Annotated in this window: 86 protein-coding genes, 2 tRNA genes and 1 pseudogene (2 of these 89 only partly in view); 53 read left to right on the top strand and 36 right to left on the bottom strand. The window is 68.0% G+C overall.

What is annotated here, in order from left to right:
• The 3 genes from ACZ5MC_RS20650 to ACZ5MC_RS20640 form a co-directional block, all read left to right on the top strand.
• Positions 1–518, top strand: partial view of an OmpP1/FadL family transporter gene (locus ACZ5MC_RS20650; RefSeq protein ID WP_306597787.1) — the end only. Its footprint begins 934 nt before the window's first position; the window shows 518 of its 1,452 coding nt (coding positions 935–1,452); its start codon lies off the left edge, out of view; its stop codon occupies positions 516–518.
• A 16-nt stretch (positions 519–534) separates the two neighbouring features.
• Positions 535–3,003 (top strand): bifunctional metallophosphatase/5'-nucleotidase, encoded by a 2,469-nt coding sequence (locus ACZ5MC_RS20645; protein WP_464516677.1) that lies wholly within the window; start codon positions 535–537, stop codon positions 3,001–3,003.
• A 61-nt stretch (positions 3,004–3,064) separates the two neighbouring features.
• Positions 3,065–3,862: an SDR family oxidoreductase gene (locus ACZ5MC_RS20640; RefSeq protein ID WP_464516676.1), complete on the top strand. Its 798-nt coding sequence runs from the start codon at positions 3,065–3,067 to the stop codon at positions 3,860–3,862.
• A gap of 60 nt (positions 3,863–3,922) precedes the next feature.
• Here ACZ5MC_RS20640 and ACZ5MC_RS20635 read toward each other — a convergent pair whose 3' ends face one another.
• Positions 3,923–4,483, bottom strand: coding sequence for a hypothetical protein (locus tag ACZ5MC_RS20635; RefSeq protein ID WP_464516675.1), 561 nt, complete (start codon positions 4,481–4,483; stop codon positions 3,923–3,925).
• Positions 4,484–4,603: 120 nt separating this feature from the next.
• Here ACZ5MC_RS20635 and ACZ5MC_RS20630 point away from each other — a divergent pair, with 120 nt between their 5' ends.
• Positions 4,604–7,024 carry a DUF5916 domain-containing protein gene (locus tag ACZ5MC_RS20630; RefSeq protein ID WP_464516674.1) on the top strand — a complete coding sequence of 807 codons (2,421 nt, stop codon included), beginning with the start codon at positions 4,604–4,606 and terminating at the stop codon, positions 7,022–7,024.
• Here the strand turns inward: ACZ5MC_RS20630 and ACZ5MC_RS20625 are convergent.
• Together ACZ5MC_RS20625 and ACZ5MC_RS20620 are read right to left on the bottom strand one after the other, a co-directional pair.
• The gene (locus ACZ5MC_RS20625) at positions 7,021–8,424 is read right to left on the bottom strand and encodes an aldehyde dehydrogenase family protein (protein ID WP_464516673.1); all 1,404 of its coding nucleotides are present in this window, start codon (positions 8,422–8,424) and stop codon (positions 7,021–7,023) included. The genes ACZ5MC_RS20630 and ACZ5MC_RS20625 overlap by 4 nt on opposite strands.
• Positions 8,425–8,603: 179 nt before the next feature.
• On the bottom strand, positions 8,604–9,173 hold the full coding sequence (locus ACZ5MC_RS20620) for a thioredoxin family protein (protein WP_306597781.1): 570 nt from the start codon (positions 9,171–9,173) through the stop codon (positions 8,604–8,606).
• Positions 9,174–9,466: 293 nt separating this feature from the next.
• On the opposite strand from ACZ5MC_RS20620, the gene ACZ5MC_RS20615 reads away from it, so the two are divergent.
• From ACZ5MC_RS20615 to ACZ5MC_RS20550, 14 genes are all read left to right on the top strand, one after another.
• Positions 9,467–11,080 carry a methyl-accepting chemotaxis protein gene (locus ACZ5MC_RS20615; protein WP_464516672.1) on the top strand — a complete coding sequence of 538 codons (1,614 nt, stop codon included), beginning with the start codon at positions 9,467–9,469 and terminating at the stop codon, positions 11,078–11,080.
• 164 nt (positions 11,081–11,244) lie between these two features.
• Positions 11,245–12,864 carry a methyl-accepting chemotaxis protein gene (locus ACZ5MC_RS20610; RefSeq protein WP_306597779.1) on the top strand — a complete coding sequence of 540 codons (1,620 nt, stop codon included), beginning with the start codon at positions 11,245–11,247 and terminating at the stop codon, positions 12,862–12,864.
• Between the two features lie 95 nt (positions 12,865–12,959).
• Positions 12,960–14,087: a methyl-accepting chemotaxis protein gene (locus ACZ5MC_RS20605; protein WP_306597778.1), complete on the top strand. Its 1,128-nt coding sequence runs from the start codon at positions 12,960–12,962 to the stop codon at positions 14,085–14,087.
• A gap of 9 nt (positions 14,088–14,096) precedes the next feature.
• The gene (locus ACZ5MC_RS20600) at positions 14,097–14,465 is read left to right on the top strand and encodes a response regulator (protein WP_306597777.1); all 369 of its coding nucleotides are present in this window, start codon (positions 14,097–14,099) and stop codon (positions 14,463–14,465) included.
• 8 nt (positions 14,466–14,473) lie between these two features.
• Positions 14,474–14,785: an STAS domain-containing protein gene (locus ACZ5MC_RS20595; protein ID WP_306597776.1), complete on the top strand. Its 312-nt coding sequence runs from the start codon at positions 14,474–14,476 to the stop codon at positions 14,783–14,785.
• A gap of 7 nt (positions 14,786–14,792) precedes the next feature.
• A complete protein-coding gene (locus ACZ5MC_RS20590) occupies positions 14,793–16,943 on the top strand; it encodes a chemotaxis protein CheA (protein ID WP_464516671.1) in 2,151 nt (716 codons plus the stop codon).
• Positions 16,944–16,966: 23 nt separating this feature from the next.
• Entirely contained in the window at positions 16,967–18,595 is a 1,629-nt protein-coding gene (locus ACZ5MC_RS20585; protein WP_464516670.1) for a methyl-accepting chemotaxis protein, read from the top strand.
• 16 nt (positions 18,596–18,611) lie between these two features.
• Positions 18,612–19,154 (top strand): chemotaxis protein CheW, encoded by a 543-nt coding sequence (locus tag ACZ5MC_RS20580; RefSeq protein WP_306597773.1) that lies wholly within the window; start codon positions 18,612–18,614, stop codon positions 19,152–19,154.
• The gene (locus tag ACZ5MC_RS20575) at positions 19,151–19,996 is read left to right on the top strand and encodes a CheR family methyltransferase (RefSeq protein ID WP_306597772.1); all 846 of its coding nucleotides are present in this window, start codon (positions 19,151–19,153) and stop codon (positions 19,994–19,996) included. Before ACZ5MC_RS20580 ends, ACZ5MC_RS20575 begins: the two co-directional genes overlap by 4 nt.
• Positions 19,986–21,035, top strand: a complete 1,050-nt coding sequence (locus ACZ5MC_RS20570; RefSeq protein WP_306597771.1) for a protein-glutamate methylesterase/protein-glutamine glutaminase — start codon at positions 19,986–19,988, stop codon at positions 21,033–21,035. The genes ACZ5MC_RS20575 and ACZ5MC_RS20570 overlap by 11 nt, the downstream gene beginning before the upstream one ends.
• A gap of 15 nt (positions 21,036–21,050) precedes the next feature.
• Positions 21,051–22,280, top strand: a complete 1,230-nt coding sequence (locus ACZ5MC_RS20565; RefSeq protein ID WP_306597770.1) for a hybrid sensor histidine kinase/response regulator — start codon at positions 21,051–21,053, stop codon at positions 22,278–22,280.
• A 2-nt stretch (positions 22,281–22,282) separates the two neighbouring features.
• On the top strand, positions 22,283–22,798 hold the full coding sequence (locus ACZ5MC_RS20560; protein WP_306597769.1) for a chemotaxis protein CheD: 516 nt from the start codon (positions 22,283–22,285) through the stop codon (positions 22,796–22,798).
• 9 nt (positions 22,799–22,807) lie between these two features.
• Complete coding sequence (locus ACZ5MC_RS20555) at positions 22,808–27,553, top strand: excinuclease ABC subunit UvrA (protein WP_464516669.1); 4,746 nt, start codon at positions 22,808–22,810, stop codon at positions 27,551–27,553.
• A gap of 76 nt (positions 27,554–27,629) precedes the next feature.
• The gene (locus ACZ5MC_RS20550) at positions 27,630–31,394 is read left to right on the top strand and encodes a phosphoribosylformylglycinamidine synthase (protein ID WP_464516668.1); all 3,765 of its coding nucleotides are present in this window, start codon (positions 27,630–27,632) and stop codon (positions 31,392–31,394) included.
• 1,574 nt (positions 31,395–32,968) lie between these two features.
• On the opposite strand, the gene ACZ5MC_RS20545 is transcribed toward ACZ5MC_RS20550, so the two are convergent.
• From ACZ5MC_RS20545 to ACZ5MC_RS20535, 3 genes are all read right to left on the bottom strand, one after another.
• Positions 32,969–33,814 (bottom strand): EamA family transporter, encoded by an 846-nt coding sequence (locus ACZ5MC_RS20545; RefSeq protein ID WP_464516667.1) that lies wholly within the window; start codon positions 33,812–33,814, stop codon positions 32,969–32,971.
• 14 nt (positions 33,815–33,828) lie between these two features.
• Positions 33,829–36,666, bottom strand: coding sequence for an FAD-binding and (Fe-S)-binding domain-containing protein (locus tag ACZ5MC_RS20540; RefSeq protein ID WP_464516666.1), 2,838 nt, complete (start codon positions 36,664–36,666; stop codon positions 33,829–33,831).
• 87 nt (positions 36,667–36,753) lie between these two features.
• The gene (locus ACZ5MC_RS20535) at positions 36,754–38,502 is read right to left on the bottom strand and encodes an L-lactate permease (RefSeq protein ID WP_464516665.1); all 1,749 of its coding nucleotides are present in this window, start codon (positions 38,500–38,502) and stop codon (positions 36,754–36,756) included.
• Between the two features lie 222 nt (positions 38,503–38,724).
• Here ACZ5MC_RS20535 and ACZ5MC_RS20530 point away from each other — a divergent pair, with 222 nt between their 5' ends.
• A complete protein-coding gene (locus ACZ5MC_RS20530) occupies positions 38,725–39,444 on the top strand; it encodes a FadR/GntR family transcriptional regulator (protein WP_306597760.1) in 720 nt (239 codons plus the stop codon).
• On the opposite strand, the gene ACZ5MC_RS20525 is transcribed toward ACZ5MC_RS20530, so the two are convergent.
• The 4 genes from ACZ5MC_RS20525 to ACZ5MC_RS20510 all read right to left on the bottom strand — a co-directional run bounded on the left by ACZ5MC_RS20525 (position 39,439) and on the right by ACZ5MC_RS20510 (position 43,372).
• Positions 39,439–40,098 carry a LutC/YkgG family protein gene (locus tag ACZ5MC_RS20525; protein WP_306597759.1) on the bottom strand — a complete coding sequence of 220 codons (660 nt, stop codon included), beginning with the start codon at positions 40,096–40,098 and terminating at the stop codon, positions 39,439–39,441. The genes ACZ5MC_RS20530 and ACZ5MC_RS20525 overlap by 6 nt on opposite strands.
• On the bottom strand, positions 40,091–41,518 hold the full coding sequence (locus tag ACZ5MC_RS20520; RefSeq protein WP_306597758.1) for a LutB/LldF family L-lactate oxidation iron-sulfur protein: 1,428 nt from the start codon (positions 41,516–41,518) through the stop codon (positions 40,091–40,093). Before ACZ5MC_RS20520 ends, ACZ5MC_RS20525 begins: the two co-directional genes overlap by 8 nt.
• Entirely contained in the window at positions 41,508–42,245 is a 738-nt protein-coding gene (locus ACZ5MC_RS20515; protein WP_464516664.1) for a (Fe-S)-binding protein, read from the bottom strand. Before ACZ5MC_RS20515 ends, ACZ5MC_RS20520 begins: the two co-directional genes overlap by 11 nt.
• Before the next feature lie 68 nt (positions 42,246–42,313).
• Positions 42,314–43,372 (bottom strand): PDDEXK nuclease domain-containing protein, encoded by a 1,059-nt coding sequence (locus ACZ5MC_RS20510; protein ID WP_306597755.1) that lies wholly within the window; start codon positions 43,370–43,372, stop codon positions 42,314–42,316.
• Between the two features lie 204 nt (positions 43,373–43,576).
• Between ACZ5MC_RS20510 and ACZ5MC_RS20505 the strand changes: the two genes are divergently transcribed.
• Positions 43,577–44,728 carry a type IV pilus twitching motility protein PilT gene (locus ACZ5MC_RS20505; protein WP_464516663.1) on the top strand — a complete coding sequence of 384 codons (1,152 nt, stop codon included), beginning with the start codon at positions 43,577–43,579 and terminating at the stop codon, positions 44,726–44,728.
• Here the strand turns inward: ACZ5MC_RS20505 and ACZ5MC_RS20500 are convergent.
• Positions 44,716–46,182: a M16 family metallopeptidase gene (locus tag ACZ5MC_RS20500; RefSeq protein WP_464516662.1), complete on the bottom strand. Its 1,467-nt coding sequence runs from the start codon at positions 46,180–46,182 to the stop codon at positions 44,716–44,718. The genes ACZ5MC_RS20505 and ACZ5MC_RS20500 overlap by 13 nt on opposite strands.
• Entirely contained in the window at positions 46,182–47,774 is a 1,593-nt protein-coding gene (locus ACZ5MC_RS20495; protein ID WP_464516661.1) for a M16 family metallopeptidase, read from the bottom strand. The genes ACZ5MC_RS20500 and ACZ5MC_RS20495 overlap by 1 nt, the downstream gene beginning before the upstream one ends.
• 138 nt (positions 47,775–47,912) lie before the next feature.
• Here ACZ5MC_RS20495 and ACZ5MC_RS20490 point away from each other — a divergent pair, with 138 nt between their 5' ends.
• The 6 genes from ACZ5MC_RS20490 to ACZ5MC_RS20465 all read left to right on the top strand — a co-directional run bounded on the left by ACZ5MC_RS20490 (position 47,913) and on the right by ACZ5MC_RS20465 (position 58,285).
• Complete coding sequence (locus ACZ5MC_RS20490) at positions 47,913–48,740, top strand: phosphate/phosphite/phosphonate ABC transporter substrate-binding protein (protein WP_464516660.1); 828 nt, start codon at positions 47,913–47,915, stop codon at positions 48,738–48,740.
• A complete protein-coding gene (locus tag ACZ5MC_RS20485; RefSeq protein WP_464516659.1) occupies positions 48,737–50,635 on the top strand; it encodes an ATP-binding protein in 1,899 nt (632 codons plus the stop codon). The genes ACZ5MC_RS20490 and ACZ5MC_RS20485 overlap by 4 nt, the downstream gene beginning before the upstream one ends.
• A 1-nt stretch (position 50,636) precedes the next feature.
• Positions 50,637–52,703 carry a TIM-barrel domain-containing protein gene (locus ACZ5MC_RS20480; protein WP_464516658.1) on the top strand — a complete coding sequence of 689 codons (2,067 nt, stop codon included), beginning with the start codon at positions 50,637–50,639 and terminating at the stop codon, positions 52,701–52,703.
• A 244-nt stretch (positions 52,704–52,947) separates the two neighbouring features.
• Entirely contained in the window at positions 52,948–57,015 is a 4,068-nt protein-coding gene (locus ACZ5MC_RS20475; protein ID WP_306597746.1) for a DEAD/DEAH box helicase, read from the top strand.
• Positions 57,015–57,671: a CvfB family protein gene (locus tag ACZ5MC_RS20470; RefSeq protein ID WP_306597745.1), complete on the top strand. Its 657-nt coding sequence runs from the start codon at positions 57,015–57,017 to the stop codon at positions 57,669–57,671. Before ACZ5MC_RS20475 ends, ACZ5MC_RS20470 begins: the two co-directional genes overlap by 1 nt.
• A gap of 50 nt (positions 57,672–57,721) precedes the next feature.
• Positions 57,722–58,285: a hypothetical protein gene (locus ACZ5MC_RS20465; RefSeq protein WP_306597744.1), complete on the top strand. Its 564-nt coding sequence runs from the start codon at positions 57,722–57,724 to the stop codon at positions 58,283–58,285.
• Positions 58,286–58,496: 211 nt separating this feature from the next.
• Here the strand turns inward: ACZ5MC_RS20465 and ACZ5MC_RS20460 are convergent, their stop codons facing one another.
• The 3 genes from ACZ5MC_RS20460 to ACZ5MC_RS20450 all read right to left on the bottom strand — a co-directional run bounded on the left by ACZ5MC_RS20460 (position 58,497) and on the right by ACZ5MC_RS20450 (position 63,980).
• Positions 58,497–58,856 (bottom strand): cupin domain-containing protein, encoded by a 360-nt coding sequence (locus ACZ5MC_RS20460; protein ID WP_306597743.1) that lies wholly within the window; start codon positions 58,854–58,856, stop codon positions 58,497–58,499.
• A 10-nt stretch (positions 58,857–58,866) separates the two neighbouring features.
• Complete coding sequence (locus ACZ5MC_RS20455) at positions 58,867–59,583, bottom strand: efflux RND transporter periplasmic adaptor subunit (RefSeq protein WP_306597742.1); 717 nt, start codon at positions 59,581–59,583, stop codon at positions 58,867–58,869.
• A gap of 116 nt (positions 59,584–59,699) precedes the next feature.
• Complete coding sequence (locus ACZ5MC_RS20450) at positions 59,700–63,980, bottom strand: nitrate- and nitrite sensing domain-containing protein (protein WP_464516657.1); 4,281 nt, start codon at positions 63,978–63,980, stop codon at positions 59,700–59,702.
• Between the two features lie 146 nt (positions 63,981–64,126).
• Between ACZ5MC_RS20450 and ACZ5MC_RS20445 the strand changes: the two genes are divergently transcribed.
• The 6 genes from ACZ5MC_RS20445 (at position 64,127) to ACZ5MC_RS20420 (ending at position 70,984) form a co-directional block, all read left to right on the top strand.
• Positions 64,127–64,519: a BlaI/MecI/CopY family transcriptional regulator gene (locus tag ACZ5MC_RS20445; RefSeq protein ID WP_306597740.1), complete on the top strand. Its 393-nt coding sequence runs from the start codon at positions 64,127–64,129 to the stop codon at positions 64,517–64,519.
• Positions 64,516–67,134, top strand: coding sequence for a M56 family metallopeptidase (locus tag ACZ5MC_RS20440; protein WP_464516656.1), 2,619 nt, complete (start codon positions 64,516–64,518; stop codon positions 67,132–67,134). Before ACZ5MC_RS20445 ends, ACZ5MC_RS20440 begins: the two co-directional genes overlap by 4 nt.
• A gap of 97 nt (positions 67,135–67,231) precedes the next feature.
• Positions 67,232–67,873, top strand: a complete 642-nt coding sequence (locus tag ACZ5MC_RS20435; RefSeq protein ID WP_306597738.1) for a redox-sensing transcriptional repressor Rex — start codon at positions 67,232–67,234, stop codon at positions 67,871–67,873.
• Between the two features lie 24 nt (positions 67,874–67,897).
• Positions 67,898–68,140, top strand: a complete 243-nt coding sequence (locus ACZ5MC_RS20430) for a (2Fe-2S) ferredoxin domain-containing protein (protein ID WP_464516655.1) — start codon at positions 67,898–67,900, stop codon at positions 68,138–68,140.
• Positions 68,137–69,822 carry a [Fe-Fe] hydrogenase large subunit C-terminal domain-containing protein gene (locus ACZ5MC_RS20425; RefSeq protein WP_464516654.1) on the top strand — a complete coding sequence of 562 codons (1,686 nt, stop codon included), beginning with the start codon at positions 68,137–68,139 and terminating at the stop codon, positions 69,820–69,822. Before ACZ5MC_RS20430 ends, ACZ5MC_RS20425 begins: the two co-directional genes overlap by 4 nt.
• Positions 69,812–70,984, top strand: a complete 1,173-nt coding sequence (locus tag ACZ5MC_RS20420; protein ID WP_464516653.1) for a SpoIIE family protein phosphatase — start codon at positions 69,812–69,814, stop codon at positions 70,982–70,984. Before ACZ5MC_RS20425 ends, ACZ5MC_RS20420 begins: the two co-directional genes overlap by 11 nt.
• A gap of 10 nt (positions 70,985–70,994) precedes the next feature.
• On the opposite strand, the gene ACZ5MC_RS20415 is transcribed toward ACZ5MC_RS20420, so the two are convergent.
• The 7 genes and pseudogenes from ACZ5MC_RS20415 to ACZ5MC_RS20385 all read right to left on the bottom strand — a co-directional run bounded on the left by ACZ5MC_RS20415 (position 70,995) and on the right by ACZ5MC_RS20385 (position 79,706).
• Positions 70,995–72,194 (bottom strand): ATP-binding protein, encoded by a 1,200-nt coding sequence (locus tag ACZ5MC_RS20415; RefSeq protein ID WP_306597733.1) that lies wholly within the window; start codon positions 72,192–72,194, stop codon positions 70,995–70,997.
• A gap of 403 nt (positions 72,195–72,597) precedes the next feature.
• The gene (locus ACZ5MC_RS20410; protein WP_306597732.1) at positions 72,598–73,392 is read right to left on the bottom strand and encodes an SDR family NAD(P)-dependent oxidoreductase; all 795 of its coding nucleotides are present in this window, start codon (positions 73,390–73,392) and stop codon (positions 72,598–72,600) included.
• 31 nt (positions 73,393–73,423) lie between these two features.
• The gene (locus ACZ5MC_RS20405) at positions 73,424–73,735 is read right to left on the bottom strand and encodes a hypothetical protein (protein ID WP_464516652.1); all 312 of its coding nucleotides are present in this window, start codon (positions 73,733–73,735) and stop codon (positions 73,424–73,426) included.
• Between the two features lie 11 nt (positions 73,736–73,746).
• Positions 73,747–74,988, bottom strand: a complete 1,242-nt coding sequence (locus ACZ5MC_RS20400) for a thiolase C-terminal domain-containing protein (protein ID WP_306597730.1) — start codon at positions 74,986–74,988, stop codon at positions 73,747–73,749.
• Between the two features lie 34 nt (positions 74,989–75,022).
• Complete coding sequence (locus ACZ5MC_RS20395; protein ID WP_306597729.1) at positions 75,023–76,321, bottom strand: MFS transporter; 1,299 nt, start codon at positions 76,319–76,321, stop codon at positions 75,023–75,025.
• Between the two features lie 205 nt (positions 76,322–76,526).
• Positions 76,527–78,110: pseudogene (locus ACZ5MC_RS20390) on the bottom strand (acyl CoA:acetate/3-ketoacid CoA transferase); the annotation flags it as partial.
• Between the two features lie 198 nt (positions 78,111–78,308).
• Entirely contained in the window at positions 78,309–79,706 is a 1,398-nt protein-coding gene (locus ACZ5MC_RS20385; RefSeq protein WP_373432575.1) for a sigma-54 interaction domain-containing protein, read from the bottom strand.
• 111 nt (positions 79,707–79,817) lie between these two features.
• On the opposite strand from ACZ5MC_RS20385, the gene ACZ5MC_RS20380 reads away from it, so the two are divergent.
• Positions 79,818–80,756 carry a nucleoside recognition domain-containing protein gene (locus ACZ5MC_RS20380; RefSeq protein WP_306597726.1) on the top strand — a complete coding sequence of 313 codons (939 nt, stop codon included), beginning with the start codon at positions 79,818–79,820 and terminating at the stop codon, positions 80,754–80,756.
• Here the strand turns inward: ACZ5MC_RS20380 and hisC are convergent.
• On the bottom strand, positions 80,753–81,826 hold the full coding sequence (gene hisC / locus ACZ5MC_RS20375; RefSeq protein ID WP_306597725.1) for a histidinol-phosphate transaminase: 1,074 nt from the start codon (positions 81,824–81,826) through the stop codon (positions 80,753–80,755). The two genes, ACZ5MC_RS20380 and hisC, sit on opposite strands and share 4 nt — an antisense overlap.
• Before the next feature lie 391 nt (positions 81,827–82,217).
• Between hisC and dctA the strand changes: the two genes are divergently transcribed.
• Both dctA and ACZ5MC_RS20365 read left to right on the top strand, forming a co-directional pair.
• Positions 82,218–83,513 carry a C4-dicarboxylate transporter DctA gene (gene dctA / locus ACZ5MC_RS20370; protein WP_306597724.1) on the top strand — a complete coding sequence of 432 codons (1,296 nt, stop codon included), beginning with the start codon at positions 82,218–82,220 and terminating at the stop codon, positions 83,511–83,513.
• Positions 83,514–83,896: 383 nt separating this feature from the next.
• Positions 83,897–84,874 carry a quinone oxidoreductase family protein gene (locus ACZ5MC_RS20365; protein WP_306597723.1) on the top strand — a complete coding sequence of 326 codons (978 nt, stop codon included), beginning with the start codon at positions 83,897–83,899 and terminating at the stop codon, positions 84,872–84,874.
• 21 nt (positions 84,875–84,895) lie between these two features.
• On the opposite strand, the gene ACZ5MC_RS20360 is transcribed toward ACZ5MC_RS20365, so the two are convergent.
• The 3 genes from ACZ5MC_RS20360 to ACZ5MC_RS20350 all read right to left on the bottom strand — a co-directional run bounded on the left by ACZ5MC_RS20360 (position 84,896) and on the right by ACZ5MC_RS20350 (position 88,992).
• Positions 84,896–86,833 (bottom strand): GTP-binding protein, encoded by a 1,938-nt coding sequence (locus ACZ5MC_RS20360; RefSeq protein WP_464516651.1) that lies wholly within the window; start codon positions 86,831–86,833, stop codon positions 84,896–84,898.
• A 34-nt stretch (positions 86,834–86,867) separates the two neighbouring features.
• The gene (gene sbcB / locus ACZ5MC_RS20355) at positions 86,868–88,307 is read right to left on the bottom strand and encodes an exodeoxyribonuclease I (RefSeq protein WP_306597721.1); all 1,440 of its coding nucleotides are present in this window, start codon (positions 88,305–88,307) and stop codon (positions 86,868–86,870) included.
• 73 nt (positions 88,308–88,380) lie between these two features.
• A complete protein-coding gene (locus tag ACZ5MC_RS20350; protein WP_306597720.1) occupies positions 88,381–88,992 on the bottom strand; it encodes a YceI family protein in 612 nt (203 codons plus the stop codon).
• Between the two features lie 133 nt (positions 88,993–89,125).
• On the opposite strand from ACZ5MC_RS20350, the gene ACZ5MC_RS20345 reads away from it, so the two are divergent.
• Positions 89,126–89,584, top strand: a complete 459-nt coding sequence (locus ACZ5MC_RS20345) for a MarR family winged helix-turn-helix transcriptional regulator (RefSeq protein WP_306597719.1) — start codon at positions 89,126–89,128, stop codon at positions 89,582–89,584.
• 61 nt (positions 89,585–89,645) lie between these two features.
• Positions 89,646–89,780 (top strand): hypothetical protein, encoded by a 135-nt coding sequence (locus tag ACZ5MC_RS20340; protein WP_306597718.1) that lies wholly within the window; start codon positions 89,646–89,648, stop codon positions 89,778–89,780.
• Between the two features lie 56 nt (positions 89,781–89,836).
• Here the strand turns inward: ACZ5MC_RS20340 and ACZ5MC_RS20335 are convergent, their stop codons facing one another.
• Complete coding sequence (locus ACZ5MC_RS20335; RefSeq protein WP_464516650.1) at positions 89,837–90,445, bottom strand: cytochrome C; 609 nt, start codon at positions 90,443–90,445, stop codon at positions 89,837–89,839.
• Positions 90,446–91,490: 1,045 nt separating this feature from the next.
• Here ACZ5MC_RS20335 and ACZ5MC_RS20330 point away from each other — a divergent pair.
• The 3 genes from ACZ5MC_RS20330 to ACZ5MC_RS20320 all read left to right on the top strand — a co-directional run bounded on the left by ACZ5MC_RS20330 (position 91,491) and on the right by ACZ5MC_RS20320 (position 94,239).
• Complete coding sequence (locus tag ACZ5MC_RS20330; RefSeq protein WP_306597716.1) at positions 91,491–92,744, top strand: site-specific integrase; 1,254 nt, start codon at positions 91,491–91,493, stop codon at positions 92,742–92,744.
• Positions 92,745–92,873: 129 nt separating this feature from the next.
• Positions 92,874–93,740, top strand: coding sequence for a helix-turn-helix domain-containing protein (locus ACZ5MC_RS20325; protein ID WP_464516649.1), 867 nt, complete (start codon positions 92,874–92,876; stop codon positions 93,738–93,740).
• Positions 93,727–94,239 carry a DUF6036 family nucleotidyltransferase gene (locus tag ACZ5MC_RS20320; RefSeq protein WP_464516648.1) on the top strand — a complete coding sequence of 171 codons (513 nt, stop codon included), beginning with the start codon at positions 93,727–93,729 and terminating at the stop codon, positions 94,237–94,239. Before ACZ5MC_RS20325 ends, ACZ5MC_RS20320 begins: the two co-directional genes overlap by 14 nt.
• Positions 94,240–94,691: 452 nt before the next feature.
• Here the strand turns inward: ACZ5MC_RS20320 and ACZ5MC_RS20315 are convergent, their stop codons facing one another.
• Complete coding sequence (locus tag ACZ5MC_RS20315) at positions 94,692–94,859, bottom strand: hypothetical protein (RefSeq protein WP_464516647.1); 168 nt, start codon at positions 94,857–94,859, stop codon at positions 94,692–94,694.
• Positions 94,860–95,133: 274 nt separating this feature from the next.
• Positions 95,134–95,210 (bottom strand) — tRNA-Pro (locus ACZ5MC_RS20310).
• Positions 95,211–95,337: 127 nt separating this feature from the next.
• Here ACZ5MC_RS20310 and ACZ5MC_RS20305 point away from each other — a divergent pair.
• Positions 95,338–95,544: a hypothetical protein gene (locus tag ACZ5MC_RS20305; RefSeq protein WP_464516646.1), complete on the top strand. Its 207-nt coding sequence runs from the start codon at positions 95,338–95,340 to the stop codon at positions 95,542–95,544.
• Between the two features lie 53 nt (positions 95,545–95,597).
• Here the strand turns inward: ACZ5MC_RS20305 and ACZ5MC_RS20300 are convergent, their stop codons facing one another.
• Together ACZ5MC_RS20300 and ACZ5MC_RS20295 are read right to left on the bottom strand one after the other, a co-directional pair.
• Positions 95,598–96,017 carry a GxxExxY protein gene (locus ACZ5MC_RS20300; RefSeq protein ID WP_306600097.1) on the bottom strand — a complete coding sequence of 140 codons (420 nt, stop codon included), beginning with the start codon at positions 96,015–96,017 and terminating at the stop codon, positions 95,598–95,600.
• A 220-nt stretch (positions 96,018–96,237) separates the two neighbouring features.
• Positions 96,238–97,278: an IS630 family transposase gene (locus ACZ5MC_RS20295; protein WP_464516645.1), complete on the bottom strand. Its 1,041-nt coding sequence runs from the start codon at positions 97,276–97,278 to the stop codon at positions 96,238–96,240.
• A gap of 192 nt (positions 97,279–97,470) precedes the next feature.
• Here ACZ5MC_RS20295 and ACZ5MC_RS20290 point away from each other — a divergent pair, with 192 nt between their 5' ends.
• The 4 genes from ACZ5MC_RS20290 to ACZ5MC_RS20275 all read left to right on the top strand — a co-directional run bounded on the left by ACZ5MC_RS20290 (position 97,471) and on the right by ACZ5MC_RS20275 (position 102,977).
• The gene (locus ACZ5MC_RS20290) at positions 97,471–98,271 is read left to right on the top strand and encodes a tyrosine-type recombinase/integrase (protein WP_464516644.1); all 801 of its coding nucleotides are present in this window, start codon (positions 97,471–97,473) and stop codon (positions 98,269–98,271) included.
• Positions 98,272–98,635: 364 nt separating this feature from the next.
• Positions 98,636–100,057, top strand: a complete 1,422-nt coding sequence (locus ACZ5MC_RS20285; protein WP_464515978.1) for a Mu transposase domain-containing protein — start codon at positions 98,636–98,638, stop codon at positions 100,055–100,057.
• Positions 100,054–100,830, top strand: coding sequence for an IS21-like element helper ATPase IstB (gene istB / locus ACZ5MC_RS20280; protein WP_306599781.1), 777 nt, complete (start codon positions 100,054–100,056; stop codon positions 100,828–100,830). Before ACZ5MC_RS20285 ends, istB begins: the two co-directional genes overlap by 4 nt.
• A gap of 782 nt (positions 100,831–101,612) precedes the next feature.
• The gene (locus ACZ5MC_RS20275; RefSeq protein WP_464516643.1) at positions 101,613–102,977 is read left to right on the top strand and encodes an NHL repeat-containing protein; all 1,365 of its coding nucleotides are present in this window, start codon (positions 101,613–101,615) and stop codon (positions 102,975–102,977) included.
• 715 nt (positions 102,978–103,692) lie between these two features.
• Here the strand turns inward: ACZ5MC_RS20275 and ACZ5MC_RS20270 are convergent.
• On the bottom strand, positions 103,693–104,349 hold the full coding sequence (locus tag ACZ5MC_RS20270; RefSeq protein WP_464516642.1) for a hypothetical protein: 657 nt from the start codon (positions 104,347–104,349) through the stop codon (positions 103,693–103,695).
• A 728-nt stretch (positions 104,350–105,077) separates the two neighbouring features.
• Between ACZ5MC_RS20270 and ACZ5MC_RS20265 the strand changes: the two genes are divergently transcribed.
• The 3 genes from ACZ5MC_RS20265 (at position 105,078) to ACZ5MC_RS20255 (ending at position 107,480) form a co-directional block, all read left to right on the top strand.
• Complete coding sequence (locus ACZ5MC_RS20265) at positions 105,078–105,305, top strand: hypothetical protein (protein WP_464516641.1); 228 nt, start codon at positions 105,078–105,080, stop codon at positions 105,303–105,305.
• A gap of 62 nt (positions 105,306–105,367) precedes the next feature.
• Entirely contained in the window at positions 105,368–106,375 is a 1,008-nt protein-coding gene (locus tag ACZ5MC_RS20260) for a DUF4424 family protein (protein WP_464516640.1), read from the top strand.
• Between the two features lie 52 nt (positions 106,376–106,427).
• Positions 106,428–107,480, top strand: a complete 1,053-nt coding sequence (locus tag ACZ5MC_RS20255) for a DUF3800 domain-containing protein (protein ID WP_464516639.1) — start codon at positions 106,428–106,430, stop codon at positions 107,478–107,480.
• 326 nt (positions 107,481–107,806) lie between these two features.
• Here the strand turns inward: ACZ5MC_RS20255 and ACZ5MC_RS20250 are convergent.
• Positions 107,807–107,883 (bottom strand) — tRNA-Pro (locus tag ACZ5MC_RS20250).
• Between the two features lie 120 nt (positions 107,884–108,003).
• On the opposite strand from ACZ5MC_RS20250, the gene ACZ5MC_RS20245 reads away from it, so the two are divergent.
• The 3 genes from ACZ5MC_RS20245 (at position 108,004) to ACZ5MC_RS20235 (ending at position 111,137) form a co-directional block, all read left to right on the top strand.
• On the top strand, positions 108,004–108,990 hold the full coding sequence (locus ACZ5MC_RS20245) for an SPFH domain-containing protein (RefSeq protein WP_306597710.1): 987 nt from the start codon (positions 108,004–108,006) through the stop codon (positions 108,988–108,990).
• The gene (locus ACZ5MC_RS20240) at positions 108,990–109,892 is read left to right on the top strand and encodes an SPFH domain-containing protein (protein ID WP_306597709.1); all 903 of its coding nucleotides are present in this window, start codon (positions 108,990–108,992) and stop codon (positions 109,890–109,892) included. Before ACZ5MC_RS20245 ends, ACZ5MC_RS20240 begins: the two co-directional genes overlap by 1 nt.
• A gap of 138 nt (positions 109,893–110,030) precedes the next feature.
• Positions 110,031–111,137 (top strand): PilZ domain-containing protein, encoded by a 1,107-nt coding sequence (locus ACZ5MC_RS20235; protein WP_464516638.1) that lies wholly within the window; start codon positions 110,031–110,033, stop codon positions 111,135–111,137.
• Here the strand turns inward: ACZ5MC_RS20235 and ACZ5MC_RS20230 are convergent.
• The 3 genes from ACZ5MC_RS20230 to ACZ5MC_RS20220 are packed head-to-tail and all read right to left on the bottom strand — an operon-like array spanning position 111,134 to position 114,263.
• Positions 111,134–112,735 carry an O-linked N-acetylglucosamine transferase, SPINDLY family protein gene (locus ACZ5MC_RS20230; protein WP_306597707.1) on the bottom strand — a complete coding sequence of 534 codons (1,602 nt, stop codon included), beginning with the start codon at positions 112,733–112,735 and terminating at the stop codon, positions 111,134–111,136. The genes ACZ5MC_RS20235 and ACZ5MC_RS20230 overlap by 4 nt on opposite strands.
• 6 nt (positions 112,736–112,741) lie before the next feature.
• The gene (locus ACZ5MC_RS20225) at positions 112,742–113,860 is read right to left on the bottom strand and encodes a hypothetical protein (protein WP_306597706.1); all 1,119 of its coding nucleotides are present in this window, start codon (positions 113,858–113,860) and stop codon (positions 112,742–112,744) included.
• A 19-nt stretch (positions 113,861–113,879) separates the two neighbouring features.
• The gene (locus ACZ5MC_RS20220; protein WP_306597705.1) at positions 113,880–114,263 is read right to left on the bottom strand and encodes a hypothetical protein; all 384 of its coding nucleotides are present in this window, start codon (positions 114,261–114,263) and stop codon (positions 113,880–113,882) included.
• Positions 114,264–114,354: 91 nt separating this feature from the next.
• Between ACZ5MC_RS20220 and meaB the strand changes: the two genes are divergently transcribed.
• Positions 114,355–115,290 (top strand): methylmalonyl Co-A mutase-associated GTPase MeaB, encoded by a 936-nt coding sequence (meaB, locus tag ACZ5MC_RS20215; protein ID WP_306597704.1) that lies wholly within the window; start codon positions 114,355–114,357, stop codon positions 115,288–115,290.
• Positions 115,291–115,320: 30 nt separating this feature from the next.
• A protein-coding gene (locus ACZ5MC_RS20210) for a hypothetical protein (RefSeq protein ID WP_464516637.1) crosses the window boundary here: on the top strand, positions 115,321–115,343 show its 5' end (the start). It continues 1,147 nt past the right edge of the window; only the first 23 of its 1,170 coding nucleotides appear in the window; it begins with the start codon at positions 115,321–115,323; its stop codon lies off the right edge, out of view.

Genomic DNA, 115,343 nt, shown 5'->3' with positions numbered 1-115,343 from the left:
ACCTCGACCTGCCCCAGGTGGTGCGCCTGGGCTTCGGCTACCAGCTGACGCCCGCCCTGCGGCTATCCATGGGGGCCAACGCCTACCTGGAAAAGGACGTCGACTTCAGCGCGCTCGACAACGTGCAGTTCGGAATCAAGGCCTCCCGGGCCTACCGGAACACCTACGAGGAGTCGGCGGCCTTCGAGTACCAGATCAATCCCAAATGGCTTGTGAGCTTCGGGGTCAACCTGAACCAGATCGGGCAGCGCCAGGAATCCACCATGGACATCAGCGTTCCGGGCGCCCACGCCAACTACATGTCCGAGGGCGTCGGCTTCCAGTACTCGGCCTCGAAGCGCATGAAGATCAACGTGGGCCTCGCCCACACGGCCTTCCAGAACAAGTACAAGAACGCGGACGCCGGGGACCGGCAGCTGGCGGCATCCTACGCCACGCAGGGCGTCACCATCGCGCCGACCAAGGAATACAACAAGGAATACTACATCCTCGCCATCGGCGTCGATTTCCATTTCTAACGGACAGGAGCCATCCATGCCAAGGAATGTCGTTTCGCTGGCCGCCGGGAGCATCCTCACCGTACTGCTCGTAGGCTGCTCGCTTTCCTCCCCCGAAAAACTCGCCGGCCAGGGCGCCCTCGCCGGCGACGCCAAGGTCATCCTCCTCCAGACCACGGACGTCCATGACCACGCCAACGGTTTCGGGCCCATGTCGGCCACCAGCCCGGGCCCCGTGGGCTCCTACGCGCGGGTCGCGAGCTACGTGAACTCCGTGCGGGCCGGGGCGCCCGCCGGGACCTCCGTGGTGCTGGTGGATTCGGGCGACTGGACCATGGGCACGCTGTACGACCTCACCATCGGGTCCCAGCCCCTGGCCACCTTCTTCATCGACACGCTGCGCTACGACTGCGTGACCCTGGGCAACCACGAGTTCGACTACACCCCCCTGGGCCTCGCGTCGGCCCTCGCCCAGTCCCAGGCCAAGTTCGGCTACCACACCCCCATCGTCGCCTCCAACACGGTGCTCAACGGGAACGCGGACCTGGCCCCCTTCATGGGCACGGCCATCACCCCCACCTACACCAAGACCTACGCCTCGGGCCTGAAGATCGGCTTCATCGGCCTCATGGGCACGGAGGCCGCCGCGGCGGCCCCGGCCTCGGCCCCGGTGACCTTCACCGACTACAGCAAGAACTACGCCCTGGTGCAGAACCTGGTGGACAACCTCCGCAACGCCCAGGGCTGCCACGTGGTCATCGCCCTCTCCCACGCGGGGACGGACTCCTCCAACATCAACGCCGTCACCGGCGAGGACGTGAACCTGGCCAAGAACACCACCGGCATCGACGTCATCGCCTCCGGCCACACCCACAACGCCTTCCCGGACACCAAGGCGAACTTCGCCCAGGCCACCGCCGTCGCGGGCAAGACCTGGACCACCCAGATCATCTGCGCCGGCGCCTACACCACCAACGTCGCCCGCATCGACCTCACCTACAACTTCGCCTCCAGGACGACCACCCTGGTCGCCTCCTCCAACAAGGCCATGACCGACGCGAGCCTCACGGCCCTGGCGGTCAACCCCGTGCGCGACCCCGCCCAGTCCGTGTTCGTGGCCCAGGCGGACTCCCAGCTCAACTACGGGCTGGGCTCCCTGTTCACGACCCTCTTCGGCTCGCAGGCGGGATACACCTACAACGCCACCGACCTGACCACGGGGATCTACAAGGTGGTGGGCACCACCCCCCAGGACATGCGCTCCAACGACCAGAACCCCGTGCGCTGCCCCAACGGGCTGGGCGACTTCGCAGCGGACTCCGTGCGCAACGTTCCCAACGGCATCATCTCCGCCGCCGTCGCGGGGACCATGACGAAGTACTCCCTGACCCAGGCCCAGGCCGTCGCGGCCCTCCAGGCCGGAGGCTACGACACCACCCCCTACACGGCGGGCGTCGTGGCCACAGGCGTCATCCGCGACTACCTGGGCGCCGGCCCCATCTCCTTCGCCAACGCCTACAACGTGCTGCCCCTGGGCATCTCCCCGGACACCACCCAGGCCATCCCGGTGGGCTACCCCCTGATGTCCATCTACCTCACCACCGAGGACCTCCAGAAGGTCTGCGCCCTCCAGCTCCTGAGCCAGTGCAACCTCACCCCCTCGGACTACTACCTGAACCTCTCCGGCCTCACCTACGCGCTGGACGGCCCCGGGTCCTACCTGTACTTCAAGTACGCCACCGCCGCCGCCGTGCTCTCCGTGGTCCAGTCCAAGGCCGCCACCGTCGCCGCCGCCGGCGCGGCCTACCAGGCCCTGGCCGCCCTGGGCGCCACCGGCGATCCCACGGCGCTCCTCACCGCCATGGCCGGCGGCAACGCCTACGCCACGGCCATGGTCGCCCTGAACGACCCGGCCGCCACCCTCACCCAGACCCAGATCGGCACGAACCTGCAGGTTCTGGGGGACGTCGCCACCAAGGGCGCCACCGACGCCGCCACGGGCAGCATCACCCTCAACACCAAGATCTTCAACATGGCCATCGGCGCCATCGGCCAGATCTCGGCCTTCGCCGCGGCCGACGCCACCTGCATGGGCGCCCCCGCCCTCGACCTCGCCCCCGCCACCCGCTACCGCGTGGCCGGCGACCTCTATGCCGTGCTGATGATGGGCGCGGCGAAGTCCAAGTTCGGGGTGGACATCACGGCCTACGCCAAGGGGACCGCGGGGGACGCCACCACGGTGTCCGCCGCCAACCTGGCCGCGGCCATGGCCTACCGCATCAACGCCAGCGGGCCCGTCGCCCCGGTGGTCGAGCTCAAGGAGTGGATGGCCCTGGTCGAGTACATCGGGGCGCTGGGCGGCACCATCCCGCCCTACTACCTGTCCACCGCCGTCTTCTCCGATTTCGCCGTCGCGGGGCGCTGGGGCCCGGCCGTCACGGTGCGGAACCAGTCCTATCCGATCGGATCCATCGGCGCGATGATGACGACCCTCGGAGGCCTTTGATCAACCGCAACGCCGGGGGGTGCCGCCAGGCGCCCCCCGGCCCTTTTCCCGTGGAGGTTCCATGACCCGCCTGCGCGGTTCCCATGTGCTCATCACCGGCGCCGCCAGCGGCATCGGGCGCCTCATGGCCCAGGACGCCCGGGTGCGGGGGGCGCGCCTGACGCTCCTTGACCGGGACGAGGCCGGGCTCCGTTCCGTCATGGCGGAACTGGGGGGCGACACCGCGGTGTTCACGGTGGACCTCTCCGACCGCGCCCAGATCCAGGCCACGGCCGCCAAGGTCCTCAGGACCCGGGGCGCGGTGGACGTGCTGGTCAACAACGCCGGCATCGTCACGGGCAAGCCCATCCTGGAATGTTCGGACGAGGCCATCGAGCGCACCTTCCAGGTGAACACCCTGGCCCTCTTCTGGATGACCCGGGCCTTCCTGCCGGCCATGATCGCCCAGGGCCGGGGCCACCTCGTCACCGTCGCCAGCGCCGCGGGCCTCTCGGGCACCTCCCGGCTCACCGACTACTGCGCCTCGAAATTCGCCGCCGTGGGCTTCGACGAGTCCCTGCGCCTGGAGCTCAAGCGCCTGGGCCACCCCGTCCGCACCACCGTGGTCTGCCCCTACTACATCGACACCGGCATGTTCCGCGGCGTCAAGACCCGCTTCTCCTGGCTCCTGCCCATCCTGGACCCCGTCTACGTCACCGTCCGCATCCTGGACGCCATCGAGAAGGACCGCGCCCGGCTCATCATGCCGAGGTTCGTGGTGTCGGTGCTGATGATCAAGTTCCTGCCCGCGTCGCTCTTTGACGCCATCACGGGGTTCTTCGGGGTGAACCGGTCCATGGACGAGTTCAAGGGACGGTGATGGGCGGGGGGAGCCGTCCCGGTCCGCCCCCAGGCCGTTCGAGAAGGTTCCGCAATCCCCCTAGCGCGGCCAGAGCCACCCGAAGGCGCCGGCCGTCAGGAGGGCGTAGATGAGCCCGTCGGCCAGGTCCTTGAGGGTCACCTTCCAGGGCTTCCCGAACCAGATGGAGCCCTGCACGGTGGCGGCGGCGTAGGCCAGGAACGCCACGGTGCCGGCCACCCGGAAGACCTGGAGGTACGGGGTTCCCGGGGCCAGGGTGCGGGAGGCCAGGTAGGCCACGCAGAAGGAGATGGCCAGGGTGTAGACGAACCATTGGCCAAGGTACCTGCCCATGTTCGGGACCCCGGGGGCGGTCAGGATGAGGAAGCCGATGGGGCCCTCCTCGAATTTCTTCTTCATCGCCTCGGAACCCATTTCCTTGTGGTCGCCGCAGTGGGGGAGGGTGTACTGCCCGGGGCCGGGCGAGCCCTTGCGGATGGCCGCGCGGAGGCCCTCCTCGTCCGGGTGGGGCAGGTAGTCGGAGTTGTGCCACTTGAGGGCCATGTGAACCAGGCTGCTGCCCAGAAAGACGAACACCGCCGCCAGCAGGATGGGCAGCCACAGCTGAGTGAGGGATACCATGGGCGTACTCCCGGGAAGTTGGAAACCATCTTAGTCGTGGAGCTTACGTTCTTTGCTAGGATAACAAACGGGATCAGCGGGTCTTCTGTTCGTTCGGTCCCACCTTATGAGAGAGCGTCCATGGTTCCTTGCTCGCCCGTGATCGGTCTGCGCCTCGCGCGGTGGGCGGCGCTCGCGCTGGTGGCCTGGGGCATTCCCCTGGGGGCGGCCGGGCTGGAAGCGGTGCGCGCCCGGGGACCCATTCGGTTGGACGGCGGCATGCACGAGCCCGACTGGGACCGGGCCCCCGCGGCCACGGGGTTCCGCACCTCCTGGCCCGACTTCGGCCGGGAGGCGGCCACCCCCACCGAGGTGAAGGTCCTCTACGACGACCAGTATCTCTACGTGGGCGCGCACATGGGGCTGCCCCGGGGGGTGCGCCCCGTGCGCCGCCTGCACCGCCGGGACCAGGAGAGCACCAGCGACTGGTTCGGCGTCTACATCGACAGCAACCGGGACCGGCGCACCGCCTTCGGCTTCCTGGTCAACGCCGCCGGGGTCCAGCGGGACGCCCTCTACGCCGGGGACGCCATCTCGGGCGACTCGAGCTGGGACGCCGTCTGGGAAAGTCAGGTCAAGGCCGGTCCGGGAGGCTGGACGGCCATCCTGAAGATCCCCCTCTCCGTCCTGCGCCTGCGCAGCGGAGGGAACGAGGTCTGGGGCATCAACTTCAGCCGCACGGATTCGGGCGCCATCCGCGAGTCCAGCTACTGGGACCTTCCGCCCCGGGGCGAGAACGCCTTCGCCAGCCGGTTCCCGGACCTGACCGGCATCAAGGGGGTGGCCCCCCAGCTCCGGCGGGAGTGGATCCCCTTCTTCACCTTCACGGACAAGTTCCGTACGGCCAAGACCTACGATGACCGGCACCGGAAAGGGAACGCCGGGCTGGATGCCCACCTGGGCCTGACCTCCGCCTCCCAGCTGGACCTGACCCTGCGGCCGGACTTCGCCCAGGTGGAGGTGGACCAGGCGGTGCTGAACCTCTCCACGGTCGAGACGGTCTTTCCCGAGAAGCGGCCCTTCTTCCTGGAGGGCATGGAGATCTTCCAGTTCCCCGGGGTCCGCCTCTTCTACAGCCGCAGGATCGGCCGGAGCCTCGCCAGCCCCACCCTGGACGACGGCCAGACCCTCCTGGACGGGCCCCCGACCGCGGAGATCGCGGCGGCCGCGAAGTACACGGCCAAGCTGGACAGGGGTCTGGCCCTGGGCGCCCTGGCCGCGGGGGTGGAGAACGCCCGGGGCATCGTGGACACGGCGGACGGCGGGCGCCTGGGCCGCCCCATCTCCCCCTACGCCACCTACGGGGTCGTCCGGGCCCTGCAGACCGTGGACGGCCGGGGGAGCACCGTGGGCGGCTTCGCGTCCGTGGTGCGGGAGGCGGACCGCACTGGGCGGATAGCCAAGGTGGGGGCCGTGGACAGCGTCCTGAAGAGCGCCGACCGGGCTTCCGTCCTGGAGCTGAGCGCCGCATGGAGCGAGGCGGGGGCCAGGGGGGCCGAGGCCACCGGGGCGTGGCAGTACGCCCGGTACTTCCGGCGCTGGAGCTCGGGCTGGCGCATGGAGGTCAACGGCGACAACGCCAGCCGGAACTTCAACCCCAACGACCAGGGCTACCAGGCGCGGGCCGACGAGCAGCGCGTCTACGCCGGGGTGGTCCGCCACTGGGACGAGCGGATCCTCTCCATGCGGAACTGGGAGTGGGGTGTGGATTTCTCGTTCGCCCGGGACCAGGCCGGCAAGGTCTTCCAGCGGACCGCAAGCACCTGGGCCAGCACGGACTTCACCAATTTCTGGGCCGTGTGGGGCAGCGCCCGGGTCTCCCTGCCCGTGGACGACGACCGGGAGCTTCGCGCCTACACGGATCCCGTCAAGAAGTACCTCCACCGGGGCTCCATCCCGGGCCTGGGCCTGGGGTTCGACACGCCGGGGAACCGGCCCTGGTACGTGCGCATCACGGCCAACCGGTCGTTCTGGCCGGACGGCCCCACCTCCGACGCGGGGTGGTACCAGTCCATCAAGCTCGGTCCGGCCATCGAGATCCAGTCCGACACCTCCGTCACCCGCAACGAGGGGGAGCTCAGGTACCTGGAGACCCAGGGCACGACCCCCGTGGTCGGCCTCCGGCGCATGACCCAGTTCAACGAGACCCTGCGCCTGGCCTACGCCGTGACCCCGAAGCTCAGCCTGCAGGTCCTCGGACAGTGGCTCATGGCCAACTGGGAGTTCCGGAACCTCCAGAGCTACGTGGACGACGGGACCCTGGCCCCCAACGCCGCCAGCGCCGCCACGTGCTTCTCGGACCGGGTATGGAATGAGAACCTTATCGTCCGATGGGAATTCAACCCGGGGTCCACGCTGTTTTTCGTCTACACCCACGGGGTGGCCACGGATGCGCTGGTCAACGACCGGGGCAGCCTCAGCCCGCGTGCGGACGTGGCCGTGCTTTCCCGCCTGCCTTCGGACGATGCGGTCCAGGTGAAGGTGAGCTGGATGTTCCGCTAGAGGTACCGGAGGGTCAGGGCCACCAGCTTCCGGACGAACCGGGTGTAGGGCGGGTGCATGAGCCGGGCCGGGGAGAACCGCGTCCGCTGGTGGAGCACGGCCCGCTCGTTGGAGAAGGCCAGGAAGCCGTGGTGGCCGTGGGCCCTCCCGAAGCCCGAGGCGCCGGTGCCGCCCGCGGGGAGGTGGGGATGGGCGAAGTGGAGGACCGTGTCGCCGATGCAGGCCCCGCCCGAGGCGGTGCGGGCGAGGATGCGCTCCGCCCGGGCCCGCTCCGCGAAGACGTAGAGCGCCAGGGGCGTGGGGCGGGCGTTGACGAAGGCCACGGCCTCGTCCATGGAGGCCACCTTCAGCACCGGGAGGATGGGGCCGAAGATCTCCTCCTGCATGAGGGCCGAGCGGGGCGGTACGTCCGCCAGGAGGGTGGGGGCCAGGTAGTTTTCCGTCGCATCGGCCTCGCCGCCCAGCACCACGCGGCCTCCCGAAACCGCCAGGAGGCCCGTGAGCCGGGCCAGGTGGGCGGCGTTGATGACGCGGGCGAGGTCGGGGCTGGCCTTGCGGGCCTCCGGCGTCTCGCCGTAGTGGCGCTTCACCGCGCGGACCAGGGCTTCCAGGAGACGGTCGTGGGCGCCTTCGGCGACCAGCACGTAGTCCGGGGCCACGCAGGTCTGGCCCGCGTTGATGAACTTTCCCCAGACGATCCTCCCCGCGGCCTCCTCCAGGTCCGCCCCGGCGTCCACCAGGACGGGGGACTTGCCCCCGAGTTCCAGGGTCAGGGAGCCCAGGCGCCGCGCGGCGGCGGCCATGACCCGCTTCCCCACGGCGGGGCTGCCGGTGAAGAACACGTGGTCGAAGGGCAGGTCCAGCAGGGCCCGGGCCTCCGGGGCCGCGCCCTCCACCACGGCCACCTCCTCCGGCGCAAACAGGCCCTCCAGGAGGGACCTCAGGAAGGCGGTGGCATGGGGCGTGAATTCAGAAGGTTTGACGATGCAGCAGTTGCCGGCCGCGATGGCGGAGACGAGGGGCCCCAGGGTCAGGAAGAGGGGGTAGTTCCAGGGGCTGATGATCAGCACCACGCCCTTGGGCTCGGCCCGGACGCTGGCGGCGCTGCCGAGGAAGGCCAGGGGGGTCCGCACCTTCCGGGGCCGCATCCAGGAACCCAGGTGGCGCAGGGCGGTGCGGATCTCGGAAAGGACGGGGTAGATCTCCGTGAGGTCCACCTCCTCGGGGCACTTGCGGAAGTCCGCGGCCAGCGCGGCCCGGGCCTCCGGGAGCCGGGCCAGGAGGGCCCCCATGAGGGCCCGGAGCTTGCGCCTGCGTGCGGAGGCGCAAGCCGAACCCACCCGCCACCGCGCCTCCCGCTGGGCTGCGAAGCGTTCCTCGGGGGTGGGGACCTGGGTCACGGGTGCTCCTGGAGCCGGGCCGGACCAGGTGCAGACTGGAGCCTTCATCGGCTCCCCACCCTACCAAGAATCCCGGTCAGGGACGCCAGGGCCCGGGCCGTCCACTCCCTGACGTCCGCCGCCCTGCCGACCGCCTTCCAGGCGCGCCAGGAGGAGGCACCGGGGGGACCGAAGCGGGCCTAGGGTTCGGTGCAGGCGGCGATCTCGATCAGGGCCAGCAGTTCCCGCTGGGTCTCCCGGCCCGCGGGGTCGGCCTCGTAGCGGGCCGACACCTTCTTGCGGGCGGCGGCCACGTCGCCGCAGGCCTTGCCGCGGGCGATGAGCTCGCGCAGGGACGAGGGCATGGGGCCCCAGTTGCCGACTTCCACCCAGGCTTCCGACAGGAAGATGAACTTGGGGATGGCCTCCCCGCCGTTGGTGAGGAACCTCGCGAAGACCTGGGGGTGCTGCTCCCGTGACACGAAGCGAACCTGCAGGCCGGCGGCAGCCCGGGCCATGCGCTCGAGCACCGGCACGTGCTTGACGACGTCCCCGCACCAGTCCTCGGCGATGGCCACGACCCGCACCGGGCGGGCCAGGGCGGCCAGGAAACCCGCGACGTGGGGTTCCAGCGCCGTGGCCTTGAGGAGCTCCTGCATGCGCTCGCGGTTGGCGGGGGCGGTTCCGGTGGCGATCCACTCGGCGTAGGGCAGTCCGGACTCGAAGATGGATTTCCAGTCCAGGGCCGGAAGGATGGGGGGCATGGGCATGGCGGAACCTCCGGGGTCATTCTGGTTCCATTTCCGGGGCGGTGTGGCGCTCGATGGGTGCGGCTCATGTAAAAAGTTTTTTACATGCCCCAAATGTTTGAAGTGCAGTTATTTAATTATTGAGTTGGTAAAGGTTGGGGATTTTCAGGACTTTAGATTCATGAGACTGGCTCCGATGTATAAATAACGGATTTTGCCAGGACCATTTCCTCCAAACGGGGTTGGGGGAAGTGTGCTTCGAATCCCTCCCCAGGGGGCTCGTTATGAATGTTTTTTCCAATCTGCGCGTTGGCGTGAAACTGGGTCTGGGATTCGGCCTGCTGATCGCCCTGATGCTGGCCACGATCCTGGTGGACAACCGGAAGATGGCAGCGATGGAAACGCAGACCGTGGAAATGTTCCGGGTGAACCAGGCCGCCGCCGACGCCTCCCAGGCCATGATCATCTCCGCCGACCGCATGCGGGTGGCCTACCGGGACATGGTCATCGCCCGGGAGCCCGCCGCCTTCGAGCGGTCCAAGGGTCTGTACCGGAAGGCCCGCGAGGGCTACGGCGAGGCCGAGGGCCGGCTGGCCCGGGTCAACGAGGGCCGCCGGGGCCGGATTCCGGCCGCCGAGCAGGACATCCTGGACCGGATCCGCTCCAGCCGGGAGCAGGCCTTCCCGGCCATCGACCGCCTCATGGACCTCATGGGCAAACCCGGAAAGCAGGAGGCCGGGGACTTCATCCTGGGCACGCTGCGTCCCATCTATGGCGGCTGGATGCAGGCCCTGGACGACCTGGGCGCCCAGCTCACGCAGCAGAACGCCGTCAAGGCCGCCGCCATCGAGAAGGCCGTGGCCCAGGCCCAGCGCCTGCAGCTGGCCCTGCTCGCCCTGGGCCTGATCGTCGGGACCGCCGCTGCCCTCCTGGTGACGCGGAGCATCACCCGGAGCCTGGGCGGCGAGCCTTCGTACGCCGCCGAGGTGGTCCGGCGCGTGGCGGATGGGGACCTGGCGACCCCCGTGGACGTGGATCCCCGGGCCAAGGGCAGCCTCCTGCTGGCCATGCGGGAAATGGTGGGCCGGCTGGCCGGGATCATCGGCCAGGTGCAGGAAGCCTCCCAGTCCCTGGCGGGAGCTTCGGAAAAGCTGAGTTCCACGGCCCAGTCCCTGAGCCAGGGCGCCAGCGAACAGGCCGCGAGCGTGGAGGAGACCAGCGCCTCCATGGAGGAGATGAGCGCCTCCATCGCCCAGAACGACGAGAACGCCAAGGTGACCGGGGACCTGGCCTCCCGCACGGCCCAGGACACCCGGGAAGGGGGCCAGGCCGTGAAGGACACGGTGGGGGCCATGAAGGAGATCGCCAGGAAGATCGCCATCATCGACGAAATCGCCTACCAGACCAACCTGCTGGCCCTGAACGCGGCCATCGAGGCGGGCCGGGCCGGGGACCAGGGCCGGGGCTTCGCGGTGGTGGCGGCGGAAGTACGCAAGCTGGCCGAGCGCAGCCAAGTGGCGGCCGAGGAAATCAGCGGACTGGCCTCGGGCAGCGTGGGCCTCGCAGAGCGGGCCGGGCACCTCCTGGACACCATCGTCCCTTCCATCCAGAAGACGAGCGACCTGGTGCTGGAGATCGCGGCGGCCTCCGCGGAGCAGAACTCGGGCGTCAGCCAGATCAACGGCGCCATCGGCCAGATCAGCCAGGCCGTGGCCCGGAGCGCGGCGGCCTCCGAGGAACTGGCATCCACGTCCGAAGAGGTCAATGCCCAGGCCCTGGAGCTGCAGTCGACCATGGCCTTCTTCCGGCTGGCGGGGAAGGCCGCGCCGTCCCGGAAGCGGGCCCCGGACCCCCTGGCGGATCCCGGGAAGGGTCGGGCGCCCACCGCCCTGGCCGCCCCTGGCCGGGAGGCGTTCGTCAGGTTCTAGGCCCACGTGCAGAATTTCAGGCCCGTTTTTTCTCGTTCCTGACGTCCAGGGCGCCGGAAAGGGTTGAAATACCTGCCGAATCTAAGCTCTCCACCGGGAATACCGATAACTCATCGAAGCCTTGTTCGTCTTGTCCCAATCCACGGCACCGAAAGGAGTTCCGCATGTCAAGCCTGAACAACCTCCGTCTTTCAGCACGGCTGTTGCTCGCCTTCCTGATCGTTTCCATCCTTTCGATCGGGGTCGGCCTGTTCGGGTTGAGGGGGACCTCGACCGTCGCCGGGCTCATGCACCAGGTCTACACGGACAACGTGCAGGGCCAGAACTACATGGCCAACTGCATCGTGCGGGTGGCCGCCCTCCAGCTGCGGGTGATCTACATGGTCATCGCCCCGGACGAGAAGGGGCGGGCGGTGGAACTCGCCAACATCGAAAGCGCCAAGAAGGAATTCCTGGATTGGTCCAAGAAGGAGCGGTCCACCAACATGAGCGACACCGAAAAGGCGCTCTGGGCGGAAATCGACACCAAATGGGCCAGTTATGTGGAAACCATCAACAGCGTCTCCACCCTCCTGGACGCCAAGAAATCGGAGGAGGCGAAGAAACTGACGGTCCAGACGGCCCGGCCCAAGTACCTCGAGCTCCGGGGCCTCCTCGTGAAGATCCTCGACGACAACAGCCATGTGGCGCAGGAGGCCGACAAGGCCGGAGCGGCCACCTACGAGGCGCTGCGTCGCAATCTCATCATCGCGATGGCCGCGGGGTTCGCCCTGGCCATGGGGCTGGGACTCCTGGTGACCCGGGTGATCAAGCGCCAGGTGGGCGGCGAGCCCACGGAAGCCGCCCTCATCGCCCAGAAGGTGGCGGCCGGGGACCTGGCGGTCCAGGTGGACCTCATGCCGGGCGACACGACGAGCATGATGGCCTCCATCAAGAACATGGTTGAAAAGCTCGCCAGCGTGGTCGGGCAGGTGCAGGAAGCCTCCCGGTCGCTGGTGGGGGCCTCGGAGCAGCTCAGTTCCACGGCCCAGTCCCTGAGCCAGGGTGCAAGCGAACAGGCAGCCAGCGTCGAGGAGACCAGCGCCTCCGTGGAGCAGATGAGCGCCTCCATCGCCCAGAACAACGAGAACGCCAAGGTCACCGGGGACATCGCCACCAGGACGGCCAGGGAGACGGTGGAAGGGGGCCAGGCGGTGAAGGAGACCGTGGGCGCCATGAAGCAGATCGCCCAGAAGATCGCCATCATCGACGACATCGCCTACCAGACCAACCTCCTGGCCCTGAACGCGGCCATCGAGGCGGGCCGGGCCGGGGAACACGGCAAGGGCTTCGCGGTGGTGGCGGCCGAAGTGCGCAAGCTGGCCGAGCGGAGCCAGGTGGCCGCCGAGGAGATCAGCGGGCTCGCCTCGGGCAGCGTTGACCTGGCGGAACGGGCCGGCAAGCTCCTCGACACCATCGTCCCCTCCATCCAGAAGACGTCGGACCTGGTCATGGAGATTGCCGCGGCCTCCGCGGAGCAGAATTCAGGGGTGGGCCAGATCAACGCCGCCATCGGGCAGATCAGCCAGGCCGTCGCCCACAGCGCGGCCGCCTCGGAGGAACTGGCCTCCACCTCGGAGGAGGTCAACGCCCAGGCGCTCGAACTCCAGGGGACCATGGACTTCTTCCGGCTCGCCAAGGCCGCCGCGCCCGTCCGGAATCGCACGTCCGGTCGTTCCCCGGTCACGCCCCGGCGGGCCGCCCCCCAGCGGGAGGAAGAAGCGGGTGAGTTCACACGATTTTGATGGCTGACCCGCCGGGGTGATGGAATCCTTTCCTTCGCCTGTATGATTCGACCTTCCCCGCGCGACCCTGCGCCCCGTTCAGGAGACCGGACCCCTTGGAATCCCCAGAGACTGGAACAAAACCTCCGCTCACGCGGCATCTGGCCGCCTACGGCGTCCCTGCCGCGGTCTTCCTGGCGCCCCTTCTGGCCTCCGGATTCTCCCGGATGGGCGCGCTCCTGGGCGTCGCGGCCCTGGGGTGCGTCCTCCTGGGGCGGCGCCCCGCCCCCGCCCCCCCCGTGCCCGAGTCGGCGCCCGAACAGGCCACCCCCCAGGCCCGTCCCGGGATCGAGCAGGTCGCGGGCGCCGTGGTCCCCCTCTGGGCCGGCCAGACCTCCCAGGCCCGGTCGGAGATGGAGGAGGCCGTCACGGCGCTCACCGGACGCTTTTCGGCCATGCAGCGCAACCTCAAGGAGGCGGTCCATTCCGCGGGACTGGAGTCGAACCGGAACCTGCAGGCCGCCATCGAGGGCGGCTCCGCCGCCCTGCACGGGGTGGTGCAGGACCTGGAGAAGGGCGCCAGGGTCCGGAACGAGGTGCTGGAGAAGATCCAGGACCTGGCCGCCATCACCGAAGAGCTGCGGACCATGTCGGAAGAGGTGGCCGCCATCGCCAACCAGACCAACCTCCTGGCCCTGAACGCGGCCATCGAGGCCGCCCACGCCCGGGAGCTGGGGCGGGGCTTCGCCGTGGTGGCCGACGAGGTGCGCAAGCTGAGCATGCGCTCGGGCACCACGGGCAACGCCATCACCTCCAAGGTGGCCTGGGTGAACAAGTCGCTCCTGGACACCCTCGCCGCCACCCAGTCCTTCGCGGCAACCGACGCCGAGATGGTCCGGAAGGCCGACGCCACCATCAAGAAGGTGGTGGAGGACATCCAGCAGGGCGTCACCCTCCTTTCCGACTCCGCCCAGCGCTTCGAGGGCGTGGGGATCCACCTGGGCCAGGAGATCTCCAGCACCCTGGTCCACCTGCAGTTCCAGGACCGGGTCGGGCAGATCCTCCAGAGCGTCGTGGCGGACATGGAGAAGTTCAGCCACCGCCTCGAGCACCACCCCTCCGGCCTGGAGGTGGACCAGTGGCTCGCCGAGCTGGAGACGACCTACACGACCGCCGAGCAGCTCGCCATCCACCGTGGGGAGCAGACCTCCCATGACACGGATTCCGACATCACCTTCTTCTGAGTGGACCCCATGGCAAAAACCATCATGATCATCGACGATTCCGTGAGCCTCCGGCAGGTGGTGGCCATCGCCCTGGCCAGCGCCGGCTACGACGTCATCGAGGCCTGCGACGGGCAGGACGCGCTGGCCAAGCTCACCGGGCAGAAGGTCCACCTGATGATCTGCGACGTGAACATGCCCAACATGGACGGCATCACCTTCCTCAAGTCCATCCGGGTCCATCCGGCCTACAAGTTCACCCCGGTGATCATGCTCACCACCGAGGCCGGGGAGGACAAGAAGCGCGAGGGCCAGGCCGCGGGCGCCCGGGCCTGGGTTGTCAAGCCCTTCAAGCCCGAGCAGCTGCTCGTGGCCGTCTCCAAGCTGATTCTTCCCTGAGGCCGGCCATGATCTCCTTCGAACGCACCCAGCACACCCTCCTCGTCGCGGGCGAGCTCACCATCTACCACGCCGCCGAGGCGCGCCAGCGCCTCGGGGAGGAGCTGACCATGGACCCGGCCCTCGAAGTGGACCTCTCGGGCATCGAGGAGCTGGACACCGCCGGCGCCCAGGTGCTGCTCTGGCTCAAGCGCGAGGCCCGCGCCAGGGGCGGGGTCCTGCCCTTCATCCGCCACAGCCCCGCCGTCCTGGAGGTCCTCGACCAGCTCAACCTGGCCGCCGCCTTCGGGGACACCCTGCTCATCGCCCCCACCGCCTGAGGCACCCATGGACATGGAACAGGTCAAACAGACCTTCATCATCGAATGCCGTGAGCTGCTGGCCTCCATGGAGGAGGCGCTCCTCACCGTGGAGGACCAGGACGACGCCTCCGAGTCCATCAACGCCATCTTCCGCGCCGTGCACACCATCAAGGGTTCGGCGGGCCTGTTCGGCCTGGACCCCATCGTGCGCTTCGCCCACACGGTGGAAAGCGTCATGGACCGGGTGCGCGGCGGGCGGACCCCGCTGACCCCTGAACTGGTGGGGCTGTTCCTGGAGTGCCACGACCACCTGGTGCGCCTCCTGGCCACCACGGTGCGGGAGAACGCGACCGAACCCCCGGAAGTGGCCGCGGAGGGCGAGCGCCTGATGGCGGCCCTGGTGCCCTGGCTCGAGAACGGCGTGGCGACGGTGGCCGAGGCGGTGCGCCCGGAGGTGGCCCCCCGCCGCGAGGGCGGAGGGGACCACTGGCACATCTCCGTGCGCTTCTCGCCCACCGTGCTCCAGAACGGCATGGACCCCCTGTCCTTCGTGCGCTACCTGCGCACCCTGGGCCGCATGGTCAGCCTGCACTCCCTCCTGGAGAGGCTCCCCGCAGGGGAGGCCTTCGACCCGGAGCTCTGCTACCTGGGCCTGGAGATGGACCTGGAGACGGACGCGGACCGGCAGACGCTGGAGGGCGTGTTCGAGTTCATCCAGGACGACAGCCGGATCCGGATGATCCCGCCCCACTCCAAGGTGGAGGAGTACCTGTCCCTCATCCAGGCCCTGCCCGAGGAGGAGCACTACCTCGGCGAGATCCTGGTGGCCGGGGGCTGCATCACGCCCCACGACCTGGAGTCGGCCCTCGCCACCCAGAAGGCCGAGGACTCCCAGCGGATGATCGGGACGATCCTCGTGGAGGACCAGTCCGTGCCTCCTCCCGTGGTCGTCGCGGCCCTGGAGAAGCAGAAGCGCTTCCACGACAAGCTGGCCAACGAGATGAAGGTGGTGAAGGTCGCCGCCGACAAGCTGGACAAGCTGGTGAACCTGGTGGGCGAGCTGGTCATCGCCGGGGCCAGCGCCCAGGCCCTGGCCAGCCACTCCAAGGAGGCCCGCCTGCTGGAGGCCACCGCCACGTTCAACAAGCTGGTGGAGGAGATCCGGGACAACGCGCTCAGCCTTCGCATGGTGCAGATCGGGGAGACCTTCAGCCGGTTCCGGCGCATCGTGCGGGACGTGAGCCGGGAGCTGGGCAAGGAGATCGAGCTGGAGATCCAGGGCGCCGACACCGAGCTGGACAAGACCATCGTGGAGAAGATCGCCGACCCGCTCATGCACATCGTGCGCAACTCCATCGACCACGGCATCGAGTCCGCCGACGTGCGCCTGGCCCGGGGCAAGCCGGCCACGGGCTCCCTTTCGCTCAACGCCTTCCATGAATCCGGCAGCATCGTCATCGAGGTGGCCGACGATGGCGGCGGCCTGGACCGCGCGCGGATCCTGGCCAAGGCGGTGGAGCGGGGCCTGGTGCCCGCCGGGGCGGACCTGTCCGACGCCGAGGTCCACGCCCTCATCTTCGAGCCGGGGTTCTCCACCGCCGCCGCCGTGAGCAACCTCTCGGGCCGGGGCGTCGGCATGGACGTGGTGCGCCGGAACATCGACGAGCTGCGGGGGACGGTGGAGATCGAGAGCTACGAGGGCTCGGGCACCACCATGCGCATCCGGCTCCCCCTGACGCTCGCCATCATCGACGGCTTCCGGGTGGAGGTGGAATCCACCTGCTACGTCATCCCGCTGGACACCGTCATCGAGTGCCTGGACCTGGGCCCCTTCCTGGAGTCCGAGGAGAACCACCTCATCAACCTGCGGGGCGAAGTGCTGCCCTTCCTGCGCCTGCGGGAGGTCTTCAGCGTGCCGGGGCCCCGGCCCGCCAAGGAGCGGGTGGTGGTCATCCAGTACGGGGAGACGCGCGCCGGCATCGTGGTGGACAGGCTCCTCGGGGAATTCCAGACGGTCATCAAGCCGCTCGGGGAGCTCTTCCGCAACCTCAAGGGCGTCGGGGGGTCCACCATCCTCGGCACCGGCGAAGTGGCCCTGATCCTCGACGTCCCCCAGCTCGTGCAGCTCGCGACCCGCCGCGGCCGATCCTCCTCCCAGCCTGTGATTTCCATCTAATCCTTTCCACCATCAGGAGCCCCATGAACTGGTTCAAGCAACTCCGCCTCGCGACGCAACTCATCTTTTCTTTCGTTCTGGTCGCCCTCATCGCCGGCGGCGTGGGAGCGATCGGCATCAGCAACCTGGGCAAGCTGGCCGACAGCGACCGGTTCATGTTCGAGAACGCCACCGCGCCCATGAAGAACCTGGACGCCATCAACGGGAACTTCCAGCTGGTGCGCAACTCCCTGAGCAAGACCATCGCGGCCCCCGACAAGGAGAAGCTGGCGCAGGTCCTGGCCGCCTACGAGAAGAACTGGAAGCTCATGCAGGAGGCCATGACCGCCTACGCCAAGCAGGCCAGTTCGGCGGACGAGAAGGCCAACCTGGCCCGGCTCAGGGAACTGACCGTCACCTACGACCGGGAAGTGGCCCAGCCCATGATCCGGTTCCGGAACGAGAACAAGATCGCCGATTCGGTGGCCGTCTCCTACAGCCCCAACGTCGGCAAGATCACCAGCGAGCTCAACGGCGTCATCGAGAAGATGATCAAGGAGAACGTCGAGGAGGCCGAGGGCATCGCCGCCGCCAACGCCCAGACCGCCCATTCCGCCTCGGTCCAGATGACGGTGGCCATGGGCGTGGGCATGCTCCTGGCCGTGGGCCTGGGTCTCCTCGTGACGCGGCTGATCAAGCGCCAGGTCGGGGGCGAACCCGCCTACGCCGCGTCCATCGTGCGCCAGGTGGCCGAGGGCAACCTGGCCCTGGAGGTCGTGACGGAACGGGGCGATACGGAGAGCATGATGGCCTCCATCAAGGTCATGGTGGAAAAGCTGTCGGACGTCGTCGGCCAGGTGCAGGAGTCCTCGGACATGCTGGTGGGCGCCTCGGAGCAGCTCAGCGCCACGGCCCAGTCCCTGAGCCAGGGCGCCAGCGAACAGGCAGCGAGCGTGGAGGAGACCAGCGCCTCCATGGAGGAGATGAGCGCGTCCATCGCCCAGAACAACGAGAATGCCAAGGTGACCGGGGACCTGGCGACCCACACGGCCCAGGACACCCGGGAGGGGGGCCAGGCGGTGAAGGAGACCGTGGGCGCCATGAAGCAGATCGCCCAGAAGATCGCCATCATCGACGACATCGCCTACCAGACGAACCTCCTGGCCCTGAACGCGGCCATCGAGGCGGGCCGGGCCGGGGAGCACGGGAAGGGCTTCGCGGTGGTGGCGGCGGAGGTCCGGAAGCTGGCCGAGCGGAGCCAGATCGCGGCCGAGGAGATCAGCGGCCTCGCCTCGGGCAGCGTGGAGCTGGCGGAACGCGCCGGCAAGCTCCTGGACACCATCGTGCCCTCCATCCAGAAGACGTCGGACCTGGTCATGGAGATCGCCGCGGCCTCCGCGGAGCAGAACTCCGGCGTGGGCCAGATCAACGATGCCATCGGACAGATCAGCCAGTCCGTGGCCCAGAACGCCGCGGCCTCCGAGGAACTGGCCTCCACCTCCGAGGAGGTGAACGCCCAGGCGCAGGAGATGCAGAGCACCATGGGCTTCTTCCGTCTGGCGGGGGCCCGCCCCCAGGCCCGGGCCAAGGCTCCGGGGCGGCCCCCCGTCCAGGGCCGGAAACCCCGGGCCCTGGCCCCGGCCGTGGACGAACAGGAATTCTCGAGGTTCTGACTTGAAGGAGACGGCCATGGCCGAAGCGATGCAGGTCAACAAACGCACCCGGGGCGGCGTCGAGCGGGCCCAGGTGGAGAAGAAGGACCAGTTCCTGGCCTTCGTGCTGGGCGGCGAGAACTTCGCCATGGACATCCGGTCCATCAAGGAGGTGATCCAGTACGGGGCCCTCACCGAGGTGCCCCTCATGCCGGACTTCATCCGGGGCGTGATCAACCTGCGCGGGGCGGTGGTGCCGGTGATCGACCTCTCGGTCCGGTTCGGCCGGCCCGCCACGGAAGTGGCGCGGCGCACCTGCGTGGTGATCCTCGAGGTGGAGCAGGAGGGGGACATCGTGGAGCTGGGGGTCATCGTGGACCACGTGAGCGAGGTCCTGGAGATCGGCGCCTCCGACATCGAGCCGGCCCCGTCCTTCGGCAGCACCCTGAGAAGCGACTTCCTGGCCGGGGTGGGCAAGGTGGGCGGGAAGTTCGTCATCCTGCTGGACGTCAACCACGTCCTCTCCATCGACGAGATGGCGGCCCTGGCCTCGGGCGGTTCCAGGACGGAAGCCTCGTGACCCTGCGCCCTCCTCCTTCCGGGCTTCCGCTGGCTGCGGGTTCTCCAGCGATCTCGGACCAGGAGTTCGGCCGCATCCGGACCCTGGTCAAGCAGCTTACCGGCATCAACCTTTCGGACCAGAAGAAGGCCCTCGTGGTGGGCCGCCTCGGCAGCCGCCTCCGGCACCGCGGCCTGGCCTCCTTCGGGGACTACTTCAAGATCCTCCAGGACCCCTCCGAGAAGGCCGAGCTCCAGACGGCCATCGACCTGATGACCACCAACGAGACCAGCTTCTTCCGCGAGCCCGAGCACTTCCGCATCCTGGCCGACCACATCCGCGCCCTGCGCCCCGTGCCCTTCCCGTTCAAGGTCTGGAGCGCGGCGAGCTCGAGCGGGGAGGAGGCCTACACCATCGCCATGGTGCTGTCCGACCTCCTGGGCACCGCCGACTGGCAGGTGCTGGGCACCGACATCAGCACGCGCGTCCTGGAGCGGGCCCGCACCGGCCTCTACCCCATCGAGCGCAGCGCCGGCATCCCCAAGGACCTGCTCCACGCCAGCTGCCTCAAGGGCACCGGAAAACAGGAGGGAATGTTTCTCGTCAACCGGAATCTAAGACAGCGGGTGACCTTCACCCAGGCCAACCTCATCCAGCCCCTGCCAAGGCTGGGCCCCTTCGACGTCGCCTTCCTGCGCAACGTCCTCATCTACTTCGAGCCGCCCCAGAAGAAGCTCGTGGTGGACGCCGTGGCCGCGCAGGTCAAGCCGGGGGGCCTGCTCATCGTCGGCCACTCCGAGAGCCTGACCGGGCTCGATCACAACCTCACCCCCCTTCGCCCGACGGTGTATCGTGTCCCCTGAACCCATCAAAGTCCTGATCATCGACGATTCCGCGGTGGTGCGGCAGGCCCTCTCGGAGATCCTCGGGAAGGACCGCGGGATCAAGGTCATCGGCCAGGCCATGGACCCGCTGTTCGCCATGGAGAAGATGAAGAAGGAGTGGCCGGACGTCATCCTGCTGGACGTGGAGATGCCGCGCATGGACGGCATCACCTTCCTGCGCAAGATCATGGCCGAGCGCCCCACGCCCGTCATCATCTGCTCGTCCCTGACGGCCAAGGGCGCCGAGACCACCATGCAGGCCCTGGCCGCCGGCGCCTTCACGATCTTCACCAAGCCCACGCTCGGCGTTAAGAACTTCCTGGAGGACAGCTCCGGCGATCTGGTCATGGCGGTGCGGGCCGCCGCCGGCGCCCGGGTCAGCCGGGTGCTCAAGCCCGTCCCGCCCAAGGCCAACGCGGACATCGTGCTTCCGCCGGGAGGCGAGGCCATGGTGGTCACCACCGACCGGTTCACCGCCATCGGGACCTCCACCGGGGGGACCCAGGCGCTGGAGTTCGTCCTGGCCTCCCTGCCCCGCACCTGCCCGGGCATCGTGGTGGTCCAGCACATGCCCGAGAAGTTCACGGCCGCCTTCGCGGCCCGGCTCAACAGCATCTGCGAGATCGAGGTGCGGGAGGCGAAGACCGGCGACCGCGTCCTGGCCGGGCGGGCCCTCATCGCCCCCGGCGGCAAGCACCTCGTGGTGCGCCGGAGCGGCGCCCAGTACGTGGCCGAGGTGGTCAGCGCGCCCCCCGTGAACCGGCACTGCCCCTCCGTGGACGTGCTCTTCCGGTCCGTTGCCAAGTACGCGGGGAGGAACGCCCTGGGGGTCATCATGACCGGCATGGGCGACGACGGCGCCCGGGGCCTCCTGGAGATGAAGCAGGCCGGGGCCCACACCCTGGCCCAGGACGAGGAGAGCTGCGTGGTCTTCGGCATGCCCAAGGAGGCCATCAAGCTGGGCGCCGCCGACAAGGTCGTCCCCCTGTCCATGATTCCCGAACTGATCGCCCGCTGAAGCCCGGAGCAAGCCATGGAGCCCACGGATACCATCCTGGTCATCGACGACGACGCGGGCCTGCGGGTCGCCCTGCGGGCCTTCCTGGGAGGCATCGGCCTTCGGGTGCTGGACGCCCCCGACGGCGCCCTGGGCCTGGAGGTGGCCCTCCGGGAAAGACCCGGCCTGGTCCTCCTGGACCTGTCCATGCCCGGCATGAACGGCTTCGACGTCTGCCGGGAACTCCTGGCCCAGTCCGGGGACGGGCCTCCCACCGTGATCGTCATGAGCGGCCTCCTGGGCACCACCCAGCGGGTGCGGGCGTTCCACGCCGGAGCCGTGGACTGCCTGGCCAAGCCCGTCCAGTACGAGGAGCTGGAAGTCCGGGTGAAGACCCATCTCGCCATCCGCCGGAGGACGCAGGAGCTCAAGGAGAGCCGCGACAGCCTGGGCAAGGCCCTCCACGACGCCAGCGCCATGAACCGGAACCTCCTGGCCCTCAACGAGAAGCTCCAGCACTCCGAGGAGGTCAAGACCCGCTTCCTGGCCCTCATGCGCAACGAGATCAACAACCCCCTCGGCAGCATCATGGCCCTTTCCGACAGCATCGCCGACCCGGCCCTGCCCCCCGGCAAGGCCCGGGAGCTGGCGCTCCTGGTCAAGGACGAGGCGTTCCACCTGGACTGCCAGATCCGCAACGTCTTCGCCGCCGCGGAAGTGGAGGCCGGCGAGGCCAGCCCCTTCATCTCGAGGGTGGACGTGGGCTCCGTGGTGCGGGACGTGGCGGCCTCCTTCGAGCCCAAGGCCCGGGAAAGGGGGCTCGGCGTGGCCATCAGCCTCCAGGGCCTGGAGGCGGACTGGCACACCGACGCGGACATGCTCCACCACATCCTCGCCAACCTCGTCTCCAACGCCGTGCAGCACGGGGGGGGCGCCCTCGAGGTGCGCGCCGAGGTGACGGAGGCCGGCCTGGTCCTGGAAGTCCAGGACGGCGGTCCGGGCATGTCCGGGGAGGGCCTGAAGGCGATCTTCGAGCCCTTCCGGAACAAGGGGGGATCCTTCAAGGTGGCCCGGGGCCAGGGCCTGGGCCTGGTCGTGGTGCGGGCCCTGGTGGACATCCTGGACGGACGGTTCCACGTCGACAGCGAACCCGGCCGGGGCAGCCTCTTCCGCGTCGTCCTGCCCAGGGCCCTGTCCCTGGCGGACCCGGAAGCCCGTGCCCAGGACGACAACATCCTGATCTTCGACGAGCCGCAAGCGTTCTGACCATGGACCAGGTCTTGGAGAAGGTCCCCAGCCACTACCTCTACCCCTGCATGGTGTTCGCGCACCGGCAGGAGTTCGAGGTGTCGACGGTGCTGGGGTCCTGCGTGGCGGTGTGCCTCTGGGACGCGACGATGCAGATGGGGGGGATCAACCACTACATGCTGGCCCTGTGGAACGGGGACGGCCTGCCCACGCCCAAGTACGGCAACATCGCCATCGACAAGCTGATCCGGGCCATGCTCGACCGGGGCTGCACCCGGGAGCGGCTGGTGGCCAAGGTCTTCGGCGGGGGCAACGTCATCGGCAACAGCCAGGGCGCGGTCACCGTGGGCGAGCGGAACATCGCCGTCGCCAGGGAGCTGCTCCAGGAAGCCGGCATCCCCATCGTGGCCTCGGACGTGGGCGGGGACGTGGGGCGCAAGGTCATCTTCAACACCCGCACCGGGACCGTCCTCATGTCCCGCCTCAAGCGCATCGACGGCAAGCCCCTGGACCTCCCCGACGGCAGGCCGCGCTAGAATCCTCCAATGGAGGACCATGGCTGGATCGTCGTCAGGGACGCGCGGGAGCACAACCTGCGCGGCGTGGACGTGGCGATCCCCAGGGGCCGCATCACCGTCGTGACCGGGGTTTCGGGTTCCGGGAAGTCGTCCCTCGCCTTCGACACCCTCTTCCGGGAGGGCCAGCGGCGGTTCCTGGAGACCCTCCCCTCCTTCTCCCGGCAGTTCACCGGGGGCCTGGCGCGGCCGGCGGTGGCCTCCATCACCGGGCTGGGGCCTGCCGTGGCCGTGGGCCAGCGCGCGGCCCTGGCCAATCCCCGCTCCACCGTGGGCACCCTCACCGAGGTGTGGGACCTGCTGCGCCTCCTCTTCGCGCGGCTCGGGAAGGGGCCGGTCCCTCCCACGCGGGGGCTCTTCTCGTTCAACGGCCCGGAGGGCGCCTGCCCCGCCTGCGCCGGCCTGGGGGTGGAGGACCGGCTGGACCTGGACCTCCTGGTGGCCGACCCCGCCCGCAGCCTGCGCCAGGGGGCCCTCCACGTGAGCACGCCCAACGGCTACCTCATGTACTCCCAGGTGACCCTGGACGTGCTGGACCAGGTGCTGCGGGCCCACGGAGGCTCCGTCGACGTCCCCTGGCGGGACCTGGGGGACGAGGCCCGGCACGTGGTCCTGTTCGGCTCGGAGCGCCTGCGGGTCCCCTACGGCAAGCACCCCCTGGAATCCCGCCTCAAGTGGACCGGCATCACCGCCCGCCCCCGCCAGGACGGCTTCTACCGGGGCCTCGCGCCGGTCATGGAGGAGATCCTCCGGGGCAAGCGCAACGACTCCATCCTGCGCTACGTGCGCACCACCCCCTGCTCATCGTGCCTGGGGGCGCGGCTGCGTCCGGAGGCCCTGGCGGTCCGGTGGCGGGGCCTGGCCATCACCGACCTGGCCCGCAGGACGGCCTCGGAACTCCACGGATTCCTGGCGGGACTGGAGCCCTCCGGTCCCGGGGCCGGCGTCCTTGCGCCCATCCGGGAGGACCTCCTGGCCCGCACCGCCCTGATGACCGAACTGGGCCTCGGGTACCTGGCCTTCGACCGCCCCGCGCCCACCCTCTCCCTGGGGGAGGCCCAGCGCCTGCGCCTGCTCACCCTGGCCCTGGGGGAACTGCGGGGCCTCCTGCTGGTGCTGGACGAGCCTTCCGCCGGCCTCCACCCGGGCGACGCGGCGCGCCTGCTGGGCGTGCTGCGCCGGCTGCGGGACCAGGGCCAGACCGTGGTGGTGGTCGAGCACGATCCCGTCATCGCCCTGGGTGCCGACTGGATCGTCGACCTGGGCCCCGGTCCGGGCCGGGAGGGCGGAGGCCTGCTCTACAGCGGCCCCCCGGCGGGCCTTCTGGAACCGGGCGACGCCCCCACCCGCATCTGGCTGCGGGGCGGCTTCCGCCCTCCGCCCCGGACCCCCCGGGAGGGGCCCCGAACGCGCATCGAGGGCCTGTGCCGCAACAACCTGCAGGACCTCGCCATCGAGCTGGTGGAGGGCGGCCTCAACGTGGTCACCGGCGTCTCCGGGGCCGGCAAGACCTCCCTCCTGGAGGACGTCGCCGGACGCCGCCCGGCGCTCCTGGTGGACGCGTCCCCCATCGGCCGGACCCCGAGATCCAACGCCGCCACCTACACCGGCGCCTTCGACCTGATCCGGGCCCTCTTCGCCGCCACCCCGGAGGCCCGGGCCGCGGGCCTGGGCAAGGGCCACTTCACCTTCAACACGCCCGGAGGGCGCTGCGAGACCTGCGAAGGGGCCGGGGTGCTGGAGGTGGGCATGAAGCACCTGGGAACGGTGTCCGTGCCCTGCGGCGCCTGCGCCGGGCGGCGGTTCCACCCGGAGGTCCTGGCCGTTCCCTTCCGGGGCCGGAGCATCGCCGACGTGCTTGAGTGCAGCGTCCGGGAAGCCGCCGAGGTGTTCGGGGACCAGCCGAAACTGGCCCGCATCCTCACGGCCCTCCTGGACTGCGGCCTGGGGTACCTGCCCCTGGGCCAGCCCGCCACTACCCTCTCGGGCGGCGAGGCCCAGCGGGTCAAGCTGGCCACGGAGCTGGCCCGGGCGGGGAAGGGGACCGCCTTCATCGCCCTGGACGAGCCCACCACGGGGCTCCACGCCGCCGACACAAAGGTGCTGCTGCGGGCCTGGGACCGCCTCGCCCAAGCCGGCCACACCCTCCTGGTGGTGGACAACGATCCCGACGTGATCCTGCGCGCCGACCACGTCATCGACCTGGGGCCCGGCAGCGGTCCCGGAGGCGGCCGCATCGTCGTGGCCGGACCCCCCGCCGCGGTGGCCGCCTGCGCTGGCTCCCTCACGGGGGCGGGGCTGCGGGGCTTCCCCCTCCCCGCGGCGTCCCCGCCCGCCCCGGCCGCCGCCCCGCCCATGGAGCTCCGGGGCGTCACCACCCACAACCTGCGGGAGGTGGATGCCGCCTTCCCGGCGAGAGGTCTCACGGTGGTCACCGGACCCTCGGGTTCGGGCAAGAGCTCCCTGGCCTTCGACACCCTGCTGGCCGAGAGCCTCAACCGGTTCAACGACCTGGTGGCGCCCTGGGCGCGCCGGCTCCTGCCCCGCAAGGGCGGGGCCGAGTTCGTCTCGGCCCGCAACCTCCAGGCCGCCGTGGCCGTGCCCCAGGCTTCGGGCCGGCGCAACCCCCGCTCCCGGGTGGGCACCGTCACGGAGCTGGACGAACTCTACCGCATGCTCTGGTCCAGGGCCGGGTCGGAGCCGCTTCCCGCCTCGGCCTTCTCGCCCAACGCCGAAGCCGGGGCCTGCCCCCGGTGCAAGGGCCTGGGCTTCCTCCAGGCCTGCGACCCGGAGCGGCTCGTGACCGCCCCGGACCTGCCCCTCGGCGCCGGCGCCATGGACGGCACCCGCTTCGGCGCCTACCTGGGAGAGCCCGACGGCAGGTACGTCGCCACCCTCCTGGCCGCGGGCCGGAAGCTGGGGCTGGACTTCACCCTCCCCTGGCGCGGGCTGGACGCCCGCGCCCGGACCGTGGCCATGCGCGGCTGCGAGGGGATCCTGGACGTGGAGTGGGCCTACCGCCGGGGTCGGCGCGAGGGGGTGCACCGGCTCGCCACCCCCTGGGAGGGCTTCGCCGCCCTGGTGGACACCGAGTACGAGCGGGTGCACCTGGAGAAGGGCGAGGGCCTGGCGGAGCTCCTGGCCGAGACCCCCTGCCCGGACTGCCGCGGGGAGCGCCTGAACCCGCGGTCCCGGGGGGCCGCCTTCGCGGGGCTGCGCCTGCCCGAACTCGCGGGCATGCCCGCGGCCGCGGCCCGGGCCTGGTTCCGGTCCCTGGACCTGTCCGGTCCCGCCGCGGCCCTGCGGGAGGACATCCTGCCCCGCCTGGCGGCCCTGGAGGAGGCGGGCCTGGGGCACCTCGCGCCCGGGCGGGAGATGGCGAGCCTCTCCGGCGGCGAGGCCCAGCGGGTGAGGCTGGCCGCGTCCCTGGGCTCGGGCCTCTCGGGCGTCACCTACGTGCTGGACGAGCCGACCCTCGGCCTCCACCCCCGGGACACCGCGCGCCTGGCGGGGGTCCTGCGCGGCCTGGCCGACGCCGGCAACGCCGTCGTGGTGGTCGAGCACGACCCGGCCCTGGTGGCCCGGGCCGACCACATCCTGGAGCTGGGCCCCGGGGCGGGACCCGAAGGCGGCCGGGTGACGGGCCACGGCGCCCCGGGCTCCTTCCCTGCCTCCTCGCACACCGGCCGGATCCTGGCGCGGCGGACCCCGGCCGCGTTCGCCCCGGCGCGCTCGCTTTCCCCCGGCGTGTCCATCCGCGGCGCCAACCTCCACAACCTGCGCGGCCTCGACGTGGACCTGCCGGCGGGGGCCCTGGTGGCCGTCACGGGCGTCTCGGGCAGCGGCAAGTCCAGCCTGGTGCGGGGCGTCCTGGCGGCCTCGCTGCGCTCCCTCCTGGCCGGGCGGGGCCCGGTGGGCTGCGGGGAGCTGCGGGTCCACATCCCCCTCCGGCGCGTGGAGGTCCTGGACCAGGGGGGCTCCGGCCCGGGCTGGTCCACCACCGTGGCCACCGCTGCGGGCCTGGCGGAGCCCCTGCGCCGGCGCTTCGCCGCCACCCCCCGGGCACGGGCCCTGAAGCTCGCGGCCAGGCACTTCTCCACGGCCTCGGCGGGAGGGCGCTGCGAAGCCTGCGAGGGCAGGGGGGTGCTCACCGTTGCCATGGACCTCCTGCCGGACGTGACCGTGGGGTGCGAGACCTGCGGGGGCGCGGGCTTCCGGCCTGAGGTCCTGGAGTGTCTCCTGGAGGGCCGGTCCATCGCCGGGGTCTTCGCCTCGACCGTGGAGGAGGCCCTGGCCCTTTTCGGGTCCGACCCGGTCCTGGCGGGGCCCCTGGACGCCCTGGCCCGGGTCGGCCTGGGCTACCTGCGCCTGGGGCAGCCCGGCCCGGGACTCTCCGGCGGGGAATGGCAGCGCCTGCGCCTGGCCTCCATCCTCGCCGCGCCTCCGGAAGGCGCCGCCGTGCTCCTGGACGAGCCCGCGCGGGGCCTGGGGGCCGGCGACGTGGAGCGCCTGGTGGCGGCGCTGCGCCGGCTGGCCGGAGGCGGCAACCTGGTGGTGGCCGTGGAGCACGACCTGGACCTGGTGCGCGCCGCGGACTGGGTCGTGGACCTGGGCCCCGGGGGCGGGCCCCAGGGCGGGGACCTCGTGGCGGCCGGCACGCCCGCGGACATCATGGCGTGCGGGGCCTCGGCCACGGGCTTTGCATTGAACCATTAATACCGCGTTCTTGCTATATTCTAGGGGACACGGGGCCGCATTCGGGCGGCCGTTCTGTTTTGACAGGGAAGCCCCCATGCCCGACATCCGCCGCCTGTTCGTGGAGAAGAAGCCCGAGTTCGCCGTGGAGGCGGAGAAGCTTCGCCACGACCTGCGCGAGCAGCTGGGCATCACGGGCCTGGAGGGCGTGCGCCTCGCGGCGCGCTACGACGTGGAGGGCCTCTCCGCGGCCCACCTCGAGGCGGCGCGCTGGACCGTCTTCGCCGAACCCCCGGTGGACGCGGTGTTCGACGAGGAACTGCCCGTGGGCCCGGAGGAGACGGCCCTGGCCGTGGAGTACCTGCCCGGGCAGTACGACCAGAGGGCCGACAGCGCCGCCCAGTGCCTCCAGCTCCTGTCCCACGGCGCGCGGCCCGCGGTGGCCGGGGCCCACGTCTTCGTCTTCCGGGGCGCGCTGGCGCCCGGGGACCTGGACCGCATCCGGGGTTTCCTCATCAACCCCGTGGACAGCCGGGAGGCCTCCTGGCACAAGCCCGCGACGCTCACCCCGGTCCTGCCCGAGCCCGCCGCCGTGGCCGTGCTGGACGGCTTCAACGAGGGCGGCCGGGCCTTCCTCGAGGAACTGCATGCCCGCATGGGCCTGGCGATGACCCTGGCGGACCTGGAGCACACCCGCACCTACTTCCGGGGCGAGGGCCGCAACCCCACCGAGACCGAGCTGCGCCTGCTGGACACCTACTGGTCCGACCACTGCCGGCACACCACCTTCCTCACCCGGGTCACGGACGTGGCCGTGGAGGACGGCCCCATGGCCCGGCCCATCCGGCGCGCCTACGGGGCCTACCGCGACCTGCGGGCCGAGGTCTTCGGGGAGGAGCTGGCGGACCGCCCCGAGTGCCTCATGGACATCGCGCTGCTCCCCGCCCGGGCCCTGCGCAGGGCCGGCAAGCTCGACGACCAGGAGCTCACCAGCGAGATCAACGCGTGCTCGGTGGTGGTGGACGTGGACAACACGGCGGCTCCCGGCGGCCATGAGCCCTGGCTGCTCATGTTCAAGAACGAGACCCACAACCACCCTACCGAGATCGAGCCCTTCGGCGGAGCCGCCACGTGCCTGGGCGGGGCCATCCGCGACCCGCTCAGCGGGCGCTCCTACGTGTACCAGTCCATGCGGGTGACGGGCTCGGGCGACCCCCGGGTCCCCATGGACGCCACCCTCCCCGGCAAGCTGCCCCAGCGCAAGATCACCCAGGAGGCCGCCCAGGGCTTCGCCTCCTACGGCAACCAGATCGGCCTGTGCACGGGCCAGGTGACGGAGTACTACGATCCGGGCTTCGTCGCCAAGCGCATGGAGATCGGCGCGGTGGTGGGCGCCGTGCCCCAGGCCCAGGTGCGCCGCGAGGAGCCCGCGCCCGGCGACGTGATCATCCTGGTGGGGGGCCGCACCGGCCGCGACGGCATCGGCGGCGCCACCGGCAGCTCCAAGAGCCACACCGAGGACTCCATCGATACCTGCGGCGCCGAGGTGCAGAAGGGGGATCCCCCCATGGAGCGCAAGCTCCAGCGCCTGTTCCGCTCCCCCGCCTTCTGCCGGCTGGTGAAGAAGTGCAACGACTTCGGCGCCGGCGGCGTGGGGGTGGCCATCGGGGAGCTGGCCCCGGGCCTGGTCATCGACCTGGACGTGATCCCGCGGAAGTACGAAGGCCTCAACGGCACCGAACTGGCCATCGCCGAGAGCCAGGAGCGCATGGCCGTGGCCGTGGCCGCGGAGGACGCCCCGGAGGTGCTCCGCCTGGCCTCCCTGGAGAACCTGGAGGCCACCCTGGTGGCCCGGGTGACGGAGGAGCCGCGCCTGCGCATGACCTGGCGCGGCCGCACCATCGCCGACCTCTCCCGCGAGTTCCTGGACACCAACGGCGCCGCCCAGTTCACCTCGGTGCGCATCGAGTCCCCCGCCGCGGCCACGCCCTTCGCCGCGCCCCCCGTGGCCCCGGAGGACCTGGAGCGCCGCTGGCTGGAGGGCCTCGGGGACCTGAACACCTGCAGCCAGCGCGGCCTGGGCGAGAAGTTCGACTGCACCATCGGCGCAGGCACCGTGCTGGCCCCCTTCGGAGGGCGCCTCCGGCGCACGCCGGGCGAGGCCATGGTGGCCAAGTTCCCCGTGCAGGACGGCGAGACCCTGTCGGCCAGCGCCATGAGCCACGGCTACTTCCCCGCCCTCAGCCGCTGGAGCCCCTTCCACGGCGCGGTGTGGGCCCACGTGCAGGCCGCGGCGCGCCTGGCGGTGGTGGGCGCGGACCCGCGCAAGCTGCGCTTCACGCTGCAGGAATACTTCGGCAAGCCCGCAGGCGACCCCGTGCGCTGGGGCCGGCCCTTCGCGGCCCTCCTGGGGGCCCTGCACGCCGAGCTGGCCCTGGGCGCCCCCGCCATCGGCGGCAAGGACTCCATGAGCGGCACCTTCAAGGACCTGGACGTGCCCCCGACCCTGGTGGCCTTCGCCGTGGACGTGGTGCGGGCCGACCAGGTCACCAGCCCCGAGTTCAAGGGCCCCGGCCACGCCGTGGTGCTGATCGATCTCCTGCGGACCGAGGAGGCCCTCCCCGACTGGGAGGTGCTCGACAAGACCTACGCCCACGCCGCCCGGCTCGTGCGGGAGGGCAGGGTGCTGGCCGCACGCACCGTGGGCATGGACGGCCTCGCCCCCGCCCTGTCGATCATGGCCTTCGGCAACGGCGTGGGGCTCGAACTGGAGTGCCGCGAACCCTCCCACTGGTTCGCCCCCCGCCCCGGCGCCCTCGTGCTGGAGCTCGACGGCGACCTGGAGGAGCTGCTGGACGGCCTCGCCTGGACCCGCCTCGGCACGACCCGGGCCGAGCCCGTGATCCGCACGAAGGGCATGGTCCTGCCGCTGGACCGGGCCATGGCCGCCTGGGAGGCGCCGCTGGAGCCCATCTTCCCCACCCGCCTGGAGGGCGCAGCCCCGGCGCTGCCGCCCTTCCAGCCCCGCGTGCTCCATGCGCCCCGGGGGCCCGCCCTGGGCCTCGCCCGTCCCCGGGTGGTCCTCACCGTCTTCCCCGGCACCAACTGCGAGTACGACACCGCGCAGGTCTTCGAAAGGGCCGGGGCCGTGGCCGAGACCGTGGTCTTCCGCAACCTGGACGCCCGGGCCGTGGAGGAATCCCTGGACGCCATGGCCGAAGCCATCGCCCGGGCCCAGATCCTCATGATCCCCGGCGGCTTTTCCGCCGGCGACGAGCCCGAGGGCAGCGGCAAGTTCATCGCCGCCGCCTACCGCAACCCCCGGGTGAAGGACGCCGTGCACGAGCTGCTCAGCAAGCGCGACGGTCTCGTGCTGGGCATCTGCAACGGCTTCCAGGCCCTGATCAAGCTGGGCCTCGTGCCCTTCGGCGAGATCCGCGACCTCGACCCCCGCAGCCCCACCCTCACCTTCAACAGCCTGCGGTACGCCAGCCGCTTCGCCCGCACCCGCGTGGTGGCCAACGGCAGCCCCTGGCTCTCCCGGCTCCAGCCCGGCGCCGTCCACACCGTGGCCATCGCCCACGGCGAGGGCCGGATCGTGGGCCCCGCCGACGTGCTGGAGGACCTCCTTGCCCGGGGCCAGGTGGCCACCCAGTACGTGGACGAAAGGGGCGAGCCCACCCTGGACCTGGAGTTCAACCCCAACGGCAGCTCCCTGGCCATCGAAGGCCTCACGAGCCCCGACGGCCGGGTCTTCGGGAAGATGGCGCACCCCGAGCGCTACACGCCCCACGTGTGGTTCAACGTGCCGGGGGACAAGGACATGGAGATCTTCAGGGCGGGCGTCGACTACTTCCGGTGAATGGGGGTCATCCGTATCCCCTCAGCCACCCCCGTCCATCCGAAAGTGCTGTCTGCAAAAGGCTTTTGGGCTTTTCCTCGGCGATCCTCGGTCCCCTCGGCGCCTCGGCGTTAGGCTTTTTGCCGGTTGGCTCGGCGCGAGTAATCTTTGCATCGGCATAACCTAGGAATAATTTAACGCCGAGGCGCCGAGGAATCCGAGGATCGCCGAGGAAAAGCAAAAATTGCATTAACCCAATTATCAACAGCGTTGGATACCCGGCTGAGGGGATACTGTGGATCTTGGACGCCCGTGGGCCGGAGGTTGTTCATGCCGCTCTCGTTGGCGGTTGGTGAATAAGGCGAGTGCCATCGAGGCTTATTTGGGAAAATCTCCCCCAGGCCTGACGGCTTTTGATTTCACCATGCGCACGACAGCCTTTATTAATGCTATGAATATCGATAACAATCCAAATGCCATAATATTCAATAATAGGAATTGAATGACGAATGGAAGTTTGTTAAGACAACTTTCAATATCAATAGCTTTTATAAAAATTGGTGTGGTGACGGCAACAATGAAAACCATGCTCGATGCAATCAACCTTGTTTGATTTAATACCATTGGTGGATCCTTATTATGCAGTGAGTAGTTGTTGGTTTAATATCTTATATCGGGTTTATTGCCCGCGCAATTGGTGTCCGAATAGTTCTGGATGGCACGGAAATTAGCCTTCCAGTTTTCTTCGTTCCTATGGAATTTCTCCCTAAGCTCGATACCGCCCGGAACGGCAGAGGAAACCAGTCCCCCAAGCCCTGCAATGATTCCCACCGTTACGGCACCGGCTCCTCCAACGGGAGCGGCCCCCACTCCGAATCCGAACAATGCGCCAATCGTCGCAGCTGTTTCCCCTGCCAAGGATTGAGTTCGAGGCCAAGTCCATCCACTGTGACCCGGGGATCTGTTTTCCGTCCTCAAGAACGGTAAATCCAGGACTGGAAGGGGCCCCAGGGAAGGCTAGTGCTGTCATTCCGCCGTCCAGGTTTTCGGTCAGGTAGCCGAAATGCATTCCTGCTGAAATCGGACAACCCTTCCGGCATTGGACCACCTGAGTGCCGGGGCGTCCCGGACCCGGTTCCGAATGCCCCAAGGGGCCGGTCATGTAAGCCGCATCGAACCAGAAATAAACCGGAATGGTCACTTCCCCCGGAATCGTGGAGGCAGGCATTCCAAAAAACGGATCCCCATTCAGAAGCGAAATCCCCCAATCGCAGGTTCCGGGGCCGACTTCCGCGGGCATGGCACCCTGGGGGGGCGCTCCTGCGGTTAGGCCGCCCGTGAAGGGAAAGGTGAAGCCTAAAGTAATATAGGATAAAAACGAATCATAAATTTCACCTGTCGTAATAGATTTTTAACGATATCAAACGCTTGCGCTGGATAATGGAGAGCCAATTTTTTTGGTGCTGTAAAATGGTATTGAAATCCCATTCAAGGAGAAATGCCCGGATCCTCTGGGCCAAGCCGGTTGGTGATGAGGCGGGCCGTGGGCATTTACAGAAATTAGTGATGGCCTCGCCACTTTGCAACAGAATTATTCATCTTCCACGAATAGTGGTGTTCAAAGCCAGTGCGAAGGCGATCACCCCACCCCCCATCGCGAGTCGTATCCATTCCACCCGCTCTCCGAACACCAGGCCCGAAGCCAGGATGGCCAGGGGCACCTTGGCGTTGTTGAAGACCGCCAAGGTGCCCACGTCCACCTTGCGGGCGCCGGCGTTGAAGAGGAAGAAGCCCAGTCCGGAGGCCACCAGGCCCAGGTAGGCGAGCACCAGGACCTGGGAGGCGGAGGCCTGCCGGATCCGGGGAAGGTCGATCCCGGGCACGGCCATGGCCAGGGTCACCAGGGCGGCGCCGGCGAAGAGGAGCCCCATGAGCTGGCGGTCGGGCCTTCCAAGGCGGCGCGCCAGGCGCCGGTACCCCACCTGGCCCAGGGCGAAGCAGGCGTTGGAGGCCATGACCAGGAGGAAGCCCAGGAGCACGCCTTCCTGGCGCACCCGCGCGCCCAGGCAGATCGCGGTGCCTGCCACGGCCAGCGCCGCCACGCCCAGCACGGACCAGGACATGCGCAGGGAGAGGGCATCGTCGGCCAGGGCCACGAGGATGGGCGTGAAGATGGTGAAGAGGGCCACCTCGCTGGGCAGCAGCCACCGGAAGCTGGCGGTGTAGAAGACGTACATCAGGCCGAACTGAAGCGCGCCCACCAGGGCCAGCGCGAACCCGTCCCGCCGGGCCAGGCCCCTGATCCGCACGAAGGGCAGGAAGAGGGCCAGGGCCAGCAGGGACCGGGCGGCGGCCACGAAGGGCGCCCCCAGCGGACTGACCCGGGGGATCAGTCCGAAGGAGAGGGCCCAGAGGAGGGAGACGGCGAGAAGAAAGACCATCCCCCAACTCTACCTCAGGGACGCGTGGAGGCCTCCAGGAGGTAGACGAAGCTGCGGTAGATGGAGCCGGTGGAGCGGGTCATGCCGATCTCGCAGGTGCGGCTGCTGGAGAGGTGGGCGTCGAAGGCGCCCTTGCGGACCTCGGCGGACTCGTGCTTGGTGGCCGAGGCGGTGAGCTCGGGCACCATGAAGCCGCGGTCGCCGGCGAAGCCGCAGCAGCCGGCATCCTTGGGCACCAGCACCTTCTCGGCGCAGGCCTTGGCGACGCCCTCGAGCTTGGGGGCGAGGGCCATCTTCGTCAGGGAGCACACCGGGTGCAGCACGGCCGAGCCGATCTTGCGCTTGACCTGCAGCTTGGGGAGCAGGACGTCATGGGCGAAGGCCACGGCGTCCAGGATGGTGAGCTTGTCGAACTTCGCCTGGTTCTCGGGGGTGAGGTAGGCGCGGCAGGTAGTCAGGCCGTAGGTGCAGGGGGACGTGTCCACCACCACGGGCAGTTCGCCTTCGTGGCTCCAGGTCCAGAAACGCTCGATGGCCTGGTTCACGGTGAACGTGTGGGCCAGGTCGAAGCCCTTGGAGGAGAAGGGGACCCCGCAGCAGGTGCCGGCGACGTCGGTGGGGATGTGCACGGGCACCCCGGCGCGGGCGGAAACGGCGACGAGGGCCTCGACGAGGCTGATGCTGGTGTCCTCCCCGGGCAGGTGGCCCATGGTGCGGGAGATGCAGGCCGGGAAGTAGATGGCCTGGGCGCCGGCGCGTTGCGTGACCGGAAGCTTGCCCTTGGCCGCCTTGGGCATCTCCGGGCTCCACTGGTGGGCCCAGCCGAAGGCCTTCAGGATCCGGGTGAGCATGGGCATGGCGGCGTTGCCGAAGATGCTCTGCACGACATGGCCGGAGCGCAGGCCCAGGCGGACTCCGGGCTCGAGGGTGGCGAAGTTGCGGGCCACGGTGAGCGCGAGCTTCTGGGCGCGGGGGGAGTGGCTGGCGCGGCGGAAGCGCTTGGTGAGCTGGCCCGTGTCGATGCCCACGGGGCAGGCGGTGGCGCAAAGGCCGTCCACGGCGCAGGTCTGCAGGGCCATGTAGGGGAAGGCCTCGGTGAGCGAGCCCAGGAGGCCGGGGTTTTCCCGGGTGCCCTCCAGGCGGGCCATTTCGCGGCGCACCACGATGCGCTGGCGGGGGGTGAGGGTGAGCTCGCGGCTGGGGCACTTGGGTTCGCAGTAGCCGCACTCGATGCACTTGTCGACCTCCTCCTCCACCCCTGGCATGGGCTTGAGGTCGGCCAGGTGGCCCTTGGGGTCGGCGGTGAGGATGACGCCGGGGTTGAGGAGCCGCTCGGGGTCCACCAGGGCCTTGAGCTTTTCCATGACGGCCTTGGCCTCGGCGCCCCACTCGGTCTCCACGAAGGGGGCCATGTTGCGCCCGGTGCCGTGCTCGGCCTTGAGGGCGCCGTCGTACTTCTTCACCACAAGCTCCACCACGTCGTCGATGAAGCGGGCGTACCGGTCCACCGCGGCCTGGTCGTTGAAGGACTGCGTGATGACGAAGTGCAGGTTGCCGTCCTTGGCGTGGCCGAAGATGATCGCCTCGTCATAGCCGTGCTTGGCGAAGAGCCTGGTGAGATCCACGGTGGCGTCGGCGAGCTTCTCGATGGGGAAGGCCACGTCCTCGATGATGACGGTGGTGCCGCGCTTGCGCACCGCCCCCACGGAGGGGAAGGTGCCCGAGCGGATCTTCCAGAAGAGGGCCTGCTCCACGGGGTTGTGGGTGAACTTGGCGGGCTCCAGGAGGGTCAGGCCGGCGGTGGCCCCGATGGCCCTGGCCTCCAGGTCGTACCGGGCCGCCTCCTCCTGGCCCTGGAACTCCACCAGCAGGGCCGCGGCGCCCTCGGGCAGGCCCTTGATGGAGGGGGGGATGCCGGCCTGGTTCTCCACGGAGCGAAGGCTGGCGCGGTCCAGCAGTTCGAGGGCCGCGGCGCCCGCGTCCCTCAGGGGCACGATGGCCGCGCATGCGGCGTAGACGTCGGGGAAGATGAGGAAGCCGGTGACCTTCACCGGCAGGTCCGGCACCGTCCTCAGGATCGCCTCGGCGATGAAGGCGAGGGTCCCCTCGGAACCCACCAGCAGGTTGCGGAAGATGTCCACGGGGCGCTGGAAGTCCAGGAAGGCGTTGAGGGAGTAGCCGGTGGTGTTCTTGATCTTGTACTTGGCGCGGATGCGCGTGGCCAGGGGCGCGTTGGCCTCCAGCTCGGCCTTGAGGGCCAGCAGGCCCTCCCACAGGGCGGGTTCCGCGGCCTTGAAGGCCTCGTCCGCATCGGGGCGGGCGGTGTCGATCACCGTGCCCGAGGGCAGGACGAAGGTGAGGGAGTCCAGGGTGTGGTAGGCGTTCTGGGCGACGCCGCAGCACATGCCGCTTGAGTTGTTGGAGAGGATGCCGCCCACCGTGCAGGTGTTGATGGAGGCGGGATCGGGGCCCATCTTGGACTTGAACCGGCCCAGGGCCAGGTTCACGTGGGCGCCGATGACGCCGGGCTGGACCTTGACCTTGGCGCCGCCCTCGAGCACCTCGATGCCGCGCCAGTTGCGCGCGACCTCGACGAGAATGCCGTCGGAGACCGACTGGCCGGAAAGGCTCGTGCCCGCCGCCCGGAAGGTCATGGGCATGCGGAGCGCGTGGCTGGCCCGGAAGAGGCCCTTGACCTCCTCGACGTTGCCGGCGAATACGACGGCCTTGGGGATCAGCCGGTAGAAGCTCGCGTCGGAGGCGAAGGCGATGAGGTCCACGGGGCGGTCCAGGACACGGTCCTGGCCCACGATGGCTGCGAGGGAATCCCGGAGGGTGGCGGCGTTGGTCATTGTACTGTCCTCGGGCCCTGGCGGCCCTGAAAAGGGTCCCGCCAGCGGGAGGCTGGCAGGACCCGGTCGTGCGGAAACGAACTCGTCCTACTTGACGGGCGTCGCGACGGGAGCTGCCACGGCGGGAGCCGGGGCGGCGACGGTGACGACGGGAGCCGGCGCCGGGGCGGTGGGCATCCAGCTGGAGGGGAGCACCTTGGCGTAGAGCATGATCACGATGCCCACGAGGGCCGCCAGCACGATGCTGTGCCAGAAGACGTAGCGGAGGATCGTGCCTTCCTGGCCTTCCTGGTGGGTGGCGACGGAAGCCACGACGAGGCTCTGGGCGTCGATCATCTTGCCCATGACGCCGCCGCAGGTGTTGGCCGCGGCCGTGAGCATCGGGTTGAGGCCCAGCTGCTGCGCGGTGATCTTCTGCAGGCCGCCGAAGAGCACGTTGGAGGAGGTGTCGGAACCGGTGAGGGCCACGCCCAGCCAGCCCAGCATGGCGCTGAAGAAGGGGAAGACGGCGCCGGTGGCGGCAAAGGCCAGGCCCATGGTGGCGTCCAGGCCCGCGGACTTGGTGCAGAAGCCCAGCGCCAGCATGGCGGCGATGGTGAGCAGGGAGATGCGGACGCGCTTGACGGTGTTGCCCCAGATCTTCAGGAGCTGCCAGGGACCGAAGCCCAGGAGGAGGCCGCCCGCGATGCCGGCCAGCATGAGGCTGGTGCCGGTGGCGGAGAGCCAGTTCAGGGTGTAGACGGCGGCTTCCTTGGAGGGCTTGGCGACGACCGGCGGGGTCTTGGTGACGGCCATGTGGAGCAGGGGCATCGGGTAGTCGAGCTTGGAGATGCCGTAGAGGAAGTTGGGAGCGGCCTTGGTGCCGCCGTTCAGGAAGGTCTTGACCTGGGGGGTGCCCCAGGCGAACACGAACAGGGACAGGAAGACCCAGGGCATCCAGGCCTTGACGACCTTGCCGGTGGACTGGTCGGGGATCTCGGCGTGGGCTTCCTCGCGCTCATGCTCGTAGCGCCAGAGGGTCTTGGGCTGCCAGAACTTGAGGAGGATGACCGTGCAGACCATGGAGATGATGGCGCCGGCGATGTCCACCAGCCAGGGGCCGTGGTAGTTGCTGACGAGGAACTGGCAGACGGCGAAGGAGGCACCGGCGGTGAGGCAGGCGGGCCAGACTTCCATCATGGCTTTGCGGCCGGCCATGGTCCAGATGATCCAGAAGGGCACGACCAGGGAGAAGATGGGCAGGATGCGGCCCGCGGCGGCGCTGAGCAGCTCCAGGGGCAGGCCCGTCACGCCGGCGAGGGCGATGAGGGGGGAACCCAGGGCGCCGTAGGCGACGGGGGCCGTGTTGCCGATGAGGGCGAGGCCGGCGGCCTGGAGGGGCCGGAACCCGAGGCCGATGAGCATGGCCGCCGAGATGGCCACCGGGGTGCCGAAGCCCGCGGCGCCTTCGATGAAGGCACCGAAGCTGAAGGCGATGAGCAGGGCCTGGATGCGGCGGTCGGCCGCGATCCCGGCGATGGAGTGCTTCACCACCTCGAAATCACCGGATTTCACGGTGATGTCATAGATGAAGATGGCGTTCAGCACGATCCAGCCGATGGGCAGCAGCCCGTACAGGGCGCCGTTCACCGCGGCCATGCCCGCGAGCTTGGCGGGCATGTGGTAGACGAAGATCGACACCAGGAGCGCGGTGGCGAGGCCCAGAAGGGCCGAAATATGTGCCTTCACGTGCCAGAAGGCCAGCAGGCCCAGGAGCACGAACACGGGCAGGGCGGCCACGAGGGCCGACAAGAAGATGTTGCCCATTACGGGCGAGTACACCTGAGTCCAATTCATTGGACCTCCTTTAGGTGAGGAGTGGGTGGGTTGGAAGAAAGATCAGGGGAGCGAGAAAGACTACCAAAGGTCTGGTGGTCCTACCACCAAATTTTTAGACAACTTCGTCCGTTTTCTAACTTGATTTAATGCAGCACTTCCATTTGCACCGAAGATTTTGTATTCATGCTTTGGGCCGGTTTCCCGCCCCCTGGGCCTGCTAGGATCGTGGCGAGGTTCCCCGTGGCCATCGAATTCACTCCCGTAAAGACCAAGCGCATATATGAAGAGATCGCCGACCAGATCCAGCAGCTCATATCCGGCGGGGCGCTGAAGCCCGGAGACAAGCTGATGTCCGAACGGGAACTGGCCGACAAGCTCCAGGTGAGCCGCGTATCCGTGCGCGAGGCCATCCGGTCCCTGGAGATGCTGGGGTTCATCGAGATCCGCCACGGCGAGGGCACCTTCATCCGGGATGCGTCGGCCAACGAGGTGATCCGCCCCCTGGCCATGTTCCTGGCGGTGGAACGCGGTTCGCTCCTCGACATGTTCGAGGTGCGGCGCATCTTCGAGACCGCCACTTCTGCGCTGGCCGCGGAACGCGCCACGGACGAGGAGATCGAGCAGATAGGAATGCTCCTTGAAAAGATGAAGGATCGCATCCGGCAGGGAGACTCTGAAAAAGGAGAGGAATATGATGGAGCCTACCACTATGCGGTGGCGGAGGCGACCCATAACAATCTTTTGATCAAACTACTTCGCACCGTCCATGAGGAATGGAGCAAGGCGGTGTCGGCCGGAAGCCAGCAGCTGCTCCTGGACACCCCCAACAACGCCCAGAAGATCATCGACCAGCACACCCGGGTCTTCGAGGCGATCAAGGCCCACGATGCCGAGACGGCCTCCAGGGCCATGCTGGAGCACGTGACCTTCGCCGAGCGCGAGATCCGCAAGCGCCTATAGGTTGTTCACCAGCACGACGACGAGGCGCTTGGGTCCGTGCACCCCGTAGGCCAGGGTCTGCTCGATGTCCGCGGTCTTGCTGGGGCCGGAGATGAGCAGGGAATTGCGGGCGGTGCCCTTGCCCCAGCCGCGGGTCCGCATGGCGGACCAGAGGGTGTCCTCGATGGCCGAGGCCAGGAGCAGGGCGATGTGCACCGGAGGGACCAGGGAGAGGAGGCGCGGCTCCTCGGGGCCGGGTTCCAGCAGCAGGCCGCCGGTCTCCGCCACCCCCGCCAGGGCCGTGGTGAAGCCGGCCGCCACCCCGTCGAAGAGGGTCGCCTTGAAGGACTCCACGGGGTCCTGGTAGGGGATCAGCTCCGGGTCCCGGGGCGTCCATGCGGCAGCCAGGGCCTGCCCGGCGGCGCATCGGGGTCCATAGAGCAGGTTGGCGAAGCCCTCGTCCCGGCAGAAGCCCAGCACCACGCCGGGCCACTGGCCCGGAGCGGCCTCCAGGAACTCCGTGTGCACGGCCTCCATGCCCCGGCGAAGCCGGGCCATCCGTTCCGCGGGCGCCCAGGTGCGTCGGGCCAGGACGGCGGTGTCGGGCAGGGGGACGGCCTCTCCGCCCCCACCGGCGCGGAGGCGTTCCAGGATCTCGGCGCGGGCGTCAGCCATGGGGGAGTCCCTCCTCTCGGACGCGTTCCTGCAGGGAGCGCCGGGCGGGCACCGGCTTGGCCCGGGACAGGGTCCAGGCCTTGAGCAGGGGCAGGCCGCCGGGGATCAGGCGGCGGAACCGGGTGGCGCACCAGGCCGCGAGCCGGTAGACCCGGGGCCGGGAGAGCACGGCGGCCCACAGGCGCCAGGCCAGGTCCTCGGTCGCGGTCCGCCCCGTTCCCCGGCCCTCCACGGCGGAGGCGGCGTCCCGGTGGGTGGCCTCCCGCCGGAGGCGGACGATGATCTCGGGGATGGGGATCTCCACCGGGCACACCTCGGCGCACGCGCCGCAGAGGCTCGAGCCGTGCAGCAGTTCATGGCGGACGCCCACCCCCTCCATCTGGGGGGTGAGGATGGTGCCGATGGGACCGGGGTACACCGCCTGGAAGGCGTGGCCCCCCACCCGCGTGTACACCGGGCAGTGGTTCATGCACGCCCCGCAGCGGATGCAGCGCAGGGTCGCGCGAAGCTGGGGATCGGCGTAGATGCGGGAGCGGCCGTTGTCCAGGATCACCAGGTGCACCTCCCGGGGGCCGTCCAGCTCCCCGGGGCCCCGGGGACCGCGGATGAGGTTGAGGTAGGTGCTCACGGCCTGGCCCGTCGCCGAGCGCGTGAGGAGGGCGTAGAGGGGCGCCACGTCCTCCAGGGTCTCCACCACCTTCTCAAGGCCCATGACGGCGATGTGCAGGGGCGGCACGTGGGTGCTCATGCGCCCGTTGCCCTCGTTCTCCACGAGGCAGAGGGTCCCGGTGTCCGCCACGGCGAAATTCACGCCGGAGAGCCCTGCGTCGGCCTCGAAGAACTTCCGGCGCAGCACCTTGCGCGCCAGGGCGGTGAGCTCGTCCACGTCCTCGGTGTACTTCGCGTCCTTGATCTTCTGGCTGAACTGCCGGGCGATCTGCGTCTTGTTCTTGTGGATGGCCGGCATGATGATGTGGCTCGGCGTCTCCTGGTCCAGCTGGATGATGTACTCCCCCAGGTCCGATTCCAGGGCCTCCACGCCATGGGCCTCCAGGAAGTGGTTGAGCCCCATCTCCTCCGACACCATGGATTTGCCCTTGACCAGCCGGGTGGCCCCCCGGGCCTGCAGCAGCCCCAGGATCAGCTCGTTGCCCTCTTCGCAGGTGCGGGCCCAGTGCACCTGGATCCCGTTGCGCAGGCAGCTGGCCTCCAGCTGCTCCAGCAGTGCGGGCAGCTTCAGCAGGCTCCGGGCGCGGATGGCCGTGCCCAGGTGGCGCATGGCCTGGAAGTCCTCGGGGTCGGGGAACTGGGCGGCCCGCTTGGCCATGAGGCCGTCCATGGCCCGGCGGAAGTTGGCCCGGATCTGGGGGTCGCCCAGGGCCTGGGCGGCGGATTCCCGGAAGCCCGTCTCAGCGTGCATGGGTGCGCTCCCAGAGGAATTCGGCGATGTGCTGGACCCGGAGGGCCTCGCCCTTGGCCTCCAGGGCGCCCTGGACGTTGAGGAGGCATCCGCCGTCCGTGCTGAGCACCCGGCTGGCCCCCGTGGCCACCGCGTCGGCGGCCTTGTCGCAGGCCATGGACCCCGAGATCTCCGGATGCCGCACGGCGAAGGTGCCCCCGAAGCCGCAGCACTCCCGCTCCCGCCCCAGGGGCGCCAGCTCCACGTTGGCCAGCTGGCCGAGAAGGGACTGGGGCTGGCCCTCGAGGCCCAGGTCCCGCAGGGCGTGGCAGGAGCTGTGCCAGGTGACCTTCACCGGCTCCCCGAGGTCCTCGAGCCGGACGTCCAGAACATCCACCAGGAACTGCGTGAGCTCGAAGACGCGCCCGCTGAAGGCCCGGACCCGGGCCTCGTCGGGCTCGCCGTGGAAGAGCTCCGGGTAGTGGTTCCGCATCATGCCCGCGCAGCTTCCGGAAGGGAGCACGACGGGGATGTCCAGGGGGAAGAGGGCCACCTGGCCCCGGGCCACCGCCCGCGCCTCCTCCCGGTAGCCGCAGTTGAAGGCCGGCTGCCCGCAGCAGGTCTGCCCCTCCGGGAACAGCACCTCCACGCCCGCGCGGCGCAGCAGCCGGATCCCGGCCATGCCCGCTTCCGGATAGAACAGGTCCACCAGACAGGTGCCGTAGAAGTACACGCGCTCGGGCTGCATGGGATCCCTCCGGCCGAACCAAGGTGGCCCAGCTTAACCCGGAAGGGAGCCGGTGGCGAGACGGCATCTCAAGACCTGGAATCGTGAAGCTGATCCAAGGCCTCCCGGGCGGCCAATTCATAGAACTCCTCCAGCTTGGCGCGGAGGAGGCCCTTGTCCGGAAGCTGGGTCTGGTAGTCCGCTATGAGGGCCGGGCTGAGGGTGCGGCTGAGGGAATATTCCACCACGTCGGCATTCCGGTCCTTGCAAAGGAGCACGCCGATGCTGGGAGCCTCGTGGGGCTTGCGGTGGTCCCGGTCGAGGGCCTCCAGGTAGAAGGAGAGCTGCCCGAGGTGGCCCGGCTCGAACCCGCCGATCTTCAGTTCGAAGGCCACCAGGGCCTGAAGACCCCGGTGGAAGCACAGGAGGTCGAGGCGGAAGTCGACGCCACCCACCTGGAGGAGGTAGTCGCTGCCCACGAAACAGAAGTCCCGGCCCAGTTCCAGGAGGAAGTCCTTGAGATGCTGAACGAGGCCCCGCTGCAGGTCCTTCTCGGAGTGGTTTTCCGGGAGGTCCAGGAAATCCACCAGATAGCTGTCCTTGAAGATGGCGGCCGCTTCGGGGCGAAGTTCTCGCAGCGGAGGTGAGAGATTGGGACCGGTTGCAAGGACCCTCTCGAACAGGGCGCCCTGGATTTGGCGTTCCAGTTCACGGGTGCCCCAGTGCTCCCTCACTGCCATATTGAGGTAGAACCCCTTTTCTTCAATGGATTTGCACTTGCTGAAAACAATCAGATTGTGTGTCCACGACAATTCTCGCAGCAGTGCCGCGAGTTTCTCATCCTCCGCATAGGTCTCGTAGAATTGCCGCATCCTCCACAGATTCGAGGCCGAAAACCCGCGGAGCCCGGGTTCCCGGTGGAGGAGCCAATCCGCGAGGGCGGCCACGGTGGTTTTCCCCCACCCATCGGCGCGGATCTTCCCGCTGAGGTACCGCCCAATCCCCCAATGGAGGTCCACCAGGGCCGCGTTGACCGCCTGGAGGGCGCGCCTGCGCGACTGCCGGATGAGGTCGAGGATGGGGCTGAAGTGCTGGGCGGTGGCGATGCCGGAATCGGCGGTGGATCGGGGAGTCGGCGGGTTCTTCATTCGGGCACGATGCCATGGAGCGAAGGCCGCTAAAACGCTAAGTTTTTCATATGTGCATACATGAAAAATACGGCTCTGTATATTCGAAAATTCTTGAGCCTAAGGAGCCCGGATGGCCATCGGGCGCTCCGGAAGGCGATTCGGCGAGGTCCCTTGCCCGCGCCGCCTCCCGGCTGTACCAATGGGGCTTCGGAGGCCTCCCCCATGTCCCAGCCCGGTCAGGATCTCAACAAGCTCGTGGCCGAGCTCAACCAGGGCCTGGAGTCCCCGGACCTGGAGCTGAAGCGCGAGGAGGCCGGGCCCTCGCCGGAGCTCGACGCCATGCTGCGGCAGGCCCGCTCCCGCGGGGCTTCGGACCTGCTGCTGGTCGCGGGGGCGCCGGTGGCGTTCCGCGTGGACGGGCGGATGGAGCGGGATCCGGGCGCGGCGCTGGAGGGGGACCAGATCCGGCGCCTCCTGGTGCCGCTGCTCACCTCCTTGCAGCAGAAGGAGCTGGAACGGAACCGGTCCGTGGACTTCTGCTTCACCTGGAAGGGCACCGGGAGGTTCCGGGTGAACGTGCACTACCAGCGGGGGACGGTGGCGGGGAGCCTGCGGCTGCTGCCCCTGAAGGTCCCGACGCTCCAGGCCCTTAACCTCCCGCCGGGGCTGCGGAGGCTGGCCGAGGGCCGCCAGGGACTGGTGCTGGTCACCGGCGCCACGGGCTCGGGCAAGAGCTCGACCCTCGCCGCGCTCCTGGACATCGTCAACGCCGAGCGCCAGGACCACATCGTGACCATCGAGGACCCGGTGGAATACGTGCACCCCAGCCGGAAGTCCATCGTCGAGCACATCGAGGTCGGCCCGGACGCGCCGGACTTCGCCTCGTCCATCCGCAGCATCGTGCGCCAGAGCCCGGACGTGATCCTGGTGGGCGAGATGCGGGACCCGGAAACCATCCAGACCGTCCTCACCGCGGCCGAGACCGGGCACCTGGTGTTCTCCACCCTCCACACCAACGACGCCTCCCAGGCGGTGAGCCGCATCCTGGACTCCTTCCCCATGAGCAACCAGCCCCAGATCCGCCAGCAGCTCTCCCTCGCCCTCTCGGCCATCGTGGCCCAGCAGCTGGTGCCCTCGCGCACCGGGGCCATGATGCCCGCCCTGGAGATCCTCCACGCCACCCACGCCGTGCGCAACACCATCCGCAAGGGCGACGACCACCAGCTCTACACCCTGATCTCCACGGGGCGCGCCGACGGCATGACCACGATGGAGCAGAGCCTGGCCGAGATGGCCAAGGCCGGGCGCATCTCGGAGGAGACGGCGCTGGCCCGCTGCTTCCGGCCTTCCGAGATCAGGCGCTACCTGGGCTGAAGGGTCTGGGGGTCCCGCAGCGGGAGCTCGGTGAAGGGGAGCGGCGCCACGTCGCGCAGGGCGCCGGGATGGTCGGGGTCCCCGGGCAGGACCTCGCCGGCCTTGCCCACCACCAGGACCACGAGCCGGTCCAGGTCGAGGTACTTCCGGGCGCAGCGCTGCACGTCGGCGGGGGTCACGGCCTGGATCTTCTCCCGGAAGTCGGCCCACCAGTCCTCGGGCCAGCCCTGCAGGGCCTCCTCCGCGAACCGGGTGACGATGGCCTGCCGTCCGGGCCACTGGCTGGGGAAGGACTCGATGATGCCCTGCTGGATGACCTTGAGTTCGTCAACGGGGGCCGCCGTCTCCTTGAGCTTATGCATCTCCGCCAGGGCCAGGCGCAGGGCGTAGGCCACCGAGCGGTTCTTGGTCTGCATGCGGCCCACGATGTCTCCGCGCCAGTAGGGGCCCGGGCCCAGGCTCGAATAGACGCCGTAGGTCAGGCCCTCGTTGGAGCGGATGGTCTTCATGAGGCGGCTGGTGAAGCCGGGGCCTCCCAGGAGCTGGTTCATGACGTAGGCGGCGTGCCAGTCCGGGTCGCTGCGGCGCAGGCCGGGCATGGCCCAGGTGACCATGGCCTGGGGCGCGTCCTTGGCGGTGAAATAGATGCCGGGCTTGCGGGCGAAGGTGGAGGGCGGGACCTTGGCGGCCGCCCCGGGACCCGGCTTCAGGGCGCCCAGGGCGCGGTCCAGCCTGGCCAGCATCGCCTTGCGCTCGAAGGCTCCCGACACGGTCACCACCAGGTTCGCGGGGTCCAGGACACGGGCGTGGAAGGCCTTGAGGTCCTCCCGGGTGAGGGCGTCCAGGCTCGCGGAGGTGGGCTCCCGGGAGGCGAAGTGGTCCTCCCCGTGCAGGAGGAAGTTGAACTGGTAGGAGGCGATGGAGGTGACGGCGTCGTTGCGCCGGCTCACGGCCTGGCGGGCCTGGCGCTTGGCCAGGTCCAGGCGGTCCTGGGCGAAGGCGGGGGCGGTGAGGGACTGCAGGAGGAGCTCCAGGCCGGCGTCCAGGTCCTTGTCGAGCACCTGGAGGGAGAGGCTGCCGGTGGTCTCTCCGCAGGCGGAGGTGAGGGTGGCGGCCATGGCCTCCAGGCGGTCCTCGAGCTGCGCGGGCTCCAGCGCGGCGCTCCCGCCCTGCACGAGCTGGGATCCGAAGAGCTGGGCCAGGCCCTCCCGGCCCCGGGGATCCAGGTACGCGCCGCCCCGCCAGGCCACGGAGACCCGCACCAGGGGCGTGCCCTCCCTGCCGGCGGGGGCCAGGTAGACGGGGATGCCGTTCCTCAGCCTGGCCTTGAGTTCCCTGGCCAGGGGCGTGCGGAAGACGATGGGGGCGAACTCCAGCTTCTCGGGGCGGGAGGGGATGGCCTGCGCCGACAGGGCGGTCGCCGTCACGAGGGCCAGGGCGATCCGGGCGTTCATCACTTCACCTCCGCGTTCTGGGTCCGGGGCCTGGCGTCGCCCGCCTTGCGGTGGGTGATCAGCACGTTGCGGGCGTTGGGGGTGAGGTACTGCCTGGCCACACGCTGCACGTCCTCGACGGTGACGGCCTGGATGCGGCCGGGGGCCTCCTGGAAGTCCTCCACCGTGCCCACGGCGAGCGCCTGGGCCAGGGTCTCCCGGATGCCGGAGTTGGTCTCCAGGCGCGTGTAGAAGCCTACCTGGGTCGCATTCTTGAAGCGCTGCAGCTCGCCGGGCGTGACGCCGTCCCGGGCGATGCGCTCGACCTCGGCGTGGAGCAGGGGCTCCAGTTCCTCAGGTGTGTGGCCGGGGCCGGGGGTGGCCCGCAGGGCGAAGGTGCCGCCGTACTTCTCCCCGTGGAAGGCTGCGCTGGCGCCGGTGGCGACCTTGCGTTCCAGCACCAGGGCCTTGTGGAGGCGGCCGGTGGGGACCCGGGCGGAGCCCGGGCCGGGGCGTCCGCCGTACACCTGCGCGCCGCCCAGGATCCCGCCCAGTGCGGCGAAGGCCGCGGCGTCCCGGTGCACGGCGGAGACGGTCTTGTACTCCACCTGGATGGAGGGGGTCGTCTCCACGTCGGCGATCATGCGCTGCTCGGCGGGCTGGGGCGGCTCGAGGGTGGTGACCTCGGGGACCGGGTTCCGGCCCGCGGGAATGCGGCCCAGGTACCGCTCGGCCATGGCCGCGGCCTTCTCCGCGTCGAAGTCCCCCACCAGCACGGCGGTGAGGTTGCCGGGGGCGTAGTAGGTGGCGAAGAACTCGTTGGCCTGCTCCCGGGTCACCTGGGCGATGTCGCTGGGCCAGCCGATGACCTCCCAGGTGTAGGGGTGGGCCATCCAGGTCATGGCGTTGAAGGCCTCGCCGACGAGGCCGCCGGGGCGGCTCTCCAGGGTCTGGCGGCGCTCCTCGAGGATCACGTCCCGCTCGCTGTAGAACTCCCGGAACACGGGGTTGGCGATGCGGTCGGACTCGATCCACATCCACAACTCCAGCTTGTTGGAGGGGAGCCCCACGATGTAGAAGGTGCGGTCCTGGCTGGTGCTGGCGTTGATGCCGGTGGCGCCGGCCTGGGTGTAGATCTGGTCCATCTCGTCCTTGACCACCAGGGCGCGCTGCTCCCGGACCAGCGCCTCGTACTCCTCGATCAGCTTGGCCAGCCGGGGCGTGCGGGCCCGCGGATCCATCATGTCGGGGATGGCGCCGCGCCGCTGCTGCTCGCGCAGCAGGCTCATCTCGGCGCGCATCCGCGCCTGCACCCGGTCCTGGAGGTCGTTGAGCTCCGCGTCCCGCCTGGCGTCGCGGGTGCCCAGCGTCTTCGACCCCTTGAACATCATGTGCTCGAACAGGTGGGCCAGGCCCGTGATGCCGGGGCGCTCGTTGGCGGAGCCCACGCGGGCCATCCAGCCGAAGGCGATGGTGGGCTGATCGTGGCGCTCGACCATCACCAGTCGCATGCCGTTGGCGAGGGTCCGCTCCACGATGGGCAGCTGCTGGGCGGGGAGGGAGCTGGCTAGGACCGCGGCCAGCGCGCTGACAAGGACCTTGGAGACGGCCATGGGACCTCCGGTCGGATCGGGATTGCGGGGAAGCAGGGATACATCGTATAACGGTGTTTCATGCGGGCGCCAGCGCCGATTCGTCCCCGTGACGTTCGGGCCTATACTCATCCAACGATCGGCAACAGGGGGCGGGCCATGGGCATCGGACACTTGGCGTGGAAGGGTTTCATCCGGCTCGCCCTGGGGCTTTCCCTTGCGGCCGCCGAACCCGCCCCCCTGCGCATCGGCGTGGCGCCCCACACCAGCGCCCGGGTGATCCTGGAGCTCTACCAGCCCCTGCGGACCCACCTGGAAAAGGCCCTGGCCCGGCCCGTGGAGATCCTCACGGCCCCCGACTTCACCGAATTCGCCCGCCGCGGCCTGGCCCAGGAGTACGACCTGGCCATCACCACCGGCCATCAGGCGCGGCTCTTCCAGGCCGACGCCGGCTACCTGCCCCTCCTCACCTACAAGGCCGACTTCAAGGCCGTGGCCATGGTCGCGACCAAGGGGAAGGTGAAGGCGGTCCGGGACCTCAAGGGCACCACCGCCATCGGCCTCAGCCCCACCTCCCTGGTCACCCTGTGGGGCCAGCACTGGCTGAAGGCCCAGCACCTCGCCGAGGTGCCCGTGCGCTACGTGAGCGCCGCCGACAGCGTCGCCCAGCTGCTCCTGGCGGGCGAGGGCAGCGCGGGGTTCGTGTCCCTGGCCAACTTCCAGAAGCTGCCCCCCGAGGTCCAGGCCGGCCTGCGGATCCTTGCGGAGAGCCAGCCCATGGCGGGCCGGGTCTACGTGCTCAACGCCCGCAACGCCCCCCAGAAGGCGCGGATCGACGCGGCCCTGTGGGCCTTCGCGGCCTCAAGGGAGGGCGGGGCCTACTTCGAGGCCAACAAGCTCGAGGGCTACCGCAAGCTGAAGCCAGGCGAGCTCAAGGCCATGGATCCGTACGCCGCCGAGGTCCGGGCGACCCTCAAGGCCCCATGAGCATCCAACCTCCCTGGAGGTCCGTCCGGGGCCGCCTCCTCATCGCCGCGGTGGCGGTGGAGGCGGCGATGCTCACGCTGCTGGTGGCCAACAGCCTGCGGCTCCTGTCGGGGCACATGACCGAGCAGGCAGCGAACCACGCCGCGCAGATGACCCCCGTGCTCAACGCGGCCCTGGTGGCGCCCCTGGCCCAGCGGGACTTCGCGACCCTCCAGGCCATCCTGGAGGAGAGCCGGGCCCGCCAGGGGATCGAATACCTCTCCGTGCTGGACGCCACCGGCAGGATCGCCGCCCAGAGCGGCTGGCCCCGGGACAAGCCCCTGCCGGAGCCCGACCACGCCTTCCACCTCTTCGGTCCGGGCAGCAGGCCCACCTACAACGTGGCCTCCCCGGTGGAACTGGCCGGGCAGAAGCTGGGCACCCTCCGGTTCGGGCTGGACCTCCGCCAGATCATCGCGGCCCATCGCCAGCTGCTGACCCAGGGGCTGCTCATCGCCCTGGGCGAGCTGGTGCTCACGACCGGGCTCATCACCCTGCTCGGGCTGTGGCTCACCCGGCAGCTGGCCCACCTCACCCAGGCCAGCGAGTGGGTGGCCGCGGGCCGGCTCACCTTCCCGCCGGTGGCCGAGGGGCCCGACGACGTGGGGCGCCTGGGCACCGCCTTCAACGCCATGTCCCGGGCGGTGCTGGAGCGGGTGGAGGACCTCACCGCCGCACGGGACGCGCTGGAAAGGGGGCGGGACGAACTCGTGGCGGCCAAGGAGGCGGCGGAAGCCGGCGCCCGGTCCAAGGCGGCCTTCCTGGCCTCCATGAGCCATGAGATCCGGACCCCCATGAACGGAATCCTGGGCATGACGGACCTGGCCCTGGGCTCGGACCTGGCCCCGGAGCAGCGGGAGCAGCTGGGCTGGGTGATGTCCTCCGCCGAGAGCCTGCGCACCATCCTCAACGACATCCTGGACTTCTCGAAGATCGACGAAGGCTACATGGGCCTGGAGATCCGGCCCTTCCACCTGCCGGCCCTCCTGAAGGAGGTGGCGGGCCCCATGGCGGAGGTGGCCCGGCGGAAGGGGCTGGCCCTGGAGACCCGGCTCGGTCCCGGCCTTCCCGGGCGGGTGCTGGGCGACTCCCACCGGCTGCGCCAGGTGCTGAACAACATCCTGTCCAACGCCCTCAAGTTCACGATGGAAGGCCGGATCGTGCTGGAGGCCGACGCCGTGGAGGAGGGCCGGGTGCGCTTCTCCGTCACCGACACCGGCATCGGGATCCCCGAGGACAAGCAGGTGGAGATCTTCTCGCCCTTCTCCCAGGCGGATTCCTCCACCACCCGGCGCTTCGGGGGCACGGGCCTCGGGCTGGCCATCGCCCACAAGCTGGTGGCCCTCATGGGCGGGCGCCTCGGACTCGAGAGCGCCGTGGGGCGCGGGAGCCGCTTCGAGTTCACCCTCCCCTTCGACGGGGCGCCCGAGGCGAAGTCCCCGTCCGAGGCGGCCGTCTCCGGACCCGAACCCGGCCGGGATGGGACCCGGGTGCTCCTGGTGGAGGACACCCCCGTGAACCAGGCCCTGGGGCGGAGCATCCTCCGTAAGGCCGGCTACCAGGTCTCCCTGGCCAAGGACGGCGTGGAGGCCCTGGAGATGATGGAGACGGGGACCTTCAGCCTGGTCCTCATGGACATGCAGATGCCCCGCATGGACGGCCTGGAGGCCACCCGGCGGATCCGCGCCATGGAGCGCGCCCGGGGCGCCGCCCACGTGCCCGTGGTGGCCCTCACCGCCAACGCCCTGGACTCCGACCGCCAGCGCTGCCTGGAGTCGGGCATGGACGCCTTCCTGGCCAAGCCCTTCAAGATGGAGGAAGTGATCGAGCTCGTCACGCGGTTCGCGGGCATCTGACGTGGAGGCGCGCGCGGTCCGGACCTTCCTGCTGGCCCTCCTGCTGGTCCAGGTCCTCTGGGCGGGTCCGGTTCGCACCCGCGCCGCGGGGCTGGCCGGGCCGGGGATCGCGCTGTTCCTGCCCGAGGGGCTGGAGCCCGGGCCCTCCCCCAGTCTCCTCCGGGCGCCGCGCATCGGGGCGCCGCTGCCCCGGGCCTGGAAGCTCCGGCCCGCCTTCGGCGCCGGCGGCGGTCGTTCCACCGCCCACCTCGACTGCGGACCCGGCGTGGACCTCTACGGCACGGGCGAGGTCACCGGCCCCCTGCGGCGCAACGGCTCCCGGATCCGGCTCTGGAACACCGACAACTACGGCTACGGCAAGGACGGAGGCCGGCGCCTCTACCAGAGCCACCCCTGGGTGCTGGGCGTGCGGCGCGACGGCACTTCCTTCGGCGTCCTCTTCGATTCCAGCTGGAAGGCCGAGCTCAGCTGCGAGGAGGGCGTCACCTTCTCCTGCCAGGGCCCCGCCTTCCCCGTCCTGGTCATCGAACGCCCCGGCCCGCTGGCGGTGCTGGCGGCCCTCGGGGACCTCACCGGCCGCATGGAACTGCCGCCCCTGTGGGCCCTGGGCTACCAGCAGTGCCGCTATTCCTACGAGCCCGAGGCGCGGGTGCGCGAAGTGGCCCGGGAGTTCCGGTCGCGGGGCATCCCCTGCGACGTCCTCTGGCTGGACATCGACTACATGGACGGATACCGCGTCTTCACCTTCGACCCGGCGAAGTTCCCGGACCCGGCCAGGCTCAACGCGGACCTCCACGGCCAGGGCTTCCGCACCGTGTGGATGATCGACCCGGGGGTGAAGGCGGACTCCGGCTACGCCGTCTTCCGGTCCGGCGCCGGCGGCTGGGTGAAGACGGCTTCAGGCGAGGATTTCCAGGGCGACGTGTGGCCGGGGGCCTGCGTCTTCCCCGACTTCACCCGCCCCTCCGTGCGGGCGTGGTGGGCGGGCCTCTACGGCCCCTTCCTGGCCCAGGGGGTGGATGGCGTGTGGAACGACATGAACGAGCCCGCGGTCTTCGGGACGCCGGACGGCACCATGCCCGAGGACAACCGCCATGCCGGCGGAGACGGCCTTCCCGCCGGCCCCCACCGCCAGTACCACAACCTCTACGGCAACCTCATGGCCCAGGCCACCCGGGAGGGCCTTCTGGCCGCGCGCCCCGGGCTGCGCCCCTTCGTGCTGAGCCGGGCCCAGTTCCTGGGGGGCCAGCGCCACGCCGCCACCTGGACGGGGGACAACACCTCCACGGAGCGGGACCTCCTGCAGTCCATCCCCATGACCTTGAACCTGGGCCTGTCGGGCCAGCCCTTCAACGGCCCGGACCTGGGCGGCTACGCCGGCAGGGCGACCGCCGACCTGTGGGCCCGGTGGAGCGCCGTGGGGGCCTTCTTCCCCTTCTGCCGGGGCCACGCCGCCAAGGGCCCCCAGGACAAGGAGCCCTGGGCCTTCGGCGAGGCCGCGGAGCGCACCGCGCGCATCGCGCTGCTGCGCCGCTACCGGCTGCTGCCCTACCTCTACACCTGCTTCGAGGAGGCCTCGCGCACGGGGGCCCCGGTCATGCGCCCGCTCTTCCTGGCCGACCCCGGCAACCCCGCCCTGCGCAGCGAGGAACGCGCCTTCATGATCGGGCCGGACCTGCTGGTGGTGCCCGCCTGGGCCCAGGACGCCCCGAAGCCCAGGGGCGCGTGGATCCCGCTGGCCCTGGTGGAGGGCGAGGCAGGGGACCCGCTCCAGGCCCGGCTCTTCCTGCGCGCCGGCGCCATCCTGCCCCTGGGGCCGGAGATCCTGACCACCCGCGACGCCCCCGAGGGGGCCACGACGCTGCTGGTGGCGCTCGACGCCCGGGGTCGCGCCACGGGCCGGATCTACGCCGACGCGGGCGACGGATTCTCGTACCGCACCGGCGACTTCCGCCTGGCCACCTACGAAGCCAGGCGGAAGGGAAGGGGCGTGGGCCTGAGGCTGGCCGGCGTGCGCGGCCTCCGCCCCCCCGCGGCCGGGCCGCCACGGGTGGTCCTGCTTCGCTGAGGCCGGACGGCCGCGATCACTGTGACCTCGGCCATCCCGGCGGGCCCGGAAGGTGCGGTGGGCCGGGCCGTTCGAGGGGACCCGCGCCACGTGCGACGGGTTGCCGCGGGAGGCCGCCCAGGGCCTGGCCGGGTTCCTGAAGCCGGGCCTGGACGCGCTGGCGGAGCTCCCCGGGACGGCGGCGGAGGCCCCCCGGCCGAAAACTTCCGGCGCCAAAACTGCAGGAAGGGGTTAACCTGACCAGATGCCAGTTCTTTGGGTTTCCGATTTCGACCTGGACAAGCTCCAGTCCCTTCCTGAGGCGCTCCTGATGGCCATGGGCGCCATCGGCCAGGCCTCAGCCCGGGCCCATCTGGCCCAGACCCTCGTGCGCAGCCGCGTGGCTCCCCAGGCCGAGCCGTGGATCGCCAACCCCGCGGCCATGACGCCCATGCTCAGCCTCCTGCGGGAGGCGGGCCTCGCCCAGGAGGAGCACAAGGGCTTCTGGTCCGTGGCCGAGGCCGCCCGGGAGGCGGTGTGCCGCCGGGCCCACCGCAAGGGCCTGCTCAAGCCCCTCTCCGTGGCCGGGCAGTGCTCGTACGACGCCGGCAAGGTCCTCCTGGACACCCTGGGCCGGGACCTGGCGGCGTTCCGCCTGGCCTTCCTGGAGGGGCGCACCGAGGACTGGCTGACGGCCCAGGAGAAGGTCCGCGCCGCCCACCGGGCCGCGCTGGCCTTCCGGGACCCCCTGGCCCTCATCTGCTCCCGCCCCTTCGACGCGGCCTGGTTCGAGGCCCTGCCTCCGGCCCAGCAGAGCCACGGCGCCTGGGCCCTCCTGCACGACCAGACCGTGCACCACCACGCCAACGAGCCCTTCCGTGCCTGGCTGGAGGCCCGGAGCCGCACCCGGCCCAGCCCCCTGGGACCCATGCTGGAGTACCTGGTCATGGAAGGGCGGGTGGAGGAGGCCCGGACCCTGCTGGACAAGCTCCAGCCCAAGCAGCGCGCCCTGGTCCCCATCGCCCTGCTGGAGGCCGCCATGAACCTCGTCCAGGGCCAGACCGCGGCCGCCGCCGGCGGCTTCGAGACCGTCCTGGCCGCGCTCGGCCAGGGCAGCCGGCGCAAGGCGGTCCACCTGCCCGGGCTCATGGACATCTTCTGCTTCCTGGCCTTCGTGGGACGGGGGGACGACACCGGCCTGCGCATGGCCGCCGAGCGGCTGGAGCTCCTGGGCCGGCGCCAGCCCGGGGATCCCCTCAGCACCGTGGCCGAGCCCCTGCAGCGGCTCCTCCTCCACCGCACGGGCCTGCCCCTGCGCGAGGAACTCCCGCCCCGGGTCCGCCCCGCGGGGGTCATGCGGTTCGTGGACGTGCTCTGCGGCTACCTGTGCGAGGCCCGGATCGCCCCGGCCGCGCTCGAAGGCGCCCAGCAGGAGCTGGCCGGCCTGCCCCTGGGCCTGTTCGCCCGCGAGCTGGAGGAGATGGGCCGCCGCAGCCGCGGCGCGCTCTCCACGGGACGCTTCCCCTTCCTGGACCTGGTACAGCACAGCGAGAGCTGGGAGAAGGCCCTGGAGGACCTGCACGGCCTGGTCAAGCCCATGGCCAGCCAGCGCCCCGGGCGCCTGGCCTGGTGGGTGTGGCGCAACGCCGAAGGCAAGGCCCCCTTTATCATCGAGCCCCGGGAGCAGCGCCTGGACGCGCGCGGCCAGTGGACCCGCGGCAAGGCCATCTCCATGAAGCGGCTCAAGGAGGAGAGCCGCGCCTACGACTTCCTCCTGCCCCAGGACCAGGCCGTCATCGCCTGCGTGCGCGAGGGCTGGAAGGGCTTCGAGCTCAACCTGGACGGGGCCCTGCAGGCCCTGGTGGGCCACCCCCTGGTGTTCTGGACCGAAGGCGAAGTGGACCAGGCCTCCCGGGTGGAAGTGGTGGCCGGCCAGCCCGAGCTGCGCGTGACCCGCAAGGGGCAGGTGCTGGAGCTGCGCCTGGAGCCGCCCCTCGAGGAGGGCGATGTGATGGTGGTGAACGACGGGCTCTTCCGGGTGCGGGTCATCACCGTGACGTCCGCCCACCGCAAGCTCGAGGGCATCGTGGGCCACGGCCTCCAGGTGCCCCTGGCCGCCGAGGCCCAGGTGCTCAAGGCCCTGCGCGCCGTGGCCCCCATGGTGACCATCCACTCCGACGTGGCCGTCAAGGACGAGGCCGCCCGCAAGGCCGGCATGGCCAAGGTGGACGGCGACCCCGGCATCCAGCTCCTGCTCATGCCCTTCCACCAGGGCCTCAAGGCCCAGCTGCGCGTGGAGCCCCTGAAGGGGGGCGGCTACTACCCCCCGGGCCAGGGCGGCTCCAACCTCATGGTCGAGCACCAGGGCGCCACCCGCCTGGTGGCGCGCGACCTCCAGGCCGAGACCGCGGCGGCCGAGGCCCTGCTGGAGGCCCTGCCCACCCTGCCCCTGGAGGAGGGGCGCTCGGAGTGGATGATCGACGATCCCGAAAGCTGCATGACCCTCCTGCTGGAGCTGGAGAACGCCAAGGGCCTGGCCGCGGTGCAGTGGCCCGAGGGCGGGCGCCTCAGCCCGCCCCGCACCATCGGCATGGACGCCATGAGCCTGCGCCTGAAGCGCCACGGCACCTGGTTCGACGCCGAGGGGGAGCTCAAGCTGGACGAGGGCCGCGTGGCCAGCCTCCAGGAGCTCCTGCAGGCCTCGGAGAAGCCCGGGGCCCGCTTCGTGAAGCTGGGCGACGGCCGCGTCTACGCCCTGGCCGAGACCTTCCGCCGGCGCCTGGACGACCTGCGCGCCCTGGGCGAGGTGCAGGGCGGCGCCCTGCGGCTGCCCGGCCTGGGCGCCCTGGCCCTGGAGGGCCTGGCCGGCGAGTTGGGCGAGTTCAAGGCCGACAAGGCCTGGACGGGGCTCCTGGAGCGGCTCCACGGGGCCATGGGCCTGGAGCCCGCGGTCCCCGGGGGCCTCCAGGCCGAGCTCCGCCCCTACCAGACCGAAGGCTGTCACTGGATGCTGCGCCTGGCCGAGGCGGGCCTGGGGGCCTGCCTCGCCGACGACATGGGCCTGGGCAAGACCGTCCAGACCCTGGCCATGCTCCTCGCCCGGGCCGGGGCCGGCCCCGGCCTGGTCGTCGCCCCCACCAGCGTCTGCTCCAACTGGGAGGCCGAGGCGCAGAAGTTCGCGCCCCAGCTCAACGTGAAGCGCTTCGGGGAAGGGGACCGGGAGGCCTCCCTCAAGGGCGCCGGCCCCTACGACCTCTTCATCTGCACCTACGGCCTGCTCTCGCTCGAGGCCGAGCGGCTCCAGCGCATCCCCTGGGCCACCGCCGTGCTGGACGAGGGCCAGAACATCAAGAACGCCTTCACCAAGCGCAGCCAGGCCGTCATGGACCTCCAGGCCGGCTTCCGGGTGCTCCTGTCGGGCACGCCCGTGGAGAACCACCTGGCCGAGCTGTGGAACCTCTTCAACTTCCTCAACCCCGGCCTGCTGGGGTCCCTGGACCAGTTCCGCAAGCGGTTCCAGGAGCCCATCGAGCGGGACCAGGACGCCGAGGCGGTCTCGCGCCTGCGGCGCATCGTCAGCCCCTTCCTCCTGCGCCGCACCAAGGCCCAGGTGCTCACGGAGCTGCCGGCCCGCACCGAGATCGTGCTGGCCCTGGAGCCGTCGGAGGCCGAGATGGCCTTCCTGGAGGCCCTGCGCCGCCAGAGCCTGGAGGCCCTGGACGGAACCCCCGGCCAGACCATGCAGGTGCTGGCCTCCCTCATGCGCCTGCGCCGCGCCTGCTGCAACGTGTCCCTGGTGCAGGACAACGCCGACATCCCCTCCTCCAAGCTGGAGGCCTTCCTGGACCTGGTGGACGAGCTGCGCGAGAACGGCCACCGGGCCCTGGTCTTCAGTCAGTTCGTGGACCACCTGGGCCTGCTGCGCGCGGCCCTGGACGCCCGCGGCGTCAGCTACCAGTACCTGGACGGCTCCACCCCCGCCAAGAAGCGCAGCGCCGCCGTCAAGGCCTTCCAGGCCGGGGAGGGGGAGCTCTTCCTCATCAGCCTCAAGGCCGGCGGCACCGGGCTCAACCTCACGGGCGCCGACTACGTCATCCACATGGACCCCTGGTGGAACCCCGCCGTGGAGGACCAGGCCTCGGACCGCGCCCACCGCATCGGCCAGACCCGGCCCGTGACGGTGTACCGCCTCGTCCTCAAGGGCACCGTGGAGGAGAAGATCCTCAGGCTCCACGAACAGAAGCGGCAGCTCGCCGAGGACCTCCTCAGCGGCACCGCCGTCGCCGCCCAGCTCGACGCCGCCGCGCTGCTGGCCCTCCTGAAGGACGCCTGATGACCCACGAGCCCGTGAAGATCGGCGACGTCGCCTACCTGCGCATCGTTTCCGTCAAGGACGCCGGGGCCTTCCTGGCCTGGGGCCAGCCCAGGGACCTCCTCCTGCCCTGGAGCGAGGTGAAGTTCGAGCAGAAGCGCCGCATCGCCGAGGGGCGCAGGATCATGGTCTGCGTGTTCGAGGCCGACGACGGCCGGGTGGCGGCCTCGGCGCGCCTGGACGACTTCCTCCGGGACGAGGCCGAGGGCTACCGCGCCGGCGACAAGGTCACCGTCCTGGTGGACGAGCCCACCGACCTGGGCCTGCGGGTCATCGTGGACCACCGCTACTACGGCCTCGTGCACACGTCCGACCTCTTCGGAAGCCTGCCCCGGGGGCACCGGCAGGACGGCTGGGTCAAGGCCCTGCGCCCCGACGGCAAGCTCGACATCGCCCTTGCCGCCCCCGGCTACGCCAAGGTGGAGTCCGCCGCCGAGAAGGTCCTGGCCGTGCTGGCCCGCAAGGGCGGCCACCTGAAGGTGGGCGACAGGACCCCTCCCGAGGAGATCTACGCCCTGTTCGGCATCAGCAAGAAGGTCTTCAAGCAGACCCTGGGCGCCCTGTACAAGGGCCGGAAGATCACCATGGACGACGCGGGAATCCACCTGGCGGAGTAGCCGCGGCCGTCGATCCTGATATCGTGGTGCACCCGCCGAGGAGTCCCGCCATGCCGCTGACCACGGACGTGCTCATCCAGGAACTGGCCTTCGACACCGTCCCCACCGGCGGCACGCCGGCCCTGGCCCTCAAGGTCCAGCGCCTCACCGCGACCCTGGGCGACCCCTGGCTCGAGAAGATGTGCCGCCTGGGCCTTGCCGCCGCGGCCGGCAAGTCGCCGGTGGGCATCTCCTACGTAGCCTCCCGCTTCCTTCCCGACGGCGCAGAGCTGACCTTCAAGGCCGGGGAGGGGTTCATGAGCCTGAGCCCCACGCTCCGCCTGGAGGTGGCCGGGGAGGGCGCGGGGCAGGTGCGGATCAAGGTGGCCGAGATCCGTTCCGCCATGCCCGTGGAGAAGATCGTCGGCCCCTTCCTGGACAAGCTGATCGACAGCCTCTGCGCCCGCCCCGGCGTGCAGCGCCACCCCACGGAGCCCAGGGCCGTCCTGGTGTCGATGAATACGATGCTGCAGGCGCGGGGGCTGACGTTCAGCGAGGATGCCCTGTGGATGGTCAGCGGCCAGCCGGGGGAGTTGACCATTCAGCTCCAGTCCAAGGATCTGCCGCCCAGCTAGACATCATGTTCATCCTTCTTCATCGGCGTTCCTCCACGTTCCCTTCCTTGGAGCCGGGGCTTTCGGCGCGAGGGTCCATTGGCGTGGAGCGCCGCGGCTCCCTGCCCCCAAGAAGGGAACGGGGAGGAACGCCGATGGACTGGATAGAGGGGGATGGGGGAAGGCTGGTCAGACCCTGGACCCGATCACGACGAATGCCATACCAAAAAACCTAATCCCTGTGCACCGTGTCGGGATGGAACCCGGGCAGGCAAACCGCCACGTACTCCGCCCCCCCCGCCCCCGGCGCGCTGTAGCGCACCCACTGCCCCGCCCGGGTGATCACGGCCTGATTGGCCTGCACCTCGGTCACGCCCTCCCGGGTCTCCACCCGCAGGGTCCCGGCCAGCACCAGGGTGTACTCGTCGAACTCCGGCGTCTGCCCCGGCTCCATCCAGCCTTCGGAGGCCTTCATGCGGGCGATGCTCACCTCCGGGGTGCCCGAGGCCACGTTGCCCACGAACTCCTCGATGAGCTTGGGTTTGTTGCCCTCGGGGCGGAGGACGAAAGGCTGCGTGACGAGCTGGACCATGGGCTTCCTTTCAGGGGGCTTCGGGCAGGTCGACCAGGGCCTTCAGGCCGGCGCGCAGGCCCGGCGCGGGATCGCGCACCAGGAGCTTGAGCCGCATGAGGCCCGAGGCGTCCGGGCAGGGGGAGACCAGGACCACCTCGGCCTGCAGGGCGGTCATGCCCTCCGGGATGGACACGTGGACGGTGAGTTTCTGGCCGGGAACCAGGCGGGCGACCTTGTCGGGCCTGGCGGTGCAGAGGATGGTGGCCTTGCTCAGGTCCAGGATGCGGAACACCACCTGGGAGGCGCCCACGGCCTCGCCCAGCTCGCGGGTGCGCTCGACCACGAGGCCGTCGATGGGGGCGAGGATGGTGCGCAGGCGGACCTGCTCGGCGGCGGTCTCGAAATTGAGCCGCGCCAGCTCCAGGTCGATGCGGGACTCCATGGCCCTGGCCTCCGGGATCACCCGGTTGTCGAACAGGCTCCGGGCCCCCTTGGCCTCGTATTCGCGGCGGTCCAGCAGGGCCTTGGACCGCTTCATCTCCAGCTCCTCCAGCCGCGCATACAGCTGGGCCAGGGGCTGCCCCGCCTTGACGGTGTCCCCCTCGGCCGCCTTCAGGTCCACGACGTGGCTGGAGACGTGGGCGCTCACCTCCACCTTGCGGTAGGGCTGCACCGTGCCTTCCAGGGTCGGGGCCGCCGGGACCGGCAGGGCGAGGAGGAGGCAGAGAAGGGCGAAGCGGTGCATGGTGATCCCGGGATGACGTACCTCCAGGATAACCGCAGCTCCCGTAATTCTTCTGGATGTCGGTCCGGGCCGGCCCCTTCACCTCGGCGTAATCCGTTGGCGCGCAAGGGCGGACTTCAGAGCCGGAAGGCCTCCACCGAGGCCCGGAGGGTTTCGGCCAGCCGGGCCAGGTCCGTGGAGGCCTTGCGGATCTCCCCCACGCCCCGGGCGGTCTCCATGGTGGCGGTGGTGACGATGGCGATGCTCCGCGCCACCCCGTCCACGTCGTCCGCGGCGCGCCCGCTGGTGGCGGCCATGCCCGTGGTGCGGTCCGCCAGGTCCGCCATGTTCCGGGAGATGGTCCGCACCCCCAGGACGGCGTCCTGGACGTTGCGGCTCACCTCCTGGCCCCCGGTGGCGATCTCCCGCAGGTTGCGGCTGACGGTGTGGGTCCCGGCGGCGGCGACCTTGACGTTTCGGGAGACCTCCCCGGCGTTCTGCGCGGCCTCGGCGACTTTGGTGGAGATCCCGCCCGTGGTGCGGGTCTGCTCCTCAACCTCGACGGCGATGCCGGCGGAGATGGCGTTGATCTCGTCGATCACCGACACGATCCCCCCGATGGCCGCAACGGCCTGGCCCGTGCTCTCCTGGATCTCGGCCACGCGGGAGCGGATCTCCTCGGTGGCCGACGCGGTCTGCTTGGCGAGCTCCTTCACCTCGCCGGCCACCACGGCGAAGCCCTTGCCGGCATCGCCCGCGCTGGCGGCCTCGATGGTGGCGTTGAGGGCCAGGAGGTTGGTCTGGGCGGCGATGCCCTTGATGAGGTCCACCACCTTGCCCACCTCCTGGGCGCTGCGGCCCAGGTGGTCCATGATCCGCGCCGTGTCCCCGGCGGTGCGGGAGGCCCCGACGGCCACCGTGGCGGCCTTGCCGGCGCTTCGGGACACCTCCCGCAGGCTGGCGTCCATCTCCCGGATGGCCGCGGCCACCGAGTCCACGGCCCCCGTCATGGCCCCGGTGGAATCGGAGATCACGGCCATGCTGGACGACATCTGCTCCATGGATCCGCCCACCATGTCCAGGCTCACGCTCATCTCCTCCACCGCGGCCCCCGCGGTCTGGAGGCGCCCGTTGACCTGCTCGGACTCCGCCGCCACGGTGGCGCACTGGGCGTTGGTCTCGCCCACGCCCGCGGCCAGGTCCCGCACCTTGGCGTTGGCGCCCTGGGTGCCGGTCGAAGCCTGCTCGGCCTGCTTCAGGAGGCGCTCCGCGGTGCCGGCGATGACCGCGACGCTGGAGGAGAGCTCCTCCGACGCCGCGGCCAGGGTGTTGGAGGCCGAGCGGATCCCCGCCAGGGTCAGCCCCAGGCCCGCCACGGAGTTGTTCATGGCGTCGCCCAGCTCCTTGAAGTCGCCCCGGTAGTCCCCCGCGATGCGTTGGGTGAGGTCGCCCCGCTCCAGGGCCCCCACCACCCGGATCACCTCCCGGATGGGGGTGACCACGGCGTCGAGGGTGGCGTTGAACCCCGCCAGCAGCTCGCCGTAGGCGCCCATGGCGCCGTCCGTGCCGGCCCGGGCGCCCAGGTCCCCCTCGCGGGCCGAGCCGATGACGGCCCGGGTCTGGCGCAGCATGCCGTCCAGGGCGTCGATGCACCGGTTGAGGTTCGTCTTGATGGTGTTGAAGTCGCCGCGGTAGTCGGCGGTGATGCGCGGAGGGATGTCGCCCCGGGAGATGCGGTCCACGCAGTCCGCGGCCACGGTGAGCGGCCCGATGACGGCGTCGAGCGTGTCGTTGACGCCCTGGACGACCCTGCGGTAGTCGCCCTGGTGCCTGGAGGCGTCGGCGCGGGTGGCCAGCTGGCCCTCCACCGCCGCCCGGCTCAGCATGGCCGCATCGGCCACCAGGGCCTCCACGGCCCCGATGCACTGGTTGAGGTTGTTCTTGATCTCGTTGAAGTCGCCGCGGTAGTCGGCGGTGATGCGCGGGGGGAGGTCGCCCTTGGAGAGGCGGTCCACGTAGCCCGCGGCCACGTTGAGGGGGCCGATGACGGCGTCCAGGGTGTCGTTGACGCCCTGCACGATGCGCCGGAAGTCCCCCTGGTGCCGGGAGGCGTCGGCGCGGGTGGCCAATTGGCCCTCCACCGCCGCGCGGCTCAGCATGGCCGCGTCGGCCACCAGGGCCCCCACGGCGTCGATGCACCGGTTGAGGCTGTTCTTGATCTCGTTGAAGTCGCCGTAGTAGGTCCCGGTGATCCGGCCCGGGACGTCCCCCTTGGAGATGCGGTCCACGTGGTCCGCGGCCACGCGGAGGGGGCCGATGACGGCGTCCAGGGTGTCGTTGACGCCCTGCACGATGCGGCGGAAGTCCCCCTGATGACGGGAGGCGTCGGCGCGGGTGGCCAGCCGGCCCTCCACCGCTGCGCCGCTCAGCATGGCCGCGTCGGCCACCAGGGCGCCCACGGCGCCGATGCACCGGTTGAGGCTGGCCTTGATCTCGTTGAAGTCCCCCCGGTACTCGGCTTCGATCCTCGGTGGGAGGTCGCCCCTGGAGATCCGGTCCACGTGGTCCGCGGCCATCCGGAGCGGGCCGATGACCGCGTCGAGGGTGTCGTTGACGCCCTGGACGATGCGCCGGAAATCGCCCTGGTGCCTGGAGGCGTCGGCGCGGGTGGCCAGCTGGCCCTCCACCGCCGCCCGGCTCAGCATCCCCGCGTCGGCCACCAGGGCGCCCACGGCGTCGATGCACTGGTTGAGGTTGTTCTTCAGCTCGTTGAAGTCGCCCCGGTAGTCGGCGGTGATGCGCGGGGGGAGGTCGCCCTTGGAGATGCGGTCCACGTGCCCTGCGGCCTCGCTGAGCGGCCCGATGACGGCGTCGAGGGTGTCGTTGACGCCCTGGACGATGCGCCGGAAATCGCCCTGGTGCCGGGACGCGTCGGCGCGGGTGGCCAGCTGGCCCTCCACCGCCGCGCGGCTCAGCATGCCCGCGTCGGCCACCAGGGCCCCCACGGCGTCGATGCACCGGTTGAGGTTGTTCTTCAGCCCGTTGAAGTCGCCGGGGTAGTCGGCGGTGATGCGCGGGGGAAGATCGCCCTTGGAGATGCGGTCCACGTGGTCGGCGGCGGCGTTGAGCGGCCCGATGACGGCGTCGAGGGTGTCGTTGACGCCCTGGACGATCCTGCGGAAGTCCCCCTGGTGCTTGGACGCGTCGGCGCGGGTGGCCAGCTTGCCCTCCACCCCGGCCCGGCTCAGCATGCCCGCGTCGGCCACCAGCGCGTTGACGGCCCCGGTGCAGCGGTTGAGGTTGTCCCGGATCTCGTTGAACTCGCCATAGTAGGTTTCCGTGATGCGGCCGGGGATGTCCCCGGCGGAGATGCGCCCCAGGGAGGCCGAGCACACCTGGAGGGGCCGGATGATCCCCCTGGCCAGGGTCACCGCCAGGAACACGGACAGGCCCAGCGCCAGCGCCATCACCAGGGCCGCACGCGCCATGCCGCGCCGGGCATGGTCCAGGCTGGCCTGCACCATGGCCCGCAGATCGGCGCCCATGCGGGCCTCCACCGCCTTCAGGGCGTCGATGCGGGCCGTGGCGAGCCGGAACCACTGGGCCGAATCCGCCCCGAAGCCGCCCTGCCCGCCCCGGTCGAAGGCCACCGCCCGGAACCCGTCCACGCCCGCGGCGAAGGGCCCCTTCAGCTCCCTGTCGAGGAAGGCCGCCTGGGCGGGGGCCGCCAGGCTCCGGAAGGTCTGGACGCCGGCCTCCTGCTGGCCCACCAGGGAGCAGAAGCGCCGGAACAGGCCCTCCTGGAAGCGGTCGGCGGTGAAGGCCGTGTTGAGTGTGGCCCGCTCGATGCCCGACTGCTCCTTCACGCGCATCACCTGGAGGTAGGCCTGGGAGGTCGAGAAGAGCCCGAGATCCCGCGTGTTCCGGGGGATCTCCTCCACCACCTCCAGAAGGCCGCCGATGAGTCCTGAATAATTGGCCACGTGTTGGGGCGGGGCCACCGCCAAGGCGTCCGCCGACTGCCGCCAGCCTGTCAGCTTGTTCAGGCTCCCGTCCGCCCTGCGCACCTTGGCAAGGACGCCCGGCGCCTGGGCCCCCAGGTCCAGGCCCGAAAGGGTCCCCCGGAGGTCCGAGATGCGCAGGTCCGCCTGCTTTCGCGCCGCCGCCTTCTCGTCCACGAACCGCTTCCCGCCGCTGCTCAGATATCCGGCCGTGGCGCCGCGTTCCTTCTGGAGCTCGTGGACCACGTCGCCCACCCGGACGCACACCTCCGCGAGGGCCATGGCCGCCCGGGACTCCCGGTAGGCCTTCAGGCTCCCCAGGGCGTCGGCCACGCAGTAGATGGCGAGGAAGGCCACCGGGATCGCCACCATGGCGGCGAGCCGCCCCCGGATCGTGCCCCGAACGTCGATGGACATGGCTGCCTCCGCTGCCGCGCCGTGAGGCGGGCAGAGGAATTTTCGGCACGGATGCCCTGCCCATGAGTTTCCGAGGAAATTAATATTCCGGGCCCTTGACACCTACGAATAGGTTCGTATCTTTGCTTCATCACCCCGGAGTCTCCATGAGCCCCGATCCCATCCGTCCCTCGGACGGCGAGCTCGCCATCCTGAGCGTCCTCTGGCGCCGGGGCCCCTCCACCGTGCGGGACGTGCACACGGAACTGGCCCGGGAACGCGACCTGGGCTACACCACCGTCCTGAAGCTCATGCAGATCATGGCGGACAAGGGCCTGGTCACGAGGGACGCCTCGGCCATGACCCACGTCTACCGCGCGGCCCGGGACCAGGAGCCCACCCAGGCCTTCCTGGTGCAGGACCTGGTCCGCCGGGCCTTCGGAGGCAGCGCCAAGGACCTCATGGTCCGGGCCCTGGAGTCCCAGGCGGCGTCTCCGGAGGAGTGGGAGGAGATCCAGCGGATGCTGGACAAGGCCCGCCGGAAGGCGGAGGCGCCATGAGCACCGCCGCCCTCGCCCCGTGGCTCCAGGCCTTCGCCTGGGGGCTGGTGCACTTCCTCTGGGAGGGCGCCCTCATCGGGTGCGCCGCCTTCCTGGCGCTGCGCTTCGCGCACCGTCCCCAGACCCGGTACCTGGTGGGCTGCCTGGGCCTCCTGGCCATGGTCCTGGCCTTCCTGGCCACCGTCGCCGCGGCGCGGCCGGAGGCCCTGGCCATCGAGCCGGCGGCGACGTTCTCCGGGGTCGTCACCGTGCTGCCACCGGATCTCCGGGAGCAGCTCCATGCGCGGCTGCCGTGGATCCTCCTGGCCTGGTCCGCCGGCAGCGGTGCCCTGGCCCTGAGGCTGGGGGCGGGTCTCCTTTGGCTCTACGGGCCCTGCCTGCAAGGAGCCCGCCCCGCGCCCGCCGCCCTCGAGGCCAGCCTGGAGCGCCTCCGCGAGGCCTTCCGTCACGCCCGCCCCGTGCGGCTGGTGGTCTCCGACCTCGTGGACTCGCCCCTGGTGGTGGGCTTCTGGCGGGCCGTCATCCTCGTGCCCGCCGCCGCCCTCCTGGCCCTGCCGGAGGCCTCCCTGGAGGCCGTCCTCGCCCACGAACTCGCCCACATCACGCGCCGGGATTTCCTCGTGAACTTCCTCCAGAACGTCGCGGAGGTCGTCTTCTTCTACCACCCCGCCGTGTGGTGGCTCTCCCGCGAGATCCGCGCGGAGCGGGAGCACTGCTGCGACGACGCCGCCGCGGCCCACTGCGGCGGGGGCCTGCGCTTCGCCCAGGCCCTGGCGGACCTGGAGGCCCTGCGCCACGGCCCACCCACCCAGCTGGCCCCCTCGGGCCACGGAGGCTCCCTCATGCACCGCATCAAACGCCTGCTCATTCCGATGCTTCCCACCCAGACCCTCACCCGCCCCGGGCTCCTCGCCCTGGCCGCCGTCACCGTCCTCGCCAACGGCGTCCACTGGACGCCCCTCGTGGCCGCGCCTCCGGAACCGCCCCTGAAGCCCGCCGTGGTTTCGCTCCAGGCCGCGCCCGCGGCCCCCGCCCAGGCCGAGCCCACCCGTGCCGCCCTCTACCAGCTGCCGCTGGAGGACCCGCCCGACGCCGCGGCGCGGTCCTCCGCGGCCCCCCTCCCCGCCCCCCTCCCGGTGCCCGATGGTCCCGTCCCGGCCCCCGCTCCCCGCCCAGGGGCCGCCCTTGGCCAGGCCCCGAGAATCTGGCGCTTCACGGGGATGATCCCGGCCTTCGATTCCGCCAGGTTCTTCAGGGGCGTCGCCTCCATCTACGGGGGGGAGGCGTATTTCGAGATCCCGCCCCACTCCCGGCTCACGCTCACGATCCGGCCGGATGGCGACGAACCCTACAGGGGCTACAAGCTTCTGGTGGGACGGAAGGGCCACCCGGAGGAGAACGACCTACGCTGGCTCGAGAACACTTCCGACCAGACCCAATACGTGGGCGTGGGCGTATGTCCGCCCCTGATCGAGAGGCGCCATGGCGCTTTCATCGCCATGCCCGGGGGGCCCTTCATCCTGGAGGTGGAGCGGAGTTGGGATCCGGCCGCCCAGGATCCCAGGGCGAAGGCGGTGCCCTTCACCCAGGCGGCCATCAAGGCGCTGCCCCTGGTCAAGCTCGGTTCCATGCAGGTGCGGTTCCACCCGCGCAGCCTTGACTACCCCCCCACGGCCCAGGCCGCCCGGATCGAGGGCCTGGTCCGGCTGGAACTGGTGGTGGACCGGGAGGGCTGGCCAGTCCAGGTGACGGCCAAGGATGGGCCGGCCGGGCTCCGTGCCGCCGCCGAGGACTATGGCTGGCGCTTCTGCTTTTCCTCGCCGCCGGCCCGGATGAAGTACAAGGCCGTGCGGGTGGAGCTGGATGTGGACTTCCGCCTGGGCCAGGCCGGCCCCTCCACCCTGGACTCCCCGGCACCGCACTCCCCCTTCCGGTTCAATGGCGTGTTCATTCCGGCCCACGCGGCCATGGCCACCATCCAGGGCAACGCCAGCCGGAACCGGTTCTTCTCCTTCGAGATCCCGGCCAACGCCCGCCTCGGCCTGGACGTGAAGGCCGCCGGCGAGATCCCCCGGTCCAAGTACCGCCTGGAGGTGGTGCGCCAGGACGGACCGCGCGGCTTCAACGAGCGCGCCTTCAACAATACGTCCGGCCACGCCGTCATCGTCGACGTGGAGGTCCTGCCCAGCCGGAAGGCCAACGACGGACCCGGCCTGTCCCAGGACGCCATCGAGGCGGGCCCCTTCACGCTCCAGGTGACCCGCACCTGGGATCCCGCCGCCCAGGATCCCCGCGCCAAGGCCGCGCCCTTCCCGAAGGGCGGCCTGGAGGCGCTCCCCGAGGTGCCCATGGCCGATCTCCAGGTGGCCTACCGCCCCGAGAAACCCACCTATCCGCCGGAGGCGCTGGCCGCCAAGGCCGAGGCCGCCGTGAGGCTGCGGGTGGCGGTGGGCAGGGACGGCATCCCCCTCCACGTGGAGAGCGAGGGCGGCGCCCCGGAATTCCGGGCGGCCGCGGAGGCCTTCGCCTGGCGGTGGGTGTTCTTCCCGCCCACCATCGGGAAGGAGAACCGGGCCGTGCGGGTCTCCTTCGGCGTCAATTTCAAGCTCAATTAAAACAATAAATATTATCAACGGCTTGACATCCCGGCCGGCCGGTCCACAATTGCTACCATGGTATCGATACCATGGTAGCAATTGATATGGAGGCGGCATGGCCTACGGATACAAGATCGGGAGCCTCCCCCTCACAACCGTCCAGCGCCTCCCCAGCTACCTGCGCGTGGTGCGCGAGATGCGCCGCCTGGGTCGCGAAGTGGTGTCCAGCGCGCGCCTGGGCGAGCTGCTCGGCCTGGAGGCCGTGCAGGTGCGCAAGGACTTCGGCTTCATCGGCATCTCCGGGCTGCCCAAGATGGGCTACCAGGTGGAGGAGCTGGTGCTGGCCATCGAGCACTGCCTGAACTGGAACCAGGTGCGGGACGCGGTGCTGGTGGGCGTGGGCCACCTGGGCATGGCGCTCCTGGGCTACGAGGGCTTCCGGGCCCACGGGCTGGACATCTGCGCCGCCTTCGACATCGACCCCGCCCTGGCGGGGCTGGTGGTGAACAGCACCCCCGTGTGGCACATGGACCGGCTGGAGCCCGAGCTGCGCCGGCTCGGCGCGCGCATGGCCATCCTCACCGTCTCCCCCGACGCCGCCCAGGAGGTGGCCCTGCGCCTGGCCCGGGCCGGCGTCGAGGGCATCTGGAACTTCACCGGCTGTCCCCTGGACCTGCCCCCGGGCGTCATCGTCCAGGACCAGGACATCGCCATCGGCCTCGCCGTGCTCTCCGCCAAACTCTCCTCCCGGACCTAGGTCCGCCTCACGAAAGGGCATCCCATGCCTGATGCCGAAGGCCTGCCCACCCTCACCATCTGCCTCGGCAGCTCCTGCTTCACCCGGGGCAACGACGAGACGCTGCCCCGCCTCCAGGCCTTCCTGAAGCGCAAGGGCCTGGAGGACCGCGTGGCCCTCAAGGGCGCCCGGTGCGAGGGCCGGTGCCAGCACGGTCCGAACCTGCGCCTGGGGGACACCTTCCTGGATCCGTCCACCTGCCTGGAGGACCTGGGGAAGGCGCTGTGAGGCCCGGCCCGGTCTACTCCGAGCAGGCCCAGTGCCAGGACTGCTACAAGTGCGTGCGGGCCTGTCCCGTGAAGGCCATCCGGGTCAGCGCCGCCCACGCCACGGTCATGCCCGAGCGGTGCCTGGCCTGCGGGGCCTGCGTCTCGGCCTGCCCCAGCGGGGCCAAGCGGGTGCGGGACGACCTGCCCCTGGTGGAGGCGCTGCTGCGGGGGGACCGGCCCGTGGTGGTGTCCCTGGCGCCCTCCTACGTCGGCGAATTCCCGGGCGGTCCCGGGCGGATCATCGCGGCCCTCAAGCGCCTGGGCTTCGCGGGGGTGAGCGAGACCGCGCTGGGGGCCCAGGAGGTGTCGGCGCGCCTGGCGCGGGACCTGGACGCCCACACCGGCAGGATCTGGATATCGACCGCGTGCCCCGTGGCCGTGGACTATGTGCGCACGTACCTGCCGGAGCGCATCGCCGACCTGACGCCCCTGGACTCGCCGCTGCTGGCCCACGTGCGGCTCCTGCGGGCGGAGCTGGGGGACATGCCGGTGGTCTTCATCGGCCCCTGCATCGCCAAGAAGCTGGAGGTGGAGGACGCTCCCACCCTGGCCGCCGCCCTCACCTTCGAGGACCTGCGGGCCTGGCTGGCCCGGGAGGGCATCGACCCCCTGGACCTGGAACCCGGAGGCGCCTTCCTCCTGGGCTCGGCCGCCGAGGGGGCCCTCTACCCCATCGAGGGGGGCATGGCCCGGGCCACGGCCCTCAGCATGGCCACCCGCGGCACCCGCTTCGTCACCCTCAGCGGCCTGGGCCCCATCCGGGAGGCGCTGGCGGACCTGCCCCCGCCCCGGGGCAACCTCTTCCTGGAGCTGCTGGCCTGCGCCGGCGGCTGCGTGAACGGTCCGGCCGCGCGGCGCTCCCCCGTGGCGGCCCGCATGGCGGTGCTGGACGGGGCCGCCGAAGCCGCCGGCGCCTACCCGCGGGAACCCGGCGTCCCCCTGGCCCGGGCCTTCGCCCCCCGCGTCCCCCCCGGAGACCCGGTCCCCGAGGGCCAGCTGGAGGCCGCCCTGCGCCGCCTGGGCAAGGCGGGCCCCGGGGACGAGCTGAACTGCGGGGCCTGCGGGTACGACACCTGCCGGGACCTGGCCGGCGCCATCCTGGGAGGCCGGGCGGAAACCCGCATGTGCGTTTCCAACCTGCGCCGCCTGGCCGAGAAGAAGGCCAACGCCCTGCTGCGCACCCTCCCCTTCGGGGTGGTGATCGTGGACGAGGAGCTGCGCATCATCGAGAGCAATGACCAGTTCGTGCGCCTCCTGGGCGCGGAGGCGGAGCTGGTGGCCGAGACCCAGCCGGGCCTGTGCGGCGCCAGGATCGACAAGCTCGTGGACTTCGGCGCCCGCTTCCGGGAGGTCCTGGAGGGCGGCGACGAACTGATCCGCCAGAACCTCGCCAGCGCCGGCGGGACGCTGAGCGCCACCATCTTCACGGTGGAGCCGGGACGGGTGGTGGGGGCCCTCCTCCTGGACGTCACGGAGACCGAGGCCCGGCAGAAGGAGATGGTGGGCAAGGCCGAGGAGGTCATCCACAACATGCTGGCCAACGCCCAGGAGATCGCCTTCAGCCTGGGGCGCAACGCGGCGCGCAGCGAGGGGATCCTCAACTCGATCATCGCCGAGTTCCGGGGGCCCCATGGAGCCTGAGGCCCGCTTCATCGAGGTGGACCACTTCGGGCTCCCCTGCGGCGGCGAGCACCTGTCGGGCGACCTGTTCCACTCCCGCAGCCTGGAGGACGGCCACCGGGTGGTGTCGGTGCTGGCCGACGGCCTCAGCAGCGGCGTGGAGGCCGCGGTGCTGGCCTCGGTGACGGCCTCCATGGCCCTGGAGTACGTGGAGTGGAACATCGACACCGCCCAGGCCGCCGCCATCCTCATGGACTCCCTGCCGGTGGACCCCGTGCGCCGCATCAGCTACTCCACCTTCACCATCGTGGACGCGCGCCGGGACGGGCGCACCCGGGTCTTCGAGCACGGCAACCCGCCCATCATGCTCATCCGCGACGGGGCCCTGGTGCCCCTGGAGCGCACCGTCCTGGCCCAGCCCCGGTGGGGGAACCGGCGCCTGCGCGTGAGCGAGTTCCAGAGCAGCGTGGGCGACCGCATCGTGCTCTGCTCGGACGGGGTGACCCAGTCCGGCATGGGCACCCCGGCCCACCCCCTGGGCTGGGGGGAGCCGGAGGCCGCCGCCTTCGCCCTGGGCAGGCTGGCCCGCACCCCGGACCTCTCCAGCCGGCGCCTGGCGGAACTCCTGGTGGACCGGGCCCTGTGGAACGACGGCGGCGCGGCCGGGGACGACATCACCTGCGGCATCATCCACCTGCGCCGCCCCCGGGTGCTCCAGGTACTTACGGGCCCGCCCTTCGACCGGGCCCGGGACCGGGACTTCGCGGCCCTGGTGGACGCCCCCGGTTCGCGCAAGGTGGTGTGCGGCGGCACCACCTCCAACATCCTGGCCCGGGAGCTGAACCGGGAGGTGGAGATGGACCTCTCCCTCCACGACCGGGAGGTGCCCGCCCCCTCCGCCATGGCCGGCGTGGAACTGGTCACCGAAGGCTGCCTGACCCTCGCCAAGGTCTCCGAATACCTGGAGGCCGGCGCCTGCCCGCGGCGCAACGCCGCCTCGCGCCTGGTGGAGCTCCTCCTGGAATCGGACGTCATCCACTTCCAGGTGGGCACCGCCGTGAACGAGGCCCACCAGGACCCGGCCCTGCCCGTGGAGCTCGACATCCGCCGCAACGTCATCAGGCGCGTCGCCGCGCTCCTGGAGACCCGGCACCTGAAGAAGACGCGGGTCTCCTACTACTGAATCAGGGGGCTCACAGGAGCTGGCTCAGCAGGGTGAGGGCAGGCACCACAAGGGGCCCGCGGGCCGCGAAGCAGTCCGCATCCACGTAGGGCAGGCCGAGGACGGCCTGGAAGGCATGCGGTGCCGCGGTCTGCTCCTGGAAATGGGCCAGGGCCGGCGACAGGCGGGTCTCGCTCTTCTTGACCTCCACCAGGAACCAGGGCTTCTGGTCCCGGATGACCAGCAGGTCCACCTCCCGTTTCTGCTTGTCCCGGAGGTAGCGAAGTTCGAATTCGCCCAGGCCCAGGTCGGTCCAGCCTTCCACCGCCTTCAGCAGATGGCAGGCCACCAGCGTCTCGGCCCGGGCCCCGTCGTCGGTGATGCCGCTCCAGTCCCGCAGGAACCACTTGGGCTCCTTGCGCAGGGACTTGGCGACATTCGTGAACCAGGGCCGGACCAGGAACCCGAAGTGCAGCCGGGCCAGGAGGTCCACCCAGCGACGAACCGTCTCAGGAGCCACGCCCAGTTCCGCCGCCAGATTGGCATGGACGAGCTGCTGGCCGCTGCGCTCGGCCAGGATCCGCATCAACGTCTCCATGCTTCCCAGTTCCTGGACCCGGGTGACCTCCCGCAGGTCCTCCCGCGCGAGCTGGTCCATGCGCAGGGAACGCCAGCGGCGGGTGAAGCGGACATCACGGCGCACGAACGGTTCCGGAAACCCGCCATGGGTCCAGAGCGCCTCCCAGTCCTCCGGCGGGATGGGAACCGGGGGACGGATCTCCTGGTCCGGTACCTCCACCCGGACGCACTCGGCCACGGACCAGGGATGCATGCGATAGAGCAGGTAGCGCCCCATGAGGCTGTCGCCCCCGCGCCTGAACACGTCCAGGCGGGAACTGCCCGTCACCAGGACCTGGGCCCGGTCATGGTAGGTGTCGAAAAAACCCTTCAGAAGCTGTTTCCACTTGGAGTACTTGTGGAGCTCGTCCAGGACGACCCTCACCGGTTCCGTCCGCAGGCGGTCCAGCCCCAGACGCTCCGCCAGGGCCCCGGGCCCCAGGAGGAGCATGCGTCGGTCATCCTGGTTGTCCCAATTGAAATAGGCTGTCCCCACGGCCCGGCAGGCGGTGGTTTTGCCCACCTGACGCGCCCCGCTGACCAGGGCCATCTGCCGGTTCCTCCGGAAGTGGTCCTCCAGCACGGTGGCGTACAAACGAGGGCGGTCGCTCATGGGACCATTTTTATATAATTCGTCTTTTAGTCCAGACTTTTTTAAGTATAAGTTACTTTTGGTCCTGGAGCCATTCGTGCCCGGCCCCAACCCTGGCCGCGCCCGGAGGACTTCCTTGCTACAATTCCTCCAAATCCAGTCACTTATCGTGCGCAATGGGAATCCCCAGGAGGCTCTCCATGCCCATCCTCATCCGGCTCCCGGCGGCGATGCTGCTTCCAGACGACCCCGGGGCCGCGGGGGACGCGGGTTCCCTCCTCCCCAGCAGCCCCCGGCCGGAGCCAAGACGGTCCCCCCGGAGGCCTGGCGCCCGCCTCCGGTGGAGCCGGACCGGGCCTGAAACGGAAACGGGCCGCCCGGACAGGAGTCCGGGACGGCCCGTTTCATCGTGCGGTGCTCCAGCCTACTTGGCGATGCCCTTGGGATAGCACAGACCACCGGTGATCTCGATGGTCGTGGCGTTCAGGGCCTCGTTCTCGGCGGCGGTGCCGATGATGGACGCGATCTCGTCGGGGGAGACGAGGCGGCCCAGGTGCACGTCCTCCAGGATGCTCTTGAGGGCCTCCTGGTTCATGCCGGTGAGCATGGGCGTGGCGGTGTAGCCCGGCGCGATGGCGACGCAGCGGACGTTGCGGATGCCGCGCATGAGGAACTCCCCGATGATGATCTTGGGCATCAGGGCGTCGGCGACCTTGGCCGAGGAGTAGTTGATCTGGCCGACCTGGCCGCACTTGTTCACGGAGGAGATGGGCACGAGCAGCCCGGGCCATCCGCCGTTGACCATGGCCTCGGCGGCGTCGCGCATGGTGAGGAACGTGCCGGTGAGGTTGGTGTCGATGACGGCGGCCCACTTGTCCAGGCCCAGCTTCTTGGAGACCTGGCCGGTCTCCTTGTCCAGGCTCAGCATCGTCCCGTCCCGGATGATGCCGGCGCTGGACACGCAGATGTTGAGCTGGCCGAAGGCCTCCAGGGTGCCCTGGATGAAGCGGGCCGTATCGGCCTCGCTGGTCACGTTGGCCTGGATGCCGATGCACTCGGCGCCCATCTCCTTCACGTCCTTGACGACGCGGTCGATGTTCTTCTGCACCATGTCGACGATGGCGACCTTGGCGCCCCGCTTGGCGAAGTACTTGACCACGGCCTCGCCGATGCCATTGCCTCCGCCCGTTACGAGAACGACGCTACCTTTGATTTCCATAATGGATTCCCTCTTGGTTGGATGATTGAGATCAGTGCTTGGGCGTGACGCTGTCCTTGTCCCAGTAGATGAAATTGGGATGGAGCACGTCGGGTCCGACGATCTTGAGGTCGCCGATGCGGTTGGGATGGGCCACGTCCGGGCCCACCGACTTGATGCCCACGGGGAAGACGGTCCTGATGACCTTCAGCGCCCGCTTTTCCGCTTCCTCTTCGGTCGCGCCGGGGAACAGGCCCGCGCCGGCGACGGCGGGAGCGCCGCCGCCCTTGGCGCAGAGGATGTCCCAGCCCTCGCCCCGCTTCTCGACGGTGAACTGCATGTCGTTGTAGTTGATGGGGTTCATGAGAGCCCTCCCTAGAGTTTCCGAAGGACCGTGACGCAGTTGGTGACCGCGGAACCGCCCACGTTGAAGGCCACGCCGATGTCGGCCTTCCTGGCCTTCACGCCGATGGCTTCGCCGATCAGCTGCTTGTAGATCAGCGCGTGCATGGAGGCGCCGGTGGCGCCCACGGGGTGCCCCTTGGACTTCAGGCCGCCCGAAAGGTTGATGGCGATCCTGTCGTCGCGGGTGAAGCGCCCATCGAGGTAGTCGTAGCCGGCGCGGCCGTCGTCGGAAAATCCCAGGGCCTCGGTGGAGATGATCTGGTTGATGGTGAAGCAGTCGTGCACCTCGGCCAGGTCGATGTCGGAAGGCACGATGCCGGCCTCCTTGTAGGCCTTGGCGGCGGCGTCCTTGCCGGCCATCAGGTCGTACATGTTCGGGCGCACGCTCTCGGAGAGGCGCTCGCAGGAGTGGCCGATGCCGGCGATGGAGACGGCCCGGTGCTTGTCGGCCACGTTGGCGGTCTGGGTGATGACCAGGGCCGCGGCGCCGTCGGTGACCAGGGAGCAGTCATGCAGGCGCAGGGGAGCGGCGATCATCATGTTCTTGCAGCGGCCCTTGGGGTCCAGCTCGTTGAGCTTCATGATCTCTTCCACCGAGGCCGGGCCGTTCTTCACGTGGGCCAGGGGGTTCTCCGCGCCGTTCTTGTAGCAGAGGGCGCCGGCGGTCCAGAGCATCTTCTCCAGGTCCTCGTTGGAGATCTTGTACTTGGCCTGGTAGCCCTTGGCGTATTCGGCGAAGAGCATGGGGAAGGACATGCCCCGGGAACCCTCGGTCGGCCAATGGGAGGAGCAGGCCAGGACGTGGGTCATCTGGGGGGTGGGCAGGAGGTTCATCTTCTCCACGCCGATGACCAGCACGTGCTTGTAGCGCGCCGCCTCGATGGCGTAGATGGCGTCGTAGAGAGCCACGGAGCTGGAGGCGCAGGCGCACTCGCAGCGGGTCATGGGCTTGAAGCGCAGGGCGGGGTCGATCTCGGCGGCGATGGGGGCCACGTGCTCCTGGTTGATGAAGGAACCCGGGGAGCAGGAACCGACGAAGACGGCGTCGATGTCCTTGGCTTCCAGGCCGGCGTCCTTGATGGCGCCGCGGCCGGCTTCGATCAGCAGATCGTAGTAGGTCTTGGTGTCGGTCATCAGGCCGGTCTTCTTGTCCTTCTTGACGAAGGCGCCGAACTCCGTGTTGTAGGCACCGATGATGCTGGCTTTGCTCATAGAGAGTGTCCTTATGAGAGGGAGGGCGCGGAACCTAGGCTCCGATGCCGTCCTTGTGGGTTTCCTTGGCGAAGTAGACGGCCACGACGGTGATGAGCACCAGGGCGATCATGTAGTAGGCGATGTAGGTGAAGGCCAGGTTGTTCTCGATGCCCTTCTTGAGGAGGTAGGTGGCCACCAGCGGCGAAAGGCCGCCCGCGAAGATGGAGGCCAGCTGGTAGCCCAGGGAGGCGCCGCTGTAGCGGACGCGGGCCGAGAACATTTCAGAGAGGAAGCTGGCCTGGGGGCCATACATCGCGGCGTGGCCCATGGTCACGGGGATGACGATGGCCAGGGCGATCATCGCGGGGGACCTGGTGCCCAGCATCCAGAAGAAGGGGAAGGCCATGAGGCCGCAGAAGACGGCGCCCCACATGTAGACGGGACGGCGGCCGAGCTTGTCGGACAGGGCGCCCCAGCCGGCGCAGGTGAAGATGGCGAAGAAGGCGGCCCAGAGCAGGCCGTTGAGGCCGACGGCGCGGTCCATCTTCAGGTAGGTGGAGATGTAGACCAGGGAGAAGGCGGTGAAGACGTAGAAGAGGCCGTTCTCGGCGAAGCGCACGCCCATGGCGATGAGGATGTTCTTGGGGTGCTTGGTGATGGCCTCGATGAGGGGCATCTTGGCTTCCTGCTTCTGGTCCTTCAGTTTCTCGAAGACGGGGGACTCGGCGATGGTCATCCGGATCCAGATGCCGACGGCGACGAGGGCGAAGCTGAGCAGGAAGGGAACCCGCCAGCCCCAGGAGATGAAGGCGGCATCGGCGGCGGCCTTCGTGTCGGCCCGGAGGAACCACATGGAGTTGGCCGCACGGAAGACCATGGTGGACAGCAGGAGGCCGATGAAGGCGCCGAGCTGGGGCCAGGAACCGTAGAAGCCGCGCCGGTTGGCGGGGGCGTGTTCCACGGCCATCAGCACCGCGCCGCCCCACTCGCCGCCCAGGCCGAAGCCCTGGAGCAGGCGCATGGTGATCAGGAGCACGGGGGCCCAGATGCCGATCACGCTGTAGGTGGGAAGCATGCCGATGCAGGCCGTGGCCAGGCCCATGATCATCAGGGTGAGGTAGAGCATCTTCTTGCGGCCGATCTTGTCGCCGAAGTGGCCGAAGACGATGCCGCCCAGGGGGCGGGCCAGGAAGCCCAGGGAGAAGGTGGCGAAGGCCAGCAGGGTCCCGACGATCGGGTCGTAGCTGGGGAAGAAGATCTTGTTGAACACCAGCGCCGCGGCCGTGCCGTAGAGGAAGTAGTCGTACCATTCGATGGAGGTGCCGATCAGGCTGGCCAGTGCGACCTTCACGATCTGCTTGTGCCCGACTTCGACTGGGGCCGGACCGGTGCCCTTTGGTACTGCGGGACTTAGAGTGGTCGTCACGAGAGCTCCTTGGAAAAGGGTTGAGGTTAAGAAACCGGGTGGTTGGGTTGTTTGTTGCCAACAGCTGCGCCCCGGGACGCCTGGCGGCGCCCGGGGTGCCTTCCGTTCATTCCTTGGGCAGCATGTCCAGGAGGCCCATGGGCTCGTCCCGGAAGATGCGGTAGTCCATCAGCTTGAGATCCGGGGCGAGGATCGGGGCGAAGTCCATCTGCCCGAGGATGTCCCGGTCCAGGTCCACGCCGGGGGCGATCTCGATGAGCTCCAGGCCCTTCTCCACGAGGCGGAAGACGCAGCGCTCGGTGATGTAGAGGACCCTCTGGCCGTTCTTGAAGGCCTGGGAACCGCTGAAGGTGCGGTGCTCCACCTCCTTCAGGAACTTCCTGCTGGCCCCTTCCTTGACGATCCTGAGGGAGCCCTGCTCCACGGCGATCTCCAGCCCGCCGGCCGTGAAGGTTCCCACGAAGATGACCACCTTGGTGGACTGGGAGATGTTGATGAAGCCGCCCGCGCCGGCGAGGCGGGGCCCGAACTTGCTCACGTTCAGGTTGCCGTGGCGGTCGGCCTGGGCCAGCCCCAGGAAGCAGATGTCCAGGCCGCCGCCGTCATAGAAGTCGAACTGGGAGGGCTGGTCGATGATGGCCACCGCATTGGACCCGGCGCCGAAGCTGAGGCCGCCGGCGGGCACGCCGCCGATGCCGCCCGGCTCGGTGGACAGCGTCATGAAGTCGGAGGCGCCCTCCTCCACCGCCACGATGGAGACGCCCTCGGGCATGCCGATGCCCAGGTTCACGTTCACGTTGGGCTTGAGTTCCATGGCCGCGCGGCGGGCGATGATCTTGCGCTCGCTCATCTCCAGCATGGCGATGGAGGACATGGGGATGCGGATCTCCCCACTGTAGGCGGCGTTGTACTGCTCGCCGAAGGTCTGCATGTGCAGTTCGGGCTTCTCGGCCACCACCACGTAGTCCACCAGGACGCCGGGGAACTTCACGTCGCGGGGGTTGAGCGTGCCGCGGTCGGCCAGGCGCTCCACCTGGACGATCACCTTGCCGCCGCTGTTGTGCACGGCCATGGCGATGGCCTGGCCCTCCAGGGTCAGGGCCTCCCGTTCCATGGTGACGTTGCCGTCGGGGTCCGCGGTGGTGCCGCGGATGATGCCGATGTTCAGCGGCATGGCGTTGTAGAAGAGGTAGTCCTTGCCGTGGATCGAGATGTGTTCGACGAGATCCTCGGTGGTGCGCTTGTTGATCTTGCCGCCGCCGAATTCCGGATCCACGAAGGTGCCCAGGCCGATCCTGGAGATGGTCCCGGGCTTGCCGGCGGCGATGTCCCGGAAGAGGTGGGAGATGACGCCCTGGGGCAGGTTGTAGGCGTCGATCTTCTCGGCCAGGGCCAGGGCCTGCAGCTTGGGCGCCAGGCCCCAGTGCCCGCCGATGACCCGCCTGATCAGGCCTTCATGGCCCAGGTGGTTGAGGCCCTTCTCCTTGCCGTCGCCCTGGCCCGCGGCATAGATGAGGGTGAGGTCCCGGGGCGTCTCGGTCTCCAGGAAGCGCTTCTCCAGGGCGATGGCCACGTTCTCGGCGAAGCCGATCCCCACGAAGCCGCAGGTGGCCACCGTGTCGCCGTTCCTGATGCACTTGACGGCCTCCGCGGCCGTGGTGACTTTGCTGCGCCGGACGCGGGGTCCGGCCGGGGCGAGCGTCTGACTCGACATGGGAAGCTCCTGGAAAAGGGATATCCAGGCTCTTTTGCAGAGGTCGTGCCAGATCCAAGGGCTTAACAATCGCCAATAAAATCAGAGTTTAGGAAAAACCTTCATCGGACTCCTGTCTCTGATTTGAGATCGCCGGGTTCGCAACATCTGAATCAGGCCTCATTTTTTCCCGCCGGCAAGCTTTGGACACTGGAGTTATCAGTTTCCGTCTCTCGATGGAGACATGTCTCTGTTTGGAGACAGCTCCTTCAGGGCGGTCCGCCGCTTGTAGAAGGTGGCCCGGCCGATGCCCAGGCGCCGGGCGGCGTCCACCACCTTCCCCTGGCAGGCCTTCAGGGCCGAGTCCAGCACCAGCCATTCCGCCTGGGCCATGGCCTCGGCATAGGTGGCGGCGGGGGCCGGGGCCTGGCGGGGGGGCGGGTGGGGGCCGTGCTTGAGCAGGCCGTGGAAGTCCGAGGCCTCCAGGAGGTGTTCGTCGGTGTTCATGACGGCCTGCTCCAGGACGTTGCGCAGCTCCCGCACATTGCCGGGCCAGGAATGGTTCAGCAGCAGGGCGATGGCGTCCGGGCTCAGCTCCCGGCAGAGGGTGGCGTTCTGGACGCCCACCTTCTCCAGGATGTGCTCGCACAAAAGCTCGATGTCGCCCTGGCGTTCGCGCAAGGGGGGCAGGGCGATGTTCAGCACGTTCAGGCGGTAGAAGAGGTCCTTGCGGAAGCGGCCCTCGGCCACCATGGCGTCCAGGTCCTGGCTGGTGGCGGCCACGATGCGCACGTTCACCCGGATCACCCGGTTGGACCCCAGGGGCTCGAACTCCTGCTCCTGGAGCACCCGCAGCAGCTTGGACTGGAGGGCCAGGGGCATGTCGCCGATCTCGTCCAGGAAGAGCGTCCCGCCGTTGGCCAGTTCGAACTTCCCGGGCCTCGGCTGGCGCCCGGCCCCGGTGAAGGCCCCCGGCGCCACCCCGAAGAACTCCGCCTCCAGCAGGGTGTCCGGGATGGCCGGCACGTTCACGATCACGAAGGGCTGCGCCTCCCGGGGCCCTCCGGAGTGGATGGCATGGGCCAGCAGCTCCTTGCCCGTGCCGGTCTCGCCCCGCAGGAGCACCGGCGCCTCCAGCATGGCCGCGCGCCGGGCCAGGCGCCGCACCTCCATGGTCGGGGGGCTGTTGCCCAGGAAGGAGGAGAAGGTGTATTTGGTGCGCCGGGCCTCGGCCAGTTTCTTCTGGGCCCGGGCCAGCTCCTTCTGGAGGCTGGAAAACCGTTCGAACAGGGGCTTCAGGGACTCGTAGTGGCTGAACAGGGCGAACCCCACCGCGCCCACCACCTCCCCCTCCTTGTCCCGCAGGGGGATGCGCATGACCACGAAGGTCTGGCCGTTGGTCTCCAGCAGGTCCAGCAGGATGGGCTGCTTGGACTGGACCACCTGGCGCATGAGGCTGTTGGGGATGACGGCTTCGATCTCCTGCCCGATGGCCCAGGCGGGATCCACGCTCAGGCGGGCCGCATAGCGGTCGTTGATCCAGACCACCCGGGCGTTCCGGTCCACGATCACCGTCCCCTCGCACAGCCCCTCGAAGCAGTCGAACATCGACTGCATGGCCTGCTGCTGAAGCCGGACCGGATCCTGCAGGGTGTGGGGGGGGAGGGTCAAGGGGGGGCCTTTGGGGTAGGTGCCGTCCATTATAGGAGTCCGGTCCTATAATCAGCCATGGAAACCCTGATCAGGATCATGTTGCAGTCCGGCAAGGCCGGCATCGACGTGGCGCTGTACACGCTGCTGCCGGTGCTCGTCATCCTCATGGCCGTCATGAAGGCCGTGGAATCCCGGGGGATCCTGGCCATGGTCGCCCGGTGGGTGGAACCGCTCCTGAAGCGCTTCGGCGTCCCGGGGGCCGGGGCGTTCGCCATTGTCCAGCTGCTGTTCGTCAGTTTCGCCGCCCCTCTGGCCACCCTCGCCGTCATGGAGAAGGACGGCACCCCCCGCCGGGCGATCGCCGCCACCCTGGCGATGGTGCTCACCATGTCCCAGGCCAACGTCATCTATCCCATGGCGGCCGTGGGCCTGAACGTGGGAATCATCCTGCTGACCTCCCTGGCCGGGGGGCTGGCGGCTGCCGCCCTCACCTACTATCTATTCACCCGCACGGTCGTCGAGGTCGAGCCGGACGGCCAGGCCACCCTCACCACCCCTTACGCCCAGCCCAAGGGGCCCCTCCTCACCCTCATGATCCAGGGGGGCCAGGAGGCCGTGCAGGTCATCCTCGGGGCCATCCCCATGCTGATCCTGGCCATCTTCCTGGTGAACGGCCTCAAGGCCACCGGCAGCATCGCCCTGCTGGAGCGGGTCCTCTCCCCCGTCCTCGGCCGCATCGGCTTCCCCGCCTCCGCCGTCCTCCCCCTGGCCACCAAGTACCTGGCCGGCGGCACCGCCATGATGGGCGTCACCCTGAACCTCATGAAGGAGGGCGCCATCACCCCCCTGGAACTGAACCGCATGGCCGGCTTCCTGACCAATCCCTGCGACCTGGTGGGGGTGGCCGTCCTCATTTCAGCCGGGGTCCGCTGCGCCTCCGTGGTTCGCCCGGCCGTCGCCGGGGCCGTGGTGGGGATCCTGCTGCGGGGCGTGCTGCATCTGATCATCTTCTAGGTGGTTTGTCCCTTTCCCACGATTTCCCGCAACGCGTCCACCAGCACCCCGCACTGCTCGTCCGTCCCGATCGAGATCCTCAGGAAGGCATCGATGCGGGGCAGGTTGAAGTGCCGGACGATGATGGCCCGTTCCCGGAGTTTCGCGGTCAGGTCGGCGCCGGCCCACCGGGGGTGCCTGGCGAAGATGAAATTGGCGGCCGAGGGGAGCACCTCGAAGCCCAGGGCTCCCAGGCTGGCCGTGAGGGCCTCCCGGCTGCGCATGACGGCCTGGCGGGTCCGTTCGAACCAGGGGACGTCCTCCAGGGCGGCGATGGCGCCGGCCATGGCCAGGCGGTCCACGGGGTAGGAGTTGAAGCTGTCCTTGACCCGCACCAGGGCCTCGATGAGGCCGGGGTGTCCCATGGCGAAGCCCAGGCGAAGGCCGGCCAGGGAGCGGCCCTTGGAGAGGGTGTGGATCACCAGCAGGTTGGGGTGCTCCTGGATGAGGGTCACGGCGGAGTCGCAGCCGAAGTCCACGTAGGCCTCGTCCACCACCACGGGGGATTCGGGGTTGGCGGCCAGGAGGGTGCGCAGCTCGTCCAGGTCCAGCCAGCGGCCGGTGGGCGCGTTGGGGTTGGGGAAGATGATGCCGCCGTTGGGGCGCCGGTAGTCGTCCACCCGGATGCGGTATTCACCGTCCAGGGGAACCTGCTCGTGATCGATGCCGTAGAGGGCGCAGTAGACGGGATAGAAGCTGTAGGTGATGTCAGGGAACAGCAGGGGGCGGTCGTGCTTGAGCAGGGCCAGGAAGGCCAGGGCCAGGACCTCGTCGGAGCCGTTGCCCACGAACACCTGCCGGGCATCGAGGCCGTGGCGGGCGGCGATGACCTGCCGGAGGCGGGCGGAGGTGGGGTCGGGGTAGAGCCGGAGGCTGTCCGTGGCCGCTTCCCGGATGGCCTCCAGGGCCCGGGGGGAAGGTCCGTAGGGATTCTCGTTGGTATTGAGCTTCACCAGGTTCTCCAGCCTGGGCTGCTCACCCGGGACATAGGGGGTGAGGGTGTGGACGACCTGGCTCCAGAATCGGCTCATGGGACTCCCTGGGGTTGTTCCAGCTTAGCCGAGGGTGCCCCGGCGGGCGCCGCCTTCGGCACCCGGGCGGACCTGCCCCTCCATGGCCCGGGCTCCGGGGCATTTTCCTGCGCGGATCCGCTCGGTCGCTTGTAACGCCCGGCATCCTTGATTTATCAAAATATTGGGAAAGGGAACCTTCCATCCCCATGGAAATCGCCGTGAAAACAATAGTTTTTTCACGATAGACATACCAACGGTGGAATGGTCTACTCCTTCATCATTTCCGATTGAAAAGTCCTGAACCGAGGTTGTCCGACGGGCCCGTCGGACCTGTTCCAGGGCGCCCATATCCGCTTCCGGTGGCCCCCCCTGGGGCCATCCGTTTCTTTAATCGCAGGAAGGAGCACGCATGATCAAGAGGTTCGCCTCCAAGCTGTACAACTGGGTCGCGGTCATGATCGTCCTTGGCGCCCTCCTGGGGCACTTCTACCCGGCCACGGCCGTCAAGATGCAGCCCTTCGCCGACGGGTTCATCAACCTGATCAAGATGCTCATCCCGCCGGTGATCCTGTGCAGCGTGGTGCTGGGCATCGCGGGGGCCGGCAGCATCAAGAAGGCCGGGCGCGTGGGCGCGAAAGCCATCCTCTACTTCGAGGTGGTGAGCACCTTCGCCCTCGTCATCGGCCTGGTCATGGCCAACGTCTTCGGCCCCGGCCGGAGCTTCCACGCCGATCCCGCCAAGCTCGATCCCAAGCTTGTCGCGACGTACGTGGCCCAGGCCCATCACATGACCGTCTCGGAACACCTCCTGAAGATGATCCCCAAGACCATGTTCAGCGCCTTCACCGACGGCGACATCCTGCAGGTGCTGCTGATCTCCGTGCTCCTGGGCTTCTCCGCGGCCGCCCTGCCCGAGAAGTACAAGGCCCCGCTCCTGGCCATGCTCGAGAACGTCAGCAAGATGTTCTTCGGGGTCATGAAGCAGATCCTCTACCTGGCCCCCATCGGCGCCGGCGCGGCCATCGCCTTCACCATCGGCAAGTTCGGCCTGCGGTCCCTGGTGCCCATGGCCCAGCTCATCGGCCTTTTCTACGCCACCTGCGCCCTGTTCGTCTTCGTGGTGCTTGGCAGCATCGCGAAGCTGGCCGGCTTCAGCATCTTCAAGGTGCTGCGCTACATCAAGGGCGAGCTCCTCCTGGTGCTGGCCACCAGCTCCTCGGAATCGGCCCTCATCCCCCTGATGACCAAGATGGAGCACCTCGGCCTTTCCAAGTCCATCGTCGGCCTGGTCATCCCCACCGGGTACTCCTTCAATCTTGACGGAACCAACATCTACATGACCCTGGCCTCGATCTTCATCGCCCAGGCCATGGGCATCGAGCTCACCCTCGGCCAGCAGATGGGCATCCTGGTGGTCACCATGATCACCAGCAAGGGCGCCGCGGGCGTCACCGGCTCCGGCTTCATCACCCTTGCGGCCACCCTCGCCGTGGTGCCGGGCATCCCCGTGGCCGGCATGGCCCTCATCCTCGGCATCGACAAGTTCATGTCGGAGGCCCGCGCCATCACCAACCACATCGGCAACTGCCTGGCGGCCGTGCTCATGGCCATCTGGGAGAAGGAACTGGATTGGAAGCGCTTCCACGAAGTGCTCAACCGCCACGAGGACGAACCCATGCCCGAGGCCGCCCTGGCCGAGGAGTAGCCGTCCCCTCCTGCCTGCGCATGAGAACCCGGGGCGCCGCCCCGGGTTTTTCGTTCGGACGCCCTGCGGGCCGACCCGCCTGCCACTTTTTGAGGGCACTCCGAGGATCGCCTTGGGAAGGGAGGAATCGGAGAGCCCGCCGGATGGGTTTTCCGCAGTCCTCGCGGATATGGCTGACCGCGAACCCGCGCCACGACTATTTCTCGAAGCTCCGGCGAACGGGCGGGGCCGGTTCCCGGCTTTTTCAAAGGGAACCGTTGACCCTCCAACCCTCCCCCCCGTGTCGCCGTCCGGGGCGAATGAAATTGTCCTGAATCCCGGCTTCGGACGGGACCCGTTGTTCCGGGTGGAGGGTTTGAAGTACCCTCACACCGGAGGTTCCCATGCCCAAGGCGGTACGCTTCCACCGGACCGGCGGTCCCGACGTTCTCCAGGTTGATGAACTCGCCGTCGGCGCGCCGGGGCCCGGCGAGGCCCAGGTGCGCCATGTGGCCTGCGGCGTCAATTTCGTGGACTGCTACCAGCGCAGCGGCCTCTACCCGATGCCCCTGCCGGCGGTGGCCGGCAACGAGGGCGCCGGGGTGGTGGAGGCGGTGGGCCCCGGCGTCACGGCCGTGAAACCGGGCGACCGGGTGGCCTACGCCATGGCGGCCGGCAGCTACTGCGAGCTGCGCAACCTGAACGCCGAACGCCTCTGCCTGCTGCCCGGCGGGATCAGCTTCGAGCAGGGCGCCGCCATGATGCTCAAAGGCATGACCGTGCAGTACCTGATCCGCCGCACGCACCGGGTGGAACCGGGCGAGACGGTGCTGTTCCACGCCGCCGCCGGCGGGGTGGGCCTGATCGCCTGCCAGTGGCTGAAGGCCCTCGGGGCCACCATCATCGGCACGGCCGGCTCCGAGGAGAAGTGCGAGCTGGCCCGGCAGCACGGGGCCGACCACTGCATCAACTACCGCGCCGAGGACTTCGTGGCCCGCGTGAAGGAGCTCACCGGCGGCCAGGGCGTCCCGGTGGTCTACGACTCCGTGGGCCGGGACACCTTCCCCGGTTCGCTGAAGTGCCTGCGGCCCCTGGGCCTCATGGTCTCCTTCGGCAGCGCCTCGGGCCCCGTGCCGCCCCTGGCCATCACCGAACTGACGAGCCACGGCTCCCTGTTCCTGACCCGCCCGAGCCTGGGCACCTACATCGCAGGACGGCCCGACCTCCTCGCCACCTCCGGGGAACTCTTCGACGTGGTGCTCTCCGGCAAGGTGAGGATCGGCATCGGCGCGCGGTACGACCTGAAGGACGCCGCCCAGGCCCACCGGGACCTGGAGTCCCGGGCGACCACGGGGACCGGCGTCCTCGTCACCGGCGCCTGATCCGGGCCCGCTTCGCCGCGGTCAGAGCGCCTTGCGCGCCGCCAGGATGTATTTCGCCTGGTCCCGGGGGTCGATGCCCCGGCGGGGGCTGGCGGCGCCCAGTTCCAGGGGGCATTCCTGGTACCCGTCGAAGCGCGTGGAGAGCACCCCGCGGCCTCCGCTGAGGGACCCCAGGCGCGTGGGGTAGTCCAGGGAGGTGGCCACGGGGAGCCGCGCCTCCACGGTGAATTCGCCCCCGCCGATCGCAGGCGCCTCGAAGGTGCCGCGCATCTGGAGGATATCCCCGATCACGCGGTTGCCCAGGGCCGCGGGCACGGTGATGGCGCACGCCAGCATGGGCTCGAGGAGAGTGGTGCCGGTGGCCTCCAGGCCGTTCATGATGCCCATGGGGGTGGCCACGGCGAAATCCAGGGGGTGGGTGTGGACCAGGTGGTGCTGGCCCTCCACGAGGGTGATCCTCAGATCCGTGACCTCCCAGCCGTGGAGGCCCTGCTTCAGGGCCTCGGGCAGGGTCCTCTCCACCTGGTTCTGGTAGCGGTGGAGCATGGCGTCGTCCCGCACCGTCGAGGCGTACGCCACCCCGGAGCCCCGCTCCCCGGGCTCGATGGCGAAGCGCAGAACCGCCCAGCAGGGCTTGGGCATGGTGTATTCGACGTAACCCTCCCCCGCCCTGGCGGGGGTTTCGCGGTAGATGACCGAAGGCGCGCCGAACCGGGCCTCCAGCCCGAACCGGGACGCCAGGAGGCTCGTGAGCACCTCCATCTGGATGACGCCCATGATGCGCAGGTGCAGCTCCCGTTCATCCCGGAGCCACTGCAGCTCCAGCATCGGGTCCTCGTCGGCGAGTTCCCTCAGGGCCGCCACCAGCCGGGGGAAGTCCGCCTCCTGGCCGGCGAAGGCCTGCACGGCCAGGAGCGGCACGGCCATGGCGCAGCCCTCCGGCACCCCGGCCGGGTCGCCCAGGACATCCCCGATGCGGGCCTGGAGGCCGCAGACCGAGCCGATGTCCCCCGCCTGGAGCAGGCCCGCATCCTCGTGGCGCTGGGCCCGGACGCGGCGGATCTGCGTGATCTTCTCCTGGGTCCCCTGGGTGGCGTTGGCCACGGCGTCCCGGTTCCGCAGCTCCCCGCTGAAGAGGCGCACGTAGGCGATCCGGCCCATGGTCCTGTCGTGCTCCAGCTTGAACACCAGCCCCGACACCGGCCCGTCCACGTCCCCGGCGGGGGGCGGCAGGCAGTCCACGGCCGCGTCCAGGAGCTCTTCCACGCCCAGCCCCTTCAGGGCCGAGCCGAACAGCACCGGGTAGAGGCTCCCCGCCCGGGCCAGGGCCGCCATGCGCGCCCTCAGCAGGGCGGGGGAAACCGGGCGCCCCTCGGCCCAGGGGTCGAGGATGGCCTCGTCCAGCTCCGCCACCCGTTCCACGGTCTGCGGCCAGTCCTCCCCGGGGTGCAGGGGCAGGGCCATGGGCGAGAGCCGCCGCTGGACCTGGGCCAGGACCCCCGCGGGGTCCGCCCCCATGCGGTCGGTCTTGTTGATGAAGACGACCGTGGGGATGCCCATGCGGCGCAGGGCCTTCCAGAGGACCGCCGTCTGCGCCTGGACCCCTTCCACCGCCGAAAGGACCAGCACCGCCCCGTCCAGGACCTGCAGCGACCGCTCCACCTCCGCCCCGAAGTCCACGTGCCCGGGCGTGTCGATGAGGTTGACCTCCACGTCCCGCCAGGTAAAGGTGGTGACCGCGGACCGCACCGAGATGCCCCGCTCCCGCTCCACGTCCATCCAGTCGGTGTGGGCGGTGCCCCGGTCCACGCTCCCCAGGGCCCGGATGCTGCCGCTGTGGAAGAGCATCTGCTCGGTGAGGGTGGTCTTGCCCGCATCCACGTGGGCGAGGACGCCGAAGGTGCGGATGGCGCGCCCCCGGGGGCAGGGCGGAAGGGAGGGGCGGGGCGCTTCGGGCATGGGACCATTCCACCACACCCGCGAGGCGCCTTCGTCACCGTTCGGAGGGAACCTCGGCCGGGAGGCAGTCCTCGAGTTCCTGCCAGAGGGCCGTCCGTTCCGGATGGCTCTTCCGGAACCCCGCAAGGACTTCCCGGAAGCGGTCCAGGCCCAGCAGGCTCTCCAGGGGCGGATGCTCCAGCCGGTTCCGGCAATGGGCCGCCCAGCGTTCCGCCTCCGCCGGGGTGAGCAGCTCGGGCCAGTTGCGGGCCCGGTAGCGGAAGAAGAGCTCCGGGAGCCGGGGATCCTTGAACACGGGCCTGAGCCTGCCCAGCTCCGCGGGGGCCGACAGATGGATCCGGTCCATCCACGCGCGGTCGGCATCGGAAAAGAAGCCTCCGTAGATGGAGAAATCCGGGTCGGCGGAGCCGGGGCCCGCGAACGCTGAGCCGCTGGCCTCGACCAGCCGGGCCCGGAAGGCCGTCTGCGCCTGCAGGGCGGCGCCCCGGGCCTCCAGGCCGGGCAGGTCGAGGCCATGGCGTTCGGCCACCGCCGGCGTCAGCAGGCGCAGGTCCCGCACGATGACCGGGCACTTGTTGGTGTGCAGGGTCTTCACGCCCGGGCGCTCCCAGCCGCGCGAGGCCAGGTCCTCCGCCTTCGCGAACATCCGCTCCCGGAGGGCCGGCACGTCCAGGTCCAGGAACGGCTCGAAGGGGACCCGCAGGTCCCAGAGCACGATCTCGTTGGGACGGTCCGGCTGGTCCCCCACGGGCCAGACGAGGGAGAAGGACCCCTGGGCCGCCTTGAACATGCCCGAGACGTGGATGAGGGCCTGGGGATGGGCGGGATCGGCCTGGGCGCGCACCCACTGCTTGCCGCGCGCCTTGAGGGCGAAGTCCCAGAGCCTGGGCTGGGCCGCCTTCAGCCTGCGGGCCAGGGCGAGCGTGGCCCGCACATCGGCCAGGGCGGTGTGGGCCTCCCCGTGGGGAATCCCGTTGGCACGGGTGAGGTCCCCCAGCCGGAAGGACGGCGTGCCGTCCTCCTGGTCCGGCCAGACGATCCCTTCGGGGCGGAAGGCCCGGGCCAGGCGGAGGACGTCCAGGAGATCCCAGCGGCTGTTGCCGTTCTTCCACTCCCGGGCGTAGGGATCCAGCAGGTTCCTGAACAGGGTGGAGCGGGTGACCTCGTCGTCGAAGCGCAGGCTGTTGTAGCCGACCGTGCAGGTCCCGGGCCGGGCCATCTCCGTGTGGATGGCGGTGATGAAGTCCGCCTCCCGCAGCCCCAGGCGCCCCACGGCCCCGGGTCCGATCCCCGTGAGCAGGCAGGCCTCGGGCTGGGGCAGGTAGTCCGGCGAGAGGCGGCACCAGATCTCCAGCGGTTCCCCCACCTCCCTGAGGTCCAGGTCGGTGCGCAGTCCGGCGAATTGCGCCGGCCGATCCGCCCGGGGATCGACTCCGAAGGTCTCGTAGTCGTGCCAATAGAACGTGGGGTCCATGGGCGTGCCTCCGGAGCGGGGGGGAAGGCCTAACTTTAGCGCGCGAGCCCCCCGTCCGGTGCAGGTCCGGCGCTCACGGCGCCTCCTGCTTGATCGCTTCCACCGCCAGGGAGATCTCCACCTCCTCGCCCAGCACCGTTCCGCCCAGGTCGAGGGGGAGGTTCCAGTTCATGCCGAAGTCCTTGCGGTTCACTTTCACGGTGCCCTCGAACCCCGCCCGGGTGTCCTTGAAGGGCGTACGCACCGCCCCCAGGCTCATCGCCGCGAGGGTGACGGGCCGGGTGATGCCCTTGATCGTGAGGTCCCCGGTGACCTCCAGGCGCCCCTGGCCGCGGTCCACCACCCGGGTGCTGCGGAAGGTGATGAGGGGGTGGCGCTCGGCATCGAAGAAATCCGCGCTGCGCAAGTGGTTGTCCCGGGCCTCCAGCCGGGTGTCCACGCTGGCGGCCTGGATCGTGACGGCCACCGAGGACCGGGAGAGGTCCTGGCCGTCCACCTCCAGGGTCCCCTCGAAGACCCGGAACTCCCCCGGCACCCGGGTCACCAGGTGGCGCACGCGGAAGCCCACCTGGGAGTGGGTGGGGTCGATCCGGTAGAGGTCCCTGGCAAACGCCGGGTCCGGGGAGGCGAGCAACAAAGCGGTGCCGAGCACGGAGCTCAGGGTGGGATGGCTGAGGTTGGTCATGGGCGTCTCCTTTTTACGCGTTTCAACGCGCAATACAATATGAGTTGAAACTCATGAGTTGCAACCCGTATTTTGGAATTTTTTGCTACACTGCTCCCCGGAGGCGCCCATGGACCTGCGGGAGGAGTTGCGGATGTCCCGTCCCCCGGCCGAGGGGGAGGACGTGATCCTCGCCGTGCTCCTCACCCGGGAGTTCCTGGGCCGGTTCCTGGAGAACCGGGTCTTCGCGGAGTTCCAGCTTTCGGACCCCCAGTACAACCTCCTGCGGATCCTCCGGGGCGGACCCGAGGGCGGCTACCTTGTGCAGGACATCCGGCGCCGGATGCTCTACCGGTTCGCGGACGTGTCGCGCCTGGCGATCCGCCTGGAGGCCCAGGGCCTGGTCCGGCGCCGGGAGGACCCCGGGGACCGGCGCGGGGTGCGGGTCTCCATCACGGACGAAGGCCGGGCCCTCACCGAACGGGTGGGGGCCGTGGAGGCCCAGGCCGTGCGGGAGGTGGCCCGGGTCTTCGACGCCGGGGAGCGCGCCGCGCTCCTGGGCCTCCTGGACCGCCTGAGGGACGCCCTCCGGAGCGAGGCCGACCGGGGGTGATGGGGCAGGGCGCCGGGGAGGATTCCGGCCTGGGTCCGGCCCTTCCGTCAAGGGCCCCTGCATGGGTGCAGTCACTCTCCCCTACGCTCATCCGGCGCGGGATCTGCGGGAGGTCCTGGGCGCCGCCAGGCTGCCCAGGCCCAATGATCTGGGCGGGACGCGCCTCGCGCCTTCAAACGCCATGGTCCCGCCGTAGGGGCCAACGGTTTGAACAGGCCTACCGCGACGCGGGCATCCAGGTCCCTCGCGCGCTCAGGGACCCGGGTTCGGGTTGTTGGGCAGCGACGGAATCGCGCTCAAGTACTCGTAGATCGCAGCCAGATCGCGATCGGACTTCTTGCCGAAGGCCGGCCACGGCATGACTTGAAGAAGCTTCGGCCGATTCGACGCCGGGGTCCAATCCGGATCGACGCCGGTTCGCATCAGGTTCACGAATTCGCTGAGGCTCAAGCCGGCCGGGCGCCCCGTGTTGTCCGGCGTCAGGTTGGCCGAGGTGAATGGCCCGAACTGCTGACCTCCCGACAGGTACTGCGCGCTGTTCACGACCTCTGGCTGGCCGGCGAAGGGGTTGCCGCCGGGCATATACGTGGGATGCGTATGGCAGTCGATGCAGCCACCGGTGTTCACGATGTAGCTGCCCAGGCCGACCAGGGCATGGTTGCGGCCCCGCATATCGAGCGTCACGCCCTTCGGAACCATGGCGAAGCCGCGCCTGACAAGACTCTCCTCCCTTTCCCCGCCGTCATGGTCCGATGCCGAGGTATAAACCCCAAGGCCGGCCGCCAAGGCCATGGCCAGCCCGACGCGCACGGATGTGCGATTGAGGCCAGAAAGGAACGAAAATCGTGGGCTTTGGGTCATCACATTCTCCTCTGCATGGGTTCACGGACTGAAAGGATCGCCCACCTACAGCAGGCGTGCGGCAGGTTGAATATAGGCAGTTCCGTTGGCATTGCAAAATAATGATTATTTGATGACACACTAGTCGTTTATTTCACGCGCCAGGATCACCCGCAATGCGATTCATGTCCTCATGCGGTATGGGACGGTGCGATTGCAAGGCACCATGAAAAAGCCATTTTGCACCCTCTGCGGGGCCCGCTTCGATCCCTGGCCGAGCGGCTCCTGCCGATGCTGGGAACTCGGCAAACGCCGGAGGTGGAATCAGGACGTGAAGACGGTCCACAAGTCCATCGCTGGTGACGTCCAAGGAAGCCAGCGCCGGCTGTGGGAACCTGGGAACCCCGACCCTTATTCCAGGATCCTTCTCCCTTGCGAAAGGTGCCTCGCAACAGGTGATCCACGTCCGGGACGGCAAGGGCGGCAAGGACCGGATGGTGCCGATGGGGGCCAAGCTCTATGGACGATCTTGCAATCGTGAAGTCTTCATTTTACAAGTACATCGCCCAAACCCCAGTCCTACTGGCACAGGTCGTGCCGCGGTCGGTTTTTTTGATGGTACGTTGTAATGAAGTAACTACTTTGGCGTGCCAATGCTCGTCTTCATGGTGGCGACCGCACGAAGTGATTGCTCTAGTGGGCCAAGCCTGGCGTTTCATTACATCCATTACAGGTGTGAACCGTTTGAAATTGTGATGATGGTGTGATGACGATCCTGGCAGGCGGTAAGGACTGGTTGCTATGAGTGCAAAGAAGAAGGCCTTGGAATCGTTTGGTTCCAAGGCCTTCTTTTTGGTCGGGGCGATAGGATTCTAACCTACGACCCTCTGCTCCCAAATTTGGCCTCCGACTATTTTTCAGGATGGCCCTCTGGTCGTGATCCCTCGCAATACCGCGCAGGGACTGGTTTTCCGAGTGATCCCATCCGCACGATGACTCCCCCGCATCGCCCGCCGGGGTGTCACGAAGGTGTTCCGGTTTTCATCCATGACACCCAGGAGCACCGATGCGGAAACGACTTTCAGATTCCTTTGTAGAGCGGCTAAAGCCGGGCCCCACCGTCATCCGCGTGTGGGACATCGAAGTGAAGGGTTTCGGCCTCCGGGTCACGCCCAACGGAGCCAAGAGCTACGTCTTCCAGTTCACCCGCGACAAGCGGAAGATCCAGGCCACCATCGGCAGCGCCTCATGCTGGACCACTGACGAGGCCCGGGACCTGGAGGAACTCGTGGGCTGCTGGCGCGAGGACTACAAATCGAAGCTCCGCCCGCACTCCCAGGCCAGATACGAATCCCTGCTGAACCGGATCCTCCCGGAACTGGGTCGGCGCCTGGTGAGGGACCTCACCCTGGCGGACGTGGAGTCCTTCTACCGAAAGATCATGAAGGAAGGGTACGAAGTCACCGCGAACCGCTGCGTGACCCTCCTTCGACGCCTGCTCAACATCGCCGAGCGGAAGGGATGGCGTGCCATGGGCACCAACCCGGTGACCCACCTCGAACGCCACTCCGAGGAATCCCGGGACCGCGTCCTTTCCGGAAAGGAACTGGAGTCCCTGGGTGCGGCCCTGCATGCCCTGGAGGGAACACGCCTGGATCCCGATCCCATCCGCTTCCTGGCCCTGTCAGGACTTCGGATGAATGAAGCGCTGGGTCTGCGCTGGCTGGATATCGATTTCAACCGGAACACCATGACCTTCCGGGTCCACAAAACCAGCCGGAAGGCCGGAGCCAAGGTCCTGCCCATCAACTCCCATCTCCTGGCCATCCTGAAGGCCCGGGCGGAAGTGCGAATCTCGCACTACGTCTTTCCCGGGTATTTCAAGCGGGTCACGGAACTTCAGGAGGATGGGACGCGCAAGGTGAAGCACGTTCCGACCGACGGGCCCTTGAATTCCATCAAGCGAGTCTGGGAAAACGTCACCGAGGACGCGAGCCTGGGGAAGGTGGAGAAGGTAGGGCGAAGGAAAGTCTTCGTCCCCGACGCCGTCATTCACGACCTGCGAAGGACGTTCAACACGGTCTGCGCGGAACTCGGATACCCGCCCCAGGTCTTCGATGCCCTGCTGGGGCACAAGGTCGCGGGGGTCGCAGGGGTCTACACGCGGCTGAGCGCAGCCGGGGGAATCCTGGCGGAGGCAAGCCAGGCGACCTCGGATTGGATCGCCGCGGCCCTGGATGGGCGCAAACCCAGGCTCGGGGAGAAGGTGAACGGTCCATCGGCAGATCCCCACGGAGAGGGTAGCGAGGCCTCCGCTTGAAACGGTGGGCCCCCTGCCCATCCAGTCAGGAAGGAATGGCGCTGTTCGACCCGTTTAAGCCGACACAAGCATTGACAAAAAAGGAAGAAGGAATAAAATTATAAGTATCTTGATGGAGTAATCATTAAAGTGATCGAAGCGACCTGGAAACATGAACTTAGAAGGCATATCGGCCAAAAGCTTCGTGAATTGCGAAAGCATCGCAGCATGTCCCAGGCCTTCCTCGCCCGGCAGCTCGGTGTTTCCCAGGCTTGGCTTTCCTATGTGGAGAAAGGGGAAGGCTCCCTTACCGCTGAACAGCTCCTGGAAGTCCTCAAGATCTTCAACGAGGTGCCCCAGGCCTTCGATCTGGCCAAGCGGGATCCGGAAGCCGAATTCCAGCGTGCCCTCGCCCAGCAGGGGGCCGACCACCTTTCCCAGGATCCCCGGGTTCTGCCCAGCACCCTCAACCAGGACGTCGAAACCACCCTGCGGGAAGTCCTCCTGGATGGCCGGAATCCGCGCCAGATCACGGCCATCGCCCCGGTCCTCGCCCGGAACCACGACAAGGTCGACCTGAAGCGGCTCTGGGCCAGGTTCGTTGACTATGGCCTCCAGAACCGGCTTGGGTGGGCCCTGGAGAACGTGGCCGAGGCCCTTGGCGCATGTGCAAGCAATCTCACCAGCTACGATGCAAGGCCGCTTCGCCAAGCGGAAACCGCCCTCAGGAACTTCCTGGCCGTCCGGGTACCCCTGACCGAAGGGTGGTCCAGCGCCCTCGAGGCCGTCGGGCCGGGCCACGCATCCGGTCCGGGTTGGGAGGAGGCTCTCTCCCACCTGGATGTGCTGGGAGGGAAGGCTCAGTCCTGGAAGACCGTCAGCAACCTGTGGGCTGCCGCCGACCCCGTCAGCCGGCGCTGGGGCGTCGTCTCCAACCTCCAGCTCCAGGACTTCCACGACGCCCTGAAGGCCGGCTTGGACCTCAACGAAATCCGGAATCCCAATGACACCGTTTGAGACATTCCTTCAAGACCTTGACCGCCTCTACGCCAGCCAAAGGCCGGCCGAGGCCCCGAAGGTCGGGCTTCGGATCCTGGGTTCGGTGGCCCTCATGATCCAGGCCCATTACATCCGCGGCACCAAGGACGGGGATGTGCTCGAAAGCGCCCTGATCCATCGAACCGTCAAAGCGGAGTTGCTCAATCTCGGCGGAAAGGGGACCGGTCTGGCCAATCGGCACGGCCTCTATCTGGATATTGTTCCCAGCGGGATCCTTTTCATGCCCAATGCCGTGGCCTATCACCCATTGCCGGAGATCTCCTCCGCGCTCCGCTGCTTCGAAGTCGAGGTCATGGACATCACGGATGCTTGCGTCACCAAGCTCAAGCGGTTCAACGCAAACGATCAGGCCGACCTTGGGGCCATGGTGAGGCTTCAGAAGCTTGACTACGCCCTTTTCCGGGACCGCTTCCTGTCGGCCAATCGACCACTGCAGGGGACAAGCCTTTGCGGATGACTACCCCAGGATCGTCGACAACTTCCACCAGGTTGAGCGGGATATCTTCCTGGTTTCTGAGACCGCCATCGACCTGAGGGCCAATCCCTATGAATCGGAGGATTGAGCTTCTTCCGTCTTGAGCGCGGAACCTGGTACCCAGCCGTTACTTGCACCATTGGTGCGAGAAATGGAATTCGATAAATCGAATGGGGAGAGTTCGTCCGCTCCAGATGCGCGATGAGCTAGCGCAAGTGAATGGGTGCAACGGTGCATTGCACTTTGTTCCCTTCCTCAGTCCACCGGGACCATCTTCCAGGACGAGAGCAGAGCCTCAAAGACCTTGAGATCGTCCTTTGCTCGTCCTTCAGTCGTATCCAATCCGACTTGGTAGACGGTCTTGCGCGTCTGATCCCGCATGAAGACGGCTTCGAAAAGCACGCGCCTGATTCGGGATTCAGGGCATTCGTACTTCAAGGTAATTCTTTCCGCAGGCCGGCCTCGGCCTGGCAAAGCGCCGTGACGTCGCTGTCCATGATCCGCTCCAAGGTCGTCATCACCAGCTGGCGCAGGAAATCCCCGCTGCCTTCCTCCAAAACCTTGCCCAGGGCCACGAGGCCCTCCACACTGTCTCTGGCCATCGTTTTCCGCTCCTATGTTCGTTCGGCAAAAACAAACATACGGGGAACGGTGGCCACCTGTCTGCCTACCCGGCTCTTACACCACTCCCTGGGACTCTATCGTTCGAATCCCTGTGGGGCCACCGAACCCGATCCCAAGAGTGACATCCTGACCATGGCGATCTCTGATGTCACCGTCTGGGGTTGCAAAGCCGTCAGGTTGCACAAAGGTTGCATTGGCGACGATCAAAGCAAAAGAGCCACCAATCGGTGGCTCTATCTATCTGATTCCATTTGGTCGGGGCGATAGGATTCGAACCTACGACCCTCTGCTCCCAAAGCAGATGCGCTACCAGGCTGCGCCACGCCCCGACGGTGCTTTGCGGTCTATCTGCCCCTCGACTGATAACCCGGTGATAACCGGACCGGTTCCTGGGACCCCTGGGTGGGACGCATAAACCCCTTGGAACTGCCCTTCGCCCTAACCAGGGAGAAGGTCATGGCGAAATTCAGGAACGGACTCGGGCGAGTCGGTCGGTTCTGGCACTACTGCTTCAAGGTCAACGGGAAGGTCGTGCGGGGCAGCACCCACGTCACGGACCATGCGACTGCCGAGAAGATCCTCGCGGACAAGCGGCGGGAGGTTGCCCTCTCTATGCGGGGGCTGTTCCACCGCATGCCCACGGTGCGTGAACTCCTAGTGTAGGCCGCCAGAAGAACAGGTAACACCTTGTCCCCCCCCTTCGCCTCGGGTCCAGTTCAGGGCTTGGTGTTGACGAGTCGCTTGGTGCCCCCGTCCTTGAGGGGCCAGTTATGAAAATTGATCAGCAGGCCCACTTCGAAATTTGCAAAGTGGAGGCAACTATTCAGTTGGGCGAAGTCGGCATCCGAAAACTTCGCAATGGCCTTCGCCTCGACGACCACCTTGTGGTCCACCACGATATCCATGATGTAGGCATTCTCGACGCACAATTCCTTGTAGGTGATGTCGAGGTGAACCTCGCGTAGGGCCTCGTGTCCGGCCAACCTGAGTTCATGGGCGAGGCAAGCCTTGTAGGCATTTTCCAGGAGTCCAGGCCCCAGAACTATCTGCACCCTGATGGCAGCGAGGATGATGGCTTCGGTGATATCTCGATGGGGATAGTTGTCGCCCCAATCTTCGCCCCAATGCCGACCCATGACTTCCTCCTTCGGGTCAGGAGTGCGCTCAATCACGCCGGGACGTTCAGGCCAGAATTCTTTCCTCGGTATCCTCGGCCTCCTCGGCGCCTCGGCGATGGGCTTTTCGACGGGTGCTTCGGCGCATGTAATCTTTGCGCCGACTGATACTTGAGAAAACCATCGCCGAGGCGCCGAGGAGGCCGAGGATACCGAGGAAAAGAAAAAGGCAGGTTCGCCGTCAACCCTTGGCAGAGGCCGTCCGAATGGCCGCGAGGGCCTGCCGTGCTCGTGTCACCTTGGCGAGGATATCGTTCGCGGACGCGGTCCAAACAAATGGTTTCGGAGCGGCATTGTGTCTCGCGATATAGGTGTGGATCGCTGCTTCGAGTTCCGGGACGGATCTGAAAATACCCCTTCGGATGCGGTTCTCCGTGATGTCCCGGAAAAATCGCTCCACCATGTTCAACCACGATGAACTGGTGGGGGTGAAGTGAACGTGGACCCTCGAATGGCCTTTCAACCAGCTTTTGACCGCCGGATGTTTGTGGGTGGCGTAGTTGTCGCAAATGATGTGCAGAGCGAGTCGCTTCGACTTACCCCGCTCAAGCCGCTTGAGGAACTTCAGCCACTCCTCATGGCGATGACGTGGCATCGTGGCCGAGATCACCGTACCATCCAGCGTGTTCATGGCCGCAAAGAGGGTGGTCGTTCCATTGCGCTTGTAGTCGTGCGTCATGGTGCCGCAGCGACCCTTCTTCATCGGTAGGCCAGGCTGAGTCCGGTCCAGGGCCTGAATCTGGCTCTTCTCATCTACGCTCAGCACGATGGCATGCTCCGGAGGGTCCAGATACAGGGCCACGATGTCCACCAACTTCTCTTCGAAATGAGGATCGTTGCTTAACTTGAAACCAACGGTGCGGTGCGGCTTGAGGCCATTCTGACGCCAAATGCGTCCCACCGTGCTCTCGCTCACCCCGGTGGCCTGCGCCATGGAGGCCCGGCTCCAGTGCGTGGCATTGACGGGCTGTTCCTGCGTCGTCTTATGGAGCACCTCTTGCCCCTTCAAAGCAATCACCCAAGACTTCCGGCCTCGACCTGGGCGTTCCCTCTCGAGGCCATCGAAGCCCGCTTCCTCCCATCGCTTGAGGCATTGCCAAGCAGTCCGATGATCACAGCCCAAAGCCTGGCCGATGTCACGAAAGGACTCGCCAGAAGCTCGATGAAGAACAATCTTGGCCCGCAGGACGCTGCGCGCAGGCAAGGTCCGGCTCCGCGCCATTTCCTCAAGGCGTCTGAATTGCTCCACAGTTAGATCAACTCGCCCCACTTGCGCCAAAGTTCTCACCTGCCGCTTGGATGCGACGAGCTGTATTGGCGTTACAGGTATTTCTGGCGGCCTACACTAGCGCAGTGGTTGGAGGTCCACCGCACGGTCTTCAGCAGCAAGCACCTCGTCAGCGTGGAAGGCTGCATGCGCCTCTGGGTGTTGCCCTCGCTGGGGGATCGGCGCATCGACATGGTCAACACTCAGGACATGCTGGATGCCCGCCAGGAGATTCTGGACGCTGGGAGGTCTCCGGTAACCGCCAACCTCATGGTCCGCACCGTGCGCCTCCTGTGGGGGTTCGCCATTAAGCTGGGATACATGGAGGCACGCCCCTTCCAGTTCAGTCAGATTAAGGTCCACCGGAAACCACGCCCTACGGTCCCTGCCTCCGCCCTGCCTGACTACCTCGCGGAGATTGATCGAAGCCGGAATCCCCATGTCCCGGTCATGATCCGGGTCATCATCGGTCTGGGTCTTCGGGAATCCGAAGTACTGGGCATGCGCTGGGAGTGGTTCGACCCGGTCCAGCGGACTTACTGCGTGGGGAAGTCCAAGACCAAGACCTCCCGCACTCTCCCGGTCCCTCAGTGGTTGTGGGAGTCCATCAACCAGATGCTGAGGACCCTGAGTCCCTGGGTGTTCCCCGCAGATGATGGTGCCCCGCATCGCCCCGCCTTCCTCCGCAAACCCCTGGCGCGGGCAGCTGGCAAGCTGGGGTTGGGTCGCGTCAGTGCCCATCGACTGCGGGCGACCTTTGCCTCCCTCCATGCTGAGTTCGGTACGCCCATCACTGAGATTCAAGGCATGCTCGGGCACCTCAGCATCACCACGACCATGATCTACGTGGAGCAGTCCTTGGAGAACAAGCGCCGGGCACAGGACTCGATGGGGAGGAAGCTGGGACTCCTTGTGGACCCTCCCAGCGGCTCTGCCGCAGCTGTCTAAGTATCTCCCATGCCTCCTCGGACCCAGGTGGGAGTTCGCCCTGCCTGGGTCTCCGGGGCGCCTCTGGGGTCCTTCTGGGCGCTTCTGCCCGACGACACTGAGTAGTCCCCACTGCGGACAATTACACTTCCCCATCGGCTTGCCCATTCCGGGATAGCCATGGGGACTCAGATGTCGGCACGGTACCCCATAGCCACCTGGCCTTGGGGAAGGCGGTGCCATGGGTCGGGTCACGGATCAGCAGGTGAGGCGTTTGAACGAGGAAATGGCGAAGCATGGCCAGGTCGGCAGGGCGGCGATGATGGCCAATATGGACCGTAAGACGGCGCGGAGTTACATACGGGCCAAGCAGTTTCCTTCGGAGATGCCGACGGAACGGGCCTGGCAGACCCGGGCGGATCCGTTCGCGGCGGACTGGCCGGAGGTTGCGGGCCGCCTAGCCGAGGCCCCGGAATTGGAGGCCAAGGGCCTGTTCGAGCACCTGATGCGCCAGCGGCCAGGGGTCTACCAGGAGGGCCAACTCCGGACCTTCCAGCGGCGGATCCAGGTCTGGCAGGCCCAGTTCGGCCCCGACAAGGAGGTGTTCTTTCCCCAGGACCACGTGCCGGGCGAAGCCATGCAGACGGATTTCACCTGGGCAACGGAGCTGAACGTGACGATCCATGGCGAGCCGTTCCCCCACATGCTCTGCCATGTAGTGCTGCCCTACTCCAACTGGGGCTGGATCACCGTGTGCCAGTCGGAGTCCATGCTGGCCCTGCGGCGGGGGATCCCGGCGGCCCTGGCCCAGCTGGGCCGGATCCCACTGTTCAGCCAGACCGACAACTCCACTTCCGCGACCCATAAGATCGCCGCCAGCGCTGCGGTCGAGGTGGAGATCACGGGGTCGGGAGAGGAGAAGTCCACGATTCACAGGACCCGCAGCCGGAAACCCCGGGCCTATAACGACGACTACTGGGACATGATGACCGGGCACTACGATGTCCAGGTGCGGACCATCAGCGTGGGCAAGTCTGAGCAGAACGGCGACGTGGAAGCCTCGAACAATGCCCTCAAGCGGCGCCTGCACCAGCACCTGCTGCTGCGCGGCCACCGGGATTTCCCCTCGGTGGAGGCGTGGGAAGCCTGGGCCCAGGGGGTCTGCGTAATGGCGAACGCCCGCCGCAAGCGGGTTCCCGAAGAACTGGCCGCCATGCGGCCCCTGCGTGTGGAGGCGTTCGCCGAGTTCGACGAATGGCGGATCAAGGTAAGCGAGGAAAGCACGCTGCTGGTGAAGCGGAACACCTACTCGGTGCCCCCGAAGCTGCTGGGCAAGTGGGTGCGGGTGCGGCTCTACGAGATGACCCTGGAAGTCTGGTTCGCGGACCGGCGGTTGCTGGTGATCCCCAGGCTGCTGGGGGAGTATCGGACTCGCATCGACTACCGCCACGTGGTCAAGGCGATGCTCAAGAAGCCGGGCGCCTTTGCCCATTACCGGCATCGGGCGGACCTGTTCCCAGGCCCGGTTTGGCATCAGGTCCTGGAGGCCCTGCAGAAGGGCCTGGGTGAGCGCCGGGGTGAGGTCGCCTACCTGCGCAACCTCAATCTGGCCGCCGAGGAAATGGAATGCGATGTCGAGGCGGCCCTGGTGCTGCTGATGGCAGAGGGCATCATCCCGGAACCGGCGCGCGTGCAGGACCTGATGGGGCTGGGCAGACCCACCGAGATTCCGGACCTGCCGCCCCTGGTGGTGGACCTGGGCGGGTTTGACGCGTTGTTGACGGAGCGGCTGGAGGAAGCGGTATGAGCAAGGAAGCGCGTCGGCAACTGGGGGACATGCTGCGGGAACTCAACCTGACCGGGGTGGCGGCAACCTACGGAGAAGCCGGGAAACGGGCTGAGAAGGAGGGCTGGGCTTTCGACCGGTTCCTGCACCACCTGATGGAACTGGAACTGGAGCAGCGGCGCCAGAAGCGTCTGGAACGGGTGCTCAAGGCCGCCAAGCTCCCGGTCGGAAAGACCCTGGCAACCCTCAAGCAGGACCTCCTGCCCGCGAAGGTCCGCCGACAGATGGCGACCCTGATCGAAGGCGGGTTCGTCGACCGGGGCGAGAACCTGCTGGCCTTTGGCCTCCCGGGCCGGGGCAAGACGCACCTCGTCTGCGCCCTGGGCGCGGAATTGATCCAGCGGGGCTACAAGGTGTATTTCACGCCAGCCTACGCCCTGGTCCAGCGCCTGCTGATCGCCAAGCAGGGCCTGGGCCTGGAGCGCGAGATGCGCCGGTTGGACGCATTCGACGCGATCATCATTGACGACATCGGCTATATCCAGCAGACCCGAGACGAGACCGAGGTTCTGTTCACCCTCCTGGCTGAGCGCTATGAGCGGCGGACCGTGATCATCACCTCGAACCTGGTGTTTTCCCAGTGGGACCGGATATTCAAGGACCCCATGACGACGGCCGCGGCCATCGACCGAATCATCCACCACTGCGTGATCCTGGAACTGAACGGCACCAGCTACCGGGCCGACGCGGCCAAGGCGCGGATGCCCCAGCCTGAGGAATCCGCAACAGCCTGACCCCCCCAGACCCCCCCCGGCGCCGGTCCCTGCTCGGGCGCGGATTTCCCATGGAAGGCGGGTCCCCTCCCATGGAAAACCGCAAAGGGCGCGGTTTCCCACGGGCCCCGCCCCCCATTCCACGGGAAACCCGCCTCCCTCGGCCTGCGGCTGGAAACCGCTAGCGCGGTTCCCACAGGGGCCAGCGCCAAGGGCGCAGCAGCAGCGGGTGTCCATTTGTAATTGTCGTCGGGTCTGCTTTTACCACCCGTGTCTATGGCGATGTCAGGGAAGAACAGGTAAGCCAGCGGCTCCGCCGCGCCCTGGCGATGGGGAATTGTAATTGTCGTCGGGTCGGTTTTTCCCTCATCCGGTATCCGACCGCGGGCACACCGTTGCCTCACGTAAGGACCCGACCGAAATCCCAAGTCCACGCTCCTAAAAACTTGGTAAGCCGGCTGCTACGCAGCGGCCCCTCGATGGGGAATTGTAATTGTCGTCGATGGGGAATTGGCGTTGACGTCGGGCACGCTTCCCCACCTGTTCCGTTTGAGTGCACCAATCGACCCTCCGTGCGAGACTTAACCTGCTAAATAATCTTGCCCATCGTTCGCTTCCTGCTGCTCTGTTCCTTTCATTCGATAGGCGATGCAATGAACCGAACCGTTATTAGAGGACTTGTGAATAGTGCCGCTCCAGGAGCACTGGCATTGGTCATGTCTGGTTTGCTATACGGTTCCCAACCCTGCCGAATCTCACTCATTCGACCGGATTCAATTGCCGTGCTTCGAGACGGAACACTTTTGGTTGCCGACCTGTCGCAGGGGATCATCCATCAGGTTTCGACGGATGGAAGGGCGTCTGTATTCGCAAAGATACCCAAGAAGAGGAAGTCGATCGAAACCACTCACCCCGTTTTCGATGGTTCGCGAAGGCATCGGGTCCTAGCCCTATCCGTGAATGGGGAAGTAGCTGTAAATGACGGCGATTCCGTATATTTAATTGGAGAGGGGCAACGCGTTGAACGGATGGCAAAGTGGTTCCCATCGAGTGGGAAGCATACTTACCCGTTCCTGAAAGGACTTGGTTACGACAAGGCACAGACCTTATGGGCGCTCACAAGCGAATCCATTGACTGCTTCATCCACCCATTGAAGGTCAACACTGGTTCCTCTCCCATGAAGCTTCGCGATCCGCTTGGGGCGATGCCGATGGGATTATGTCCCTTTGAGAATGAGGTCTTCCTTGCCTTGCCTTACAGCGAGAACTGCATCTGGGCGATCAGCATCGGCGGTGAGGTCCAGAGATTTGCCGGTCAATTTGGCAAGGCGGGGGAGACAAATGGTAACCGACTTGAGGCGTCGTTTAGATACCCAGAGGGGCTGACTGCCTTGCCAGATGGGACCGTGTTCATTGCAGACACTTGGAACCACGCCATTAGAAAGGTCGACCCGTCAGGGACGGTTAGCCTGTTCGCAGGGAAAGTCGGGTCTGGTGGAATCGAAGACGGAGAACCAGGGAAGGCACGATTCTGCCTCCCTTCTGCCCTGGCTGCTGCCCCTGATGGTTCTCTCTATGTCCTCGACACTTGGACTCACGCAGTCAGAAAGATCCTTCCAAACGGAACAGTCCAGACCGTGGTCACCTGTGAAGGCTCCCATCATTCCTGGAAGGACGTTCCCACTCTTTTTTCAGACTCGGAACGGCAAGTGTGGCTCGGGGTTTGGTGGACCCGTCTTGATACCCTGCGGGTCGAGGAGGCTTGTGACCTGCTATTGCCAGCAATCCTGGGGATGACCGAGCGGCGAGGGCGGCTCCACTCCTTCAGCACCAATCCTGGATGGGACGATGATCTTCGCCGACTATGCAGCGAACTTACTCGGATCTACTTTGGTATCTCACCTGACCGTGTGGATGAAACCCTCAACCCAATCAGGGAGTGTCTAGTGTCAAGGGGACTCGCGAAACGAGGTGGAGAACCTGCAGTGGATGTGATTCCCCTGAAGGACATGACTCCACTTGCTGCCGATGTTAGGAGAATCCTGACGAACCTGTTTGGTGGCAGGTCTCCTCATCGAACTTGGGACAACAAGTATGTGAAGTCATATCTGGCAGGACTGGGGTCTGCCCATCACGGCAGTCTCGAGCATCAGGAGAAGCAACCTTGAGGAAAGGATCTGCAAGGGCAAGGCTCATCCTGTTCCATGGCGGTCTCACCTGTTTCCTGTTTTTGTGCATGCTGGAAGCACTATATTTCCCCCTGATTGGTCATCCCAAGTGGTGGCACTTCCATTTGCACGCAAGGTTGGGTGAGTTTATCGGGCAACCTCCCTTGATGCTTGGAGAATGGCTCTTGATGTATATCCCTTGGGCATTTTCGAGCCTATTCGCTTGGCTTCTTGCCCTGCTCTGGGCAATGCTCCTCCCCGCTCCGTTACTCTTTGTACTACTTCGACGCCTGGAGCGTTTAGCCGCCTCCATCCTTCTCGTAAAGCCCACTCACCTGTCAGGCGCCCCCATGACTTCCAAATGGTTATTCGACCAAGGTCCACGAGTAGCAGCGATGACAACCCGACAGGTGCTGGAGGAGGGTATGCCTATCCTTAGAGTCGTTCACTACTCGGATGAAGCGGATTGGGCTTTCACCTGTGGCAGCACCGTGGATACTGCAGATGCTAGGTTGATCGCCATGGAGGAAGCCCTTGCGATTGACCCGTCCCTCAGTGAGATTGCAGATCTTCCAATTGGGTGGGGCGCCACACGAAGCAGCGTTGAGGCAGGTTGGGATCGATATGGACTCCCAGAAGCATAACCAGGGAATTCCTCGATGACCGTGGAGTTCTAATAAAAGCAACCCTAGAAGTGCACTGTCTCCAATTTGACCTATGCCGCTTTTGCTGCTGACTGCTCTGAATCAACTTTGGCGGGAAGGTGGAAGCCTACCCAGAAATCCTTACCATTGGAGCGCAGCTTGGTCATCCCTGTGACTGCTTGCACGGCTCGGGTAAAGGCGTTGGCAGTGATCTGAAGCCAAGGATTCCACTCTCGGAAAGTATTCAGCAGGTCCAAGGCAGATACTCGTCCGCCAGGTATTGTCCAGGCGATCAGGTCGACCACTTCGTTTTCAAGGATCGCGACCTTACGCTTCGCGATCGTCTTCTCGTCAGCTAGTGCCAGGGTGGGCGTAAACCGCTCTACCAGGTCCCAGGCGAGACGAATCCCCTCCGGTGACCACAACTCCGATGACTTCGGATTGAACAGGTCCAGGACCAATCTGACGGTCTGTTCGGCGTCCTGGTCATAGTAGTTCCTCAGATTGCAGACAACATTTGCGAGGATTTCGGTATCCAGGTCGTACTGTGCAGCCTTCTTGTAGTCGAAGACGCGAAGGTATTGCGCAGCCTTCCTGGAGAGGGTTGCCGGAGTGCCGGTCGCCTTGACCCATGGCAGTCGGCTACTCCTAGGGTCGTGGAGTCGCTTTGTCCTGATAGGGTCCACGTGCATAGGAATCAGGGTGTTCGTTTCAACGGGGGGGGTCATACACCCACACCTTGAAGAAGGCAGAAGAGGGGATTGCAGCGGTAGGGGGCATTGGTCATGGTGTCTCCTGACGGATGGGTTGGTTGGCTGTGTCAGGAGGGCGCACCCTCTGACGCTATTGATTACCAACACAGGAACGAATCCCTCCTTGCACCCAGGATTGCACCTCCCTCCAATGGCAATTCACATGGCAATCGCTGCCCTAATTCGACTTAAGCCATTACTACATTTGAGTTGTCATGGGTGTTCAAACAGGCAATTTGCCCCCCCCCTCGACTGGATGGTCACCTCTGTGAGTCGCTGAGATCCTGTATCAATATTGACACTTGGGTCCAAAAGGACCCGGAAGGTGGCGTGGAACTATTCCCGTAGGAATGGTGTTCCACGGGCATGTTGATGGGAGCGGTTAGACTGCTCTCATGCATCCCACGCAATCCAGCAGAACCTTTACGGGTGTAGTTCTTGCTCTGAGCATTGGCAGTTGCCCTGCTCTTGCATCCCAGAGGGTGCCGTCCGCTAGACTGCACACCGTTAGAACCGTTGATCTTGGTGATATTGGATACGATCCCGAGTTCACACATCATTGGGACGCATGGATCGGCGATACAAGGGTTATTGAGTGCCGCCGCATCAAGGCGACGAGGGTAATCAAATTTAGGCGCCATGCCTTCGTTGCATTCATCGTGGATGGACCGTGCGGAGTGCCCTGCTATCAGGAACGCTGCATTGTGTACGACCGGGCGACCTGCAAGAAGGTAGGTGAGTTCATCACCAAGGAGTTAATCCCAGCTGCTGCCCAACAAAATGCCAATGCCAAGGACTTCTATCACGAGCGGCGGATTGACTGGAAGAAGGGCGTGGTGACCAATCTATTGGACAAGAAGACTCTGCCCATGACGCTGGATCTGCCTGAGGGATTCTTCCCCGATGGTCAACTGCCAATGCCCGAGCAATAACGCCCACACCCTTTAACACCCCACCTCTGGTAAAGCCCAAACCTGCCTCTCCTGGAGTCCAAGTGCCGATCAAATCATTCGTCCTTGTTCTTGGTCTACTAGTCATGTTGCCAACGACATTGCATGGGAATGATGGCGCCGCTGAGGTCGCCCTGGGTGGGATACGCCTCAAGCAGGAACGCCGGGTCGCCATGGTCAAGGAGCGACTGTTCATCAGCAAGAAGAAGGTGCGGGTTGAATACGAGTTTCGGAACGATTCCGACAAGGAGGTAATGACCGAGATCGCGTTCCCGATCCCAGACTACTGGTGTAACCCCGGATTGGGTTGGACGCCGTTCGATGACTTCAAAGTCTGGGTAAATGACGCGGGATACTCATTTAACACAGAGGCGAAAGCTTATGTGAAGGGAGTTGAGATCACCTCAACCCTTCAACAAATGGGAATCAAGATCAGCACTTTTGCAGACTGGGAGGAGGGTCGAATTAATTATAAAGAAAAGACCGCGACCCCCTCCAGATCACAACTTCGAAGCCTATCGAATGAGAAGATTGAGCAACTGATTGCCTTGGGCGCAATTGACAAGCCGCATGCTGGTGACCCCTTCGGGTACCTCCCCCTTTGGACCGTGAAAAAGACTTACCACTGGACACAGACTTTCCCACCAGGGCAGGTCGTTCGGATTTGCCACGAATACAGCCCTGCCGTCGGTGATTACAACAATATTCGCCTGGAGGATCTCCTGAAACCCAGCCCGAATTCGATGGTTCCAGCCCCTGGGTGCCCTGATGAAACATTCCGCAAATCGTTTTCAAAGGTTCAGCCAAAATGGAAGAAATCTCGTGATTTTGAGGGTATCCCTGGCAACTGGGTTAGCTATATCCTGACGACCGCCAATACTTGGAGGACACCCATCACGGACTTTGAACTGGTTGTCGAACGAGACCCTGGCGAACTCATCACCTTCTGTTGGGACGGTTCGGTCGAGAAAATTGGGGCAAACACCTTCCGCGCCCAGGTCAAGGACTTCATTCCGTCTAAGGAACTAACCATATATTTCATTCAGCCATAGGGACCTGCTCACGTCCCTTGTGAATGGTTTGACTAGGTAGGTTGAGGCAATCTTGCATATCTTCATTGACGAAGCTGGACAATTTATGACGCCGACCCAAAGACCTTGGTCCGCGTCCTGCGTTGGCGCTTTGGTTTTGAAGGATTCTGATGTCCCAATGGTCAGAGAGAGGTTTTCACGGCTGAAGGACGATTGGGGGGTTGGTGGGGCTGAAATAAAGGGGAGCGATCTGGATGAGCGGCAGGTTAAAGCGGTTATTGACCTCCTTAGTGGGTTTGATGTGATGTTCGAGTTGACCGCGATCGATATGGCGCTTCAAGATGGGGGCAAAATCACGGCTGCGCGCCAAGCCCAAGCCGATGTTTTCATCACGGGGATTGACGATCGGTATACGTCGAGCCTCATTGCTGACCTAAACCGTATCCGTACGAGTCTCATTGGGACCTCCAACCAGCTGTACCTCCAAGGGGTTTGCACTTGGCACCTGATCTCCTCGGTCCTTAGGAGAGCATCCCTCTACTTCGTCCAACGGTCACCAGCAGAACTGGGAGCCTTTAGGTGGCGTTTTGACTCGAAGGACAACACCCTTACGCCCTTTGAGAAACTCTGGACGACCATCTCATTGCCCATCCTAGAGTCCATCTCAATCAATGAACCTCTAGGGCGGCTTGAAGGAGCCGACTACTCATTCTTCGCCAGGTTTGAACGAGAGGAACCTTCACCTCCGGACCGCCTGAGAGAAGTTATCAAGAGTGGACCATACAGGTACCTCGACCTGAGGGCAATATTCGCCGAAGACCGGATGTTTATTGACTCCAGGGCGGACACCGGGGTTCAACTGGCTGACATTCTGACGACCTCGGCTCGCAGGGCGATGAATGGGAATCTTCAGCAGTCTGGCTGGTATGGACTCGGTGGTCTGATGGTTCAGGCAAGAAGAGGCGAGCAGGTTATTCAGATGTTGGACCTATCGGGTGCCCCGACCAGGGCATATGTTGAGCGTCATCCTCCTTACTTAAGTGTCATCCGTCTGACAAATCAAACATGCAAGCCAATGAACCGCCCAGACAAGGAGGTCCTGCCCTCTGACCGTTCAGGTTCGTAGGTCCCGCACCCGTAGCCTTCTGGCTGGGAAGGCAGGCGCCCCAGGAAAACCCCACCCCGGTCCACCTCCCCTGAGGGTCCGTATGAAGATTGACCACCCCGTGCCATTCCAGGGTCGTTGAGCCGTCCCAGGGAAATACCCTCCCCTGGTAGCCGCTGACTGGGCTGGATGCCAGATAGGGCAAGGATCTACGCACCTCCGATTACTGATAACCGGGTGATAACCCGACCCATCGGCGGTATCATGGAATCAGCACTTAACTGCGAAGTGCGGTTCTTCGGACAACTCGCGTTCACCACGCAAAAGACTGTGCCCGTTAGTGATATTGGTCGGGGCGATAGGATTCGAACCTACGACCCTCTGCTCCCAAAGCAGATGCGCTACCAGGCTGCGCCACGCCCCGACTGAAGGGCAAGTATAGCAAGGCGGCGCCCCGGCCCCAAGGCGCCCGGGGATCTCTTGAATTTCACACTCCTTCGCATGGGACCCGTCATACTTGCGCATACCTCCGAGGAGCGCAGTCATGATCGATCTTTCCGCCGGCATCCCCCTGGGCTGCGCCCTGGGGTTCATCGCGTGGTTCCTGGTGCGGTATCTGGCGGCGGGGATCTACACGGTGGACCAGAACCAGCGGGCGGTGAAGACCTCCTTCGGGCGGGCGGAGCGGGTGGGGACGGCCACGACGGCGGAGGATCCCATCTCGGCGATGCTCACGCCGGAGGAGCGGGAGCGCTATGCGGTGCCGCAGGTGCGGGTCATTCCGCCGGGGGGGCCGTACTTCAAGTGGCCCTGGGAGCGGGTGTACAAGGTGTCGGTGGCCACGGAGACGGTCAGCATGGCGTGGGATCCGGCGATGCCCTCGGCCAACAGCGGGGGGACGGTGCTGGAGGCGGTGACCAAGGACCAGCTCAACACGGGGCTCACGGGGCAGATCCGGTTCCGCATCAGCGACCGCAACCTCTATGCCTTCCTCTTCGGCGTCAAGAATCCCATCGCGCACGTCATGGGCTACTTCGTGTCGGTGCTCCGGGAGCGCATCGCCAATTTCGAGGCGCCGGCCGACGCGGACGGCGTCCCGGCGGTGCAGACGGGGATCTCCATCAACGACCTGCGCAAGAACCTGCGGGACCTCAACGAGCACATGGACAAGGAGTGCGCGTCGGCCCAGGCGCGCTACGGGATGCTCCTGGAGGCCTCGCTCATCACGGCCATCGATCCGCCGCCCGACGTGGAATCGGCCCTGGCGGCCATCAACACGGCCCACAACCAGGTTTCCTCGGACATCAGCCTGGCCCAGGCGTCGGCGGACCAGAAGATCGTCCAGTCCCGGCGCGCGGTGGAGATCGAGACGCTCAAGGCCCAGGCGGAAGTCGAGCCCCTGCGGCTCCTGGCCTCGCAGATCGGCCTGCTCAAGGACAAGGGCGGCGAGGGGGCGCTGGACGCCTATGTGCGCAACGTGCGCCTGGGGCTCTATTCGGAAGCCGGCCGCATCGTGCTGGAGGTGAAGTGATGGAAACCCTCATCGTCGCCGCCATCACCTTCATCGCCTGCTTCCTCGTCGTGCCCCTCCTGCTGGGGCTGCTGCGGGCCGTCGGCTTCTACGCCATCGTGCAGGAGCGCCGGTGCCTGGTGTACGTGCTCTTCGGCAAGGTCGTGGGCGTATTGGACGAGCCCGGCCTCCACTTCCTCTGGCTGCGCCTGGGCTGGCGCGCTCCCTTCGTGAAGTTCCTGGGGCGCTGCTACGAGATCGACTACCGGCTGGACCAGGAATACCTGCGCAGCGCCCCCGTGAACTCGGAGGAAGGCGCGCCCATGGGCATCGGCATATGGTACGAGATGTTCATCAGCGACCCCGTGGCCTACCTCTTCAAGAACACCGACCCCCGCGGTTCCCTGGCCGCCAACGTCAGCAATTCCACCGTGCGGTGCCTGAGCAACATGCCCCTGGCGGACATGATGGCCAACCGCCACGCCATGAGCCAGACCGTGCGCAACGAGGTCTCGCCGCTCTCCCACGACTGGGGCTACAAGCTGGGCTCCATCTACATCCGCAAGGTCCACTTCCGGGACGCGGACATGATCCGGCAGATCGAGAGCAAGGTCGTGAACCGTCTGCGGCAGGTGACCTCCAGCATCAAGCAGGACGGCACCAACCAGGTGAACATCATCACCAGCACCGCCGAGCGCCAGGCGGCGGTGGAGTTCGCCAAGGCCGGGGCCGTGCGGCCCGAGATCGTGGGGTCGGCGCTGGACGAGATCTCGCGGGATCCCGCCGTGGCCCGGGCCATGTTCGACGTGCTGGAGACCCAGAAGATGCTTGCGGGGAAGGGGGCCATCACCCTGATCCCGGCCCGGCCCGCCCTGCTTGCGGATCTCCTGGCAGCCGCCCCGGAGGCCCCGCGGCCGCGGTAGGGGTCCAACCCCCGGAATTCGCCGCTGGCGCGCGGGCGCGCGGGGAATATAATGAGAATATCATCACGATCCGCTAGGGTTGAATCCGGATTAAATTCAACTCCCCCAGAATCTGTTTAAAAATAGACGGAAACAAGCGTGAGCGATGAAAGCGCCATCATTCGCAACTTCGACACGATCCAGGAGATCCTGCGGAACGTGTGCGACCGCAACGAACTGGCCTTCCTCTCGACGCCGTACGCCAAGTTCGAGCTGAACTTCCTCCTGCTGGACCAGGAGGTCATCCACGTCACCGCGACCATGAGCCGGGAGGACGCCCTCTACGGCCTGAAATCGCCCAGCCTCACCCTCCGCTTCCCCCACGGGCCCCGGATCTTCCGCGCGTCCACCTCGCTCCTGGGCATCGGGATGGCCCGGGGGCGCAAGTCCCTACGGCTGTCGCGGCCCGCCGTCCTCGAGAGCGACGAGTTCAGGCGGGCCTTCCGGGTGGAGAAGGTGGGGCGGATCCAGGTGACCTTCAGCTCCCGGAAGTACGACCTCCTCACCGGCAGCCTCGTCAACATCAGCACGGGCGGGGCACGGATCTTCTCCAGCAGGGAGTTCGAGGACGGGGAGATCCTCCTGGACGACGTCATCCATGTGAGCATCCCCCTGACCCCCGGGATCCTGATCAACGGCCAGGCCAAGGTCCGCCACGTGGGCGACCGGAGCGTGGGCCTGGAGTTCCGGCCGACCCTCTCGGGCAACCTCCTCGACGACCTCTCCCGGTGGACCTTCCAGAAGAAGGAGGAGGCCTACCACCAGTTCGCCAGCCGCGAACAGGAGAAGGCCGGGGACCACGCCGCGAAACCCGCCTTCCTGGCGGAAGGCCCCTGCATCGCCCTGGTGGGCGGGCCCCCCGATCTGGAGGAGCGCCTTCGAACCCTCCTGGCCGGGCTGCCCCCCCTCCACCGCTACCCCGCCACCGTCCAGACCATGCGGGCCCTGACGGAAGCCAAGGGCGTCATGGCCCTCGTCTACCTGGACGGGGCCGACCACGAGCACCGGGCCCGGGCCGGGACGCTGCTGGAACCCATCCGCGGCAAGGTGCCGTTCTTCCTCCTGGGAGGGGCGGGGCTGGGGGCTTCGGTCCTCCTCCAGCTGGCCAACGACTGGGAGGCGCTCATGGGCTTCTCCATCGAGGGCCAAGGGCTTGCCCAGCTGGCGAAACAGGTGGGCGGCGTGTTCTCCTACCTCGTGCGCTAGGTCGCCATCCTGCGGTAGGCCGCCTCGATGTCCCGGGCGAAGCGCCCGGCGTCCATGAGCGGGGAGGCTTCCATGCGCGGCCTCAGGCCGGCCCGCAGCTCCGCCAGGCGCGGCAGGTCCCCGGCGAGTTCCGCGGCGATCCCCACGAAGCTGTCGTCGTCCCAGGCGGCCAGCTCCGGGAGACCCAGGTTCCGGAGCTGGCTCCAGCCCGCGCGGCCCACCACGGTGGCGCCCACCCGGGTCACCACGGGCACGCCCATCCAGAAGGCGTCGAGGCTGGTGGTGTGGCCGTTGTAGGGGAAGGTGTCCAGGCAGATGTCGATGGTCCGGTACAGCTCCAGGTAGTCCCGGCGGGGCAGGAAGGGGGTGAAGTCGATGCGGGCGGGGTCCGTGAAGGCGTCCAGGATCAGCTGGCGGTGGCGGCCGGCGTGGGCCAGGAGGCGCAGGCGTGAGCCGGGTACGGCCTGCAGGACGCGGTCCCACAGGGCCAGGACGGCCCGGTTCACCTTGCAGGGATTGTTCAGGCACCCGAAGGTGACGTGGCCCGCGGCCAGGGCCGGGAGGGGGCCGGGGCCGGGTCCCTCGGCCAGGGGGTGGTAGCACCAGAAGGTGTGGGGCAGCCGGATGGAGCGCTCGGCATACCCGGCGTCCGTGATGCCGGGGGGGTCCAGGTAGGGGTCCGTGAGGCGGTAGTCCATGGCCGACAGGCCCGTGGTGCCGGGATACGCGAGCCAGGCCACCTGGGCGGGGGCGGGTCCGCGGGCGAAGAGCAGGGGGCGGCCGCCGGCCATGTGCATGGTGAGATCCACCAGGATGTCGATGCCGTCGGCGCGCACGAGGGCAGCCAGCGCCTCGTCGGTCAGGCCCGCGCAGTCCCGCCAGACGTCGCAGCAGGCCCGGAGCTGCTCCGTGACGGCGTCCGGATGCCGCACGCTGGAGTAGGCGTGGATCTCGAAGGCCCGGCGGTCGTGGTGGGTGAAGAGGGGTACGGTGAAGAAGGCCTGGCAGTGGTAGCGGAAATCCGGAGAGACGTACCCGATCCGCAGCCTGGGGCCGGGCCCGCCCCTCGGCGCCGCGCCGCGCAGGCCCTGGGCGTGGATTCGGTCGAACGCCCGTGCCTCCTGGAGGACGTCGTCGGCCGAGGCCTCCGGATCGAAGGCGCGCAGGTAGGCCAGGTTGCCCATGGCGACGGGGTCGCCCGGGTCCAGGGCCAGGGCCTCGCGGTGGCAGGCCAGCGCCACGTCCATGCGGCCCAGGTCCTTGAACAGGTTGCCCAGGCTCCCCAAGGCCAGGGCGTTGCCGGGCTGCGCCTGGAGGGCCCGCTGGAGGAGCCCGGAAGCCTGGTCCAGGTCCCCCAGGGCCCGCGCGGCGACGCTGGCGTTGATCCAGGCGTCGGGGCAGTCCGCCTCCAGGTAGGCCGCCAGCGCCCCGGGGAGGTCGCCCAGGAGCATCAGGGCGTTGCCCAGGTTGTTGGAGGCCTCCGGAACGGGGGAAGCGGCCAGGGCCCTCCGGTAGGCCCTGACCGCTTCCGGGTAGTCACCCCTGGCGAACGCCTCGTCCCCGAGGGAGCAGCTGGCCAGCGCCTCGGGGTCGGGCATGGTCCCTCACTTGCTGGTGAGCGTCACGCTCCGCATGTTGAAGCCGCCGCGCTGGAGGTCCAGCACCTTCCCGGCGAGGTTCACCAGGAGCATGGTCTCGAGTTCGTCGCCGCCCTTCTTGGTGGCGCCGACGGGGGGGATGGTGCCGGGGAGCTTGCGGTCCCGGGTCCAGGTCATGTGCACGTCGAACTTCATGGTGCCCACGGGGAAGCCCATCTGTCCGGCGAGGTGGTCGATGCGGCCCTCGCCGTTGTAGGAGATCGTGAGGGACGCCGGGCCTTCCATGCCCCGGCTCTGGTTCTCGATGGTCACGCTGGTGGGCCGGGTGCCGGTGTAGTGGAAGGTCATGCGGGTGGTGATGCCCTGGGCGTCGTTGCTGTAGTTCATCTTCGTGGGCAGCTTCGTGGACTTGTCGAAGACCACGTCGAGCTTGCCGCGCTTCCAGAAGCCCAGGCTCTCGGCCATGCTCTGCTCGCGCTTCTTGGGGTCGTAGGCGGAGGTCGGCGACTGGAAGGACAGGATCTGGCCGCCGGCGCTGTCCTCGCGGCCCATGGCGGCCTTGAAGAGGGAGCCCTTCACGTACACGTCCCGCACCTCGTTGACGCACTGGCTGAACCACCCCAGGAAGGACACGGGGGCGTCGGACGGGGGCGGATCCACCTTGGTGGTGTAGGCGTTCATCTCCTTGCTGTAGAGGAACCCCTTCAGGCCCGAGCGGTAGTAGAGCAGGGTCCCGAAGTCGCCCTTGAGCTCTGTGCGGAAGTCGGCGTTGGCGAAGTAGGTGCCCTTGAGGTTCAGGTTGACGGTGCCGCCCTTGGTGAGGCCGCCCTTGACGGCGCCCTGGCCGAGCTGGTCGACCTTGGCGTTGGCCGCGGCCGCGGTGAAGTTGATGGAGAGGGTTCCTTCCAGGTCCACGGCGCGGACGTCCTGGTAGGGCTTTCCGAACCAGCCGGAATTGACGGCGTCCAGGACCTGGTCCAGGTTCTGGCGCGCGAAGGTGGCCTCGATGCTTTCCTTGGCGGGGCCCTTGGCGGCGGGGGCCTTGGCCTTGGCCTGGCCGTGGGCCGAGGCGGCGCCGCCGAGCACGAGGAGGGTGGCCGTCAGGGCAGGAATACCGAGTTTCATGCAGATCTCCGGATAAGGGCTATCGCCGTTCTTTGTGAGGCTTCTGGGCCTGAAGTTCCCGCTTCCGCCGGGAAAAGCAGGATGCGCAGAAGGCCGCGGCGGGATCGGTGGGGACGAAGTCCACGTATTCCTTGGTTCCGCATTCCACGCAGATGATCTGGGTGAGGATCTGGGCTTCGTTCTTGCGTACCGCCTTGCGCACGGGCTGGGTCTTCTTGTAGCAGTGCGGGCAGTTGAAAAACTTCTCCTCCGGGGACAGCCGGAAGGTGCGCCCGCAGGTGGCGCAGACCTTCTCCCGGGTGGTCACGGTGGGCTTGGCCTCGCGCTTCTGGATCTTCACCACGCCGGGGGAGGCGGGCTCGGCGGGGGGCGGCTTGGGTTGGGCTGGGAGTCGTGGGGTCATTTGCGCTCTTCGGGTGGCTGTCTACCGCTGAAATCATAGCATCTCTGCGGGGGCCTCCCCGGGGCGGGCCCGGGAATGGCATCCTGGAGGCATGGAAAACGCTTCCCGGCTCCTGCGACCCCTCCTGGACGGCAGCCCCAGGGCCCTGGCCCGGGCCATCACGTGGATGGAGAACGGCCACCCCGAGGCGAGGGCCCTCATGGCCAGCGTCTGGCCCCACCTGGGCCGCGCCGTGGTCATCGGCCTCACGGGGTCCCCGGGCAGCGGGAAATCGACCCTCACGGACCAGCTGGCCCGCGCCCTCCGGGCCGAGGGCAGGCGCGTGGGGATCCTCGCGGTGGACCCCACCTCCCCCTTCAGCGGGGGCGCCATCCTGGGCGACCGCATCCGCATGGGGCGCATCGCGGCCGACCCCGGCATCTTCATCCGCTCCATGGCCACCCGGGGGGCCCTGGGGGGCCTGGCCAGGGCCACGCAGGACGCCATCGACCTCCTGGACGCCGCGGGGTGGGACGTGGTGATCGTGGAGACGGTGGGCGTGGGCCAGGACGAGGTGGATGTCGTGAGCTGCGTGCAGACCTGCTGCGTGGTCCTGGTGCCGGGCATGGGCGACGAGATCCAGGCCATCAAGGCCGGCATCATGGAGGTGGCGGACATCTTCATCGTCAACAAGGCCGACAGGGACGGGGTGGAGAAGGTGGAGATGGAGATCCAGGCCATGAAGTCCCTCGGCTCCGCCCAGGCCTGGGATCCCCCCGCGGTTCGCACCGTTGCCGCCCAGGGGGAGGGGATCCCGGAGCTGCTGGAAAAGATCCGGGAACACGGGACCTGGTTGAAGGCCCACGGCGGTTTTCAGGTCAAGGCCCGGGAGCGGGCCCGGCTCCGCTTCGGCAGCCTCCTGGCGGAGGAGGCGGCCCGCCGGGCCCGCGCCCGAGCCGGCTCCGAAAAGGTTGAACTTCTCATTAAGGCCGTCGCCGACCGGGTCCTGGACCCCTATGCGGCGGTAGATCAGGTACTTGGTTGTTGAGTTTTCCCTGACGCTGAACATAATCTCGACATGCCAGCGGAATTCTTCCAGCT

This window comes from Mesoterricola sp. JemC181 (assembly GCF_055384585.1).
Note: the sequence above shows the minus strand (reverse complement) of the source record. Positions and strands in the feature narration are given on the sequence as shown.

Bases quoted from the DNA above. Each gene is read 5' to 3' on its own strand.
- ACZ5MC_RS20295 (WP_464516645.1), bottom strand. From the start codon at position 97,278: ATGGCGCGGAGCCGGACCTTGCCTGCGCGCAGCGTCCTGCGGGCCAAG.
- ACZ5MC_RS20315 (WP_464516647.1), bottom strand. From the start codon at position 94,859: ATGGCCAGAGACAGTGTGGAGGGCCTCGTGGCCCTGGGCAAGGTTTTG.
- ACZ5MC_RS20645 (WP_464516677.1), top strand. From the start codon at position 535: ATGCCAAGGAATGTCGTTTCGCTGGCCGCCGGGAGCATCCTCACCGTA.
- ACZ5MC_RS20350 (WP_306597720.1), bottom strand. From the start codon at position 88,992: ATGACCAACCTCAGCCATCCCACCCTGAGCTCCGTGCTCGGCACCGCT.
- ACZ5MC_RS20510 (WP_306597755.1), bottom strand. From the start codon at position 43,372: ATGAAGAACCCGCCGACTCCCCGATCCACCGCCGATTCCGGCATCGCC.
- ACZ5MC_RS20465 (WP_306597744.1), top strand. From the start codon at position 57,722: ATGCCGCTGACCACGGACGTGCTCATCCAGGAACTGGCCTTCGACACC.
- ACZ5MC_RS20410 (WP_306597732.1), bottom strand. From the start codon at position 73,392: ATGGAAATCAAAGGTAGCGTCGTTCTCGTAACGGGCGGAGGCAATGGC.
- ACZ5MC_RS20600 (WP_306597777.1), top strand. From the start codon at position 14,097: ATGGCAAAAACCATCATGATCATCGACGATTCCGTGAGCCTCCGGCAG.
- ACZ5MC_RS20220 (WP_306597705.1), bottom strand. From the start codon at position 114,263: ATGACCCCACGACTCCCAGCCCAACCCAAGCCGCCCCCCGCCGAGCCC.
- ACZ5MC_RS20595 (WP_306597776.1), top strand. From the start codon at position 14,474: ATGATCTCCTTCGAACGCACCCAGCACACCCTCCTCGTCGCGGGCGAG.
- ACZ5MC_RS20505 (WP_464516663.1), top strand. From the start codon at position 43,577: ATGTCCCAGCCCGGTCAGGATCTCAACAAGCTCGTGGCCGAGCTCAAC.
- ACZ5MC_RS20630 (WP_464516674.1), top strand. From the start codon at position 4,604: ATGGTTCCTTGCTCGCCCGTGATCGGTCTGCGCCTCGCGCGGTGGGCG.
- ACZ5MC_RS20550 (WP_464516668.1), top strand. From the start codon at position 27,630: ATGCCCGACATCCGCCGCCTGTTCGTGGAGAAGAAGCCCGAGTTCGCC.
- ACZ5MC_RS20580 (WP_306597773.1), top strand. From the start codon at position 18,612: ATGGCCGAAGCGATGCAGGTCAACAAACGCACCCGGGGCGGCGTCGAG.
- ACZ5MC_RS20445 (WP_306597740.1), top strand. From the start codon at position 64,127: ATGAGCCCCGATCCCATCCGTCCCTCGGACGGCGAGCTCGCCATCCTG.
- ACZ5MC_RS20535 (WP_464516665.1), bottom strand. From the start codon at position 38,502: ATGAATTGGACTCAGGTGTACTCGCCCGTAATGGGCAACATCTTCTTG.
- ACZ5MC_RS20435 (WP_306597738.1), top strand. From the start codon at position 67,232: ATGGCCTACGGATACAAGATCGGGAGCCTCCCCCTCACAACCGTCCAG.
- meaB (WP_306597704.1), top strand. From the start codon at position 114,355: ATGGAAAACGCTTCCCGGCTCCTGCGACCCCTCCTGGACGGCAGCCCC.
- ACZ5MC_RS20545 (WP_464516667.1), bottom strand. From the start codon at position 33,814: ATGGTCTTTCTTCTCGCCGTCTCCCTCCTCTGGGCCCTCTCCTTCGGA.
- ACZ5MC_RS20460 (WP_306597743.1), bottom strand. From the start codon at position 58,856: ATGGTCCAGCTCGTCACGCAGCCTTTCGTCCTCCGCCCCGAGGGCAAC.
- ACZ5MC_RS20585 (WP_464516670.1), top strand. From the start codon at position 16,967: ATGAACTGGTTCAAGCAACTCCGCCTCGCGACGCAACTCATCTTTTCT.
- dctA (WP_306597724.1), top strand. From the start codon at position 82,218: ATGATCAAGAGGTTCGCCTCCAAGCTGTACAACTGGGTCGCGGTCATG.
- ACZ5MC_RS20590 (WP_464516671.1), top strand. From the start codon at position 14,793: ATGGACATGGAACAGGTCAAACAGACCTTCATCATCGAATGCCGTGAG.
- ACZ5MC_RS20230 (WP_306597707.1), bottom strand. From the start codon at position 112,735: ATGCCCGACCCCGAGGCGCTGGCCAGCTGCTCCCTCGGGGACGAGGCG.
- ACZ5MC_RS20450 (WP_464516657.1), bottom strand. From the start codon at position 63,980: ATGTCCATCGACGTTCGGGGCACGATCCGGGGGCGGCTCGCCGCCATG.
- ACZ5MC_RS20515 (WP_464516664.1), bottom strand. From the start codon at position 42,245: ATGCAGCCCGAGCGCGTGTACTTCTACGGCACCTGTCTGGTGGACCTG.
- ACZ5MC_RS20305 (WP_464516646.1), top strand. From the start codon at position 95,338: ATGGCGAAATTCAGGAACGGACTCGGGCGAGTCGGTCGGTTCTGGCAC.
- ACZ5MC_RS20485 (WP_464516659.1), top strand. From the start codon at position 48,737: ATGAGCATCCAACCTCCCTGGAGGTCCGTCCGGGGCCGCCTCCTCATC.
- ACZ5MC_RS20555 (WP_464516669.1), top strand. From the start codon at position 22,808: ATGGAGGACCATGGCTGGATCGTCGTCAGGGACGCGCGGGAGCACAAC.
- ACZ5MC_RS20345 (WP_306597719.1), top strand. From the start codon at position 89,126: ATGTCCCGTCCCCCGGCCGAGGGGGAGGACGTGATCCTCGCCGTGCTC.
- ACZ5MC_RS20560 (WP_306597769.1), top strand. From the start codon at position 22,283: ATGGACCAGGTCTTGGAGAAGGTCCCCAGCCACTACCTCTACCCCTGC.
- ACZ5MC_RS20330 (WP_306597716.1), top strand. From the start codon at position 91,491: ATGCGGAAACGACTTTCAGATTCCTTTGTAGAGCGGCTAAAGCCGGGC.
- ACZ5MC_RS20300 (WP_306600097.1), bottom strand. From the start codon at position 96,017: ATGGGTCGGCATTGGGGCGAAGATTGGGGCGACAACTATCCCCATCGA.
- ACZ5MC_RS20290 (WP_464516644.1), top strand. From the start codon at position 97,471: ATGCGCCTCTGGGTGTTGCCCTCGCTGGGGGATCGGCGCATCGACATG.
- ACZ5MC_RS20270 (WP_464516642.1), bottom strand. From the start codon at position 104,349: ATGACCCCCCCCGTTGAAACGAACACCCTGATTCCTATGCACGTGGAC.
- ACZ5MC_RS20335 (WP_464516650.1), bottom strand. From the start codon at position 90,445: ATGACCCAAAGCCCACGATTTTCGTTCCTTTCTGGCCTCAATCGCACA.
- sbcB (WP_306597721.1), bottom strand. From the start codon at position 88,307: ATGGACCCCACGTTCTATTGGCACGACTACGAGACCTTCGGAGTCGAT.
- istB (WP_306599781.1), top strand. From the start codon at position 100,054: ATGAGCAAGGAAGCGCGTCGGCAACTGGGGGACATGCTGCGGGAACTC.
- ACZ5MC_RS20520 (WP_306597758.1), bottom strand. From the start codon at position 41,518: ATGCACGCTGAGACGGGCTTCCGGGAATCCGCCGCCCAGGCCCTGGGC.
- ACZ5MC_RS20225 (WP_306597706.1), bottom strand. From the start codon at position 113,860: ATGAAACTCGGTATTCCTGCCCTGACGGCCACCCTCCTCGTGCTCGGC.
- ACZ5MC_RS20525 (WP_306597759.1), bottom strand. From the start codon at position 40,098: ATGGCTGACGCCCGCGCCGAGATCCTGGAACGCCTCCGCGCCGGTGGG.
- ACZ5MC_RS20245 (WP_306597710.1), top strand. From the start codon at position 108,004: ATGATCGATCTTTCCGCCGGCATCCCCCTGGGCTGCGCCCTGGGGTTC.
- ACZ5MC_RS20635 (WP_464516675.1), bottom strand. From the start codon at position 4,483: ATGGTATCCCTCACTCAGCTGTGGCTGCCCATCCTGCTGGCGGCGGTG.
- ACZ5MC_RS20455 (WP_306597742.1), bottom strand. From the start codon at position 59,583: ATGCACCGCTTCGCCCTTCTCTGCCTCCTCCTCGCCCTGCCGGTCCCG.
- ACZ5MC_RS20430 (WP_464516655.1), top strand. From the start codon at position 67,898: ATGCCTGATGCCGAAGGCCTGCCCACCCTCACCATCTGCCTCGGCAGC.
- ACZ5MC_RS20385 (WP_373432575.1), bottom strand. From the start codon at position 79,706: ATGCAGTCGATGTTCGACTGCTTCGAGGGGCTGTGCGAGGGGACGGTG.
- ACZ5MC_RS20490 (WP_464516660.1), top strand. From the start codon at position 47,913: ATGGGCATCGGACACTTGGCGTGGAAGGGTTTCATCCGGCTCGCCCTG.
- ACZ5MC_RS20365 (WP_306597723.1), top strand. From the start codon at position 83,897: ATGCCCAAGGCGGTACGCTTCCACCGGACCGGCGGTCCCGACGTTCTC.
- ACZ5MC_RS20640 (WP_464516676.1), top strand. From the start codon at position 3,065: ATGACCCGCCTGCGCGGTTCCCATGTGCTCATCACCGGCGCCGCCAGC.
- ACZ5MC_RS20400 (WP_306597730.1), bottom strand. From the start codon at position 74,988: ATGAGCAAAGCCAGCATCATCGGTGCCTACAACACGGAGTTCGGCGCC.
- ACZ5MC_RS20360 (WP_464516651.1), bottom strand. From the start codon at position 86,833: ATGCCCGAAGCGCCCCGCCCCTCCCTTCCGCCCTGCCCCCGGGGGCGC.
- ACZ5MC_RS20320 (WP_464516648.1), top strand. From the start codon at position 93,727: ATGACACCGTTTGAGACATTCCTTCAAGACCTTGACCGCCTCTACGCC.
- ACZ5MC_RS20500 (WP_464516662.1), bottom strand. From the start codon at position 46,182: ATGAACGCCCGGATCGCCCTGGCCCTCGTGACGGCGACCGCCCTGTCG.
- ACZ5MC_RS20415 (WP_306597733.1), bottom strand. From the start codon at position 72,194: ATGAGCGACCGCCCTCGTTTGTACGCCACCGTGCTGGAGGACCACTTC.
- ACZ5MC_RS20285 (WP_464515978.1), top strand. From the start codon at position 98,636: ATGCCGACGGAACGGGCCTGGCAGACCCGGGCGGATCCGTTCGCGGCG.
- ACZ5MC_RS20540 (WP_464516666.1), bottom strand. From the start codon at position 36,666: ATGACCAACGCCGCCACCCTCCGGGATTCCCTCGCAGCCATCGTGGGC.
- hisC (WP_306597725.1), bottom strand. From the start codon at position 81,826: ATGAGCCGATTCTGGAGCCAGGTCGTCCACACCCTCACCCCCTATGTC.
- ACZ5MC_RS20340 (WP_306597718.1), top strand. From the start codon at position 89,646: ATGGGTGCAGTCACTCTCCCCTACGCTCATCCGGCGCGGGATCTGCGG.
- ACZ5MC_RS20470 (WP_306597745.1), top strand. From the start codon at position 57,015: ATGACCCACGAGCCCGTGAAGATCGGCGACGTCGCCTACCTGCGCATC.
- ACZ5MC_RS20475 (WP_306597746.1), top strand. From the start codon at position 52,948: ATGCCAGTTCTTTGGGTTTCCGATTTCGACCTGGACAAGCTCCAGTCC.
- ACZ5MC_RS20495 (WP_464516661.1), bottom strand. From the start codon at position 47,774: ATGGCCGTCTCCAAGGTCCTTGTCAGCGCGCTGGCCGCGGTCCTAGCC.
- ACZ5MC_RS20380 (WP_306597726.1), top strand. From the start codon at position 79,818: ATGGAAACCCTGATCAGGATCATGTTGCAGTCCGGCAAGGCCGGCATC.
- ACZ5MC_RS20405 (WP_464516652.1), bottom strand. From the start codon at position 73,735: ATGAACCCCATCAACTACAACGACATGCAGTTCACCGTCGAGAAGCGG.
- ACZ5MC_RS20420 (WP_464516653.1), top strand. From the start codon at position 69,812: ATGGAGCCTGAGGCCCGCTTCATCGAGGTGGACCACTTCGGGCTCCCC.
- ACZ5MC_RS20620 (WP_306597781.1), bottom strand. From the start codon at position 9,173: ATGCCCATGCCCCCCATCCTTCCGGCCCTGGACTGGAAATCCATCTTC.
- ACZ5MC_RS20610 (WP_306597779.1), top strand. From the start codon at position 11,245: ATGTCAAGCCTGAACAACCTCCGTCTTTCAGCACGGCTGTTGCTCGCC.
- ACZ5MC_RS20565 (WP_306597770.1), top strand. From the start codon at position 21,051: ATGGAGCCCACGGATACCATCCTGGTCATCGACGACGACGCGGGCCTG.
- ACZ5MC_RS20240 (WP_306597709.1), top strand. From the start codon at position 108,990: ATGGAAACCCTCATCGTCGCCGCCATCACCTTCATCGCCTGCTTCCTC.
- ACZ5MC_RS20440 (WP_464516656.1), top strand. From the start codon at position 64,516: ATGAGCACCGCCGCCCTCGCCCCGTGGCTCCAGGCCTTCGCCTGGGGG.